We start from the raw sequence: 88718 nt of genomic DNA, 5'->3' as shown, positions 1-88718 counted from the left end.
CCCGTCTACGACAGCGGCGAGATCGTCCGTCGCATCAGCACGACCAAGGGCTACATCGTCTTCAAGGGTCAGGCCTGGCGCGTGCCCGGCGCCTTCAAGGGAGAATGCCTGGCCATCCGTCCGCTCGACCGCGACGGCCTATACGGCGTCTTCTTCGGCGCAACCAAGGTCGCCAAAATCGACCTCACGAACACGCCGTGAGTGTCAGGCATGTCTCCGAACATCTGTCAGGGATGTCTCCGGGCTTTACAACGAGCCCGAGGATGACGTCGCGAGGGTGGATATCTGCGTATTTCAATAGCTTGCGGACGGTCGACCAGCTCTCCGGCGTTATCCTCGGCCTTGTGCCGGGGATCTAAGCACGTCTTCACAAATTCAACGGTGCCCGTACTCTCGACGACCACCCGCCCTCCGTCTACCTGCCCACGTCGGATGCATTGCGAAGTCACGACTGCCATTATATCGTCTGCTCACAGATGGAGGTAACCGTGTCCAAGGATACCATCGCCACGCCTGCGGCCGGGCCTGCCCCGCCCGGATATATTGAATTTCTCAAAGCCAAGGTCGCGATCGCCAGGCAGTCCGTGGCATCCGGCGAAGGGCGCTCCAACGAGGAGGTCGAAGCCTCGTTCGCCGCGCTTCGCAAGCAAGTCGAAGACGCCAATCGTTGACGCTCGTCGTGGTCCGACGGATCGTAGATCTGCATTTCAATCCGTATCGACGCACCGCACTGACCAGCCCACCCCCGCTTGGCACCCCATCCGCCCGCTCTATCTTCCCCCTCCCATATCAAGGAGATCATCATGGACGCAGCTCCCAGCCCGCCGGTCACGCTTGTCATCTTCGGGGCCACCGGAGACCTCACCCGGCGGCTGCTTGTTCCCGCGATCATCAACCTCACACAGAGCGGGCTAACCGGCGAGGATCTCCGCATTCTCGGCGTCGGCATCGATCCGGGTGACGATGCGATGCTGGTGGCGCGGCTCGATGATTTCCTGAAGACGCTCGATGACGGCGGGGCGCATGCGCAGAGCGATGGCTGGAAGAGCCTCAGCAAGCGGATCGCTTACACGTCGGGCGATTTCACCAAGGACGAGATCTATCTCGACATCAAGGCGCGGCTCGAGAAGGCGCCGAGTGGCAATGCCGCCTTCTATCTCGCCGTGCCGCCGCAATTTTTCGGGACGATCGTGGAGAAGCTCGCCGAGCATGGGCTAACCAAGGAAACCGACAGCGCGTTTCGGCGGATCGCCATCGAGAAGCCGTTCGGGACCGATCTTGCCTCGGCCAAGGCGCTCAACGCGCGCATTCTGTCCAAGGTCTCGGAAAGCCAAGTCTACCGGCTCGATCACTTCCTCGGAAAGGAGACGGTGCAGAACATCCTGACCACGCGCTTCGCCAACATGATGATCGAGGCGCTGTGGAACAACAACTATATCGACCACGTGCAGATCACCGCCGCCGAGACCGTGGATGTCGGCAGCCGCGGCAAGTTCTACGATGCCACGGGCGCGCTGCGCGACATGGTGCCGAACCATCTGTTCCAGCTGCTGGCGATGATCGCCATGGAAGCGCCGAACGGTTTCGGGGCCGAGGCGATCCGCAGCGAAAAGAGCAAGGCGCTCAGCGCGCTCAGGATCTATACGCCCGAGGAAGCGGCCGAGCATGGGGTGCGCGGCGTCTATACGAGCGGGCCGCTCAACGGCAACCCGGTCACCGCCTTCCGCGAGACCAAGGATGTGTCGCCCGACACAAGGACGGAGACCTTCGTTGCGCTGAAGCTTTATGTCGATACATGGCGCTGGGCGGGTGTGCCATTCTATCTCCGGACCGGCAAGGCGATGAAGGCGCGCGACACGGAGATCGTCGTCACTTTTCGCCAGGTGCCCTTCGCGCAGTTTCGCGAGACCGACATCAAACGCAGCCTGCCGCCGAACCGGCTGGTCATCCAGGTGCAGCCGGATGAGGGATTGAGCGTCGAGCTGTCGATCAAGTCGCCGGGCCTTTCGGTCGATACCGTGCCTGTCTCGCTCGACTTCCGCTATGCCGACAAATTCGATATCGGCAAGATGACCGGCTACGAGTCCCTGCTCTACGATCTCTTCATCGGCGACCAGACGCTGTTTCAGCGCGCCGACGGCATCGAGGCGGGCTGGGCCGCCGTGCAGCCCTTCCTCGATCTCTGGGGCAAGAGCGACGACCAGCCGGAGCCTTACCTGCCGGGAAGCATGGGCCCGACCTGCGCCGACGAGCTGATCCGAAAAGATGGCCGGCAATGGCATGAGCTCGGCGTTATTCTACACAACCCCAAAAGCGCACATGAATAAAAATACACTCTTATGTTAGTATATCCGGAACAACCATGCTCACGCGCCGGCCTTCCGAAATAAACCCATAATATTTACGGGAAACGGCTCGCTTCGCCGCTGAAAGGCGGTACCAAGTACAAAAAATGTAGAAGTTGACCGGTTACTTCCTGGGATCCAAGCTTTTACTGCTGACAGAGTTGCTTTTCCAGTGCGACAAAGAAAGCGGGGGCCCGTCACACCCCGACGGGCCCTTCTTGGGTTCCTAGTTGTTTTTTTGCTTATGTCAGGCAAAAAAATCGAATTGTTAATGACCGATTAACATATTTACTTGCGCTCTTCAGCGGCCTTGCTAAATCTACCCTCTAATCTGGGGTATTGATGATGACGGATATTCAGTCTTCCAAGAATCGATCCAATTCAGACCAGCGAATGGAGACCTGCCGGTCCGAATTCGAGCCCATGCTCTTCGAACTTATCCGTGACGGAGAGAAGAGAGGGTGGAAAGCCGCCGAAATCGCCATGGCTCTCGCCGACGCGGCTGATGACGTCATCCTGAAGCTTGCCCGCGAGACAAAAAGCAAGCACTGACCCCCATCCGACCGCCTGAACCAGGACTGCGTCAGGATCGATTTTCCGGGCCGAAACCCACTTTCGGCGAGCGGCGATAACACATACACTCACGACTGATTTGGCATTCATCACTGATTTGGCCTGTCGTGAGCCATCATCCGATGTCTCCCAGCAAGCAGTGTGGTCGCGCAACGGCGGGAGGCGATATTGCAGTGGTTTGCGGCAGCACTTCTGGCTTGCGGATGCGTCAACCTGGCCGAATTCCCCGACTTCCCACCGGCGAAGGATTATGTCGCAACGACATCGTGCAATTTGAGCGCCGATCCCGTCGCATGCCGGGATACGCGTGCGGGGTGGGCGGTGACTTATGCGAGCGCGGTTGGTGGGGGTTACGAGAGCCAGGAGAGGGTTGCGCTGTGCTTGAGCACTGGGTGCGATAAGGCGATCGTCGAGGATCGCGTTTTGGGCTGCGCTTGGCGGCATGTGATGGTTGGTGCGAAGCATGCGGCGACGGCGGAGAGTGACCGGGCGGCCGTGGAGCGGTTTTGTGGCGGGGGCGTGCTGGATGAGGCTGATCGGCAGACGGCGCGGGATCAGGCCGCCGTGTGGATGCAGTTGGTTGAGGTGACGCAGTAGGGTTTGTTGGCGTAGGTGGTGGATATCGCCCGGCCGTGAAGGTCGGCGTGCGCGGCCCCCCTCATCCGCCTGCCGGCACCTTCTCCCCGCTGGGGAGAAGAGACTCGTGGCACCGCCTTGCACCATCTCGGGCGTTGAGCAAAGAGGCGAGCGGGCGCCGCATTTCCCTTCTACCCAACGGGGAGAAGGTGCCGGCAGGCGGATGAGGGGGGCGACACGCGCAAACGCCCACCTCAGCACTCACCCCACAGCAAAACGGGCGGAAAATCCGCCCGCTGCATCATCCATCAACCCAATCCGATCAAACGAACTGGCTGAGCCCCGGCACCGAGGCTACGACCTCGTCGACGACTTCCTTGCCGGCGTGCTGTTCGGCAATTGAAAGGGTTTCCTTGGCGAGCGAGGTGATCTCGCCCATGCCGAGGCCTTCGGACATCAGCTGCTGGCCGAGCGCCATGATGCCGCCGCCGCCCAAAGCGCCCATGATGCTGCCGAGAAGGCCGCCGCCGCCGGTTTCGCCGGCGCCGTTATATTGGGCCACCAGATCGGAGGCGCCCGGAATGGCTTCGATCATCTTGGCGACCGGGCCGTCGGCCGCCTCGCGCTGGAGAAAGCCAAGCATCATGCCGAGCGCCTTTTCGGCCACTTCGGTCGGAATGCCGACCCGCGCGGCTATCTGATCCACGATTTCATTCATCGTCATCCTCCTGGTTTTATTGACGTTAACGTCAACGTTAATCGACTTCGAGTGGCAACTCAAGGCATCGGGCGGGAGAGCGGACCAAGATTGGCGCTTATCCCAGTTTTCCTTTTAATGCAGACAGTTGTCGGCATTGCGGTCCCTGCTTATAACAGTCGAAGCATATTACAATGAACATGCGGATTATGCTCTCCGCATTTTGACGCAATCGGCGTCCGTCGCCGGCAGGGAGACCTTTCGCATGCTCGAGGATGGCAAGATCTACATCGGTACCAGCCGCAACCCTGATGACAGTATCAACACCCCCGAATATCTGGAACTCAAATACGGCAACCGCCACGGACTGGTGACCGGCGCCACCGGCACCGGCAAGACGGTGACGCTGCAGGTGCTGGCCGAAGGCTTCGCCAGGGCCGGCGTTCCGGTCTTCTGCGCCGACATCAAGGGCGATCTCTCCGGCATTGCCATGAAGGGCCAGCCGCAGGACTGGATGACCAAGCGGGCCGAGCAGATCGGCTTCGACGATTACGAGGCGGACCAGTTCCCGGTCATCTTCTGGGACCTGTTCGGCGAAAAGGGCCACCGGGTGCGCACCACCATCGCCGAGATGGGCCCTCTCCTGCTCGCCCGACTGATGGATGCGTCGGAGCCGCAGGAAGGCGTGATCAACATCGCCTTCAAGATCGCCGACAAGGGCGGCCTGCCGCTGCTCGACCTCAAGGATTTCTCTGCCCTGCTCAACTATATGGGCGAGAATGCCACGGAGCTTTCCAGCCAGTACGGGCTGATCTCCAAGGCCTCCGTCGGCTCGATCCAGCGCGCGCTCTTGGTGCTTGAGCAGCAGGGCGCCGAGCATTTCTTCGGCGAGCCGGCACTGAAGATCACCGACATCATGCGATCAGACAATCGCGGCTACGGGACTATCTCGGTGCTTGCCGCCGACAAACTGATGATGAACCCGCGTCTCTACGCAACCTTCCTGCTCTGGCTGCTGTCGGAGCTCTTCGAGGAACTGCCCGAAGTGGGCGATCCGGAGAAGCCGAAGCTGGTGTTCTTCTTCGACGAGGCGCATCTGCTCTTCAACGACGCGCCGAAGGTGCTCGTCGAGCGTGTCGAGCAGGTGGTGCGCCTGATCCGCTCCAAGGGCGTCGGCGTCTATTTCGTCACGCAGAACCCGCTCGACGTGCCGGAGACGGTGCTGGCGCAGCTCGGCAACCGCGTGCAGCACGCGCTGCGCGCCTATACGCCGCGCGAGCAGAAGGCGGTGAAGACGGCGGCCGATACGTTCCGCCCCAACCCGGCCTTCGACTGCGCCACCGTTATCACCACGCTTGGAACCGGCGAAGCGCTGGTGTCGACGCTGGAGGCCAAGGGCGCGCCATCGATCGTGGAACGCACGCTGGTGCGGCCGCCATCCGGCCGCGTCGGGCCGCTGACGGACCAGGAACGCCAGCAGGTGATGGACAAGAGCCCGGTGCTCGGAGTCTATGACGAGGATGTGGACCGCGAATCCGCCTTCGAGATCCTGGCAGCACGGGCGCAGAAGGCGTCCGATTCCGACGCCGCCAAGCAGGCGCAGCCGACACAGCCGACCGAGGGAAGCGCCTCGGGCCGCTGGACGCTGCCGGGCTTCGGCGACGACAGCAAGGACGAGAAGCAGGCGCAGGGCCGCCCCCGCTCCGGCGGCTACCAGCGCGAAACGGTGGTGGAAGCGGCGATGAAGAGCGTGGCGCGCACCGTGGCGACCCAGGTCGGGCGGGCGCTGGTGCGCGGCATTCTCGGCAGCCTGAAACGGTAACCCTAATCCCTCAACCCTTTTCGGAAGCGACCGCGTGACGTTGATTTGGAGAGAGTTGAACCCCGCAGAAAAGCAGATCATCCAGCGTCTGGCGCGACACGCCGCGCGCGGCGAGGTGCCGCCAGCCTGGGACTGCGACCACTACCGGGCCGCCGAGATCGACGCATCCGGCTCGCTGCGCCTTCGCCTGCGCGACCGGACCGATTGGCCGGCCGACCTGCCGGCGCACCCCGTCGCGTCCGGCTATTTCGACGACAAGGAGGTCGCCGATCCCTACGGGCCGCTTGTCGACATCATCCTCTTTTCGGCCGCGGGCGTGCTTTCGGAATTGCAGATCTACCGCAGCGATGGCGGCACGATCCTGAAGGCGATCGAGGCCGACGCGATCTTCCTGATCACCGTGCATGAGCATCACGGTTGAATTTTCGCGGCCGCAATGCTATTGCCGAGATACTTGAGAAAGGAGGGTTGCGCGTGACGATACATTTCCGATTCAATCGCCAGCGTGGCCCCGTCAACGCCCTGCAAATGCGTTTGCAGGGCTGACCAGAGACCGTTTCTCGACACCCTCTTCCTGGTCCGCCCCTCGTGGCACTGCAGCCGTGAGCCTATGCTCGCCTGCATGTTTTATACCCCCCGAGCTTGAGCATACGCGCGCGATGAAGGCTGATGCCCGCGACGCGCCTGTGCCTGCTCGCAAGACCAGAGCAAGATCATGACGACAATCCATATCCGCAATCTCGGCATCACCCTCGGCAAGCCGCTGTTTTCCAACCTCACGCTTGCGATCGGCGCCGGCGACCGCATCGGCCTTGTCGCCGCAAACGGGCGCGGCAAGTCCACGCTGCTGCGCTGCCTTTCCGGCGCGATCGAGCCGAGCGAGGGCGACGTCACCCGCTCGCGCGGGCTCACCATCGGCCATGTCGAACAGGACGTGCCGCCTGCCCTTCTTTCTCTGCCGTTGCATGAGGCGGTGCTGAAGGCGCTGCCCGAGGACCAGCAGCTCAACGAGAGCTGGCGGGTCGACATGGCGCTTGCCGGCCTCGATGTGCCCGACGAGATGCGCGAGCGACCGGTGGGGCAGCTCAGCGGCGGCTGGCAGCGGCTGGCGATGCTGGCGCGCGTTTCGGTGACCGAGCCCGACGTGCTTCTGCTCGACGAGCCGACCAACCATCTCGACCTCGGCAAGATCGCCCGGCTGGAGGACTGGCTGAATGCGCTGCCGCGTGACATGCCCGTCATCATCTCGAGCCACGACCGCGCCTTTCTCGACGCCACGACGAACCGGACGCTGTTTCTGAGGCCCGAGCAATCGGCGCTGTTTTCGCTGCCGTACTCTGAGGCGCGGGCAGCGCTCGACGACAGCGATGCGGCCGACGAGCGGCGCTACCAGCGCGACATGAAGACGGCGGAAAAGCTGCGCCAGCAGGCCGCCAAGCTCAACAATATCGGCATCAACTCCGGCAGCGACCTCCTCGTCGTCAAGACCAAGCAGCTGAAGCAGCGGGCGGAGAAGCTGGAAGATGCGGCGAAACCCGCGCATCTGGAGCGCTCCTCGGGCGCGATCCGGCTTGCCAATCGCGGCACCCACGCCAAGGTGCTGGTGACGCTTGAGGATGCGGCGGTAGTGCGGCCGGATGGCACGCCGCTCTTCAAGACCGGCAAGCAGTTCATCTGCCAGGGGGACCGCATCGTTCTGCTGGGCGCCAATGGCATGGGCAAGAGCCGGATGGTGACGATGCTGCGCCGCGCGATCCTGGAGATGGAGGGCGCCGTCGAGGGCATCAAGACGACGCCGTCGCTGGTGCTCGGCTATGGCCACCAGGCGCTGAACGAGCTGATCGACGAGGAGACGCCGATGCGGATGATCCTGAGGCGCTTCGATGTCGGCGATGCGAGAGCCCGCGCGCTGCTTGCTGGCGCAGGCATGACGATCGAGATGCAGGGCAAACCGATCGGCCGTCTCTCGGGCGGACAAAAGGCACGGCTTGGGATGCTGGCGCTGCGATTGATCAATCCGAACTTCTACCTACTGGACGAACCGACCAACCATCTCGACATCGAGGGTCAGGAGGCGCTGGAGAGCGAGTTGATGGCACAGCAGGCGAGCTGCCTGCTGGTCTCGCACGACCGCGACTTCATCCGCAACGTCGGCAACCGCTTCTGGCTGATCGACGGCAAGAGACTGGTGGAAGTGGAGAGCCCGGAAGGCTTCTTCGCCGCTGCCGCGACGGCTGCCTGATCGGGCAGAGCATTCGCTGGTTAGGCTGAAACATTCAAAACCCGCCCGAACGTCCGTTCAGGCGGGTTTTCCTTATTGGGGCGACCAATCAGTCGCGCTGTTCGAGCGCCCGGCTGAAGGCCAGGGCCGCCAGCGTACAGATGGCACCCGACAGCAGGTAGTAGCCGACGAAGGTCAGGCCGAAGCGGCTGGACAGGCTGAGCGCGACCAGCGGCGCGAAACCGGCCCCGACGAGCCATGCCAGGTCGGACGTGAACGCCGCACCGGTGTAGCGATATCCCCGGCCGAAGCGCGACGAGATGGAACCCGTGGCCTGGCCGAAAGACAGGCCGAGGACGCCGAAGCCGATGATCACGAAGGCATCGTGTCCATTCGAGCCAGAGCCCAGCATGATCGGGCCGACGAAGCTGAAGATCGCGATCAGCACCGCGCAAACCGCGAGCTGCCCGCGCCTGCCGATACGGTCAGCCATCAGGCCCGACGCGATGATCGCCAAGATGCCGACCATGGCGCCGACCGTCTGCACCAGCATGAAGGCGCCGATCGGCTGATCGCCGTAAAGGCTCATCCAGCCAAGCGGGAAGATGGTGACCAAGTGGAACATCGCGAAGCTTGCTAGCGGCACGAACGCGCCGATCAGGATATCGCGGCCGTGGATACGAACGACATCGCGAATCGGTGCCGCTTCAAGCTCGTGCTGTTCCAGCGCCGTGCCGAATTCCGTCGTCATCACCAGGCGCAGACGCGCGAAGAGCGCAACGACATTGATGGCGAAAGCGACGAAGAACGGATAGCGCCAGCCCCAGCTGAGGAAGTCTTCCGACGAGAGATTGGCGACGAAGTAGCCGAAGAGCAGGCTTGCCAGCGCAAAGCCGATCGGCGCGCCAAGCTGCGGGATCATCGCGTACCATCCGCGGTGATTCTTCGGCGCGTTCAGCGCCAGCAGCGACGCCAGACCATCCCATGCGCCACCGAGCGCGAAGCCCTGCCCCAGTCGGAACAGCGCCAGAAGCGCGATCGACCAGACGCCGATCTCAGTATAACCAGGTAGGAACGCAATGGATGCGGTGGATCCGCCGAGCAGGAACAGGGCGATGGTGAGCTTTGTGCCGCGGCCGTACAAGCGGTCGATCGTCATGAAGACCACCGAGCCGACGGGACGTGCCAGGAATGCAAGCGAAAAGATCGCAAAGGAATAAAGTGTGGCTGTCAACCTGTCCGGCGCGAACGGAAAGACAAGTTGCGGAAAGACCAGCACCGAGGCCAGCCCGTAGACGAAGAAATCGAAGAACTCGGATGTGCGCCCGATGACGACACCGATTGCAATGCTGCCCGGCGAAACCGGCTTATCAGCATGAATTTGTCTCGCGTCACGTTCCATCGACGTGGACGAAGGACCATAGTTAGTCACAGTAGCCATATTCAAAACGCCTCCCTCGTTAAGACGCTTGCGGCAAAGCGTCTCAGGTAAGATTTTGAACTAACTGTCGTGCTTATCAAGGGTGGAATGCAGAAATAGTTTATGACCGCCCTCGAAAATTAGCGCCGCGTGAAGAAATGTGCGCGAGAACGCTAAAATAAGACCCTGAACGGTGGTCGAAGGGCCTTTCGGGGATATATAGTTGCACGAATGCGGCGGCGTGCAAAAAATGCCTCTTTTCGCCGCTTCAAGTTTTTGACATCGCACGCGCTCCGTCGTATCCCGCACTGCGGCAATTCTGCTGCGCTGCGACCAAACACCTCATGTTGCTACTAGTTATAGTGCTTTAGTCGCGGATCGGACGAAACAAAAAGAGCAATAACGACGTGCAAAAGCTGTCAAAGTTTTCCCGCCATCTCGTCATTCTGCCGCTGTTTTTCATGCTCGCAGGATGTAACCTGGTGGTCATGTCGCCTTCCGGCGATATCGCCATGCAACAGCGAGACCTGATCATCGTATCAGTCCTGCTGATGCTGTTGATCATCATCCCGGTGATTTGTCTGACGCTGTTTTTCGCCTGGCGCTACCGCCAGTCGAACACCTCCGCCACGTATGATCCGGAATGGCATCATTCCACGCGCCTCGAAGTGGTCATCTGGTCCGCTCCGCTCGCGATCATCATCGTGCTTGGTGCGATCACCTGGATCACCACGCACAAGCTCGATCCGTACCGTCCGCTCGACCGCATCGATGCGGAGCGCACGATTCCCGCCGACGTAAAGCCCCTGACCGTCCAGGTCGTCGCTCTCGACTGGAAATGGCTGTTCTTCTACCCGGAACTGGGCATCGCAACCGTCAACGAACTGGCGGCTCCGGTCGACGTTCCGATCAACTTCGAGATCACCGCGTCGTCAGTGATGAACTCGTTCTATATCCCCGCACTCGCTGGCCAGATTTATGCGATGCCCGGCATGCAGACCAAGCTGCACGCCGTCATCAACAAGGAAGGCGTGTACGACGGTTTCTCCGCGAACTATAGCGGCGCTGGCTTCTCCCACATGCGCTTCAAGTTCCATGGCATGAACCAGCAGGGCTTCGAAAGCTGGGTGGCTCAGGTCAAGAACCAGGGCACCGCGCTGAACCGCGACGCCTATCTCAAGCTCGAACGTCCGAGCGAGCGCGAGCCGGTTCGCTACTTTGCCACCGCCGACAAGGATCTCTTCAACGCGATCCTGAACATGTGCGCCACCCCCGGCAAAATGTGCATGAGCGAAATGATGCACATCGACATGATGGGCGGCGCCGGCAAGGAAAGCCACGAGAACCGCGACAAGCTGAAATTCGACGGTGAGCCGATCGACGGCATCCACCTTCCCGAGCCAGCTGCCGCAGGCGATGCCCCCGCCCATGGCGCCGACAACATGGAAAACATGCCCGGCATGACCATGTCCGGTTCGACCATGCAGCACGACGGCCATACCATGCCGTCGTCCGACGCGAGCGCGCCTGCTGCGACCAAATAATTCAACCTGGCGCTTTGCGTCTAAAAGACACCAATGAACGGGTTACTCCATGTTTTCCAATCCTGACCTTCTGAAGTTGATCTTCGGCCGGTTGACGATCGAGGCAATCCCCTATCACGAGCCAATTCTCGTCGCCACGTTTGGCGCGGTCGTGGTCGGCGGGATCGCGGTCCTCGGTCTCATCACCTACTTCAAACTCTGGACCTATCTCTGGAAAGAGTGGTTCACCAGCGTCGACCACAAGAAGATCGGCATCATGTATGTCATTCTTGCCCTGGTCATGCTGCTGCGCGGCTTTGCCGACGCCCTCATGATGCGTACCCAGCAGGCGATGGCCTTCAACGGCAATCCCGGCATTTTCCCGCCTCACCACTACGACCAGGTCTTCACGGCCCACGGCGTCATCATGATCTTCTTCATGGCCATGCCGTTCGTCACCGGCCTGATGAACCTCGTGGTTCCGCTTCAGATCGGCGCACGTGACGTGTCCTTCCCCTTCCTGAACAACTTCTCGTTCTGGATGACGACGGCAGGCGCAGTGTTGATCATGATGTCGCTGTTCATCGGCGAGTTCGCGCGTACCGGCTGGCTGGCCTATCCGCCGCTCTCAGGCGTTGAATATAGCCCTGGCGTCGGTGTCGACTATTACATCTGGGGCCTGCAGGTCGCCGGTATCGGAACGACGCTGTCGGGTATCAACCTGATTGCGACGATCGTTAAGATGCGCGCGCCCGGCATGACCATGATGAAGATGCCCGTCTTCACCTGGACCTCGCTCTGCACCAACGTGCTGATCGTCGCCTCCTTCCCGATCCTGACCGCAACGCTCGCGCTGCTGTCGCTCGACCGCTACGCCGGCACGAACTTCTTCACCAACGACCTTGGTGGCAACCCGATGATGTATGTGAACCTCATCTGGATCTGGGGTCACCCGGAAGTCTACATCCTCGTGCTGCCTGCCTTCGGTATCTTCTCCGAAGTCGTCGCCACCTTCACCGGCAAGCGCCTGTTTGGCTATGCCTCGATGGTTTACGCCACCGTCGTCATCACCATCCTGTCGTACCTCGTCTGGCTGCACCACTTCTTCACCATGGGTTCGGGCGCAAGCGTGAACTCCTTCTTCGGCATCACCACGATGATCATTTCCATCCCGACAGGGGCGAAGATGTTCAACTGGCTGTTTACGATGTATCGCGGTCGTATCCGCTACGAAGTCCCGATGCTGTGGACGATCGGCTTCATGGTGACCTTCGTCATCGGCGGCATGACCGGTGTCATGCTGGCGATCCCGCCGGCTGACTTCGTGCTGCACAACTCGCTGTTCCTCATCGCCCACTTCCACAACGTCATCATCGGCGGCGTGGTATTCGGTCTGATGGCCGGCGTGACCTACTGGTTCCCGAAGGCTTTCGGCTTCAAGCTCGATCCGTTCTGGGGCAAGATGTCCTTCTGGTTCTGGCTGGTCGGCTTCTACTTCGCCTTCATGCCGCTCTACGTTCTCGGCCTGATGGGCGTAACCCGCCGCATGTCGCAGTTCGAAGATCCGTCGCTGCAGATCTGGTTCATCATCGCTGCCTTCGGCGCCTTCCTCATCGCGCTCGGCATCGGTTCGTTCCTGATCCAACTCGTCGTCAGCTTCCTGAAGCGCGAAGAGCTGCGTGACACAACCGGCGACCCGTGGGGTGCCCGTACGCTCGAGTGGTCGACCTCGTCGCCGCCTCCGGCCTACAACTTCGCGATGACGCCGATCGTCTACGACCACGACAGCTGGTACGACATGAAGGCTCGCGGCCACGTCCGTCCGACGGAAGGCTTCAAGCCGATCCACATGCCGAAGAACACCGGTACCGGTGTCATCCTCGGTGCTCTGAGCGTCGTCTTCGGCTTCGCGATGATCTGGTACATCTGGTGGCTGGTCGCGGCGTCCGCGCTTGCCATGCTCGTGGTCACCATCGGTCACACGTTCAACTACAAGCGTGACTTCTACATCCCCGTAGAGGAAGTCGTGGAAACGGAAGACAAGCGCACCAAGCTGCTTGCCGAGCAGGTGTAAGATCATGAGCAACTCTGCAATCGACACGGCTGAGAAGCCCGAATTCTACCTGACGGAAGAGCATCATCCGGAAAACAGCACCATGCTGGGTTTCTGGCTCTACCTGATGAGCGACTGCCTGATCTTCGCGATCCTGTTCGCCACCTACGCCGTTCTCGGCCGCAATTATGCGGCCGGCCCGTCGCCGGCAGATCTCTTCGATCTGCCGCTGGTGGCGATCAACACCTCCATGCTTCTCCTCTCCTCCATCACCTATGGCTTTGCCATGCTGCAGATGGAGCGGGCGAAGAAGGCTGAAACACTGTTCTGGCTCGCCGTCACCGGCGTGTTCGGCGCCGTGTTTATCGCGCTCGAACTCTACGAGTTCATCCACCTGATCCACGAAGGTGCGGGCCCGCAGCGTTCGGCGTTCTTGTCGGCCTTCTTCACGCTGGTCGGCACGCACGGTCTGCACGTCACCTTCGGCATCATCTGGCTGGTGACGCTGATGGTGCAGGTTTCGATGCATGGCCTGATCCCCGAGAACAAGCGTCGCCTGATGTGCCTTTCGATGTTCTGGCACTTCCTCGACGTGGTCTGGATCGGCGTCTTCTCGATTGTTTATCTTATGGGAGTACTCGGATGAGTTCGCACGCACCCGCACACGAGGATGCTCACGAAGCCCATCATGGGCACAGCCATGGGCATGAAGCAGCGCACGGCAGCTTCAAGAGCTACATGATCGGCTTCGTCCTGTCGGTCATCCTGACGGCCATTCCGTTCTGGCTCGTCATGGCCGGCGTCTTCGACAGCAAGGCTGTCACCGCTGCCTTGATCATGATTTTCGGCGTGATCCAGATCGTCGTTCACATGATCTTCTTCCTGCACATGAACTCTCGCTCCGAGGGTGGCTGGACGTTGCTGGCGCTGATTTTCACGATCCTGCTCGTGGTCATCGCACTCTCCGGCTCGCTCTGGGTCATGCATCATCTCAATACGAACATGATGCCGATGAACCCGGAAATGATGAAAAACATGCCCTGACGGGCACAATGGACGGGCGGCGGCAACGCCGCCCGTTACGGTTTAAGACCTTGACAAACTCCCCTGCAGAACAAGCTCCCAAACGTCGTTCGGCGATCGCACTGACGATCTTCTGCGGCTTCCTCGTCGTCGTCCTTTGCGCGGTTTTCGCGCTTGGTGTCTGGCAGGTCGAACGCCGCGCCTGGAAACTGGATCTGATCGCCCGCGTCGATCAACGCATCCATGCCGAACCGATGGCCGCCCCCGCCCGTGCTGACTGGGGAAACATCACAAAAGATAATGACGAATACCGCCGCGTAACGGCTGAAGGTACCTTGCAGAACGACAAGGAGAGCCTCGTCTACGCGGCAACGACGCTTGGCGCCGGCTATTGGGTGATCACGCCCCTGACGCTCGCCGACGGGACATCCGTGATGATCAACCGCGGCTTCGTGCCGACGGACAAGCGCGATGCGAACACGCGCCTCGACGGCCAAGTCTCCGGCCCCGTCAAGATTACCGGCTTGCTCCGCCTCAACGAGCCGGGCGGCACCTTCATCAAGTCGAACGATCCTGCGAACGACCGCTGGTACTCGCGCGACGTGGACGCGATGGCCGCCAAGCGTGGCGTCACCGATATCGCCCCTTACTTCATCGATGCGGATGCCACCGCCAATCCGGGTGGTTTTCCCGTCGGCGGGCTAACGCAGGTCAGCTTCCCCAACAACCATCTCCAGTACGCGCTCACCTGGTTTGCGCTCGCCGCGATGGTGGCCGGCCTGCTGGTTTTCGTCTTGCGCAGCGAGCTGCGTCGACGTCGATAACGCGGTCGGGCCTTTGAGCCCGACATCCCCAGCGTTGCCCCGGACGACCGCACCGTTCATGATACGGCGATTCCATTTCGGACAATCCGGGCCGCATGATGCGCATCTTTCTCGTTCGCCACGGCGAATCCCTCGGCAATCTTGATGAGCGGGCTTACGGCCAGTTCGGCGATCACAATGTCCCGCTGACCAGGTGGGGACACCGGCAGGCCATCGGTGCCGCCGAGGCGATAGCTTCCAACCTCCGAACCTTGGCCGATGTCCGACAGCTGCAGATCTGGTACTCGCCATTCTTGAGAACGCGCCAGACCAAGGACGCGCTGCTCGAGGTTCTTCCGCCTGATCTCATCGGCAAGGTCCGGGAAGACTATCTCTTGCGCGAGCAGGATTTCGGCCTCTTCACCGAGATCTATGACCACGCGGAGCAGAGGCAGAAATTTCCCGACGAGTTCGAGAAGTGGGCAAGGTTGCGCAACAACAGCGGAAAGTTCTACGCGCGGCCGCCGGATGGCGAGAGCCGCGCCGATGTCGCCCAGCGCATGCGCCTGTTTATCCAGACGGCACTGCACGACGCCCGCGATGGCGACGACACCGTCATCATCGTCGGCCACGGTGTGACCAACAGGGCATTCGAGATGAACTTCCTGCAGCAACCGGTCGACTGGTTCGAGCGCTCGTATAATCCGGGCAATGCTGACGTGACGCTGATCGAGGGATCACAAGCGGCGGGATACGCATCGACGCTGCTCCATCACGCCGCCGATCGCCGACCGGGCGAGGAGAGAGAGATGCGGGAGGCCTATGGCGCCCAGGTCACGATCGCGACGAAGCCCGATACTCCTGAAGGGAGTGGGACGTGATTTGCGCACATATGGGGCTACGTTGCCCGCGATGATCGACGTCACAACATCTGGTACTGAACCCCGCTCCTGCGGCACATGCACATTGTGCTGTCGGCTGCCGGAGATCGATCAGCTCTCGAAGCCGGCGAATATGCTCTGCGTGAACTGCGTGACGGACCAAGGCTGCCGCATCTACGACGATCGCCCGGATCTTTGCCGGGATTTTCTCTGTGCGTGGATGAGAGACCCTAAGCTCGGTCCGGAATGGGACCCTGTCGTCGCGAAGATGATGGCCTATGGCCAGGGCGATCAGTTCACGGTGCTTGTCGATCCCGACCATCCACAGGCATGGCGCGAAGAGCCGTACGCCAGCCAGCTGACGGCATGGGCGACAGACGCAGCCGGGCGTGGCGGCTATGTCATCGTCTTCGTTGGCGACGACGTCTACAAGGTCGCTCCGACCAACTAATCGCCGCTTTGCAGATGAATCCTCAGTGTCCGACGCGCGAAAGCACGTCCGCCTTCAGGAACCGCTCGACGATCAGCATGAAGACGAGCGACGGGATCAGCAGCAGGAGCGCCGTGATCGAGGCGATCTGATAGTTGCCGCCCGATGCCGTCGTGTAGAGCAGCAGCGGCAGCATGTTCACATCGGGCGCGCCGACGAAATAGCTGCCGGTGAACTCATCGAGGCTTTCCAGGAAGACGAAGATCGCGCTTGCCATCAGGCCGGGAGCGGCGAGCGGCAGAGTGATGTCGAAGAAGGTACGCAAGGCCCCTGCCCCGGTCACGCGCGCCGCCTGTTCGAGCTCCGCATCGATCGCCGAGAAGGCCGCCGTGGCGATCCACACCGCGTAGACGAGGCCGTGCGAGACATGCACGAGGACCACGCCTGGGATCGTTCCGTTGAGGCCAATCTCGTAGAAGATGCGCGCGACATTCACGTAGACCGTGAGGTTCGGGAAGGCCTGCGGGATGAGGAAGGCGAGCAGGATTACGCTGCGCAGCGGCAGCTTCAGCCGCGCCAGCGCATATCCCGCCGGAATGGCGAGAAGCAGCGAGACGATCACTGTCAAGACCGCAACGACAAGCGAGTTTCGCAGCGAATCCAGCGCCCCGCCGCGTGGCGCGAAGACCTTTACCCAGGAGCTGAAGCCGTATTCCAGCGGCAGGCTATGCGGAAAGTACCATTTCTCCGCGACCGTCCACAAAACCAGATTGGCGAGCGGGCCGAAGATGAAGAAGGCCATCAATCCGAAGACGATGCCGCGCGGCACCCACCACAGGGCGGCGAGCGAGGCTCGCGATCGAGATACGGTCGTCATCACGCGCGCTCCTTCAGGCTTTGGCGGAGATAAATCCAGGCGACGGACGACGCGAGCACCAGCGAGACCAGACCGAGCGCATTGGCAACGCCGTAGTCGCCATAGGCGTTGACGCGGAAAGCGATATCGGCGGTAAGCATGGTCGGCGATTGCGCGTTGATCATCAAAGGCACCGAGAGCACCGACATCATGGTGACGAAGGACAGGATCAGGCCCACGGTGAGCGTGACGGCGACCTGCGGCACGATGATCTCGAACAGCAGCCGAAACTTCGACGCGCCGAGATTGCGGGCCGCCTCGATCGTATCGCGATTGATGGAGGCCATCGCGCCGGCGACGAGCAATGCCACGAACGGCGTCTGCTTCCAGACGAAGGCGATGACGATGCCGCGCCAGTCGAGGAAACTGACAGCATCGAGCGGGGTCATCAGGCCGAGGCTGACGGCGGTGTTGTTCATCATGCCGTTCTTGGAGAGAAAGGTACGCAGGATCTGGCCGACGACGATGAACGGAATGAACATCGGCCAGCGATAGAGCCAGCGCAGGATCGCGACGGCACGCGGATGTTCGCCAAGCGTCAGATAGCCGCCGATCGCGATCGCGCCGATGCCAATCAGCACCGTCGATAGTCCAACGATAACAACGGTGAAGACGATGTCGCTGGTGTAGAGGTCGAAGGTCTTGACGAAATTGTCGAAGCCGAGCGCTCCGCCCTCCACCCTGAAGGCGCCCACCGCCGACATGATCAGCGGAAGAATGAACAGGGCTGCGATGACCGCCAGCGCGGGCAGGACAAGCAGGAGACCGAGTAGGCGTTTCGACATGTTACGACCTTGAGACGCGAGCGAGGCGGATGAGAGGAGGCGGTGACAAAGACCGGCGCCGCCGAGATGACAGCGACACCGCGTGCCACCTCTCATCCGGTCAATCGAACCGCCTTCCCCCGGGAGAGAAGGCGGTTCGCAGGCTTACTTTACGGACTTTTCGTAGGCTTCGAGGATCGCGGTATTGTAAGGCGCGATCGGGAAAGGCTTGCCGTTATTGGCAAGATCGTCCGGCGTGATGTCGACGAAGAGCTTGTTCCAGGTCGCGTCGTCGAGCTTCGGCTTGACGAAGTTGGCGTCGATACCCGGATACCAGTTGAAGCGCTTGACGATGCCTTCGGCCTGAACTTCCGGGCTGGTGGCGAGCGCGATGAACTTCTCGGCAAGCGCCTTGTGGCCCGACTTTTCAGGAACGACATAGTGCATCGGCTGGCCGGGCATACCGGGTGCCGGCAGCACCAGCTTCATTTCCGGCGGCAGCTGGCCATTGGCCTGCCAGCTGTAGAACATGTCGACCCAGACAGGGCCCATGGCGATTTCGCCGCGGCTGAGAAGGTCGAGCGTGCCGGCGTTGCCAGGCGTCAGCGTGGCGTTCTTGGTGAAGTCGGCGAGGCTCTTGAAGGCGCCGTCCCACTTCGTGGTTTCTTCCTGCTTGAACGGACCCGTCATCAGGTTGTTGGCATCGCCGCCGCCGAAGGCATAAACCCAGCCCATGACGAAGGACACGCCCGAAGCACCGCCTTTGATACCGTTATAGCCGAACTGTTTCGGGTGGGCCTTTGCCCACTCGGCGAGTTCCGCGTAGCTCTTCGGCGGGTTCGGAACCAGCGCCGGGTTATAGGCGATCGCCGTCTGGCTGTTGAACATCGGCATGACGAAGCCATCGACATCCGAGCCCAGCGCGTTCTTCGCGTTGCCGCGGGTCACGAGCTTGCCGGTATCGATGTTGCCGCGATACTTCTCGAGGTAACCCTTCTGAACCATCGGCCCGGCGAACTTTTCGTGCACGACGGCAACGTCGACGTCCCAGACCTTGGCTTCGGCCGCGGCCTGCGCGTCGAAACGCTCCAGAATCTTCTGCGAGCCCGCATCACCGGGGCCGGTGCCGACGGCGCGAACCGTGTCGCCCGGATTGGCCTTCTCGAACAACGGTCCGAGATACTGGTTGATGTAATCGACCATGTTCTGGTCGCCGGCGGTGGCGACCGTCAGCTCTTCGGCCTTTACCGGCAACGTCGCGAGAGCAATGGCGATAGCGGCATACGTCAATCTCTGCATCAGGCTTCTCCTTGTTATAAAAATGTGAGGTTCTGAAAGTCAGGCATCAAAAGGTCAGGCGTGGACTTTCCCGGGCGAAACCCGGGAAATGGTGTTTGCCGGCTGGGTGCTCGGCGAATTGAAAAGAAACAGGGCCTCGGCTGGCACATGAACACGGACGCGCTCGCCCGGCTCAAATGCGCGAGTAGCGTCCGCCATGATCTCGCGATCGCCGACGCGAACGGCATGGCGCCAATGGCCGCCGGGATAGCTGACGGCTGCGATCTCGCCATCGAGCGTAACGCCCGACCCGACAACGGCAGTCTCGGCGGAGAGGATTTGCGCCGCCTCCGGCCGGAAGCGCGCCTCGACGGTGCCTTGCACGAGGTCTCGCCCCATCAGGGCGACATGGCCTGCGGCATTTGCCGGGCCCGCAGCGATAACGAAGTCGTTGCCATCAGGCGCGCCGGTCAGCGAGATCACGTTCTCGGCGCCCATGAAGGCCGCGACGAAGGCTGAGGCCGGTCTGTTGTAGACATCCTCTGGCGTGCCCTGCTGGGCGATCCGGCCGGCATTGAGGATCACGATCCTGTCGGCCATCACCATCGCTTCTTCGCGATCGTGCGTCACGTGAACGGCGGTAATGCCGAGGCGCTTCTGCAGCGCGCGCAGCTCATGGCGAACGCTGAGCCTTATGCGCGCGTCGAGATTGGAGAGCGGCTCGTCAAGCAGCAGGATCTCCGGATCGACCGCCAGAGCGCGTCCAAGCGCGACACGCTGGCGCTGGCCGCCGGACAAGGCCGCAGGCTTTCGTGCGCCAAGCCCATCCAGCCCCAGAAGAGACTGCATGGCGGAGACCCGCTTGTCGATTTCGCTGCGTTGGACCTTCTTTAGCTTCAAACCGTAGCCGATGTTCTGCGCTACCGTCATATGCGGCCAGAGCGCGTAGGACTGAAAGACGAGCGCCATGCCGCGCTTGTCGGGCGGCAGGTGCGTCACCTCGCGATGGCGCACGGAGACCGATCCCGAGGATGGCGTCACGAAGCCGGCCAACACACGCAGCAGCGTCGTCTTTCCGCAGCCAGACGACCCCAGCAAGGCGACGAATTCCCCGCGCTCGATATTGAGGTCTATGTCCTCCAGAACCTAGGAGTTGCCATATCTGCAGGCAACCGACCGCAATTCCAGAAACGCGCCTTGGCTCATCTTTCAACTCCCGTTGCACAGCTGTGCAATATGCCCAGGAGCTAGTTAGAATGTTTCCTTTACAGTTAGATGACGGTTGCCGCGTTCTCGCGTTCCACTGCATCGAATGGATGATCCTTGCGCGGCTTTGGCCCTGATCTCATGCACGAACAAGCGGCCCGGATGCGCGGTGACAATTCGATGACGAAAATGAAACGCGGTTGGAAAGCCGTGTTACGCCCACGACACATGATCGCTCTAAAGAGGCGCCGGAAGACGTCGCTGGCCTGAGTTTGGCCGGCGGCTTGGAACCGGAGAAGCGCCGTGAAGATCATCCATATCACCGATACACATCTGAGCCCCAACAAGCCGCATTTCAACGGCAACTGGGCGCCCTTGGTCCGCTGGATCGAAGAGACCGGCGCCGACCTGATCGTCCACACCGGCGATCTCAGCGTTGACGGCGCAGACAAGGACGAAGATCTGACCTTCTCCATGGATCTGATGCGCGAAGTGTCGATCCCCATGCTGATCGTTCCCGGCAATCACGACGTCGGCCACCTCCCGGGCTCCGCTCAGCCAGTCAATCCGGAGCGTCTGGCGCGCTGGCGCAATCTCGTCGGCCCCGACTATTGGGTCAAGGATATCGGCGGTTGGCGCATCATCGGTCTCAACAGCCTGCTGATGGGCTTCGAGGACGCGGAAGAGCAGGCGCAGTTCGACTGGCTGCAGAAGACGCTCGCCGAGCGCGGCGACCGCCGTGTCGCGATCTTCGCGCACAAGCCGCTCTTCGTGGACGACGCCAACGAGGGCGACACCGGCTACTGGAGCGTGCGCCCGACGCAGCGCCGCAAGCTCTACGACCTGATCGCCGCCCACGATGTCGCGCTCTTCGGCAGCGGCCACCTGCACTGGACGTGGAAGGGCGAATTCGGCCAGACCTCCGTCGTCTGGGCGCCGCCGACGGCCTTCATCCTTGACACGATGGAACGTGAGATGCCGGGCGAGCGCCTCGTCGGTGCGGCCGTGCACGAGCTTGGCGACGACGTCAACACCGAACTGGTCGCCGTACCAGGGATGACCGCCTACTTCCTCGACGACGTCGTGGAAGAGGTCTACCCGCAGGCAGCGCCGAAGAAGCAGCGGGAGCGAGCGGAATGAGCGCGCTTTCCCTTCGCGGCATCACCAAGTCCTTCTCAGGCAACGCCATTCTAAAGGGCGTCAGCCTTGACGTCGAGCCGGGCGAGTTCATCGCGCTGGTCGGCCCGTCGGGCTGCGGCAAGAGCACGCTGCTGCGCATCCTTGCCGGCCTCGATGACGCCGATCAGGGCCAGATCATCATCGGTGGCGAGGACATGTCGGCGATTGCCGCTGCCGATCGCAACATCGCGATGGTCTTCCAGTCCTACGCGCTCTATCCGCATCTGACGGCCGGCCAGAACATTGCCGTTCCGCTCGCCATGCGCCGCCTCTCCGGCGCGCAGCGCCTGCCATTCGTCGGCTCCATGCTTCCGGGCCAGCGCGCCATCAGCGCGGCGATCGCGCGTGATGTCGCCGAAATGGCGAAGTCGCTGAAGATCGACCATCTGCTCGACCGAAAGCCCGGCCAGATGTCGGGCGGCCAGCGCCAGCGTGTGGCTCTGGCGCGCGCCATGGTGCGCCATCCGAGTGTGTTCCTGATGGACGAGCCGCTCTCCAACCTCGATGCGAACCTGCGCGTCCACGCCCGCGGCGAGATCGTAGAACTGCATCGGCGCGCCGGCGTGCCGACCGTCTACGTCACCCACGACCAGGCCGAGGCCCTGTCGATGGCCGACCGCGTGGCCGTGATGATCGGAGGTAATCTGCTTCAACTGGCGAGCCCGCAGGTCATTTACGATGACCCCGCCCATATCGAGGTTGCCCGCTTCGTCGGCCAGCCACGCATCAATGTCGTGCCGGCGCTCGCCGAAAGCGGCATGGTGTCATTCGGCGGCGTCAGGCTCGGCCTGCACACTCCGATCACAGCCCGCACGCCGGTCAGCCTGGCGATCCGCCCCGAATTCGTCCGTCTGGCGGATAATCGTGAGGACGGTCTTGCGGCCAAGGTCGAGCGCATCGAGTTCCTCGGCTCCGAGGTCATTCTATACTGTAAGCTCGATGCGATCGGCGAAATCATGATCGCCAAGCTCTCGCCGGCGGAGGCCAGCGGCGTCTCGGCTGGAATGCCCGTTGCTCTCTCGCTGTCGGCGGACAAGGCCATGGTTTTTGCCGAGGACGGCAGCCGCCTGAAAGCGAGCCCGATTGCCATCGAAGCGACTTTGGAGAAGGCTCATGGCTAGCATCGCCATGGACGCACCCACGGCCCGCAAGACCACCGCCGCCCGCGAACGCAACGAAGCGCGCACCGCCTGGCTTCTGGCGCTGCCCGCCATCATCCTGATCTTTGTTTTCGTGCTGCTGCCCGTGGTCGCGGTCGTCCTGCTCGGCTTCACCGATTTCGAGCTTGGCATGGGCAAGTTCCGCTTTGTCGGCTTCGAGAACTACGCGCACCTGATCAACGATCGCGCTTTCCGCAAAGCTTTGTGGAACACGACCTGCTACACGGCGATCGTCGCCCCGGTTTCGATCGTTCTCGGCCTTGTCGTCGCTCTGCTGATCGAAAGCGAGACGACGGCGCGCAGCTTCTTTCGCACGGTCTACTTCCTGCCGGTGGCATCGCTGATCGTCGCCATGGCGACCGTTTGGCAATATCTCTTCCACCCGACCATCGGGCCGATCAACAGCCTGCTGGCGCTGGTCGGCATCCCCGGCCCCAACTGGCTGGCAGCTTCCAGCACCGTGCTCTACAGCCTGTCGATCATCGGTGTCTGGCAATCCGTCGGCTTCAACATGGTGCTCTTCCTCGCCGGTCTCACCGCTATTCCGCGTGAGCTCTATGCGGCTGCCGAAGTCGATGGCGCCCGGTCGGCTTTCGATCGGTTCCGTCTGGTGACCTGGCCGATGCTCGGACCGACCACGCTGTTCGTCACGACCATCAGCATCATCAATTCGGTCAAGGTCTTCGAAACCGTTCAGACCCTGACCCAGGGTGGGCCGAACCACGCCTCCGAAGTGCTGCTCTTCAGCATCTACCAGGAAGGCTTCGTCTATCTGCGCGTCGGCTATGCCTCGGCGATGACCGTGGTGTTCCTCGCCATCCTGATGGTGCTCACCTTCCTCCAGTACAATGTTCTCGACCGCCGGGTGCACTACTCATGAGCGTAAACACGATGACCGCCAACCGGTGGACCCTCGGCCGCGTCAGCCGCCTGGCGCTGCTCTCCTTCGGCGCGCTGCTGTTCCTCGCGCCTTATGTCTTCATGCTGTCGACGGCAGGCAAGGCGCAGAGCGAGATCTTCACCTCGGCTCTGTCGCTGATCCCGACGAACTTCCACTACGTCGCCAACTTCACCAAGGCGCTGACCCGCGTGCCGATGGGAACGCTTCTTTGGAACGGTGTGCTGGTCTGCGGACTGATCTTCTTCTTCCAGGTGCTGATCGCCATTCCCTGCGCCTACGCCATGGCGAAGCTGAAGTTCCGCGCGGCGCGGCTGATGATGGTTCTCGTCATGCTTGGCCTGCTGGTGCCGATCCATGCGACCGCCCTGCCGCTCTATGTCGGCTTCAACAGTCTGTCGCTGCTCAACAGCTACACCGCGCTGGTGGCTCCGTTCTCGATCTCGGTCTTCGCGATCTTCATGTTCCTTCAGTTCTTCCGGTCGATGCCCGACGATCTGATCCATGCGGCGCGTCTGGACGGCATGTCGGAGCTTGGGATTGTCGCGCGCGTCATCGTGCCGAATGCCTGGCCCGCCGTCACCGCCTTTTCGATCTTTTCGGTCGTCGCCCACTGGAACGACCTCTACTGGCCACTCGTCGTGATCACCAGGCAGGATTACGCCACGCCGCCTCTCGGCCTGATGTACTTCCGCGCCGCCGAGGCCGGTGACGACTACGGCGCGCTGATGGCCGCCACCATGATCATCACCCTTCCCCTCGTCGCCGCATTCCTGCTCGCGCAGAAGCGCTTCGTCGAGGGTATCACCATGACCGGTCTCAAAGGCTGACCGGTCGCCCCAACCCAGGAGAACGAGCGATGAAACGTATCACCCAGCTTCTCGCCGCAGCGGCCATCTCGATGGCGACAACCGTGCCGGCTTTCGCCGAGACGACGCTGACGGTCCACTACCCGATGCCGGGCTTCTTCAAGGACGTGATGGACACGATCTCGAAGAAGTTCATGGAAGAAAATCCGGATATCAAGATCCAGTTCGCCAGCCCGTCGGCGACCTATGAAGAAGGCATCCAGACGATCCTTCGCCAGGTCGGCACGTCGGAAATGCCCGACCTGACCTTCATCGGCCTGAACCGCCTGCGCATGATCGACGAGCGCGATGTCGCCGTCGACCTTGGCCCGCTCGTCAAGAAAGACGGCAACATGGCCGAGCAGGGCTTCTCGGACACGATCCTGAAGCTCGCGCAGGTCAAGGGCAAGCAGATCGGCCTGGCTTTCGCGACCTCGACCCCGATCATGTACTATAACGCCGATCTCGTTAAGGCCGCCGGTGGCGACCCCGAGAACCCGCCGAAGACCTGGGACGAAGTCATCGCGCTCGGCGGTAAGATCAAAGCGCTCGGCAACGGCGTCGATGGTATCGACTTCCGCTGGCAGGGTGACGACTGGATGTTCTCCGCGCTGCTCTTCGGCGCCGGCGGCTCCATGCTCAGCGAAGACGAGAGCAAGGTCACCTTCAACGGTCCGGAAGGCCAGAAGGCCGGCGAAGTGATCGAGCGCATGGTCAAGGAAGGCGGCCTGCCCGTGTTCACGAAGTCTGCCGGCGAGCAGGCTTTCGCGGCCGGCAAGGTCGGCTTCGAGTTCCAGACAACAGGTGCTCTGCGCAACACCATCAAGAATGTCGGCGACAAGTTCGACCTGCGCACCGCTCCGCTGCCGCTGCTCGACCCCGCCAAGGGCCACCTGCCGACCGGCGGCAACGCTGTCGTCATCCTGACCAAGGATGCCGCCAAGCAGGAAGCCGCTTGGAAATTCGCCAAGTTCGCGGCCGGCCCCTACGGTGCCTCGGTCGTCGTACCGGGCACCGGCTACGTCCCGAACAACGAACTGGCCGCCAAGTCGCCTGATTATCTCGGTGACTTCTATGCCAAGAACCCGCTGTTCCAGGCCGGCCTCAAGCAGATGCCGCTGATGGTTCCGTGGTACGCCTTCCCGGGCTCCAACGGCGTCCGCGTCACCCAGACGATCGTCGACAACCTCTCGCGCATCGTCGACCAGTCGTCGGCGCCGAAGGAAGCACTCGACGACGCAGCCGCGGACGTCGAAGGCATGCTGCCGCGCAGCTAAGCGCGACCGAATGGTGATATCGAGCCGTCGCACCCCGTGCGGCGGCTCTTTCTATTCGGATGATTTGTTCAGATCGCGAACGGTCCCGCCCTTGTGGAGCGAATAGGCCAGTTCCAGATGCCGGTCTGGTGCTGCGTTTTCGACCATGTCGAGAAGCAGCGACGCCGCGGTCGTGCCCATGCTCGCATCCGGCATGTTCATCGTCGTCAGAGGCGGATCGATCAGCCGGCCGATGACGATGCCGTCGAAACCTGCCACCGACATGTCTCGCGGCACGGACAGGCCCTCGCGACGGAGCGCTGCGATCACCCCAAGCGCCAGAAGGTCATTGGATCCGATAATCGCGGTCGGGCGACCATCCCTGATGGCGGTCAGGATGTCGATCTGGTCGTATTCCGAAACGAAGGAGATCTGCATGGCAGCAAGCGGCAGCTTGCCGACTTCCCGTAACGCTTCGAGATAGCCCTGGTAGCGGCGCGCGGCGCGGTCGGAAGCGGCGAAGCTGCCGGAGACGAACAATATCCGCTCATGCCCCATCTGCAGCAGATAGCGCGTGAGGTCCCGGCCTGCGGCGAAATTGTCGACGGTGACGGCCGCCGGATGGCGCTCCGTCGGCAGATTGTGCAAGAGCACGGTCGGTGGCAAATCGCCAAGCAGCGCCTGGCTGGTCAGGCCGTTGCAGACGGTCAGGATCAATCCGGTCGGCCGTTCGCTCATCAAGCCCGAAACAGCATCGGCCTCCTGCAGCGGATCGTAGTTGGACTGCGCGATCAGCACGCTGTGACCGGCGCTCAGCATGCGGTTCTGGATGCCGGACAGGGATGCGGCGAAGACGGGGTTTGTGAGGCTCGGCACGAGCACGCCGATGACGGGGCGCCGGCCGCCCTTGGCGGTGGCGCCCGGAGCGCGATAGCCGAGTTCGCCTGCCGCCTTGCGCACCTTGCCGACCATCGCGGGGCTGACCGGGCCGCTATGGTTCAGAACGCGGCTCGCCGTCGCCGTGGAGCAGCCCGCACGTTCAGCAACTTGGCGCAGTGTCGCCATGGATTGTTTTCCCGCCTTGTCGGACAGAGCCTCCCGCAGCCGGCTTTAGCAGGGATGGCGCGGCGCGCGCAAGAATACGGGCGGTTGCACCTTGTCTCATATGCCCGGCACGCGCCCCCACTAACCGGTCAGCCGAATTCGTCCATCCCCTTGCGGATTGACAAATTTGCGGACGTCTAAAACCGGTATGGGTGTAGAAAACCTTTGAAACGTCGCCTATACCGGTCCGTGCATGCGCACTTCAGGGCAGGTACAAAAGGTAATGGCAACAACACGAGCTTCGGGATCATTCCACGGGCGGGATCGGGGTGTCCGATGTCCCATCGGGGATGGCTTGCCATTCCCCGGTCGTTTACCCGAGGTGATAGCCGATGACCGAACCCACACGATTGCGCTGCAGCACTGACATCCGGCTGCTGAAGCTGCCTGAATATCTACACCTGATCGTCGACCGGCTGGCGAGCTTCGATGCCACCGTCGTGCAGACCTATGACAGCGTGACCTTCGAATTCCCCTTCGCCTCCGCGCGTTTCGACATGACGCGCGAGCAGCTGACGATGGAAGCCTCGTCGCCTGACGAAGAGGGCCTTCGTCGCGCCAAGGAACTTCTCGGCGTCGCCGTCGAACTCTATGCAAAGAGCGAAAAGCCGCAATTCGTCTGGACCGGCGATCTCGCCGGCGACACGACGCTCTCGTCCTTCCGGCTCATGCGCGTCGAGCGCGCCTGGCAGGTCACGCCGGGCATGCGACGTGTGCGCCTGACGGGCAGCAATCTCGAGCGCTTCGACAACCCCAGCAGCATGCACATCCGCATGTATTTTCCGACAGCCGATATCCCCGAGCCCGTCTGGCCGATCGCCGGGCCGAACGGCCTGACGTTCTGGCCATCGGAAGAGCGCAAGCCGGTCGCACGCGTCTACACCATTCGCGAAATGGATGCGAAGGCAGGTTATATCGATGTCGACTTCGTCGTCCACGGCGATGGCGATGGCGCGCACGAAGGTGTGGGCTGCGCCTGGTCCATGCATGCGAAAGAAGGCGACCAAGTCGGCATCATGGGACCGCTCGGGCGCCCGGTGAGGCCGGCGGACTGGTACATCATGGGGTGCGACGAGACCGGGCTGCCGGCGCTGAGCCGCATCCTGGAGCGGCTGCCGGCTGATGCGCGCGGCCATGCCTTTGTCGAAGTCGCGCGGGCGACCGACGAGCAGCCGATCAGTCATCCCGAGGGCATCGAGCTTCGCTGGATCCATCGCAACGGCGTTCCCGGCGGCGAACACGGCGAATTGGTCCGCGCGATCCGCGCGGTGGAGTGGCCCGAGGGTGTCTCAAGCTTCGGTTGGTTTGCCTCCGAGAACGAGGCCACCAAGGAGATCCGCGAATACTGGCGCGACACGCTGTCCTACGGACGCGACCAGACGCTGGCTGCCGGCTACTGGCGGCGAGGTGTGACCGGACTGATGGCGGGTTGATCGGGGCGACCTGGCATGCCTTCTTAGGGACAGGACATCGGTAAATCGGTGATGGGGCGAAGCCATCCGCCCCGTTCACCGTCGGCCCGGCGCATGATCGCGGGCGGAAGCTGAGGTGACATTCGGCTTGCGGAACGCCATGTGTCTGCAGTAGGTCACTGCTCTCACCATTGCGGCCGCGTAGGTCGGTCAAACAACGGCATGCGTCGATAAGGAGTGCTCCGATGAATGAAGCCCAGTTCATGGCACTATGCAAAAGCGGAAAATTCAAGGAAGCACTGGCGCTTGCCCTGGACGGCAAGGAAAAGGCGAAGTTTTCGCCAAGCCGCTTCGCAATCGATAAGAAGTCGGGCACGCCAATATTCTACCGCGGCAACAAACGCGTCGAGATCGGCGCCGATGGCGAATGGGAACTGGCCAAAAACAACTGGCAGCCTGGCGGTCCACAGGACTGAAGTCCGCCACACCGTCATTTGAAAGCGGCACGTTATGTGCCGCTTTCACTTTGCTATTCAGGCAGCGCGGGCTGCGTTCAGCGGGATCTCGACGTCGATCTCGAGGATCGACATGTGCTCGTCGCGATCCATCTTCACGTGCACGCGGTCGTTGTCGACCTGCACGTGCTTGGCGATGACGGCGAGGATTTCCTCGCGAAGAACCGTAATCAGATCGGATCCGGTCGACGACCGCTCGTGAGCTAGGAGCACCTGCAGGCGCTCGCGGGCAGCCGGTGCGGTTCTCTGTTTTCCAAAAAGCCGAAAAATGCTCATGCGGCCTTCCTTCCAAAAATCTTGCCGAAGATACCGCGCTTCTCGCCCGGCACCGTCATCGCCACCTCTTCACCGGCCAAGCGTCGAGCGGCGTCGAAGTATGCCATGGCGGGTGCGCTCTTGCTGTCCGCGAGCGTGACCGGAGCGCCGATGTTGGAAGCGCGCAGAACGTCCATGCTCTCAGGAATGATCCCGAGCAGCGGGATGGAGAGGATCTCCAGCACGTCGTCGACCTTGAGCATGTCGCCACGCTCGGCGCGGTTCGCGTCGTAACGGGTGAGAAGCAGATGCTTCTCCATGCGCTCGCCGCGTTCGGCCTTCAGCGTCTTGGAATCAAGCAGGCCGATGATGCGGTCCGAGTCGCGAACCGACGAGACCTCGGGGTTGGTCACAACGACAGCGACATCGGCATGGCGCATGGCAAGCGTCGCGCCGCGCTCGATACCGGCAGGGCTGTCGCAGATGACCCAGTCGAAATGGCGCTTTAGGTCGGCCATGACGCGCTCGACGCCCTCTGCCGTCAGGTTGTCCTTGTCGCGGGTCTGCGAGGCCGGAAGCAGGAACAGCGTCTCGAGGCGCTTGTCGCGGATCAGCGCCTGAGAAAGCTTGGCGTCGCCCTGGATGACGTTGATCAGGTCGTAGACGACCCGGCGCTCTGCGCCCATCACCAGATCGAGGTTACGCAGCCCGACGTCGAAGTCGACTACGACGACCTTCTCGTTTCTCTGTGCAAGAGCCGCTCCAAGTGCCGCGGTGGAGGTTGTCTTTCCAACTCCGCCCTTGCCTGAAGTGACGACGATGACTTTCCCCATCTTTCTCTCCTAATATCTGGCCAACCTGGGCTCAGCTAAGTTTCTCGGCCTTGATCGCGTCGTCTTCCAGCCAGAGCTGGACTGCTTGTCCGCGAAGCCCCGGCTCCAGGTCTTCCGCCATTTTGTAGATGCCATCGATGGCAACCAGTTCAGCCTCGAGCCTGCGGCAGAAGATACGCGCCGAGGCGTTGCCCAACGACCCCGCCATCGCCCGTCCGCGCAAAGCGCCGTAGACATGGATCGAACCGCCGGCGATCACTTCCGCGCCCGATGAGACCGACCCGATGATGGTCACGTCGCCTTCCGCGAAAATCACCGACTGCCCGGAGCGAACCGGCTCTCGGATAACCAATGACTGCGGAGTTTGCCGCGTCTCGATTGCGTCAGGCTTGCGTGGTGCTTCGAGAACAGGTTCGTTCTGCGGCATTTCGAAATCGGAAACCGGACGCCCGCCTTTCAGCGCCGGCGGCATGCCTGGTCCGATCAGCGAAGGACGCCCGCCTTCGATGCCCATGATGCTGACATTGCGCTCGCCGAGCGCCGCGATCAGCTCCTTCAATTGCGCGCGATCAATCTCGAGCTCGCCGATATCGAGCACGACCGGGCGACCGAGGAAGAAGCCGGCCGATCGCGCGGCCAGATCGTCCAACCGCACCAGCCAATCATCGAGCGGCAGGTCCGGCGATAGCATCACCGCCAGAAACGAGCGGCCCTTGATACGGATGGAGCGGGCGTCTGTTAGCAATTTGGTCATCTACGTTAAGAAATCGTTGAGATTTATTAACGATGAATTGGTTAACAAAAGGTTAACGCGGGTGTCTCAGCCGGCCGCGAGAGGCGTCGATGACGGGGCATTTTTTCGGGGGCGGATAGGCAGTATCGAACGCCCTGAATTCGTGTTGTGAAAAGCCCTAAAAACGATAAAGGCCCGCTTAAGCAGGCCCATCGGAAGCAATCAGGTAGATGTGATCAGCGACCGTATACGCGACGCTTCAGATCGGAGCGATTAACACCGATGTCCTTGAGAGCGGCGTCGTCGAGGCGGGAAAGTTCACGGTATGCTCTGCCGAGCTGAAAGTACTCGACGATCTTGTTGGTGATTTTCATTGCATTTCTCCTTTGTGAATGCCCAATTATTTATCTCATTGCCCGGATAATGAGCAGAGATAAATTTGCATAAGAGGCATCCGAGAATCGCAATCGGAACGTTGTGAAAGGCAAGACTCACACTTTGGCGCCTGTGGCCGACGAGATGAGTCGGCCACAGGCGCCAAAGCGAATGTTCGATGGGCGATCAGGCCTTGATGAAGGCAAGCAGGTCGGGGTTGATCACGTCGGCTTCCACCGTCAGCATGCCGTGCGAGAAGCCGGGATAGACTTTTAGCGTGCTGTTCTTCAGAAGCTTTGCCTGCAGCAGCGAGGCATCCTTGTAAGGCACGACCTGGTCGTCATCGCCCTGCAACACCAGCGTCGGCACGGTCATCGCCTTGAGGTCCTCGGTCTGGTCCGTCTCCGAGAACGCCTTGATGCCGTCATAGTGCGCCTTGGCCGAGCCCATCATGCCCTGACGCCACCAGTTGTCGATCACACCCTGGGATACCTTCGCGCCGGGCCGGTTAAATCCATAGAAGGGACCGGAGGCGACGTCGATGTAGAACTGGGCGCGGTTGGCGGCCAGCGCCGCGCGGAAGCCATCGAACACTTCCATCGGCGTGCCATCGGGGTTGCCCGGTGTCTTCAGCATCAGCGGAGGAACGGCGCTGACCAGAACGGCCTTGGCGACACGCCCCTGCGGCTGACCATATTTGGCAACATAGCGAGCAACTTCACCGCCGCCGGTGGAATGGCCAATATGCACCGCGTTGCGCAGATCGAGATGCTCTGCAACGGCGGAGGCATCGGCGGCATAATGGTCCATGTCATGACCATCGCTCACCTGCGCGGAACGGCCGTGGCCACGACGATCATGAGCGACGACGCGATAGCCCTTGTTGACGAAGAACAGCATCTGAGCGTCCCAATCGTCTGACGACAGCGGCCAGCCATGGTGGAAAACGATCGGCTGGGCGTCCTTCGGACCCCAATCCTTGAAGAAGATCTCGACGCCATCTTTCGTCTTCACAAAGTTTCCGGTCATGGGAGTTGCTCCTTTTGCAGTGTGTGATGTCTTTTGCTTAGCGGCGAAGGCTGGTGTGGCCATCGCGAATGAAATCGTTGCTCCGGCAAGCATTGCTTGGCGGCGAGAAAGCGGGAATGAAAATTCGTTTGCCACAAGGCGCTCCGTATCAAATCATCAGAGCCGGCTTCGCCGCCCTTTGATGTCAGGAGCTTATTGAAACGACGCCGTCGGCGATTGTCGTTTTCGGTGGCGTTTGGATATTCGTGCGGAGAATCGTGGCAGACGGCAAAAGGGCGCTGCGGGATGAACGCGGAATTCGTCGACGCGCTCATGGAGGTACGGCCCGCAAGGCGCGGGCCGTAGCTCTTAGTCTATCAACGCTGATTGTACTTCGCGTCGAGTTCGTCCATAGCCTTGACGTTGCCGGCGGAGCGGCCGTTTTCGTCGAAGGTCTGCGCCAGGAACGCGTCGGCGATGGCCTTGGCGAGTTCAGGTCCGATGACGCGCGCGCCCATGGTGATGATCTGGGCGTTGTTCGACAGCGCGGCGCGTTCCGCCGAATAAGTGTCATGGGTCAGTGCGGCGCGGATGCCGGGGACCTTGTTGGCGGAGATGCAAACGCCGATGCCGGTGCCGCATACGAGGATCGCCTTGTCATAGGTGCCGTCGATAACGCCCGACGCAACGCGGTCGGAAAGGCTGGCGTAGAATGCATCCGGGCCCGCGCTTGTGCGCGAGACTTCGGACACTTCATAGCGATCCTTCAGATGGTCGGCGAGAACCTTGGCGAGGCCTTCGCCCGCGCTGTCTCCTGCGATTGCCAGTTTCATGCTTTTTCTCCTTCGAGTTTTGCGTCAAGTTTGGCGGCGCATTTCGCGAGGATGTCGAGATAACCTTCGACGTTCCAGGCCGAACGGCCGATGAAAAGCCCATCTATATGTGGGCTTGAGATAAGCTCTTCGCAATTGCCGGGGTTGACGGAGCCGCCGTAGAGGCAAGGGATGCGGCGACCCAGCACTTCCTCGGCAACCGCGATGATTTCGGCCTGGCGCGCATCCGCATATTCGGCCGTCGCCGGGATGCCGTTGACGCCGATCGCCCAGACCGGCTCGTAGGCGAGCAGGATCTCGGCTTGCTTCTGCGCGCCGGTCAGCTTGGAAAGTGCGCCGCGAACCTCAGTCGCAAGCACCTCGGCGGCACGGCCGCTTTCGCGGTCGGCCAGCGTCTCGCCGATGCAGATAAGAGGGATCAGTCCATGGCGAACGGCAGCCTCGGTCTTGAGGCCAACGGTCTCGTCGGTTTCGCCGAAGAACTCCCGTCGCTCGGAATGGCCGAGCTCGACGATGTCGAGGTTGCAGTCCTTGAGCATCGCCGGCGACACCTCGCCGGTCCATGCGCCATCATCAGCCCAGTGCATGTTCTGCGCGCCGACCTTGACCGACGTCTCCGCCAGCATCGCCTTGACCTCGCGCACGGCCGTGAAGGGCGGAATGACGAAGCGCTGGATGCGCGGATCGCGCGCGCCATCCGCAGCCTTGAGCCCGCTCGCGAAGCTCTGCGCCTCGGCAAGCGTCTTGTTCATCTTCCAGCTGGTGCCGATCCAGAAACGCGGTGAGTTGGCCATGTGCAATCCTATTTCCTGTCGTGGTCTGTCTGATCGTCCGGCTAGCGCAGAAGCGCCTCGGCCGTACGTTCGTCGGTAATGAGTCCGTGGAGGCTGCCGCTGCGCAGAACGGCGCGGATCGCCTCGACCTTGCCGCCGCCGCCCGCAAGCGCCACCAGCCGCTCCGTCCTCGGCTGCGGCAGGCTGGCCGAGAGCGTTCGCTCGGTCAGCGCGGTGTCGAGAATGCGGCCGTTGGAATCGAAGAAGTAGCCGAGGATTTCGCCGACACCGCCGGCAGCCGCCACTTCCTTGATCTCGCGCGCCTCGATCATGCCCGATTGCACCAGCTGCGCATGCGTGTCGACCGTACCGAGCCCGACCAGCTTCAGCGTGGCGGTGTTTGCGAGATCCATCACTTCCTTCACACCGCGCTGCGCCAGAAGCACTTCGCGGTCTTCGGCCGTGTTGGCGAAGAACGGAACGGGCATGACATAAGCAGGCATGCCGGTCTTTTCGGCGATGCGGTGCATGACGTCATAGGGGTTGGCTGCGTAGTTTCGGGTCAAGCCGCCGAGAAGCGAGACGAAGCGCAGGTCGCGGGCGGAGACACGCGGCAGGAGATGCACTGCGGTCGACAGCGTGCGTCCGTGGCCAAGCCCTATCACAGTATTGTCGCCGCGCTCGATCTCGCGCTTCAGGAAGTTGGAACCGGCAAGGCCGAGCGTTCGAAAGATCGACTCGTCTTCGCCGACATAGGGCGTCACTTCGCAATATTGCAGGCCGAAGCGCTCGGAGAGGCTGTTCTCCAGCGCCACGCACTCGATGATGTCGCCTTCGATGCTGATCTTGACGACACCTTCGGCGACCGCGCGCGCGATGAGGCGGTGCGTCTTCACCGAGGGCAGTCCAAGACGCTTGGCCACCTCGGACTGCGTCAGGCCCCCGGCGTAATGCAGCCAGGCGGCTCGCACCGCAAGCGATTCTTCCGGATCGTTCATCGACAGTCTTCTCCCGATTTGGCCACCCGCATATCCCGCCTCTTTTTTCGATTCGCTTTTCGGTCAGATATGCAGGTCGGCAACGCCGGTGTCGATGTGGGGCGCCCAGAACGCGACGCTTTCGGCGATCTGCGAGATCACCTGGCGATCGTTCGGCTCACGCTCCTTGAAGGAGAGTTCGAGGCAAATCTCGTTATCCTTGGCTCCGCCCTCCGAAAATGCCTTGAGCAGCTCCGGCGGCTGAATGCGGCCCTTGGCGTTGAATTCGGCCGTGAACGGCCGATGCCCGCCCTTGTCCATCAGGCTCTGCTTGATGTGGATGATCGGCGAAACCTTCGGCACGGCGCGCGCCCACGCATAGGGTTCGAAATCATCGGGGTTGCTCGAGGTCACGTCCCCATGGTCGATATCGGCCATCATCCACATCGGCACGGCCATATCGGCGGCGGTCAGACGGTCCTGCAGCTTCATGCACTCGGCGATCGTCTCGCCGAATTCGCGACCGATGCTCATCGGCTCCCAGAACACGTATGACAGACCAGCCGACTTCGCGTGCTCGGCAACCTCGGCCCAGCAATCAATGGCGATCTTGATCAGTTCCTCCCGCCGCGCGGGATCGTCGAAATCCTTGTAGGTGAAGATCGCGAACTGCGTTCCGACCGAAGTCCCGCCGAGATCGGCGGTGATGTCGGCGAAGGTCTTGAACCAGTCGACGTAATAGCGACGAACGTCTGCATCGGGATGGCCGAAGTGGTTGAGGCGGCCGTAAGGCCCGGTCATACCCGAGGTCACCCTGACGCCGGTGCGCTGGAGTGCCGCCGACATGTTGCGGGTCAGCCTGCGGATGACGGGCGCCTGCCAGCTGGGATTGATGAACTCGTGGGTGAGCTGCAGGTCACGAATGCGCAAATCCCGCGCCACGGTTTCGATCAGGTCATCCGGCTCGGCGAAACGATTGACGAGCGGATTGGTGTTTAGCGAAAGGGTCAATGCCATGATCGGTATCCTCAGGCGGCCGCAACGAGATTCGCGCCGGCGAACCAGTCGGCAAAGGCGGCCTGCTCGGCCTCGGTCAGGTGCAGATAGTGCTTGGTGCGGCGCTTCAGCACGTCCTCAGGGGTCAGCGCCCACTCGGACGAGACGAGATAGCGAACCTCGGCCTCATAGAGATGGCCACCGAAGTGACGGCCAAGACCTTCGACACCTTTTGCATCGCCGACGATCTTGCGGGTCCGGGTGCCGTAGAGACGGCCGTAGTGACCCGCGAGCGTGCGCGACATCCAGGGATAGCTTTCCTTCAAGCCGTTGAAGAAGGTTTCATAATCGGCCTTCGGCATATCACCGCCCGGAAGCGCTGCGTGTTCCGTCCAGTTATCGGACATTTGCGGGAAGATGTGCTTCAGCCGCTGCATGCCGCGCTCGGCGAGCTCACGGAAGGTGGTGATCTTGCCGCCGAAGACGTTGAGAAGCGGCGCGTTGCCGGTCTCTTCGAGATCGAAGACATAGTCACGCGTCACGGCTGATGGATTGCCCTTGCCGTCGTCGAACAGGGGGCGCACGCCGGAGAAGCTGTGCAGCACATCCTGACGGCGGAGCTTTTCCTTGAAGTAGCGATTGACGGCGGTGAGCAGGTACTCGATTTCCTTCTCGTCGGCTGCGACATCCTCGGCCCGGCCTTCGTAGGAGATATCGGTCGTGCCGATCAGGGCCTTGTCGCCCTCATAGGGATTGATGAAGATTACGCGCTTGTCGTGGTTCTGCACGAGGTAGGCGTTGGACCCCGCCCAGAACTTCGGCACGATAATATGGCTGCCCTTGACCAGCCGGACATTGCGGCTGCTGTTGGCACCAGCCACGCGACCGATGACATCGGACACCCAGGGGCCCGCAGCATTGGCGATACAGCGGGCGCGGAAATTGCGGGTTTCACCGGTGACGCTGTTCTTGGTGGTGATGCTCCAGCCGCCATTCTCGCGCCTAGCGGAGACGGCTGCCGTGCGGGTCAGAACCTCGGCCCCTCGCTCGGCGGCATCGACCGCATTGAGCACGACAAGACGCGCATCGTCGACCCAGCAGTCTGAATATTCGAAGCCGCGGGTGTATTGATCGAGGATAGGCGTACCCTCGGGGTCACGGCGCAGATCGAGCGTGCGGGTGCCCGGGAGCTTCTTGCGGCCACCCAGGTGATCATAAAGGAAAAGACCGAGACGGACGAGCCAGGCCGGCCGATCCTGCGGCGAATGCGGCAGCACAAAGCGCATCGGCCAGATGATGTGGGGGGCGGCGTTGAGCAGCACCTCGCGCTCGATGAGCGCCTCGCGCACCAGCCGGAATTCGTAATATTCGAGATAGCGCAGGCCACCATGAACCAGCTTGCCTGAGCGCGACGATGTCCCCTGCGCCAGATCGTCTTTCTCACACAGAACGACCTTCAGGCCACGGCCCGCCGCATCACGCGCGATGCCGGCACCATTGATCCCGCCACCGATCACGAACAGATCCACCATTCCGGACTCAGTCATCAACATGCTCCTTCGGATGCTTTGTGCATCAACACATTCATTCAGCGCGGCCGCGCATCAGTCGCGGCCCGGCGCGGGATTTCCGTTTATTGCGTGGCGACCAGCTGATCCCAGGCGGGCGCGACCGCCTCGCGCACCATCACGTAGGCCTTGAACAGGCGCTCGAAGCGCTCGGCCTGCTCGCTGTCGGGCGCTTCAGCCTCGCCAAGAAGCGGCGTCACCCATTCGGCAATGCAATCATCCATGTTGCGGTAGGCGCCAATCGCAACCGCCGACATCATCGCGACGCCTGCGGCACCGGCCTCTTCGCGCCGCGACACCCTGACCGGGGCATTGACCGCCGCCGACAGGCAACCACGCAGCGCGCGCGAACGCGCCGCGCCGCCGGTGATCCGGAGTTCTTCGGGCATATCGCCCATCGCCGCGTAGCAATCGCGCGTCGCCATGCCGAGACCCTCGACCACCGCGCGCAACAGATCGGCGAAGCCATGCCGCATGGAAAGACCGATGAAACCGGCGCGGGCCGCGGCATTGACGAAGGGGCCACGTTCGCCGGCATCAGAGATATAGGGGTGATAGAGCACCGAGCCCGGCCGGCTCTCGGCGAACCAGCTGTCGATACGGGCGATCAGATCGGCATGCGATACCGTCTTGCCGCCGTCGGCCATCAGCGAGCCGGCCATCTGCAGCAGCCAGTCGATGTTGATCGTGGCGCTCATATTGGTCTGTACCTGGGTGACGATCCCGGGCATCGGCAAGGCGATCACATAACCCGTGCCCTCGGCATTGAGCTGCACGTCGGCCACCGCCTTGGCACGCATGTGGACGCCGGTGGAGCCGACGGTCGAGCAGGCCGCGTTCTGACCCGCGCTACGCACGCCGGCGCCGAGTGCGGTCATGACCATGTCGACATAGCCGAGACTGACGGGCGTGCCGGCGAGAAGCCCACAGGCCCGGGCCGCATCAGCCGACAGCGGATGGGTGACCTCGGTGCCATCGATGATCTCGGGCAATAGCGAGCGGCGGCGCGACAGTCCGAGCGCATCGATCGCCGCATCGTCATATTTCCGCGTGCGGAAATTGCCGAAGGTGAAACTCGCTTCCGACGGATCGGTGGCGCGAATGCCCGTAAGATTGAGATAAAGCCAGTCCTTGCAATGAAGCGCGACCTCGGCGCGATCGAGAAGCTCGGGCTGATTGCGGTCCATATGGGCGATTTGCGCACCCTGCTGGCACGTATTGAGGCCGGTGCCGGTCGCTTCGAAGCGCGCGCGATTGCCGGCGCCGGCGCTGAGCCGCGTCACCGTCGGAGCCGCCCGCGCATCGAGCCAGAGCCACGCATCGCCAACCGGTCGATTGTCGGCGCCGACGAGCCATGTGCCGTCGCCCTGCCCCGTCACCGAGATGGCCGCCGTGCGCTCGGCAAGGCCCGGCACCTTTTCGCTGAGGCCGCGCAGCGCGGTCACGCAGTCGGCCCAGGTTTGCGTCAGAGACTGCGTCGCCGAACCGTCATCGCCGGTCGCATACTGATTGCGCGCCGACGCGGACGCGATCTGGCGCCCAGATAGCTCGAAGGCAACCGCCTTGATCACCGAGGTTCCGGCATCGATACCGATAATGATCTGCCCACGTTCAGACATCGAAAGCCTCGTCGCCCACGATCATCCATGCCGCTGGATACGGCATCCTCATCCCATTCATGGTCACTCCTCCCAGACGACCGCCGACGGACCGCGCCAAGCGCTACCGTTCAGACAGTACGTCGCATTACGACCGCTCCTCGCAAGATCAGACTGAAAGACCTCGCCCTGGGCAGCAACCGGAAACCGGCAAGCGCCGAATTTTCGTTTCATGCAGAATATAACACAAACTTATCACCGCAAATGAATTTTTTTTCTGTTGTCGCAAATTTTTTCAGATATAATGCAAGGCATCAAATCGACACGATGGGCGAGGCGCTGGCTTGAGCGCCATTAATCAAACGCTGCGAGGACCTCCTCCAGCGCCTACGCACGCGCCATTGCGATACCCGAACAAGTATAACTATATCAATAACTTGTGATGCAATAGCGCGATTGATCTCGCATGCGTTAGTTATGCGATAGATTGCAAAGCGTTGTCTTCTCAGCGCTTTCTATGGGCACCAGCCTGACCGCTCTACACAGCCATCAACATCGACTAAAATCGAAAACATCGCCGAATGGTCGATTGACAAGGTACAATCTTTATAACATGTTTATTGCCATTGATAACACGGCGATACCATAGCTCGCGGGCTAACACGGTATCTGCGTGAAGCGCCTGGCGGTTGGAGGAGAAACAAACGCCGGGTTATTGAGGAGGATCACGACGGTGCGAATTTCTGTTTCCAGACATGGCTTGGCGTCACGCCAGCACTTCCGCCCCGACGCGCGATCGCCGCTTGGCGACCTCCTCGCAAACTCCCTAACTAACAAGCTGGATTGTCGCCCGACTGACCGGTCGCGACGTCGATAATCCCTCATCCCCTTTTCTTTCCCTCAACAGGAAATCCGGCCTTGCGCCGAAGGTTGTCAGAAAATGAGCATAGAAACGGACTACGCGGCTTCCCAGCCAAAGAGCGGCAAACTGAAAATCGCGGTCGGCATTGCGGCCATCGTGGTTGTCGTCGGTGCGATCGCGCTGGACACGAAGGTTGTCCATATCGGCTCCGAAAACGACGTGCGCCAGCAGGCTTTCTCCTCGGAAACCTACGGTGTGGAGCAGTTCCCGAAGATCGCGGCTGATGTCGAGAAGCGCGCGGTTCCAGCTGCCGAGCTTGCACCGGCTGCCCTCGCAGACAAGAAAGCGGCGGGCGAGAAATACGGCGTCGCAACGACCACTGGCCCGGTTCTGCCCGTGTCCTTCTCCGGCGTCGTCGGCGAGCGCAAGGGCAACATCAACGAGGTGAAGGTCGACGGCCTGCCGCCTGAAGTCGTCATTCGCATGCAGACCGGCCCGGCAATCAACGGCACCGATCTGCGTGATGCCACGGGTACGATCGAGTTCGGCCAGTTCACCAATCAGATCGAGTACCAGGACGCCGGTTCGGCGATCAACAACGAGATGAAGAAGGCCGTGCTTGGGAGCATCGACCCCGCTCAGCTGACCGGCAAGACGGTCACTGTCACCGGCGTCTTCAAGCTGATCAACCCGAAGAACTGGCTCGTCACCCCCGTCAAGGTTGAAGTCAAATGAGCCAGGCAAGCCAACGCCAGATCAAAGGTGAGATCGGTGAGGTCGTGCTCAGCGCCCGCAACGTTGCCAAGACATATGGCAGCGTGCAGGCCCTCAAGGGCGTGAACTTCGACATTCACCGCGGCCAGGTCACCACGCTGTTCGGCGAAAATGGTGCCGGCAAGTCGACGCTGATGAAGATCCTGTCGGGCGTCGTGCGCCCGACATCGGGTGAGATCATCCTCGACGGACAGACGGTCAACTTCGTCTCCTCGACGCATGCCCGCGAATGCGGCATCTCAATCATCCACCAGGAACTCAGCCTGGCGCCCAACTTGAGCGTCCGCGACAACATCTTCATGGGCCGCGAGATCATCACGGCGGGAACCGTCGATTTTGCCGAGGAAGAGCGCCAGACCCGCGCGCTGCTCGAAGAGCTGGAAGAGGATATCGATCCGCTGACCCCCGTCGAGGATCTCCGCCTTGGCCAGCAGCAGATCGTGGAAATCGCTCGCGCGCTGTCCGTTAACTCGCGTATCCTGATCATGGACGAGCCGACCTCGGCGCTCAGCGCCACCGAAGTCGAAGTGCTCTTCAAGGTCATCCGCGATCTCACCAGCCGCGGCGTATCGATCGTCTATATCTCGCACCACCTCGAAGAGGCGCTGCAGATCACCAACCATGCCGTCGTGCTGCGCGACGGCACCATGACCGCCTATGCCGAGCGCAAGGATATCGACCTCGAATGGATCGTCCGCAACATGGTGGGCGAAAACTTCGACCTCGGCAGCCCGCCTGATGGCTACGAGATGGGCAAGGTCGCCTTGTCTATCAAGGAACTCACCGTTCCCGGCCCTTCCGGTGCTGCCTATAACGCCGTCGACCGCCTGTCGCTCGATGTGCGCGCCGGCGAGATCGTCTGCATCTACGGCCTCATGGGCGCCGGTCGTACCGAGCTTCTCGAATGCGTGGCCGGACGTCTGCACGCCAGCGGCGGGCACATTCTTCTCGAAGGCCAGGACGTCGCCGGCCTTAGCATTGCCAACCGGATCGCAAGTGGCCTCGGCCTCGTGCCCGAAGACCGCCAGCGCGACGGTCTGGTTCAGACGATGACTGTCGGCACCAACCTCTCGCTTGCCAGCATCGGCGCTTTCACCAGGGGGCTATTCACCTCGGGTGGCCGCGAGCGCGAACTGGTCACGGATTCGATCCGCAAGGTTCACATCAAGACCGACGGTGGCGCGGCCGCCATCGGCTCGCTCTCCGGCGGCAACCAGCAGAAGGTCGTGATCGGCAAGATGCTGGCGACGCATCCGAAGGTCATCCTGCTCGACGAACCGAGCCGAGGCATCGACATCGGCGCCAAGGCCGAGGTGTTCAAGCTTCTGGCTGAGCGCGCCAAGCAGGGGCTGGCGGTGATCTACTCCACCTCGGAGGTCGCCGAATGCCTGAGCATTGCACATCGCATCATCGTCATGCATCGCGGCAAGATTTCCGCCGAGTTCAGCTCTGACGTCACCAAGGAAAAGATCATGGCCGCCTCTGGCGAAGCAGTGGTCGCGCACTAGCCCGGAATTATGGAGCACTGATTATGTCAGTCACTGAAGCAAACGACAAAAAGACAGTTTCGAACGGGCCACGGCGGGATTTCAATATTATTCGCCTGCTGCTGGAAGGTCGCGCGTTCTTCGCGCTGATCGTCATCATCGCGGTCTTCTCCTTCCTGTCGCCTTACTATTTCAGCCTCAACAACTTCCTGATCATGGCCTCGCACGTGGCGATCTTCGGGATTTTGGCGATCGGCATGCTGCTCGTCATCCTGAACGGCGGCATCGACCTTTCGGTCGGCTCGACGCTGGGCTTGGCCGGTTGTATCGCCGGCTTCCTGATGCAGGGCGTGCAGCTCCCCACCTTCGGCGTCATCCTCTACACGCCGGTTTGGGCGGTCGTGGTCCTCACCTGCGCGATGGGTGCGCTGGTCGGCGCCGTCAACGGCGTGCTGATCGCCTATCTCAAGGTTCCCGCCTTCGTCGCGTCGCTCGGCGTTCTCTACGTTGCCCGCGGCATCGCGCTTCTGATGACGAACGGCCTGACATACAACAATCTCGGCGGCCGCCCAGAACTCGGCAACACCGGGTTCGACTGGCTCGGCTTCAACCGTCTCGGCGGTGTTCCGATCGGCGTGCTCGTGCTTGCGGCACTCGCCATCATCTGCGGCATCGTGCTCAGCAAGACCGCCTTCGGTCGTTGGCTCTACGCGTCCGGTGGCAATGAACGCGCCGCCGAACTCTCGGGCGTTCCCGTCAAGCGCGTCAAGATCCTCGTCTACGTGTTCTCCGGCGTCTGCGCGGCCATTGCCGGCCTGGTCCTTTCCTCCCAGCTGACGTCCGCCGGTCCGACCGCGGGCACCACCTATGAACTGACGGCGATTGCTGCCGTGGTCATTGGCGGTGCTGCGCTCACCGGCGGACGGGGGACCGTACGCGGCACCATGCTCGGCGCCTTCGTCATCGGCTTCCTGTCGGACGGCCTCGTCATCATCGGCGTCTCGGCCTACTGGCAGACCGTCTTTACCGGCGCGGTCATCGTTCTCGCCGTTCTCATGAACAGCATCCAATACGGGCGTCGGGTCAAATCATCCTGACGCACGCTGCAGACCTTCTCCGCAACAATGCGGAAAGCACCGCCGGGAAGCCGGCACAACACGAACTCATCAATGGGAGAGAGACTATGTTTAAAAAGGGCATGCGCGTTCTTCTGGCAGCTGTTGCCGTAGCGCCGATCTTCGTAAGCTCCGCATGGGCTGAGGGCCTGATGACGGTTATCGTCAACGATCCGTCCAACCCCTATTGGCTGACCGAAGGCAACGTTGCAAAGGCAACCGCTGAAAAGCTCGGCTACACGGCGACCGTCGGCGCGCACAAGGGTGACACCAACACTGAAAGCAACCTGATCGACACCGCGATCACCAACAAGTCGGTTGCCATCATCCTCGACCCGGCAAACGCCGATGGTTCGGTTGGCGCCGTCAAGAAGGCCGTTGCCGCTGGCATCCCTGTTATCCTCGTCAACGCTGAAATCAACCAGGAAGGCCTGGCCAAGGCACAGCTCGTTTCCAACAACGCACAGGGTGCGGCCATCGGTGCGCAGCAGTGGGTTGAAGCTGTCGGCGACAAGGGCAAGTATGCCGAACTCTTCGGCTCTCCTTCCGACAACAACGCCGCAACCCGCTCGAACGGCTACGAGTCGGTCCTGACCCAGTATCCTGACCTGGTGAAGTCGGCCAAGGAAGTCGCCAACTGGGACCGTACCCAGGGCCACAACAAGATGCAGTCGATGCTCCAGGCAAACCCTGACATCATCGGCGTTATCTCCGGCAACGACGAAATGGCTCTCGGCGCGATCGCAGCACTGAAGGAAGCCGGCAAGCTGGCAAACGTCAAGGTTGGCGGTTTCGACGGTTCGCCTGACGCAGTAGCCGCCATCAAGGCCGGCGACCTGCAGTACACCGTCCTGCAGCCGGTCGCCGTCTTCTCGGAAGAAGCCGTCAAGCAGGCCGACAATGTCATCAAGAACGGCAGCACCGGCGCCAAGAGCGAAAAGCAGCTCTTCGATTGCCTGCTGATCACCAAGGACAACGTCGACAAGTACACCGCTCCCTTCGTTCTCGAGCAGTAAGACACGGAAGGGGACGCCTTAATGAGGCGCCCCCTTTTTCCTCCATAGTTGCGTATCTTCGCGATACAACGCGCACACCAGTCGTTCGAGCGCAGAGGCCATCGTGACACAGAAGATAGGCGCAGGCGCGCTCCCCATCGACGAACTCCCAAGCGACAGCCGACAGACGCGTCAGCTCGTGCGCCGGCAGATGATCGCCGAGGCCGTGATGGCGGAAGGACAGATGCGGATCGAGGATCTGACCGATCGCTTCGGCATCAGCCTCATGACCGCGCATCGCGATGTCGACGACCTCGTCAGCCGTGGCCTGTTTCGCAAGACGCGCGGCGTGGTGACGGCAGCCGCCTCCAGCCTGATCGAATCCAGCGACGTCTACCGCTCCGGCCGCCAATCGGCCGAGAAGAACATGATCGCCGCGGCGGCCATGCAGTTCGTCGAGCCCGGGCAGGCCATCTTCTTCGACGATTCCACCACCGTGCTGCCGATGGCAGACCATCTGCCCGCGAAGGTTCCGATCACGGCGATCACCAACTCGCTGACGCTGATCAACGCATTGAAGGGCATGCAGGACCTGACATTGCTGGCGCTCGGCGGGCAATATTACAACTGGTGCAACGCCTTTGTCGGCCGCACCACCGTCAACGAGATCCACCGTCTGCGCGCCGACGTCGCCTTCATTTCCATGTCGGCAATCACCGACGATCTGGTGTTTCACCAGTCGCCCGAGATGGTCGACACCAAACGCGCCATGTTCGACTGCGCCGCCAAGCGCGTCCTCTTGGCCGACCACACCAAATTCGAGCGGCGCGCCCTGCATCGCTTCGCAGCCCTCAGCGAATTCGACGTCATCATCGTCGACGACAAGACGCCCGCCGTCCACATCGACCGCATGCGATCACGAGATATCAACGTGATCATCGCGCGAGAGGACAAGGCGCGTCTGCGACCACATCAGCCGGAGTAAAGCCTGAATGCCAAGTCTGCTTGGAATAGATAGCGGCCTCACCGTCACCAAGGCCGTGATCTTCGACGTCGACGGAACGCCGATCGCCGTTGCCCGCCGCCGCGTGACCCAGTTCATGCCGCATGCGCGCCATGTCGAGCGCGACATGAACGAACTCTGGACACAGACAGCCGATGCCATCCGCGAGGCGATAGAACTTAGCGGCCGTCCCGCCGGCGATATCGCAGCAATCGCGGCCACTGCGCATGGCGACGGCATCTACCTAACCGACAAGGCCAACGCTCCTCTCGGCCGCGCGCTCCTATCGCTCGACAGCCGCTCGGTCGATATCGTCGAGGCGTGGCTTGCCAGCCCGCTCGCCGACGAGGCGCTGGAGCTGACCGGCCAGGTCCCACACGTCTCGGCGCCTTCTGCGTTGCTCGGCTGGATCAAGCAGCACGAGCCCGCACGATACAAGGAGATTGGCCATATCCTGTCGTGCAAGGATTGGCTGCGGTTCTGCCTGAGTGGGATCATCGGCACCGATCGCACCGAGGCGAGCACATCCTTCACGAACGTCCGGACGCAGGATTATGATCTCGCTGCGCTCAGATTGTTCGGCATCGAGGAGATGGCCTCCGCATTGCCGCCGATTTCGCGCTCGGATGAAATCATCGGCTATGTGACCGCGCAAACCGCCGAGCGCACCGGGCTTGCCGTCGGAACGCCCGTTGTTGCGGGCCTGCACGATGTCACCGCTTCGGCGCTAGGCTCCGGCGGCTATGCCGACGACGTGGTTGCCGTCATCGCCGGCACCTACTCCATCAACGAGACGCTGTCGCCGCATCCGCGCATGGACCGTCGCTGGTTCTGCCGCAACGCTATCGAACCCGGCCAGTGGAACAACATGTCGATCTCGCCGGCATCGACCGCCAACTACGACTGGTTCCTCGATACGCTCTGCGCCAGCGAGCGGCAGAGCGTCGAGGCATCCGGCGGTTCGGTTCACGCACTGCTCGCGCCGGAGATCGAGGCCGCCTTCGAGCGGCCTCTGACCGCGTTGTTCCACCCCTACCTGTTCGGCTCGCCGTATGGTGCGGCCGCCAGCGCCGGCTTCTTCGGCCTCGGCGGCTGGCACAATCGCGGCGACATGCTGCGCGCCGTGCTTGAGGGGATCGCCTTCAACCACCGCATCCACGTCGACGCCTTGCGGGATGGCTTCACCTTCAGCGAGGCGCGCCTTGCTGGGGGCATCTCGCGCAACAAGCGCGTCGTGCAGATGTTCGCCGATATCCTCGGCATGCCGGCGACGGTCACCGAGACCGACGAAGCGGCCGCTTGGGGTGCAGCTCTTTGCGCCGGCGCTGGTGTCGGTCTCTATGCAAGCCCTCGGCACGATCCACGCGACACGGCGGCCATCGCGCATCGCTGCTATCCCGATGCGGCGCGAAGTGCTGCGTACCAGGAGCGCTACGACCTCTTCCGTGAGATCGCCGATGCCATGGCGCCCATCTGGCCGAAGATCGGTAAGCTCACCGCAGGCAAGCCATCGGCTTGAAATAAGAACCGCGCCCGCCGGGCACGGTTTGCAAATGACATTCAGCAGGACGATTTCAGATGATCGACATTTCCGCCGCCAACACGCTTCGTTTCCAAGACCTCGGCGCGATCAAGGACATTGACGTTGTCATCCTCGGCGCGGGCATCAACGGCGCGGGTACGTTCCGCGATCTTTGCGTGCAGGGTGTCGATTGCCTGATCGTGGACAAGGCGGATTTCGGCTCCGGCACGAGTTCGGCGCCGTCGCGCCTGATCCATGGCGGATTGAAATATCTGGAAACGGGCGAGTTCGGGCTGGTAGCGCAGTCGACGCTGGAGCGCAATCTGTTGCTGCGCAACGCGCCGCATTGCGTCGAGCCGCTTCCGACCTTCATTCCAGTCTTCTCCTGGACGCGCGGCATCTGGGCCGCGCTCAGGACACTGACCGGCTCAACCACGGCACCGCGCAGCCGCGGCGCCGTTCTCGTCAAGGTCGGCCTGCGGATGTACGACTTCTTCGGCGCCCGCAACCGGGTGATGCCGAACCATCGCTTTCTGTTCAAGAAGAAGGCGCTGAAGGAGATGCCGCATGTCACGCCCGCCATCGTCGCGGGTGGTATATATTACGACGCCAAGATCAGCCGCCCGGAACGCCTGGTCTACGAACTGGTGGCGGACGGGCTGCAGGCCAACGACAACGCGCTGGCGACCAACTTCACCGCGCTGATCTCATCGGAGAACGGCGTGCTGACCTTCAAGCGCGCGAATGGCGAGACGTTCTCCGTTCGCCCGAAGCTGGTCATCAATGCCGCCGGCCCATGGATCGATCATGCCAACGCTTCGCTCAATGCGCCCTCGAAGCTGATCGGCGGCACCAAGGGTTCGCATATCCTGCTCGATCATCCGGAACTGGTGAAAAGCCTCAACGGCCACATGATCTACTTCGAGGCGGATGACGGCCGCATCTGCCTCGTCTACGACTATCTCGGTCTCGCCATGGTCGGCTCGACCGACATACCAGCGAGCGATCCGGAGAATGTGCGCTGCGAAGAGCCGGAGATCGAATACTTCCTCGAGAGTGTCCGCTCCCTTCTCCCTTCGCTGCGCTTCAGCCGCGATCAGGTGATCTACACCTATAGCGGCATCCGCCCGCTGCCGGCCTCCGACGCCTCCTCGCCGGGTCTCATCAGCCGGGATCACTCAGCACCGGTGATGGAAGCGACGGCGGAGCGTCCCTTCCCTGTCGTGTCGTTGGTCGGCGGGAAATGGACGACCTTCCGTGGCTTCTCCGAGGAGGTCGCCGACCTCGTGCTCCAACGCCTGCAGCGCACACGCCGCCAATCGACCCAGCAACTGGCCATCGGCGGCGGTCGCCAGTTTCCTGGTGACGCCGCTCAGCGCCGAGCCTGGCTAGCGGCCGCCGTACAGAAAAGCGGTATCGACATGAAGCGAGCAGAAACGCTGCTGTCGCGATACGGCACCACGGCATCGGCGATCCTCGATCACGAAGCGATGTCAACCCATCGCGACAGCGAACGGCTTTCCGATGCAGACCATTACAGCCTGCTCGAGATCGACTGGATCGCCAGAAAGGAGTTCGTCGTCCATCTCTCCGACATCGTCCTTCGCCGGACGACGATCGCGATCGAAGGCGCGTTGACGATGGCAGGCTTGCGGGACATGGCGAGGGTCACCGCCGAAGCGCTCGGCTGGGATGCGGCGCGCACCGAGAAAGAGATCGACGACGTCGTGACGAAACTCGCGGATTTCCACGGGCAGGATCTCAGGCGCGCGGCCTGATCGTCGCCTGGCCTAGGCCAGACGTGACATCGCCTGCTCGTCGGACGTCGAATGCTGGCCGAACTCCCGCAACAGCCAGGCGGCCGAATGGCGATCGACCGCCTTGTGAAACAGATAACCCTGTCCCAGCAGACATCCGAGCGCGCGCAAATGTTCGGCCTGCATCTCCGTTTCTATTCCCTCGGCAACGACGCGGATGCCGAGCTTTTCGGCGATCCCCATCAGTCCCTCGATGATCACCGCGCCCGCATCACCCGGCACCAGCCGATCGACGAATGACTTGTCGATCTTGATGATATCGACGGGAACGGTCAGCAGATGCGTCAGCGACGCAAAACCGGTCCCGAAATCATCGAGCGCAACGCGCAGGCCCCTAGAGCGCATCGCCTTGATCTCGTTTGCCACGACATGATCGCCCTGGCCGAGATAGACGGATTCCGTCACCTCGATGATGACGTGCTTCAAGGGTATGCCTGATGCCGCAAACGCGCTGCATAGCCGTTCCTGAAGATGGCCAGCGTGAAAATCCGCCGCCGACAGATTGATGCCGACATGCTGGAACGGCAGGCCCATGTCGAGCCAGCGACGAACATCGGCCGCCACGCGTGACAGCATGCGCTCGGTCAACTCGGACGCCACTTGGGCGTCCAGGGTCGCATCATGAAAGTTCGCCGCCGAGACGACGTCTCCGGCCTGCGTGGTCATCCGGCAGAGCGCTTCGAAGCCGACGACCTCTCGCGTATCGAGGCGAAGGATCGGCTGGTAGTGGGCATCGATGCGGTTCTGCGCCAGTGCGACACTGACGTCGCGGATGGCGCGGAAGCGCCGTGTCAGAGATGTTCCCAGCCCCGCATGATAGGCTGTGTACTGACCACGATTGCGCTCCTTGCCGTGATAGAGCGCGACATCGGCATTGTGCCGGACCTGCTCGGGCGTGTCGTCGATCTCGGCGATCGCGCCACCAATGCTGGCCGCCGGAAAGATCACATGGCCATCGCACTGAGCGGGCCGCTTGATCTCCCGCAGGATGTCCTCGGCCTTTGCGGCAAGGTCCGGCTCCGGGCCGTCATGCAGAATGACCGCGAACTCGTCGCCACCCAATCGGAACGTCGTTTCGGTCGGCATGGTGGCGGCCATGCGCCGCGCCACGACCTGAATAAGCGCATCACCCGCCCCGTGGCCGAATGTGTCGTTGACCAGCTTCAAGTTGTCGACGTCGACAAGTAGCATACCCCAGCTTCGCTCGGCGGATCGATGCTGCTGTTTGAGCACCTCGTTGAACCGCGCGCGATTGGGCAGCCCCGTAAGCGCATCCGTGTAGGTCAGCGCCTCGCGCTCGAGCGCGCGCTCGTTTCTCTCAAGCGCGATCGCGCAGAGATGGACGCATGCATCCACCACATCGCGTTCCAATTGGCTCGGACCACGCTTTTCGCGGAAATAGAAGGCGAAGGTCGCCAGAACCCGATCGCCGCTCATGATCGGCGTCGACCAGCACGCCTTGAAACCAAGAGGCAGGACCATGGCCTTGAAGTCCTGCCAGCGCGCATCGTTTTCGATATCGGTCACCGTGACAGGCACGCCAAGATAGGCCGCCGTCCCGCATGAGCCGGCCAGCGGACCGATGGCCAGATTGTCCACGGCCTGCGAATAAGTGAGCGGCAGTGACGGGCCCGCGAGCGGATGCATTCGGCCATCCTTGACCGTCAGCACCGAACACACCGTCCAGGGGATGGCGGCCTCCACGCGCGTGCAAAGATCATGGACGACGGCGCCAAGCGGCTCGCCCTTGGCGATCATTTCAAGAATGGCATTCTGCAACGTCAGCATGATTGTCCCACTCGAGATTGCGAAACCCACAGTGGCATGCTCGTGTTCAAATCGGATTGAATGCATCATTAAACTTCTATCTTTGCACTCTACCTAAATAAGATTTTTCTGATTTCTTTTCCGGCTATCGTTCCTTGACGTAAACATTGGCCTCGACAGCCGCCGCGATGAAGGCATTTCTGGCCTCGGAGGGCGGTCTCTTGCCGCTCAGAACCTGCTGGCAGGTGCGCTTGGCGGTCTTCAGACTGCGCCCGCGCGAGATCGGCCACGCCGTACTTAACGCTGTCGCAGCTTCGCTTGTGTTCGTCACTGTTCGAAATTCGCCGTATCTGCTCGCCTGGAAGTAGATCGGCCGGCTCCATCGTTTCGGGTCCATAACGCAATACCTCCGATATCGGTTAACGCACGTGCGGTTGTGGCGTTCCAATATTTCAACGCCATCGTCGATACCGGACGGTCGGCGACGATTTTGCGCGACTGTGCTTCGGCGGTCATAGCGCGTCGACCAATACGCGTTACGGTGGTGCGAAACGGGGGCGGATGTGATGACGAAGACGGACTGGCCGAAAGAGGCGCTGACATCGGAAGCGATGGAGATGCTGGATCGGATCCTCAAGCAATGGTGCCTTGAACAGAACTGCGACGTGACCAGCGACCGCGGCCAGGCGACCGCCAAGGCGCTGATCGACTGGTTTGAATTCGGCGTGCGCGACGAGAAAGAGCTCGCGCGGCTGGCGCGCGACGAGTTGCCGTTGAAGTCGTAGTCTTGGGAGACTCGGTCAAGCTGGTAACAAGATCGCGATGAAGCAAAAAAATCTCGCGCGCTTGATGCAACGCAATATGCATATCCGTTCGCATGCACTATCCCTTCTTGCCGGCCGCATGTCGCTGCTCCTCCCAGCAGCAGGGTGGCCGCATATATGAAAAAGGATAGCGCCCCATATGACCAATACTCTGATTGAATCCATCAAGAAGCGCCGCAGCCAGTATGCGCTCGGCAAGACCCTGCCGATCTCCCAGGAAGAAACCACCAAGCTCATCCAGGAAGCCGTCAAGCACACGCCGTCTTCCTTCAACTCGCAGAGCTCGCGTGTTCTGGTTCTCTACGGCGCGGAGAGCGACAAGCTCTGGGGCTTCGTGATGGACGCACTGCGCAAGATCGTTCCTGCCGACGCTTTTGAATCGACCGAAAAGCGTATCAACAGCTTCGCTGCCGGCGCCGGCACCGTTCTTTTCTTCGAAGACCAGGACGTCGTGAAGGGCCTGCAGGAAAAGTTCGCGCTCTACGCCGACAACTTCCCGATCTGGTCGGAACAGTCGAGCGGCATGACGCAGTTCGCCGTCTGGTCGGCTCTGGCTGCGTCCGACATCGGCGCGAGCCTGCAGCACTACAACCCGCTGGCCGACGCTGAAATTGCCGCCGCCTGGAACATCCCGGCCTCGTGGAAGCTGCGCGCGCAGATGCCGTTCGGCGCCAACTCCGCCGCCTTCGGCGAAAAGGCGTTCATGGATGACAGCGACCGCTTCAAGGTCTTCGGCTGATAACACCTGCCGGCGGCGTCATGCGCCGCCGGTTTGTTTGCCTGGGCGGCACCCGCTCTCACGGCGGCAAGTTGGTAGGGGGACAGATACTTGGATCGTCTCGAATGCGACCGCATGTTTGTTGCCGTCATCGATACGGGAAGCTTCGCTGGCGCGGCAGCCCGCCTCGGCACCAGCAGCGGCCAGGCGTCGAAGCTGGTCTCGCGCCTGGAGGCAAGCCTCGGCGTGCAGCTGATCATGCGGACGACGCGCGCGCTGTCGCTTTCGGAGGCTGGTCGCGCCTATTACGAGCGCGTGAAATCGCTTCTCGAGGAATTCGATGCGCTTGATGCCTCGGTGCGCAATGCCTCGCGCGCGCCGTCGGGCAGATTGCGGATCACCGCGCCGATCACCTTCGGCACCACGCAGCTGACACCCGTGCTCAATCAGTTCGCGATGGCTTTCCCCGATATCAATCTCGACGTCAGCTTCTCGGACCGGACAGTCAATCTCGTCGACGAAGGATTTGATGCTGCCGTGCGCATCGGACGCCCCGATGATAGCAGCCTGATCGCGCGCAAGCTTTGCGCCGCGCGCATCGTGCTCGTTGCCGCCTCCTCCTATCTCGACCAGCGCGGCGTGCCAGTGACGCCGGCGGATCTCGCGGCCCATGATTGCATCATCGACACCAATTTCCGCGATCCGCTCACCTGGCGGTTCCGCGACAAGGCCGGTTCACAGCCGCTGGTGACGGAAGTTCGCGGGCGCATTGAGTTTTCGAACGCCGAGGCCTGCGTCGCGGCAGCGGAAGCGGGACTAGGGATCGCGCGCGTACCGAGCTTCGTTGCCGGCGCGCGACTTCGTCTTCAGGCGGTGCGCCCGCTGTTGTCTGATTTCGAGGATGAGCCGCGCGGCCTGTACGCGGTCTATCCCCCTGCCCGGCATCTGGCGCTGAAAGTGAGAGTACTCGTGGACTTTCTGGCCGACGCCTTTCGCGGACAACCGGTGTGGGACAAGGGTTGGGACTGATTGCTTCCATTTTGGAAGGAAATATTCTCTTCATGACCGGATAATCATCCATCTGGAATTGCGCCATATCAATTTCCAACACCGCGCAAGAACAGATCAGGAGTTCAGTCATGCTCGTGGATGGCAAGTGGACCGCCGATTGGCACCCCGTACAGGCGACCGACGCCAAGGGCGGTTTCGTCCGGCAGATTTCGGGTTTCCGCAACTGGGTCACGCCCGATGGCAGCGCCGGTCCGACCGGTGGCGCCGGCTTCAAGGCCGAGGCCGGCCGCTACCATCTCTATGTCGCGCTGATCTGCCCCTGGGCCTCGCGCACGCTGATCGGCCGCGCGCTGAAGAAGCTGGAAGACGTGATTTCGGTATCGGTCGTCGAACCGGCTCTTTCCGATCAGGGCTGGCGTTTTGGCGATTATCCCGGCGCCAATCGCGATGAGCTCAACAACGCCACCTATATGCACGAGATCTACACCAGCGCCGATCCGCACTACACCGGCCGCGCCACCGTGCCTGTGCTCTGGGACAAGGAACGCCGCACCATCGTCAACAACGAGTCGGCAGATATCCTGCGAATGCTCAACTCCGGCTTCGGCGCGCTTGCCGATGGAGCGGTCGATCTCTACCCGGAGGATCTTCGCGCGGAGATCGATGCCCTTAACGAGTGCATCTATCCGCAGCTCAACAACGGCGTCTATCGCACCGGCTTCGCAACGACACAGGTCGCCTACGAGGAAGCATTCGCTGACGTCTTCACGATGCTCGACGAACTGGAAGCGCGCCTTGAAGGACAGCGACCTTTCCTTTTTGGCACGCGACTGACGGAGGCCGATGTCCGCCTCTTCGTAACGCTCATCCGTTTCGACGCTGCCTATAACGGGCTCTTCAAGTGCAACCTGCGCCGGCTGGCGGATTATCCCAACCTCAGCCGTTACGTCGACAACATGCTTGCCATACCGGGCATCCGCCAGACGGTCAGCATCGATCACATCAAGCGCGGCTATTACTCGATCAAGGCGCTGAACCCGACCGGGATCGTTCCCGTCGGCCCACAGCTTCCGTTCGAGATCTGAGAGGAAACAGCCATGTCGACAATCGCATCACATGCACTGGTCATCATGCTCCACGGCGTCGGCTCGAGTGGCGCCGATCTCGCGCCCCTCGCCAATGTCTGGAAAGACACACTTCCAGGCGCCGTCTTCGCTTCGCCGAATGCCCCGAACCCATCCAGCTTCGGCGCGGGCTACCAGTGGTTCAGCGTGGCCGGTGTGACCGACGAGAACCGAAGCGGACGCATCAAGGATGCACGCCCGGCTTTCGACGACACCATCTCGGCGATCATCAAGGAGAACGGTTTTGCCGATCGGCTCGATCGCGTCGTTCTGGTCGGTTTCTCGCAGGGCACGATTATGGCGCTCGACGCCGTGGCGTCTGGGCGCTGGCCAGTCGGCGCCGTTGTCGGCTTCTCCGGCCGCCTCGCCTCCCCGCTTCCGCTTGCGCCTGCGGTCAAGACTCCGGTGCTCTTGGTGCATGGCAGCTCCGATCCGGTCATTCCGGCCGCTGAGACGACGCGTGCGGCGGCGGCTCTTGAGCCGCTTGGCATGAACGTGGAGACGGTCATCGTTCCCGGGCTCGGCCATACCATTTCAGCCGATGGCGCTGCCCGGGCGGGCGCGTTCATGGCTGAAGCGCTTAAGTAATTCGAGGCTCCTGCAAAGGCTAAAGCGTTGCGCCAAGCTCGGCGCAACGCTCTCTGCAGACTAGGCCGAAGCCTTTACGGCATATTTCAGATGCAGCAGACCGTCACTAAGGCTGTCGCAGGAGAGCAGCGAAAGCTCGCATTTGCCTGCCAGGCCATCCTGCCCATACTCGATGAAACGGTCACTTCCCTTGCGCGCATCGACGGCTGGCGCCACGAGCAGGCTCAGTTCATCGACCAGGCCCGCCGCGAAGAAAGAACCGTTGACACCGGCTCCGCCTTCCAGAAGCAGACGGCGGATATTGAATTCGCGTCCCAGTGTTTCCAGCAGGCTGTATAGATCCATCTCTTGCCCGTCGGACACGATATAGGACACGCCGTCGGCCACGAGTTCGGCAAGATGCTGATCGCTGACATCCTTGCCGAGCAGGACAATCACATGATCGCCATCGAAATCACTGCCATTGAAATGCAGCTTGCCGTGCTGATCGACCGCGATGGCAAAGCTCCTGGCGTCCGGGTCGGCGACATGCAGCGAGCGATTGACGTCAAACGGTCCCTCTGGCGCATGCGGGCCAGCCTTTGACATTTCGGCCATGGTGACGCGACCTACCAGCCACCCATCTGCGCCAAAGCGCTTGTGTATATCCTCGTATGTGGCCGACCATCCAGCGCGATTGCCATCCGGGCTGGCGGTCCAGCGGCTGGGATGCAGGCCGCCGTCGAGCGAGGTCATCATGTGGCAGATGATGTGTGGCTTCATGATGCGCTTCGGCCCTGGTAATCTTCGTCGGCCACCTTCTCCATCCAGGTGACGGCGGAGCCGTCCTTCTTTTCAGCGATCGCCAGATGGCTCATCGCGCAGCTGGGCGATGCGCCATGCCAGTGCTTCTCACCGGGCTCGAACCAGACGATGTCGCCGGGGCGAATTTCCTCGACCTTGCCGCCTTCGCGCTGAACCAGGCCCAGACCGGAAAGCACGACCAGGGTCTGGCCGAGCGGATGCGTGTGCCACGCGGTGCGCGCGCCCGGCTCGAACGTCACGGTCGCTCCGCTAAGATCACCGCTGCCACCGAAGGGCGCGTCGATGCGTACCGTGCCGGTGAAGTAGTCTTCAGGTCCTTTGGCGGAGGCCTGTGCTCCACTCTTTCTGATTTCCATGGATATCACTCCTGAGATTTGATTGGATTCATGATGGAGCGAAATAGGCCACCCGAGAGCCATCGACTAGAGGCACTCTGCCGCATGTCGTTATGCGAATGGTTCATAAGCGGCTGAGTAGCGCGCGTCACCGATAGCGCAGCGCATCGACCAGAAGCGCGAAGGCCGGCGAGGCGAGACGTCGGCTAGGATAATAAAGGTGATAGCCGGGAAACGGCGGCGACCAGTCGTCGAGAACCTTGATCAGTTTTCCTTCGTTGACCAGCGGATCCAGGTGATCGTCCGGCAGGCACGTCAGGCCCAGGCCGCTGAGTGCAGCGTCGATGATCATCGGCACATCGTTGCAAATGAATTGCCCCTCGACGCGCACGTTGAGCGGCCGGCCGTCCTTTTCGAACTCCCAGGCGTAAAGGCCGCCGAGCGTGGGGAGCCGCAGGTTGATGCAGGTGTGGTGCGTCAAGTCATGCGGCGTCACCGGCTTTGGATGCCGCTCGAAATACTCAGGCGATCCGGCGACCACCATCCGCAGCTCCGGCCCTATCTTGACCGCGATCATGTCTTTCTCGACCCGCTCCCCCAGCCGAACACCGGCATCGTAGCGTTCGGCCACCAGATCGATCAGCCGCTGCTCGATCGAAATCTCGATGCTGATATCGGGATACTCGCCCATCAGCCGCTTGGCGGCCGGCATCAGAATGGTCTCGGCTGCGTGCCGGCTCGACGTGATACGGATCGTGCCGGCGGGCTTTTGCCGCATCGCGCTCAAAGCGTCGATCCGGCCGCGAATATCGTTGAACGCGGGCCGCAACGTCTCGACGAGCTGCTCGCCCGCTTCCGTCGGCGACACGTTGCGCGTCGTCCTCGTCAGCAGGCGCACGCCCATCCGCTCCTCGAGACGGCGAACCGTGTGGCTGAGCGAGGATTGCGATGTGCCAAGCTGCGCCGCCGCGCGCGTAAAACTGCGCTCTTCAGCCACCATCAAGAAGGCGGCAAGGTCTCCGAGTTCGTCGCGCTTCATACATGAATCCATCGCATAATTTGATCCCGAACTTAGCACCCCAAGCATGGATGTCACCAGTGCTAATTTCCATCGATGCGCAGTCAGACTGGCCGAAAGCCGGTTGAATTCATCATCGTCATCGGTTTAGCTCGCATCCATTCCTTCATGAGCGAGCACCCCATGACATCGACGGCCGACATCATCGTAATCAACGCCCGCATCCTTACCCTCGATCCCAATCACTCTCGCGCACAGGCAGTGGCGCTCGGCGATGGAAGGATCATCGCCGTCGGTACGAACGAGGAGATAAAGGCCCATCGCGGCCCCGCAACGCGGTTGATCGACGCGCACGACAGAACGGTTCTGCCGGGTTTCTCCGAAAATCACATGCACCTGTTTTCCGGCGCCGCCGAGCTGGATCATCTGCAGCTGAAGGGCGTAACAGGCTTGGCTGCGCTGACCGAGGCCATCGGTGACTATGCGCAGGGACGCCAAACGCAGAAGGTGCTTTTCGCCCAGGGCGTCGACTACAATATTCTCGGCGAGACAGAGCCGCTGACCCGCAAGCATCTGGATGCCATCCTGCCCAACCAACCGCTCGTCCTCTTCGCGCCAGACCATCATACGGCCTGGGCAAACACTGTTGCGCTTGAGCTGGTCGGCATTCTCCACGGCGCCGACCTCAGGCCCGGCAACGAGGTTGTGCTGGGCGCCGACGGGCTGGCAACCGGCGAACTCCGGGAAATGGAAGCCTTCAGCCCGCTTCAGGCCGCCGGCGGTTTCGACCGCTACCGGCTAGGGCTGTCGACCGGCGGCGAGCCCGAGCCCTATCCGGATGCCGCGCAGTGGGCGCAGGACATTGCCGTGATGCGAACGGGCCTTGCCTACTGTGCCCGCCACGGTATCACCACCGTCCAGAACATGGACGGCAACCTCTATCAGCTGCAGCTGCTCGCCGCGATCGAGAAGGAGGATGGCCACCTGCCCTGCCGCGTGCAGATCCCCTTTCATTTCAAGAATTTCATGTCGCTCGACATGCTCAAGAAAGCCTCAGACATGGCGGCCAGCTACAAGAGCGACTGGCTCTCTTCCGGCCTCGTCAAGCTCTTCTACGACGGCGTGATCGAAAGCGGCACCGCCGTGATGGTCGAGCCATACGCCGACAAGCCCGGCGATCGTGGCGAGGGTCTCTTCACGCCGGAGGCGTTTCGCGCGGTCGCCGTCGAGGCCGATCGGCGCGGCCTGCAGATCGCCGTCCACGCCATCGGCGATGGCGCCGTGCGGGCAGTGCTGGATGGTTATGCGGCGGCGCGCGAGGAAAACGGTGCGCGCGACAGCCGCCATCGCATCGAACATATCGAGGTCGTGCATCCAGACGACATCAATCGTTTTGCAGAGCTCGGCGTCATCGCCTCCATGCAGCCTCCCCATCCGCCGGGTTGCGCGGGCCTGCCGCTGGAGCCGACGATCTCGCGTATCGGCAAGGACCGCTGGCCGGTCAGCTACGCCTGGCGCACGCTGAAGGACGCCGGGGCCCATATCTGCTTCGCATCCGATTGGCCGGTTTCGCCGATCGATCCACTCGTGGGCCTCAAGGCGGCGGTGACGCGCAGGCGCTGGAGCGACAGCGATCCGGATCAATCCTTCTCGTTGTCGGAAGCGCTCGCCGCCTATTGCGTCGAGGGCGCTTACGCCGAGTTCAAGGAGGATCGCAAGGGCATGATCAGGCAAGGTTACCTCGCCGACCTCGTCATTCTCGACAGCGATATCGAGGCGATCGACCCCGATGATCTCGACACCGTCAAGCCTGTGACGACGATCTGCGGCGGGTATATTAGTTTTTCCGATTGATAAATATTTTCTACCGGAAGCGTAAAATCTGGTTGTCAACGCAGAACGCGTGTGGTCACCTAGCCAAAAGCCGAAAAGGCGGGAACAGCAGCATCAGCAACCACGAGTGGGCCGCATATGGCGGGATTGAACGCGATTGAGATTCGCAGTGTTTCCAAGGTGTTCGGCTTTGGTGAGTACGCATTTTCCGCGGTAGACGACGCATCGGTTTCCATCCGGCAGAACGAGTTTTTCACCCTTTTGGGGCCGTCTGGCTGCGGCAAGACAACGCTCCTGCGCCTGATCGCCGGCTTCGAATACCCGACATCAGGCGAGATCATGCTGAACGGCGATAACATCGCCGCCATGCCACCATTCAAGCGGCCGATCAACACGGTCTTCCAGAGCTACGCGCTGTTCCCGCACATGACGGTCGCCGAAAACATCGGCTTCGGCCTGACCATGCTTGGCCGACCGAAGCAGGAGATCCGCGACCGGGTCGCGGCGATGCTGAAACTGGTGCGCATGGAAGCGCTCGCCAACCGCCGTACCAGCCAAATTTCCGGCGGCCAGCAGCAGCGCGTAGCGCTTGCCCGCGCGCTGGCGCCGCAGCCGAAGGTGCTTCTGCTCGACGAACCCTTGTCGGCGCTGGACTACAAGCTGCGCAAGGACATGCAGATTGAGCTGAAGCGCCTGCAAGCCGAAACCGGGATCACCTTCATCTTCGTCACCCACGACCAGGAAGAAGCACTGACCATGTCGGACCGCATCGCCGTGATGTCGGCGGGAAAGATCCTGCAGGTCGGCAACCCCAGAGAAATCTACGATGCGCCGACCGACCGCTTCGTGGCGGATTTCATCGGCGAGACGAATTTTCTGAAGGGGCGCATTCACGCGGTGAATTCAGGGATCGCGGAAGTGGAAACTGCCGCTGCCGGTCGCATTTCGGCGACGATGCCCAGCAACTTTTCCGATGACGGAGAGGTGACCCTGGTGCTGCGGCCGGAACACGCCGCCCTTTGCGGGCCGGCGGATCATGAACGCTGCCAGATGACGGGCACGTTGGAGACGATCGTCTATTTCGGCACGGATACGCATTATCACGTTCGCCTTGCCGACAACGAAACGCTGTTCACGCTGCGCGAGCAGAACAAGCCGCTGCAGGCGGCGCGGTACGCCGAGGGTGACAGGGTTGGCGTCGCGATCGAGCCCAATGCCGCCAGGGTGCTGAGGAGCTGACATGACCCATGTGGCGGACGTGATCGAAGCGGAAAAGAGCCGGGACATCCGGACGCGCTGGCTTCTTTCGCTGCCCGCCCTGCTGATCATTCTTGCGGCCGCGAGCGGTCCGCTTCTGATCGTCGTCGCCTATTCCTTCCTGACGCCGGGGCCTTACGGCGATGTCGTCTGGGTGCCATCCATCGAGGGTTGGATCAACGTCGCGCTGCAGCAGGACATTTTCGACGGCTCGCTATCCATGGCCGACGCTCATGTCTCGATCTTCATCCGCTCGGTCGTCCTTTCGCTTGCCACCACGCTGCTGACGCTCGCCATCGGCTTCCCGACCGCCTATTTCATCGCCACCCGCCGCGAGACGACCCGCGAGCTCTGGCTGCTTTTGATCACCATCCCTTTCTGGACCAACCTTCTGATCCGCACCTTCGCGATCCTGGAGATCATTCGCAATGAGGGGCTGATCAACGGCTTGCTCATGCGCTTCGGGCTGATTTCGAAGCCGATCCAGATGCTTTTCACCGACGGCGCGATCCTCACTGGCATGGTCTATGTCTACCTGCCGCTGATGGTCCTGCCGCTCTATGCCAGCATGGAGAAGATCGATTTCCGTTTGGTCGAGGCGGGATACGATCTTTACGCCACGCCTTCCAAGGTCCTGCGCCGCATCATCATTCCGCTGGTCAAGCCGGGCATCATCGCTGGCTCCATCCTCGTCTTCATCCCGGCGCTCGGCGCCTACGTCACCCCCAGCATCCTCGGCGGCGGCAAGAACCTGATGCTCGGCAACCTTATCGAACTGCAGTTCGGCCAGGGGCGCAACTGGCCGCTCGGCTCGGCATTGTCGATCACGCTGATGATGGTCGTGATGATCGCCCTGCTCTTCTACGTGCGCAACGCCGGCGGGCAGGAGAACCGGCATGGCTAGATCCTTCTCCATCCGGCGCCAGCGCGGCTTCACCACAATAGCGATGATCTGCTTCGCGGCGCTCTATCTGCCGATCGGCGTGCTGGTTTTCTATTCGTTCAACGCCGGTGAGTCGCTCGCTTCGTTCGACGGCATATCGCTGCGCTGGTTCCAGAAGGCCTTCGAGAACAAGCAGGTGATCGACGCCTCGCTGCGTTCGCTGCAGATCGCTGCGATTGCCGCCGTCGTCTCGACGATCGCGGCGACGATGGCGGCGCTGGCGACCACGCGGACCGCGCCCTATCGCGGCCTGACGATGAAGTATGCCTTCATCAACCAGCCGCTTATGATCCCGGAGATCGTCACCGCCGTCGCGCTTCTGATCTTCTTCGCCCGCATCAAGATCTGGACCGGTTACGCCGGCATCGGCTATCTGATCGCCGCCCATACGGCCTTCTGCATCCCCTTTGCCTATCTGCCGATCCGCGCGCGGCTCGAAAACATGGATCTGACGCTGGAGAAGGCGGCGGCCGACCTCTACGCCACGCCGTGGAAGGCATTCCGCCATGTCACGCTGCCGCTGCTATGGCCGGGCATTCTCGCCGGCTTCATGCTGGCCTTCGTCATTTCGCTCGACGATGTCGTCATCACCGAGTTCGTCAAATCCGCCGGCCAGGACACGCTTCCGACCTACATGCTCGGCCAGATCCGCCGCTCCATCACGCCCGAAATGAACGCGATCTCGACGCTGTTTCTCGGCCTGTCGATCCTCGTGGTCTCCATCTTCTTTGTCGTCAATCGAAAACGTGCCTGAAAACAAGAGAGGGAACATGCGCATGAAACGGATGACTTCGACAATCGCCCTTATGGCGGCACTTCTTGGCACCGCGGGCCTTGCCCACGCCGAGGGTGAGCTCAACATCTACAACTGGGGCAACTACACCAGCCCCGAGATGATCAAGAAGTTCGAGGACAAGTACAAGGTCAAGGTGACGATCACCGACTATGATTCCAACGACACGGCGCTTGCCAAGGTTCGCCAGGGCGGCTCCGGCTTCGACATGGTCGTCCCCTCGCAGAACTACATTCCGATCTGGATTTCCGAGGGTCTGCTGCTTCAGACCGATCCGGACAAGATGGAAAACTTCAAGAACGTGGCCAAGGAATGGGCCAACCCCGACTTCGACCCCGGTCGCAAATACACCGTTCCGTGGGCGATGGGTATCGTCGGCACGGTCGTGAACACCGACGTCTACAAGGGTGACATCAACACCTGGGGCATCATCTTCGACACGCCGGCGGAGCTGAAGGGCAAGGTCAACGTCGTCCCCGAAATGACCGACGTTATCGACGCGGCCGTGCTCTATAATGGCGGCAAGAAGTGCACCGGCGATCTCGCCGTGCTCAAGAAAGTGCGCGATACGCTCCTGAAGGCCAAGCCAGACTGGGTGGCGATGGAATACGGCACCATCGAGAAGATGGGCTCGGGCGACTTCGCGGCATCGAGCGACTGGAATGGCTCGGCCTTCCGCCAGCGCCTCAAGAACCCCGCGATCAAGTTCGGCTATCCCAAGGAAGGCTACGTCAACTGGAGCGATAATCTCTCCGTCCTCAAGGACGCCAAGAACGTCGAGAACGCCAAGCTGTTCCAGAACTTCATGATGGATCCTGAAAACGCCGGCATGAATTCCGGCTTCCACCGCTATGCAAACGGCATCGCCGGCTCCGACAAATTCATGCCCGAGGACATGAAGAATGCACCGGAGATCAACATTCCGGCCGAGTTCGCGTCGGTCGGCGTGCCATCCCAGACCTGCCCGCCTGATGTTCAGGCGCTTTACACCAAGATCTGGACCGAGCTGCAGAAGTAAGCCCGATCTCGGCACCCCGCCCTTGCTGGCGCGGGGTGCCACCATTTTCCAGCAGATGGATGTTTTGATGAAGACCGTCTTTTCCCCCCGCCATCGCGGCCACGCCAACCAGCTCGAGCTTGTGGCAGGCGCCATTGTGCCCGGCTTCGAGCTGACATCCCGGGCGGAGTACATCGCCGCCCGTGTCGCGGCGGTCGGACTCGGCGCGATCGTCGAGCCGACGGAGCACGATCTGACGACAGCGGCGCGGGTTCACCGTCAGGACTATCTCGATTTCCTGCCGACGATCTGGGATCGCTGGACGGCGGAAGGACGCAGCGGAACGGCGCTGCCATTCACATGGCCGACACGCGGCCTGCGCGGCGACGTGCTGCCCGAATTCATCGATGGTCTGCTCGGCTATTACTCGTTCGATGCCGGCTGCGGCATCGTCGAGGGCTCGTGGGATGCGATCAAATCCTCTCATGACGTGGCGCTGACGGCAGCCAGCCTCGTGCAATCCGGCGAACACGCCGCCTTCGCGCTCTGCCGCCCGCCCGGCCACCATGCCGGCGCCGGCTTCATGGGCGGCTATTGCTACATCAACAACGCCGCCGTGGCCGCGCAATGGCTGCGAGACAACGGCGCCAGGCGGGTATCGATCCTCGACGTGGACTACCACCACGGCAACGGCACGCAGGAGATTTTCTACGCGCGTGACGACGTCCAGGTCATAAACCTGCATGCCGATCCGATGCAGGAGTATCCCTATTTCCTCGGCCATGCCGACGAGCGGGGCATCGGCGCCGGCGAAGGCTTCAACCTCAACTACCCCATGCGCTTCGGCACCGACTGGACGAGGTGGAGCCAGTCCATGGACGACGCCTGCGGCAGACTGCTTTCCTACGCGCCTGATGTGGTGGTCGTTTCGCTTGGCGTCGATACGTTCGAGAAGGATCCGATCAGCAAATTCAAGCTCAGCACGGAGGACTTTCCGAAGATCGGCGAGCGGATCGCCAGGCTCGGACTTCCGACGCTGTTCGTCATGGAAGGCGGCTATGCCGTCGAGGAGATCGGCGTCAATGCAGTGAGCGTGCTGACCGGTTTTGAAGGCGCATGATTGCCGGCGGAGAGAGACGGAATGCCTGATATCTCCTTCAATCGCGCGGACGTGACGCTCGCCAACTGGCGCACCGTCCCCTACAGCCGGTGGTCCTTCGAGCATGTCAGCGAGATCGTCCCCTCAGCAATCATTCCGGGCACGCGCGGGCGAGAAAGCACCGGGCCACTCGGGCTCGACGCGCTGTCAGGCGTGTCGTTCGCGGGCCTGAAGGATGCGCCATCGTCGCTGCGCGACTTTCTGGCCGAGAGCGAAGCTGACGAACTCGTCGTCATGAAAGACGGACGCGTCATCGCCGACTGGTCGGCGCCGCACTCCGATCCGTCATGCCCCCATATCATATTCTCCGTCTCCAAGTCCCTGACAGGACTGCTCGCCGGAATTCTCGCGGATAAAGGCCTGCTGTCGTTCGAAAGCCCGATCATCCACTATGTGCCCGCGGTCGCCGGTTCGGCCTATGCCGATGCAACGGTGCAGCAGCTGTTCGACATGGAGATCGACGTCGATTTCGTGGAGAGCTATCTCGACACCTCAGGTGGTTTCGAGCGCTACCGTCGCTCCACCGGATGGAACCCCGAGAAGCCGTGCGATCCCGCGCCGGATTTGAAGTCATTCATCTGCGGCATCGGCAAGGGTGCCGGATCGCACGGCGAACGCCACGCCTACCGCTCTCCGAATACCGATCTGGCCGGCATCGTCCTCGAACGCGCAGCCGGAGCAAGGTTCGCCTCCCTGCTCAGCGACCACCTGTGGAAGGCAATCGGCGCCGAAGCGGACGCCATGGTCACTGTCGACCGTATCGGCACCGCGCGCGCTGCGGGCGGCATTTCAGCAACCGCACGAGACCTTGCGCTGGTGGGCGATATTGTCCGCAGGCGTGGCGCCGGGATCGTGTCAGAGGACTTCATCGCCGACCTCTGGGCGCGCAAGCGTCGCGAGGCATGGAAGAACGGCGATCAGCTGGAGCTATTTCCAGACGGAAGCTACCGCAATTACTGGTATGAAACGGGCGCCGGAGAGCTGGCGGCGATCGGCATTCATGGCCAGTGGATATGGATCCACCCGGAGAGCGAAACTGTCATCGTCAAGCTGTCGTCGCAGCGGTTGCCGGTTGATCCGGCCCTGGACCACGCGATCGTGCGGATGATGCGGGCGATCTGTGGCTCATAGGCCGCTCCCGGTCAGCGGGAGGCCACGCCTTGTTGGCGATAGACACCTTGCTTCGACGCCAATGGGTTGATCGGCAAGGAGAGCTCGGCAATCTTGGGGTCCGGAGCCTCGACCCATCGCTCCGGCGAGAAGTAGGCCTTGGTGCGCGTCTGCGGCCCGGAACCGGCGGCAACGACAAGCATGAAATTGTAGCTGTCCTGGCTCTCGGTATCGCGCCTGAAGCTGAAATAGGCTCCGAACCGCTCGTTTTCGAAATCACGAAGGCTGCGGATCGGCGCCAGCGCGTCCTGAAAATCGCTCCACCCCGCCTGCCGCACCAGGGTTTCGAATATCTTCATATGACCAACGTCCAGCCGCCCTTCGGCATCCGTCGGCGGACCGACAAGCCTTCCCCTGATTTCCACGATGTCGCCACTGGCGTTGCCCTTAACCCGTAGGAACACCGAGTTCAGCGGCCGAACGTCGTTCTTTTTGTATATGCGCTGGAAATAGCATTCGTGGCTGGTACTGCGCATCGACGGCGCGCGCCATTCGCTTGTCTCGATACCGGCATCGCGAAGCGCCTTGCAGACGGTCGGCCCGGAGACCCGCCACATGCGCAGGAACTGAGCCGCGACTTCGGGTTCCGGGGCTTCGATCAAGCGAACGGGGATCTCCACCGGTTGCGCCGGAGGCAGCGTGGAGGTCGCGACTGGCTCGACGATCGTCGGCGGCTGTGGCGGTTCGCCGAAGATTTGAATTTCGAAATGGCGAAAGAGGCTTTCGAAGCGTTGAGGATCGCCAAGAAACAGCGCAGCGGCCGCGAAGCACGGCAGGATCAGGAAGAATACTGACCAGACGGACCTGCGGATATTGTTCCGCAACGGCACCCTTACCTGTTCTTGTGATGCATCACTCACCAAATCCATCACCTTCGCGGCTGGATTATAAGTTAAAGCTCATGTTCACAATGGTTCAATACATGCGAATTGGCAATCGCTGGATCGCGAATTCATGCTGCATCGCGAAAAAACAGGCGGCAGCACCATCCGCCGAAGGATCAACAGCGGAAATACACCGCCAATCACATCCGCGAGATCGGTCAGCAAGTTAAGAAACTATTTATGAAATCGTGAAAATTAGAGAGGACGATCGTGGCAATGCGGCATTCGAGCGCGTTGCATCCCAATGACGTGGTTCAATGAGTAAATGCTCACGCGCGAGACGGTGCGTAGCAATGCGTATGGAGTATAGCGTATCATGAGTATCAATCGCCTTGCGGCAGCCCTTGCCATCAGCCTTCTTGCCGCGCCGGTTCTTGCCGCCGATTTCGGTTCCTACGACCAGCCGTCTTCCGGCAGCTGGGAAGGCGCCTATGCCGGTGTCCACGGCGGCATGGCCTCCCCTAACCTAAACCCGTTCTCCGGCAACAAGGGTCTTAGCGTCGGCGGCCAGGCCGGCTACAACACCATGGTTGGCGGCGCGGTCGTTGGCGGTGAAGTCGAAGCATCCTATCTCGGCGACAGCCGCGTGAAAGTGGAAGACGGCAAGCTCAAGGAGCGTCACCGCCTGAGCGCCAAGGGCAAGGTCGGTGCGCCGATCGACCAGACACTGATCTACGGCACCGCCGGCTTCGCAATGACCAACTTCCGCGATAACGGCAATGTCGCCGGCCCCGACGGCTGGAAGCCAGGTTACATCCTCGGCGCCGGCGTCGAGCAGAAGCTGACGTCGAACGTTTCGGCACGCGTCGAATATAACTACACGATGACCAACAGCGTGCGCACCTTCTCCAACGGTATCGGCACGACGGGCAACGTCCACGACCACACGCTGAAGGCTGGCCTGAACGTCAGCTTCTAAGGCTTCATGTCGCGCTGAAGAGATTGCAGCGCGCCTGACCCAACGACGAAAACCTCGCAAGCATATTGCGAGGTTTTTTGTTGTTCGATCGGTTGGATCAGACGTCTCGTTGCATATCGAGAGCGCCATCATCGGGCTTGTAGCGGACCGTCATGAAGATCACGATGCCGACGATCGCGGCCAGGAACAGCAGGCTGGTGACAACCGTTCCGAAGCCGAGGCCGCCATACTCGACGGGCTGCGACAGCAGGTCGCCGAACGAGGCGCCCAGCGGCCGCGTCAGGATGTAGGCGAGCCAGAAGCACAGGATCGCATTGGCCTTGAAGACATAAAAGGCTACCGCGATTGCCGCGATAATAGCGCCGAAGAGGATTCCCGTCGTCAGATATCCAAGCGCGAAGACTTCCACCACCAGATCGCCCACGGCAGTGCCGAGAGCGAAGGTGAACAGGATCGCCAGCCAGTAAAAGCCCTCGCGGCGCGCGGTGAAGATCGAGTGGATCGACAGTGTCTTTTCCGACCCGTACCAGACCGCGAACGTCACCGCGAGGAGGATGCTGAACGCGATCGCCGTCGACTGCAGGGCAACGCCGAAATTGTCGACGAGATTGTCGGTTACCAGCGTGCCAACGATACTGATGAGCACCACCGCCGCCCAATAGACCGGCGGCACGTAACGCTTCTGCGCGAACTGGAAGAAGAGCGCCACGATCAGCACCGCAGTCATGAACAGAGATGTGACCGTGAGACCAAATCCCAGATTGACCGCAAGATAATCGGCCGCCGTTTCGCCCATCGTCACGGCCATCAGCTTGATGAGCCAGAACTCTATGGTCACCTCGGGGACGCGGTTTAGCCCGCCCGGCACGGAAGTGCTGTTCGTCATAAGCTTCACTCCAATTCGTTGCCCAGGTTACTTGCCCATGATTTTCATGGCGTCGGCGGAGAACTTGTCCGAACGCGCGTCGTCGTCGGCGTTGCAACGCTCGACGGCCTTTGCTTCGAGATCGTTGACGCTTGCCATATCGGCATCGCTGAGCTTCGCGCTCGCCTTGGCGGCGCGCATGTCCTTGAGCATCTCTTCGCACGGGACATTCGCCGCGCTTGCAACGGACGCAAAGAGCGGCGAAGCAGCGAAGACAGCGAGAAGCGCGAGGGTAGCAGCCTTTTTCATGTTCATTTCCTGAGCTTTTGGGACCAACCGATCCTCGTTGACGTCCGGCGAGCTTGGGTGTCCGCCGGTGGTCAACGGTCTAGCGCCGCGCTCATACGTCAGCTTTGCCCAGACAATACGGTTTCGTAAGAAACCCGATCAGGTTGGCACTCGCATCAACACAGCCCGTCGCGACCTTACAAATCCGTATCCATTCAGCGAGATGGCGGTAAATCAGGCGGGCGACAGTGCGGTGCAGCGAGATCAGCGATCCGCCAACGCACCTGGAGAAAACAATGAAACATGCACTTATCGCCTTAGCCCTGATCGTCACGCCGACAGCCACGCCGATCCTGATGGCGCAACCCGTCCTCGCCGCGCCCCTTACCGGCAAGCTCGGCGACCTCTCGAATTTCGCGACGATCGCGGATGATACGCTCGCCCTGATCGAGCAGAAGGATCTGGTCGCCGCGCAAAAGCGCATTACGGACTTCGAAACCGCCTGGGATGCGGCGCAGCCAACGCTTTACGCCAAGGACACGACCGCCTGGGGCGTGATCGACGATGCGGCCGATGCGGCGATCACGTCGCTGCGCGCCACCAAGCCTTCGGCGAAGAAGGCCAAGACGACGGTGACCGCGCTCCTCAACACGCTTCAGTCCCCTGCCGTAAAATAGCGGCTGAAACCGGCTTTCAAACGGATGATAGATAAGCGACTCCTGTACATCGGATACAGGAGCCGCAACCTTATGCGGAGGCCATCGTCGGCTGACGTTCAATGCTTTGCCGGCAACGCGATGGTAACGCGCACCCCGGGCTTGTTGTCTTCCAGCTTGATTGTCGCGCCATGCAGATCGGCGATGGCGCGCACGAGGCTGAGCCCGAGGCCACTTCCCGGCGTCGTACGGCTCTTATCCAGCCTGTAGAGCCGCCGGAAGACCTTGTCGTGCTCGTCGAGCGGAATTCCGGGGCCGTCATCGGATACGACGACGATGACCTCTTCATTCTTGCGCGTGAGCTCGATGCGGATAGTACTGCCTTCTGGGCAATGGCGGATGGCATTCTCCACGAGATTGACGAGCATCTGCGTCAGAAGCTCACGATCGCCCACCACCACATCACGATCTGGGCTGGACGAGACGACCAACAATTGTTGCCCGGCATCGCCCGCGACATCGACATAGATTTCGCCGATCAGGGCGACCACGCTGGCAAGATCGACGTTTTGAAAACGCCTTTTGCGCGCTCCAGCCTCGATTTGCGAAATGCGCAGCAGCGCATCGAAAGTCGCGTTGATCTGATCCCCCTCGGCCCTTGCTTCTTGCAGCAGGCCCGCCACGTCTCCGCCTCGTTCGCCGGTATCGACGGCTTGGTCCAGCGTCATTTTCAAGCGGTTGAGCGGTGTCTTCAATTCGTGCGCGATATCGGCACTCACCTGCCGCATGCCCTCCACCAGCGATGACAACTGGTCGAGCGAACTGTTGATCTGTCTTGAAACGACATCGATGTCATCTCCGTTGCCCAACAAAGGTATACGTCGATCAAGCTGGCCATTCGACACATCGAACATCGTTCCAGCCACGGCATCAAGACGGCTTTGCGCCCGGATCGCCAGAAATATGCCGCCGCCGACAGCGGTTACCACCGCAAAGAGCGCCGCCCAGAGAAGGCTGACAAGCTGGACTCGCGACAGCCGCTGCACTTCGTCGAAGCTCTCGCCAACGATCAGTCGCGTTCCGTCGATCGTGCCGGCACGTATTCGGTAGACACCACCATCGCCGAGCCCGACGTCCTCGGATTCAATGGTCGACAATCCATCGGGCAAAAGGGGCGGCGTGAAATTTCCGGCCAACCGCCGCCCCTGCTTGTCCTCGACCGCAAATAGGCTTCGGTCGGCGGTGGTGAGACTCGCATAGGTATTGATCGCAGCGATCAGATCTTCGACATCGTCTTTCGCATAGGTGGATGCGACCACCGAATATGTCTCGTTCACGCTGTCGTCGAGCCGATGCGCCAGCTCCTGATTGAGCAGCCGATAGCTGACGCCGCCCGCCAACGCAAACGCCAGAATAACAAGGGTGCCAAACGTGAGCGCAAGTCTGAAGGCTGTGCTGCGCCGAAGGCTAACGCGAGGCATGCAGGCTGTAGCCGGTGTTTCGGATGGTGTGGAGCAGCGGCGTCTCGAACGGCTTGTCGATCTTGGCTCTCAGCCGGCTGATATGGGTTTCGACAACACTCGTCTTCGGATCGAAATGGAAATCCCAGACGCGCTCGAGAAGCATCGTCCTGGTCAAGACGCGCCCATCGCCACGCATCAAGACCTCGAGAAGGGTGAATTCCCGCGGCTGCAACTCGATGGTCTGGCCGGCGCGCGTGGCCTGCCGGCGAACAAGGTCGAGCTCCAGATCGGCGACCTTGAGCACCGTCTTGTGCTCCGAAAACGGCGGACGCCGCGCCAGCGCGTTGACGCGCGCCACGAGTTCTGAAAAGGCGAAGGGCTTCACCAGATAATCGTCGCCGCCGGCCTCAAGGCCATCGACGCGATCATCGACGCCGCCGATCGACGTCAGGAACAGCACTGGTATCCTGACCTGGGCCGCGCGTATCGCCTTCACGAGAGACAAGCCGTCAAGGCCGGGCAACATGCGATCGACGATCGCGACGTCGTAGGTTTCGCGCGTCAGCTGAAACAGGCCGTCGCGGCCGTCATCGATCGTGTCGCAAACATGTCCCGCCTCGGCGAAACCGTTGGCCACGTATTCGGACGTCTTCTTGTCGTCCTCGATGAGCAAAATCCGCATGAAACCACATCCCGTCTGATCAGCGCCGTGTCGGATAGGGTTCAATCCAATAACGACTGTTCGGGACAATATCCGATCTGGCGATAAACTCTACCGCACCAAGCCAACCTTACAAAAACGTATGTTTTGGCAGGTAGAAGGAGTTCGCCGTGAGTAAATGCGGCATTTTCACCAGGCAGCCGCTAGCTGAAACCGAAAGCGGCGCGCGCCTCAAGACATTCGCCATCGCCGGGAAGACAGTCGCGGCACACTTGCGGCCTGATCTCGTAGACCATGCATGATGTCCTGGAACCGACGGTGCCATCAAGGGCCGTGCAGCGGTTGTCATGGCAACGCATGCCTGTCAGATCATCGGCGACGAAGCGGGCGGGCAAGCGGTCGAGTTCGGCATCCGTTTCGGTCGAGAATCGCGGCCAGCTCGACGAGTACGAGCAGCAGGCGCCGCAGGTCTGACAATCGAAATCGGCTGAAATGGTCATCGTCGCTTTCTTTTTTAGAAGAATACGCTGCGTAGAGTGCTACCAGACTTTGTCGATTTTGGCGCTATCGCCCGTCTCGCACACCCAATCGGCGCGCGCGCCGGCCGAAATCCATCATTTCATGCAAATGAAGTGGCTCCGATGCATGCTGGGAGTTGATGGACGCGCGACAGCACTATAGGTTCGCGTCGCCATTGCAAGCAAAACACTTAAAAGGGAATATCCATGCCTGAGGGTACAGTAAAATTCTTCAACGAGGACAAGGGCTTCGGTTTCATCACGCCAGAGAACGGCGGAACCGACGTGTTCGTTCACATCACGGCGCTGCCGCGCGGCGCTTCGCTGCGCGAAGGCGACAAGGTCAGCTTCGATCTCGGCCAGGACCGCAAGACCGGCAAGTCGAAGGCTGAGAACGTCTCCATCCTCTGATCGAGCACGTAAAGTGTCTAGCCTGCCGCCAGGCGCGGCAGGCTAGACCAATTCTCGACGGCCGTGGCTGTCCAAGCCTGCCGGCACGCACGCGACCAATACTAATGATAGATCGAAGTGAGATAGAAAGTCACAATCCACGCGAGTATCGTAAGTATACCAAGCACCATTATTAATAGACGCAACTGCTGCTCCACGCCATTTCATGCCATTTCGGCAAGCTATACGCAGCGGATACCGATCTAGTTTCATTTTCCGTTAAGTTTTTGTTTGCCGTAGATGGCTCGGTGCCGGGCGGTGACGAGCGAGACGCTAATAGCTCCGAATCCAGCATGACGTCATCACCGGACGCATCGATTTCGGACCAAGAACCCACATCGCTAAGACTGATCGCAGGCCGTCCCGGCTCATCACAGACGGAACGGCTCAAACAATAGACCCATAAGCTGGCAGAGTACGGGAGATAACGCCCCTGCTCTCACTCAGGACTTCTTCGTGAAAACACCGAGATTGATCAGCTGTACGCGCCGGTTGTTCGATCCTGTCGTATCCGTGCCCGGGATCGGCATGTATTCGCCGACGCCGACGGCATAAAGGCGCTGCGGATCGACCGCGAAGGTCGTGGACAGGGCCTCCTTGATGGCAGCCGCCCTCTGCTCGCTGAGGTCGAGATTGTGTTTCTCGTCGCCCGTCGAGCTCGAGTGCCCGACCACCAGGAATTTATAGTCCCAGAGGTTCGGATGATGCAGCGCGTCGGCAAGCAAGCCGAGCGTGCGGTAGGAACTCGGCTGGATCGCGACGGAGTCGTTCTCGAAATTGATCTCGACCACCATCTGCGGCAGCTTGGCGATACGCTTCCAGTTCGGCAACTCCGACATCTGCTTGCTGCCGCCGCTGATCGCCTCCTGCCGCAGGATTTCCAGATCGATGGCTGGCGCAGCAGAGGTGAGCTTGCCGAGCCCCTTGACGATGCGCTCCTGCGATACTTCCTGTGCGGATGCCAGGGCAGGAACGAGGATAACCGCCGCCGCGAGAATGATTGCTTTAGAAAGAACCCGCTTCATCGTCTCATCTCCATCCGGCATTGGTGATCGTCTGATTGCATTCATCGCTGACGCGCGGCTGCTTCTTGATCAGGCAGGCAAGCACGAAGCCGTCTCCCTTGATGCCGTTGCAGCTCTTCGACATGTCGCGCTGGCAGACGCGTTCATAGGCCGTCTGCGCCTGTTCGCGCGTCGTGATCGATTGGAAGACGGTGCCGAGCGAGGCCTTGCAGCTCGGCGAGACCTTGGCCGCGTTCTGCTGTAGGCAATCGGCAATGCGGCCGCTGCCGAGGTTCAGTCCCTTGCACAGTTTCTGGATGTCGGTGCCGCAATCGCTTGCGAGTTTCGTCACCGCATCCGCATAGCTCAAGGTCTGCGCCGAGGCTCCCCAGGCAAGGCCCATGGAGACACACGCAACGGCCGTTATCAGAATCCCTCGTGTTGATCTTTTCATCCTATCCGTCCCTGACTGGTCACATCGACGGGCGGGACGATGGCATGATGTCGCGCGAATGGAGCGTATATTACCGTAACGCACATCGGCCCCGGCGGGCCGGAAATGGAGCGGCCACACGATTGCAACGAGGCCAGGATCGACCTCGACGGCCAGCATTTGAAGCCTTTTCCAGGCCATTCCGGGCCACAGCCGTAACATACCGTATCTTACAGCCACCCCCGCGTATCATACTGCCTTCGCCTCTCCATCCGCCCTATCATCCCCTGAGGATGAACTTGGAGGACGTAGAGATGACATCGACGCAGACATCCGCACCCCATTCCATGGCCAGCGCCGAAGAACTGCGCAAACGCGCCCTTGAGCTCCAGATCGCCGAAATGGAGCGCGACGAGAAGATCAAGGCGCGAGAAGCTGAAAAGCATGCCGAGTTCGTCGAGGACTTCTTCAGCAAGCATATCGACGAGAAGGAACGCGCGATGATCAAGCGCCTCGTCATGAAGGCCGCGGCGGACGGTAAATACGAAGCGATGATCTACAGCTTCCCCTCGAGCTTCTGCGACGACGGCGGCCGCGCCATCAACAACAGCCTTCCAGGATGGCAGAAGACGCTTCAGGGCAAGGCGAAGGAGCTTCTCGACCTCTTCGAGCAGCTTGCCAAGCCTCAGGGCTATGGCTTGAAGGCCATGATCATCGACTTCCCCGGAGGCATGCCCGGCGATGTCGGCCTGTTCCTGACCTGGGAACCCCCGGTCAAATAAAGCCCCGGGAGGGGCAGCACGAGCGCATCGATTTGACGGGTGGCGGTTGTTTCGGACAGCCGCCACCCGAATGCGTATCGGCCTATTCGGACACGACCGACCAGTTGTTGTCGGGATTGAAGGTCTTGATCGCCGCCGCCTTCTTCTCCGTCTCCGGCCCGAGGTCGCGCTGGTAGATCACACTCATGCCATTGGCGATGAATGTCTGCACACCTGTCTCCCGGTACTTGACCGGCCAGGCAATCACCGCGAAGCCCGCCGTCATGTGACCGTTGACGATGTAGCTCTGCTTGCCGCCGAGCACGTTGTCGCCCTGCCCCGTCAATATCCGGTAGTGATACCCGAAGTAGCCCTCGCCGCGCTTGGCCTTGCCGAAGGCGGCGGTCTCGATCAGTGGGCCGGCCGGGCTGTCCTCGTCGCCGGGGCCGGCCTGCCAATAGAGCCCATCCCGTTTGCCGGGCGAACTGATCAGCTTCTGCGCATACTCGTAGATGCCAGAACCAGTCCGATCCTCAGAGGCATAGATGTGCTGGGCGATGACGAAATTATGGATGGTCTCGATCGTCGCGAGCTCGTTTTCGCCGATGCGGCGGTTGACGATCTCCTCCAGCCCGGTGCGCGTGTCGAAGGTCCACTTGTCGTCGGCGCCCTTCGTCAGCGGAAACGGCAGCGGCCAGAGCCTGTCGCCGATGGCGACGACCTTGCGGCCATCGAGATCCTCCAGCTTCATCAGCCGCGACGCGCCCTCGCGGATCAGCGCATAGCTGACCATGGCCGCGTTGTTGTCCTTGAGCTTGTCGGCCTTCAGCCCGAGCAGCTCCGCAAGCCCATTCAGATCGTTCGCCGCCAGCACCGCCTTCAGCTTGTCGAGCGCCATGTCAGGCGTGTCGAAGGACGGTTGCGGCGCCTTGCCGATGAACTCCGAGAGGGCGGTCTGCGCTAAGGACGAACTTGCGAACGTCAAGGGCAGGACCACGCCAACCAGCAAACGCATCAACTTCAGTCGCAATGCCATGGTTGCCTCCATTGGCTCTGGAAACCCGGTCAGATCCTATCGTCTTCCACCGCCGCCACCGCCGCGCCGTGGCGGCGGACGCGAATGACCGCCACCGCCACGCCCGCCGCCGCCGGCATAAGACCTCGGTGCAGGGCGGCTCTGCGCGCGCGGCGCGCCGCGCTGACCGCCACCCATGCTCTGGCCGCCACGTTGTGACGCAATGGCTTCGCGGCGTCCTGACGATTGCGGGTTGCCGAGCGCGTTGGGCCGAGAGCGGTTGTCCGGCCTCGCCGCCATCTTCGGCGCGCCGGAATTCTTCTTCACATTGCCCTTCGATGGACGATTGGCCCCGGCATTGCCGGGGCGAGCGTCCGGACGAGAGGAATTCGCCGGACGGTTGCCGGCATTCGGGCGGTCCGCCGGTCTGTTGGCGATGCCCGGCTTACCGTTGGTCTTCAGGCCGTTGACTGTTCCCTTGCGGATATCGTCGGCGCGGGCCGCCGTGTTGCGTCCCCCTGCCCCGAGATCAGCCCGGCGGTCGCCGACCTGGTTCTTCAGCTGGTTGCGCTTGTCGCCCTCAAGGCCGGACTTGATCGCGGTGCGATCGAGATTGGCGAACTGGCTCTTGTCGATGCTGAGCTTGCTGCGGTCGACCTTCGTCCAGTCGACATCGTTCCACTTGACCTTGCCGTTGAAGTTCCGGTCGTTGAAGCAGTTGTTGCAATCGATATCGACATCACCGTTCCACCGGCCGCCCCAGACCCCCCAATCGTCCCAGTTGACGATCGCCGCCCAGGCGACGCCGGTGACAGCACCCGCGAAAAACGCGGCGCCCGGATAGTAATAGTTGTCATAGGAACTCGGATAATAGGAGATCGGCTCTGCCGCGTAGCCCGGCTCGTAGAGCATCTGCGGCTCATATTGCGGGATATAGACCTTCTGAGGATCGGTCGGGCGGATCACCACGTTGTTGTTTTCGGTGACGACGGTCACCTTGTCGTCGGTCTTGATGATGTTCTTCGCCACCGCCTCGTCGCGCAGCTGCTGGATGGCAACGAGCACATCCTTCTGCTGGTTGGTTAGCGCATCGCCGAGCTTTTGCGTCCAGTCGAGATCGTCGCTCATCATCTTCACGATGTCGGGATAGTTCAGCAGCGAAATGACGCTGCCGTCCCAGTCATCCTTGGGCTTGAGATCGGCGTTCTTTTTCTTGGAGTCCAGGAAGCGTTGCGCCTCGATGATCTGCAGCGGGAAAAGCGACGCCGCCGAAATCGCTGCGACCAGTTCGTCCGGATAAAGCGCGATACGGGCGACCAGCACCTCCAGCTCATCCTCGGACAAGAGGTCGGTCGTGGCAGCAGGTGCCGCCGGGGCCGGCGCGGCAGCGGGAGCCGCCGTTTGCGCGAACACAGAGGATGGCTCCTGCATGGAGATGAGCGCCAGCGCCGTCAAACCAGTTGTCAGGCCAGCGGTTAGTCTGAACGATCTTGATTTCATGACGCGTCGACCTTTCCGTGCAAATGGCGATGAATGCTGCTCTTGGCGCGCTCCATGTCCGAGCACTCAGGAGCGCTTGAGCGATACGACGTTCGATTGCGACAGCGCCTCGCCGATTTCGCTGAGAAGCGCCTTCTCCAGTTCCTTGTATTCCTGCCGACGCGCCTCCCGCTCCGTGCGCGGAAGATCGTCGAGGTGGGTCAGCGTCTCCAGGATCACCGCGAGGTCCTCGCACATGCTGCGGAACGTTTCGCTGACCTGGTAGAGATGCCGGACCCTCTTGGCCTTCTCAGGGAAATGAACCTCGGCGACGGCGAGTGCGGACAGTCGCGGTACATTGCTTACTCTCCAGCTCATCGCACGCCCCCACCGCCGATCTCCCCCCCAGGAAGACCAGCTGATTATAGGGCGATTGAGCGCGGGCGCAGACGTAAGATACGCGAAGATACGCGGCATCCGCGCTCCGTGCGGTTGACGATTGAAGGATACGGACCACGTCAATTCGCGCGCCAAGGTCGACGATCGGCGATGTCTCGCATGACAGCGAAGAGCTACTCGCCCGCCCCTGATCCGATAGATGTTACGTGATGCTACGGGCATCGCCGCCAACGCAGGTCTATTGTTTTTGCGTATTCCCCGCACCCGCTGAGGTCGACCATTCGTTGTCGAAAGGCAAAAACCGTGTTCCTCGACTATTTCGCACTGGGCGTTCTGTTCTTCGTCGTGATCACATTGTTTTACGCAGTGATCGCGATCCACGACATCCCGCACCTGATGGCAAAGGCCAGAAACCATCCGCATCAGGATGCGATCCATGTCGCGGGATGGGTGAGCCTGTTCACCCTCCACGCCATCTGGCCGTTCCTGTTCATCTGGGCAACGATCTACCGCGAGGACCGCGGCTGGGGCATCCGCAGCGATGGCAAACTGTCGCCGGCGCAGGAGGCCAACGCTGAAATCGCACGCCTGCATGCCCGCATCGCGGAACTCGAAGGCCAGTCGGAAGGCCAGACATCGGAGAGGGAGAACGCCTGATGGACCTGCTTCTCATACTGACCTACGCGGCGCTCTGCTACGCGATCTTCAAGATCTTCCGCATCCCGGTGAACCAGTGGACGCTGGCGACATCGGTTCTCGGCGGCATCTTCCTGATCGGCACGCTGCTGCTGCTGATGAGCTACAATCATCCCTACACCAGCGACGCGCGTATCTACTTCACATCCGCGCCCGTCATCCCGACGGTCGGCGGCCAGGTGATCGAGGTGCCGGTGACGCCCAATGCGCCGCTGAAAAAGGGTGACGTCCTCTTCCGCATCGATCCGCGCCCCTATCAGTTCACCGTCGACCAGAAGACGGCGGCGCTCGCCGAGGCCAAGCAGACGGTGCTGCAGTTGAAAGCAGCACTCGACGCCGCCAACGCGGCCGTCACCGGCGCCGAAGCCTCCAGGGATCGTTCGTTGCAGGCCTTCGAGAAATTCCAGGCGTCCAACGAAAACGCCAAGTCGAGCGGTCGTGGCGCCGTCTACTCCGAACTCGAAGTCGAAAACCGCAGGGGCCTCTACCTTACGGCCGAGGCCGCGGTCGATACCGCACGCGCCCAGGCCACGCAGGCAAGACTGGCCTATGAATCGGAAATCAACGGCACGAACCCCACCGTCGCCCGCCTGCAGGCCGAGCTCGCCAACGCTGAATACGAGCTCGATCAGACGACGGTCCGCGCCCCCAGCGACGGCTACGTCACCCAGGTCTTCCTCCGCCCTGGCATGATGGCGAACCCGCTACCGCTGCGCCCGGTCATGGTCTTCATCGACAGCCAGGACCAGATGTTGGGCGCCGCCTTCATCCAGAACTCGCTGCAACGCGTCAATGTCGGCGACGATGCCGAAGTCGCCTTCAAGGCGGTTCCCGGCAAGATCTTCAAGGCGCGCGTGCAGGGGATCATCGACGTGATGGCGCAAGGCCAGCTGCAGCCCTCCGGCGCGCTGATCGACCCGCAATCGCCCGAACGCGCAGCCCCCGGCCAGACGATCGCCAGCATCGAGCTCCTCGAGAGCACCGAGGGCTACCAGCTACCCGGCGGTGTCGTCGCCGAGGTCGCCGTCTACACCCACCACTGGCACCACGTCGCGGTCTTGAGAAAGGTGCTGCTGCGGATGAGCAGCTGGATGAACTACGTCTTCCTTGAGCATTGAGGGGAGAAGGCCGGTCCCGCTCTTATGGGTGGGGCCGGCACGAACATGGGAATAGCGATGACGAAGTAATAAGGAGCCCGCGGTGATAGGCAGTCTTCCGATGTTGCGAGGCCTGAGCGGTTTCAGCAGGGATTGGCTGAAGAGCGATATCCCGGCCGGGCTGTCGATTGCGGCCGTCGGCCTGCCGAGCGCCATCGCCTATCCCGCCATTGCCGGTCTTCCCCCGGAAACGGGCATCTACGCCAGCATCGTCGCGCCGATCGCCTACGCGATCTTCGGCCCCTCGCGGCTCCTCGTCGTCGGCCCCGATGCGGCCACCATGACAGTGCTTGCCGCGGCGATGGGCACGATCGTCGCCGCCTACCCCGCCGGCACGCCGGTCGATCGGGTCGCCATCGCGGCGGCACTCGCGCTCGGCGTCGGCATCTGCTGCATCGCCGCCAAGCTGCTGCGCCTCGGCGTTCTCGCAAGCTTCCTCTCGCGCCCCATTCTCGTCGGCTTCTTCGCCGGCGTGTCGCTGTCGATCCTCGTCGGCCAGATCGGCCGCTTCACCGGCGTGAAGATCGAATCCGACGGGCTGGTCCCGCCGCTGGTCGAGATCGCCGGCAAGAGCGGCCTGATCCACTGGCCCTCGCTGCTCCTCGGCCTTGCGATGTTCGCGCTGCTGTGGCTCGTCCGGGCGTTCCAGCTCAAGATTCCGGGGCCGGTGCTGGTCGTCGTCCTCTCGGTCGTGCTCTCGGCCATCTTCGATTTTCAGGGGCGCGGCATCGCCGTCGTCGGCGACATCCCGAGCGGCCTGCCAAGCTTCTCGCTGCCCGCGCTCCACCAGATGCCACTCGACAAGATCATACTCGGCTCCGCCGCGATCTTTCTGGTGAGCTTCGGCGCGGGCATCGTGGCAGCCCGCAGCTTCGGCTCGCGCACCGGCGAAGAGGTCGATGCGAACCAGGAGCTGATAGGCCTCGGCGCCGCCAACATCGCGCCGGGGCTGTTCGGCTCGTTTCCAATCAGCGTTTCGGATTCCCGCACGGCGATCAACGTGTCGACCGGCGGCGTCTCGCAGGCGGCCGGCCTCGTCTCGGCGGCAACGCTGATCGCGGCCCTCGTCTTCCTGCACAGCGCGCTGCGCATCCTTCCCATTCCGGCGCTGGCCGCAATCCTCGCCATGGCGGCGATCAGCCTCATCGACGTCCACGAACTGCGCAAGATCTGGCGCATCAGCCGCATGGAGTTCATCTTCGCGCTGATCGCCATGTGGGGCGCCATCAGCTTCGGCGTCCTCAACGGCGTCATCGTCGCGGTCGCCGCAACACTGGTCTATCTGCTGCGCCAGACGATGTTTCCACGCGACGGCCTGCTTGGCCGCATCGACGGCCGGCACGGCTTCTTCGACCTTGCCCGCCACCCCGAAGCGCGCCCGGTCGACGGCGCCGCCGTCTTCGCGGTACAGGGCAGCATCCTCTTCTACAACGCAGATTACATCAGAAACCGCCTGACTTCGGTGGCGCGCAACCTGCCCGCCGAAACCCGATGCCTTGTGCTCGATGCCAGCGCGATCACCCATATCGACAGCACGGGCGCCACAGCACTCGAGGCCGTGGCCGAAATCCTCGCCAAGCGAAACATCACCTTCGCGATCGCCGATCTCAGCGAGGAGAGCCGCGGCATTCTCAGCCGCGCCGGCGTCATCAGGACGATCGGCCCGGACAACATCTTCAACGGCAGGGAAGAAGCGCTGCGCGCGCTGATCGGAAATTACGACCAGCCGGACGCGAGGTCGGCAGGCAGCACGGTTTAAGAGCACGGAGGGAGAACCATGGACGAGATACTGGAAACCAAGGGTCACGACCCGGAGCCATCGGCAAAGTCCAACGGCAAGGACAAGAAGAAAAAGAAGTCGTGGGATTACGACAAGCAGATCGCCCGCCTGCAGGTGGAGCTGGCGCATCTCCAGGCGTGGGTCAAGAAATCGGGCGCCCGGGTGGTCATCGTCTTCGAAGGCCGCGACGCCGCCGGCAAGGGCGGCATGATCAAGCGGATCACCGAAAAGGTCAGCCCGCGCGTCTTCCGCGTCATCGCGCTGCCCGCCCCCACCGAACGCGAAAAATCGCAAATCTACATGCAGCGCTACATCAACTATCTGCCGGCCGCCGGCGAAGTCGTGATCTTCGACCGCAGCTGGTACAACCGCGCCGGCGTCGACCGCGTCATGGGGTTCTGCAGCGAGAAGAAGGTGCAGCGTTTCCTCGAACTCGCGCCGCGTTTCGAGGCGGCGATCGTCGAGAGTGGCGTGACGTTGCTCAAATACTTCCTGACGGTCAGCGAGGAGGAGCAGGAGCGTCGCTTCCGGCGCCGCATCGACGACCCGGTCCGGCAGTGGAAGCTGAGCCCCATGGACGTGGAGTCCTATCAGCGCTGGTGGGACTATACCCGCGCCTATGACGAGATGCTCCGGATGACCGACAGCAATCACGCTCCATGGTGGATCGTTCCCTCGGACGACAAGAAGCGCGCCCGGATCAACTGCATCTCGCACATTCTGCAGTCCATTCCCTACGAGCGCATCAAGTTCGAGGAGCCCGATCTCGGCAAACGCCAGAAGCGGCCGTCGGACTTCATCGAGGACGGCAGCGTCCGCCATGTCGTTCCCGACACGACGCAATGAGGCCTAGCGCAGTTCCAGCAAAAGTGCGGCGTGGGATATGACGATGGACCAGACGAACGACCTGAGCATGGCGGCGAAGGACGCCGGACAGATCTCGATCGAGGCAAGGGTCAGCGACCTTGTGCGCCTTGGGATCATCGGCCTCTTCGCCTATTGGACGGTGCTGCTCATCGCGCCGTTCGCGCTGATCGTCGTCTGGTCGGCCATCCTTGCCGTCGCGCTCTACCCGATGTTCAACGCGCTCTCGCGCCTGATCGGCAACCGGCCGGTGATTGCCGCGACGGTCATCGTCGTCGCCTGCCTCGTGCTCATCATCGCGCCCGTGGCGCTCGTGGCGGTCAACTTCGCTGATGCGGTGGAAGGGCTGGTCGGCAAGCTCCAGGCGGAGAGCTTCGCGCTGCCGGCAGCACCCGAGAGCATTCGCGCATGGCCCGTCATTGGCGAACGACTCTATGCCGGCTGGAACAAGGTGGCCGGCGATCTCGCCTCCAACATCATCGAGTATCAAAAGCCGATCCTGCATGTGATGGGCATCGTGGTCGCTAAGCTCGCCTCGATCAGCGGCGGCGTGCTGAGCTTCGTCGCCTCCGTCATCCTCTCCGGCTTCTTCCTCACCCAGTCGACGCGGCTCGCCGAAACCATTCAGGTTCTGGCAAGCCGCGTCGCCGGCGACCGGGGCGTCGGCTTCGCCAAGCTCGCGGGGACGACGGTCAGGAATGTCTCGCGCGGCGTCATCGGCGTTGCCTTCCTGCAGACGCTGATGTGCGGCCTGTGCTTCGCCTTCTTCGACCTGCCCGCGCGGGGCGCACTGACCTTCATCATCTTCATGCTGTGCGTGATGCAGCTGGGTCCGGGGCTTGTCCTCGTGCCGGCGATCATCTGGGGCTGGCTCTCATGGCCGACATCGGTCGCCCTGGCACTGACCGTCGTGGCGGTGCCGATCATGCTGGTCGACAACGTCCTGAAGCCGATCCTGATGGCGAAAGGTCTCTCGACGCCGATGCTGGTGATCCTGATCGGGGTTATCGGCGGCACGCTATCCTATGGGCTGCTGGGCCTGTTCCTCGGGCCGATCGTGCTCAGCGTGTTCTACGAACTGCTGCGCGCCTGGGCCTGGCCGCCGCGTGAAAACACGGAAACAAAGCCGCTTATGCCGATTGATTGAGCAAGGACAAAAGAAGGCTGAACGACCTCACCCCTGAGATCTGAGTCCTCCGGAGCAATAGAGGATGACCTCCTGCTCGATCTCATCACACAGCTCGGAATATTCCGCGATCAGACTTTCCTGCAGCGGCAGTTCGCTGCGAAACCGGTCGAGCGCGTCTGCAGCCAATGCGTAGGACTCGAACATGTCACCGAGCGCTTCCGTGGGCACACCTGCCAGCACATGCCGGATATCCGGCAGTCTGAGCATCAGCCTCCTCCGTCCGCGCTCCCGGTTCATGGTTTACCTCCGCATTCGTACTCCTTGTACGAATCCCTGAGGGTGTCGGATTGTTCCGCGATGCAACAAATATCGCTTTTTATCGACAAACAGCCATTATGAGGCGGGCCAGCGGCCGGTTCACTCCGGCAGCGCGGTCTGCCGGAAGAAGGTGACGATCGCCTCGTCGGGCATACCGAACCATGTCGTGAAGAGCTCCACGAAGTCGGCCGAGGCATAAGTCTGGCTGAGCGCGCGATCGACGGCAAGCCGGAAGTCTTCGTCGCCGCGCGCCAGTTCCAGCCCCAGCGGCTCATAGGTGAAATGCCGCCTCAGCACCACGAGATTGCCGGCATTGTCGCTGCGGGCCGCGGCGTCCATGAGAAGCGGCATGTCGCCGAAGAGTGCTGCCGAACTGCCGTCGACGACACGCTCGATACCGATTGCATAGCTTTCCACCGGCACGGATGTCGCCGCCAGCTGGAAGGTCTTGATTCGGTCAGCCAGCCAGCGCTCGCTGGTCGTTCCCGCGATCGACGAGAAGGTCTTGTGCTCGAGAATGGTACGAGCGGGAGAGCCGCGCCAGATCGGCCGGCTAGTGGGCTGCCCATAGGCCAGAACCTCGGTCAACGCCAAGGGTGCGCTCTTGCTCAGGACCACGCCCGTGCCGCTCGGAAAGATCGGTAGCGAGAAGGACACTTCGGCGCGACGAGTGAGCGTGATCGGCTCGGCCCCGCAGACGAGATCCACCGTCCCGTCCTTTATCGCCGGCTCCCGCCCCTTGTCCGTCAGCGGCACCCATTCGACATTCAGCTGCGGCAGGTTCAGCGCCGTTTTCAGGCTGTCGGCGATCTTCCCGCAAAGCGCAACCGCGTAGCCGCCGGGTGCCGCCTGCTCGGTCTTGAACGAGAACGGCCGGGCATCCGGCTCATAGCCGAGCTTCAGCGAACTGCTCGTCTTGATCCGGTCGAGCGTCTGCGCTTCGGCGGACGACAGCGCCATGGAGGCGGCCGCGCCGGCGAGGATCGACGCGGTCAGCAATGTCTTGAAACGCTTTTTCTGTTGCATGACGCATCCTCCCCGGAACTATTCTGCCGCCGCGACACGGTTCAGGCCGCTGGCAAAGCGCGGCGCGATCCGGCCGTAGATGATGAAGCTGATACCCGTCACCAGCATTCCGCCAAGCACCGCGTCCTTGCCCGAGGCATAGATGGCGAACACGCTGTAGAGCATGCCGAGCGTGGCGATGATGGAGTTCAGCCGGTACTTCGCCGGCGGCACGCCCGCCTTCTTCATCATCACGAAGAGAGCCGAAAGCGCCACGATATAGGGAAGCACGTTGGTGACGACCGCGAGGTTGACGAGCGCGGAAAACTGCTCGTTGAGCGTCGGCGAGATCGTCATCAGGGCAAGCCCAGTCTGCACGATGCCGAGGATGATCATGCCCTGGACGGGCGCGCCCATCTGGTTCACGCGCGAGAAGATCGCCGGGAACATCCGCTCCTGCGCCGCCGTGCGGGCCGTCTGCGCGATGGTGAATTGCCAGCCGAGCAGCGACCCGACGCAGGCAAGCACCGCGAGCGCCATGATGATCGAGCCGATCGTCGGATTGAACATCGTCGCATAGGCAAGCGCGAAGGGACCGGTCGAGGCCGCAAGATCGGCATTCGGCACGATGCCCTGGATCACCGTCGTCGACAGGATGTAGATGACGGCGGCGCCGAGCGTGCCGAACATGCAGGCAAGCGGCACGTCACGCTTCGGATTCTCGACGGCATCGGAATTCTGCGCCGCGGACTCCATGCCGAGGAACGCCCAGAGCGTCAGCGAGATGCTGGATCCCATCCCCTGCGCCAGCGTCAGCCCCTTCGGGTTCCAGGCAGCACCGAACGTGCTCGAGCTGAACCAGAACCAGCCGATGATCGAGAGCAGTCCGACCGGGATGATGACGCCCCACACGGTGATCGACCCGATCCGCCCGGTGATGCGCGGACCGCCGAAATTGGCAGCCGTGGTGAGCCACAGGAGAGCGATCAGCGCGACGCAGGTCATGACGGGCGTCGAGGTCAGCACCGGAAAGAACCCGGCGAGATAGCCTACCGCCGAGATGCCGATCGCGACATTGCCGATCGCCAGCGACAGGAAATACAGGAAGAACACGAGGAAATAGCCGTCCTTGCCGTAGGCATCCTCGGCATAGGCCGACATGCCGCCGGGCCGCTGGTTGAACAGGCCGGCCTGCGCGAAACCATAGGCGATCGCCATCGAGCCGAGCGCGGTGACGATCCAGGAGAGCAGCGAGATGGCGCCAACCTGCGCCATGTTTGCCGGCAGCATGATGATGCCCGACCCCATCATGTTGACGGCGACGATGAAGGTCAGCTGCATCAGGTTCATCTTCTTCTTGGCCGTGGTATCGGCCGCAGCATGCATTGTGTGATCGGTCATGATGACACTCTCCCCTCGCCCTACTCGCGCACGACATATGTGTGGAACTTGATGCGCCCATCGATCCGTTCCTGGAACACGCCCTGGACCTCGTAGTTGAAGCCCGGGAAGCGGTTGAAGGACTCCTCGAAGGCCAGGAAATAATCGCGCATCGGCCGCGCGCGCTCGTCCCAGCGCTCTCCGGGCACGATCACGCCGATGCCTGGCGGATAGATCAGCGCCAGCGTCGCCGAAATGCGCCCGGCGGCTTCCGACAGCGGCACGTAGTCGACATTGTTGGCGACCAGCGCCTCGTAAGCCTGCTTCGACGAGATCGCCGGCTCCGGAAAGCTCTCGGAACGGAAGCACAGGCGCTGCAGCTCCTTGACGCCGGCAGAGCGGTAGAAGCTGTGCATCTCCTTGCAGACCTGCCGCACGGTATAGCCCTGATAACGCTCGCGATTGGCGGCAAAGACCGTCGGCAACACATCCTGCAACGGTGCATCGCGGTCCCACAGGTTCTTGAACTTCACCAGCTTGGCGACCAGCGTGTTGAGCTTGCTCTCGTCTTCGGCCGGCGTCAGCAGGAAGAGCAGGCTGTTGAGATCACATTTCTCCGGCACGACGCGCTGCTCGCGCAGATAGTTGGCAACGACGGTCGCCGGGATGCCGAAATCGCGGTACTCGCCGGTCTTCCGGTCGATACCCGGCGTCAGAAGCGTCAGCTTGTTGGGATCGACCATCGTGTAGCCGGGCGCGTAACCGGCATAGCCATGCCACGTCGCCTCCGGATCGAACCGCCAGCACTGCTGCTCGCGCTTCAAGACATCGGTCGGCACGTCCTCCCACCTTATGCCCGCGAGATCGCCGGTGTGTTTCGAGCCGGTGACGGAGATCTTGTCCGGTACAAAGGGATCGAAGAACCACTGTTCCTCGACGCTCGTCGCCTTGCTCTCGTAGTGCTGAACGAAACCGCGCAGCTTCTTGCGAACCTCGATCCCGAGACCGATGCAGCGGTCCCAAAGCATCTCGCCGGCCTTGCCCTCATGCACCTTCGCATTGACGTCGAGCGAGGCGAACAGCGGGTAGAAGGGCGATGTCGAGACATGCATCAGCAGCGATTCATTGAAGCGCTTGTGCTCGATGAAGCGGCGCTGGTCGCTGATATGTTCGTCGCGCTTGTGGATCTGCGACGCCTGCGAGAAGCCCGCCCCCTGCTTGTGCACCGACTGCGTCGAAAACAGGCCGGGCATGTCGGGCTTGAGGTCCTTGAGCCGCATCGGGCTATGGCCCTCGAACAGCGGATGGAAGGCGTTGTAGCCGATCCAGGCCTCGTCCCAGAGCACGTAGTCGCAGAGATGGCCGATCTTCTCCATCACCTGGCGGACATTGTAGATCGTGCCGTCATAGGTGGCGAGCTGGATGCAGGCGAGCCGGAAGGGCCGCTCGGCATTGGCCCGGCTCTTATCCGCCAGAAGCGGATGGGCCGCGATCTGCTGACGCAGCCAGCCCTCGTCCCACGCCGCCCAGTCGACGGCGCCGATCATGCCGAAGGAATTGCGCGCCGTCGGCAGATAGATCGGGATCGCGCCGGCCTGCACCAGCGCGCCCTGATGCAGCGACTTGTGATTGTTGCGATCGAACAGCACGAGATCGCCGGCGCGCAGCACCGCGTTGGTCACCACCTTGTTGGAGGTGCTCGTCCCGTTCAGGATGAAATAGGTGCGATCCGCCCCGAAGATCCGCGCCGCCTGCTTCTGCGCCTCGACGGCGGGGCCTTCGTGGATCAGGAGATCGCCGAGATCGACGTCGGCATTGCAGAGATCGTTGCGGAAGATGCTCTCGCCGAAATACTTGAAGAACAGCTGCCCGGCCGGAGACTTGCGATAAAACTGCCCGCCCTGGTGGCCAGGGCAATCGAAGGCGATATTCGCTTCGCCATCATAGGCCATCATGCCGCCGAAGAACGGTGGCAGCAGCGACTTGCCGTAGTTGATCAGGCTGGAGACGATCTGCTTGGCATAGAAGGCCGGCGTCTGCTGGCCGAGATAGACGAAGCCATCCACCTCGCCCGCCATCTCGACGACGTCCATGTCCGAGATACTGAGCGTATCCGCCATCGCCCAGACCGGCGTGCGGAAACCCGCCTCGCGCAGCGAGCGGAGAAAGCCGCGCGCATAGGGAAGCAACCCGCCTTCCACGGAGCCGATATAGGCGCCCACCGAGGCGTCTTCCGAAACGTCGGCCGTGTAGTCATCGCGAAGCTCGACCTCGAAATTGTCGGCGGCAAGCTGCGCCAGCAGCTCCTGCACTTGGCGGTTGTCGCGATCGACGACCGCGACGATCTTCAGCATCTTGTTGAACGGTATCGCGACCGTCGGGGACTTCACGTCGCGCGGGATCATTGGATCGCCCCCTCCGCCACGCAATCGACGAGGTAGCGGCGGCCGTTGCTGCCGGCCTCGAAGCGCAGGCCGTGAATATCGGTCTCGAAGCCCGGGAACTTGCGGTCGAAATCGCGCGCGTAAAGCAGGTAATCCTGGATGGACTTCGTCGTTTCGGTGATCCGCTCGCCGGGCATGATTAGCGGAATACCCGGCGGATAGGGAACGATCATCACCGCCAGGATGCGGTTCATCAGCTTGTCGATCTCGACGCTCTCGATCCGCCCCTTGACGAGATGGTCGTAGGCATCGGCCGGCCGCAGCGCCATCTCGGGCAGCACCGTATACATCTCGCGCTGCGCCTTTGGCACGTCGTCCTTGCGGTAGATGGCGTGGATCTGCTCGCAGAGATCGCGCAGGCCCATATTGCCATAGGCCTCGGGATGAGCGGCGGCCAGCGCCGGCAGCGCCCGCGTCAGTGGCGCGTTGCTGTCGTAGAGATCCTTGAAATTGATGAGCTCGGTGACGAGCGTGCTCCACTTGCCGCGCGTGATCCCCATCGAAAACAGCACGAGGAAAGAGTAAAGCCCGGTCTTCTCGATCTCGATCCGGCGCGAGGAGAGGAACTTGGTGATAACAGCCGCCGGTATCCCGTGCGCCTGCATCGTCCCATCCGCCGAAAGCCCCGGCGACAGGATGGTGACCTTGATCGGATCGACCATCACATGGTTTTCGGCAAGCCCGGTAAAGCCGTGCCAGGCATCGCCCGGCTTCAGCACCCACTCCGCATGCGTATCGCTCGGCGTCTCCTCGGCGATCGTGGGCTCCCACACGTCGAACCACCAGCTCTGCCCCATCTGCCCGCGCACCGCGTTCATCGCCCGGCGGAAGCTGATGGCCTCGTCGATCGTCTCCTGCACCAGCGCGCGGCCGGCCGGCTGCTCCATCATCGCCGCGGCGACATCGCAGGACGCGATGATGCCGTATTGCGGCGAGGTCGAGGTATGCATCATGAAGGCTTCATTGAAGCGCGTGACGTCGAGCTTCTTGTTCTCGGCGTGCTGGATGTGGATCATCGACGCCTGCGAGAAGGCCGCGAGAAGCTTGTGCGTCGAATGCGTGGCAAAGGTGATGGCGTTCTGCGAGCGCGCCGGCTGCGTCGATGAGATGCCGTGGAAGCCATCGTAGAATTCGTGGAAATTCGCGTAGGCATACCAGGCCTCGTCGAAGTGCAGCACCTCGACTGAATCCTTCAGCGACACCTTGATGGCGTCGACATTGTAGCAGAGGCCGTCATAGGTGGAGTTGGTGATCACCATCAGCCGCACCTTGCCGCTGGTCTCGCCCGCGAATGGGCTGGCCGCGATCTTCTGTGCGATCGCCTCGGGCGTGAACTGATCCCTGGAGATCGGCCCGATGATACCGAGCCCGTTGCGCGAGGG

General features: G+C 61.8%; 88 protein-coding genes and 1 pseudogene (1 of these 89 running past the window's edge). 49 read left to right on the top strand and 40 right to left on the bottom strand.

Annotation, left to right across the window (positions count from 1 at the left end; all coding sequences use genetic code 11):
• The 3 genes and pseudogenes from D460_RS36315 to zwf all read left to right on the top strand — a co-directional run.
• A pseudogene (locus D460_RS36315) lies at positions 1-245 on the top strand (IS481 family transposase); the annotation flags it as partial.
• A gap of 243 nt (positions 246-488) precedes the next feature.
• Positions 489-671 (top strand): hypothetical protein, encoded by a 183-nt coding sequence (locus D460_RS34400; protein ID WP_018896991.1) that lies wholly within the window; start codon positions 489-491, stop codon positions 669-671.
• A gap of 132 nt (positions 672-803) precedes the next feature.
• Positions 804-2327, top strand: a complete 1524-nt coding sequence (gene zwf, locus D460_RS0102840; RefSeq protein ID WP_018896990.1) for a glucose-6-phosphate dehydrogenase — start codon at positions 804-806, stop codon at positions 2325-2327.
• 399 nt (positions 2328-2726) lie between these two features.
• Here zwf and D460_RS35805 read toward each other — a convergent pair whose 3' ends face one another.
• Positions 2727-2894: a hypothetical protein gene (locus D460_RS35805; protein WP_155947658.1), complete on the bottom strand. Its 168-nt coding sequence runs from the start codon at positions 2892-2894 to the stop codon at positions 2727-2729.
• Positions 2895-3086: 192 nt separating this feature from the next.
• Between D460_RS35805 and D460_RS0102830 the strand changes: the two genes are divergently transcribed.
• The gene (locus tag D460_RS0102830; RefSeq protein WP_018896988.1) at positions 3087-3515 is read left to right on the top strand and encodes a hypothetical protein; all 429 of its coding nucleotides are present in this window, start codon (positions 3087-3089) and stop codon (positions 3513-3515) included.
• Positions 3516-3816: 301 nt separating this feature from the next.
• Here the strand turns inward: D460_RS0102830 and D460_RS0102825 are convergent, their stop codons facing one another.
• The gene (locus D460_RS0102825; RefSeq protein ID WP_018896987.1) at positions 3817-4212 is read right to left on the bottom strand and encodes a hypothetical protein; all 396 of its coding nucleotides are present in this window, start codon (positions 4210-4212) and stop codon (positions 3817-3819) included.
• 244 nt (positions 4213-4456) lie between these two features.
• Here D460_RS0102825 and D460_RS0102820 point away from each other — a divergent pair, with 244 nt between their 5' ends.
• From D460_RS0102820 to D460_RS0102805, 3 genes are all read left to right on the top strand, one after another.
• The gene (locus D460_RS0102820; RefSeq protein WP_018896986.1) at positions 4457-6013 is read left to right on the top strand and encodes a helicase HerA-like C-terminal domain-containing protein; all 1557 of its coding nucleotides are present in this window, start codon (positions 4457-4459) and stop codon (positions 6011-6013) included.
• A 55-nt stretch (positions 6014-6068) separates the two neighbouring features.
• Positions 6069-6434, top strand: a complete 366-nt coding sequence (locus D460_RS0102815) for a hypothetical protein (protein ID WP_018896985.1) — start codon at positions 6069-6071, stop codon at positions 6432-6434.
• A 294-nt stretch (positions 6435-6728) separates the two neighbouring features.
• Positions 6729-8255 (top strand): ABC-F family ATP-binding cassette domain-containing protein, encoded by a 1527-nt coding sequence (locus D460_RS0102805; protein ID WP_018896983.1) that lies wholly within the window; start codon positions 6729-6731, stop codon positions 8253-8255.
• Positions 8256-8343: 88 nt separating this feature from the next.
• On the opposite strand, the gene D460_RS0102800 is transcribed toward D460_RS0102805, so the two are convergent.
• A complete protein-coding gene (locus D460_RS0102800; RefSeq protein WP_026282723.1) occupies positions 8344-9675 on the bottom strand; it encodes an MFS transporter in 1332 nt (443 codons plus the stop codon).
• 386 nt (positions 9676-10061) lie between these two features.
• On the opposite strand from D460_RS0102800, the gene cyoA reads away from it, so the two are divergent.
• From cyoA to D460_RS36690, 7 genes are all read left to right on the top strand, one after another.
• Positions 10062-11198, top strand: a complete 1137-nt coding sequence (gene cyoA, locus D460_RS0102795; protein ID WP_018896981.1) for a ubiquinol oxidase subunit II — start codon at positions 10062-10064, stop codon at positions 11196-11198.
• 49 nt (positions 11199-11247) lie between these two features.
• Positions 11248-13251 (top strand): cytochrome o ubiquinol oxidase subunit I, encoded by a 2004-nt coding sequence (gene cyoB / locus D460_RS0102790; protein ID WP_018896980.1) that lies wholly within the window; start codon positions 11248-11250, stop codon positions 13249-13251.
• 4 nt (positions 13252-13255) lie between these two features.
• Positions 13256-13876 carry a cytochrome o ubiquinol oxidase subunit III gene (gene cyoC / locus D460_RS0102785; protein WP_018896979.1) on the top strand — a complete coding sequence of 207 codons (621 nt, stop codon included), beginning with the start codon at positions 13256-13258 and terminating at the stop codon, positions 13874-13876.
• Positions 13873-14274: a cytochrome o ubiquinol oxidase subunit IV gene (gene cyoD / locus D460_RS0102780; RefSeq protein WP_018896978.1), complete on the top strand. Its 402-nt coding sequence runs from the start codon at positions 13873-13875 to the stop codon at positions 14272-14274. Before cyoC ends, cyoD begins: the two co-directional genes overlap by 4 nt.
• Before the next feature lie 50 nt (positions 14275-14324).
• Entirely contained in the window at positions 14325-15077 is a 753-nt protein-coding gene (locus D460_RS0102775; protein WP_018896977.1) for an SURF1 family protein, read from the top strand.
• Positions 15078-15175: 98 nt separating this feature from the next.
• A complete protein-coding gene (locus tag D460_RS0102770; protein ID WP_026282722.1) occupies positions 15176-15937 on the top strand; it encodes a phosphoglycerate mutase family protein in 762 nt (253 codons plus the stop codon).
• Positions 15938-16157: 220 nt separating this feature from the next.
• Entirely contained in the window at positions 16158-16388 is a 231-nt protein-coding gene (locus D460_RS36690) for a hypothetical protein (protein WP_245267699.1), read from the top strand.
• Positions 16389-16410: 22 nt separating this feature from the next.
• Here D460_RS36690 and D460_RS0102760 read toward each other — a convergent pair whose 3' ends face one another.
• The 4 genes from D460_RS0102760 to D460_RS32450 all read right to left on the bottom strand — a co-directional run bounded on the left by D460_RS0102760 (position 16411) and on the right by D460_RS32450 (position 20459).
• Complete coding sequence (locus D460_RS0102760) at positions 16411-17244, bottom strand: ABC transporter permease subunit (protein WP_018896974.1); 834 nt, start codon at positions 17242-17244, stop codon at positions 16411-16413.
• Entirely contained in the window at positions 17244-18068 is an 825-nt protein-coding gene (locus D460_RS0102755) for an ABC transporter permease subunit (protein WP_018896973.1), read from the bottom strand. Before D460_RS0102755 ends, D460_RS0102760 begins: the two co-directional genes overlap by 1 nt.
• 144 nt (positions 18069-18212) lie before the next feature.
• A complete protein-coding gene (locus tag D460_RS0102750) occupies positions 18213-19346 on the bottom strand; it encodes an extracellular solute-binding protein (protein ID WP_018896972.1) in 1134 nt (377 codons plus the stop codon).
• 54 nt (positions 19347-19400) lie between these two features.
• Entirely contained in the window at positions 19401-20459 is a 1059-nt protein-coding gene (locus D460_RS32450; protein WP_348625611.1) for an ABC transporter ATP-binding protein, read from the bottom strand.
• 375 nt (positions 20460-20834) lie between these two features.
• Here D460_RS32450 and D460_RS0102740 point away from each other — a divergent pair, with 375 nt between their 5' ends.
• Genes D460_RS0102740 through D460_RS0102720 form a run of 5 tightly spaced genes read left to right on the top strand, consistent with a single transcriptional unit; the run spans position 20835 to position 25893 of the window.
• Positions 20835-21671 (top strand): metallophosphoesterase, encoded by an 837-nt coding sequence (locus D460_RS0102740; protein ID WP_018896970.1) that lies wholly within the window; start codon positions 20835-20837, stop codon positions 21669-21671.
• Positions 21668-22831, top strand: a complete 1164-nt coding sequence (locus tag D460_RS0102735; RefSeq protein WP_018896969.1) for an ABC transporter ATP-binding protein — start codon at positions 21668-21670, stop codon at positions 22829-22831. The genes D460_RS0102740 and D460_RS0102735 overlap by 4 nt, the downstream gene beginning before the upstream one ends.
• Positions 22824-23750 (top strand): sugar ABC transporter permease, encoded by a 927-nt coding sequence (locus D460_RS0102730; protein WP_018896968.1) that lies wholly within the window; start codon positions 22824-22826, stop codon positions 23748-23750. The genes D460_RS0102735 and D460_RS0102730 overlap by 8 nt, the downstream gene beginning before the upstream one ends.
• A gap of 11 nt (positions 23751-23761) precedes the next feature.
• Positions 23762-24598 carry a carbohydrate ABC transporter permease gene (locus D460_RS0102725; RefSeq protein WP_018896967.1) on the top strand — a complete coding sequence of 279 codons (837 nt, stop codon included), beginning with the start codon at positions 23762-23764 and terminating at the stop codon, positions 24596-24598.
• 29 nt (positions 24599-24627) lie between these two features.
• On the top strand, positions 24628-25893 hold the full coding sequence (locus D460_RS0102720; RefSeq protein WP_018896966.1) for an ABC transporter substrate-binding protein: 1266 nt from the start codon (positions 24628-24630) through the stop codon (positions 25891-25893).
• A 51-nt stretch (positions 25894-25944) separates the two neighbouring features.
• Here the strand turns inward: D460_RS0102720 and D460_RS0102715 are convergent, their stop codons facing one another.
• Positions 25945-26937 (bottom strand): substrate-binding domain-containing protein, encoded by a 993-nt coding sequence (locus D460_RS0102715; protein ID WP_018896965.1) that lies wholly within the window; start codon positions 26935-26937, stop codon positions 25945-25947.
• Positions 26938-27308: 371 nt separating this feature from the next.
• Here D460_RS0102715 and D460_RS0102710 point away from each other — a divergent pair, with 371 nt between their 5' ends.
• Both D460_RS0102710 and D460_RS0102705 read left to right on the top strand, forming a co-directional pair.
• Positions 27309-28409, top strand: a complete 1101-nt coding sequence (locus D460_RS0102710; protein ID WP_018896964.1) for a siderophore-interacting protein — start codon at positions 27309-27311, stop codon at positions 28407-28409.
• A gap of 224 nt (positions 28410-28633) precedes the next feature.
• On the top strand, positions 28634-28864 hold the full coding sequence (locus D460_RS0102705; protein ID WP_018896963.1) for a hypothetical protein: 231 nt from the start codon (positions 28634-28636) through the stop codon (positions 28862-28864).
• Between the two features lie 57 nt (positions 28865-28921).
• Here the strand turns inward: D460_RS0102705 and minE are convergent, their stop codons facing one another.
• From minE to D460_RS0102650, 11 genes are all read right to left on the bottom strand, one after another.
• Complete coding sequence (gene minE / locus D460_RS0102700) at positions 28922-29179, bottom strand: cell division topological specificity factor MinE (protein ID WP_018896962.1); 258 nt, start codon at positions 29177-29179, stop codon at positions 28922-28924.
• Entirely contained in the window at positions 29176-29991 is an 816-nt protein-coding gene (gene minD / locus D460_RS0102695; RefSeq protein ID WP_018896961.1) for a septum site-determining protein MinD, read from the bottom strand. Before minD ends, minE begins: the two co-directional genes overlap by 4 nt.
• 31 nt (positions 29992-30022) lie before the next feature.
• Entirely contained in the window at positions 30023-30745 is a 723-nt protein-coding gene (gene minC / locus D460_RS0102690) for a septum site-determining protein MinC (RefSeq protein WP_018896960.1), read from the bottom strand.
• A 215-nt stretch (positions 30746-30960) separates the two neighbouring features.
• A complete protein-coding gene (locus D460_RS34895; protein WP_018896959.1) occupies positions 30961-31098 on the bottom strand; it encodes a DUF1127 domain-containing protein in 138 nt (45 codons plus the stop codon).
• Positions 31099-31285: 187 nt separating this feature from the next.
• Positions 31286-32263, bottom strand: a complete 978-nt coding sequence (locus D460_RS0102680; RefSeq protein WP_037110692.1) for an alpha/beta hydrolase — start codon at positions 32261-32263, stop codon at positions 31286-31288.
• Between the two features lie 221 nt (positions 32264-32484).
• Complete coding sequence (locus tag D460_RS0102675) at positions 32485-32940, bottom strand: RpiB/LacA/LacB family sugar-phosphate isomerase (protein ID WP_018896957.1); 456 nt, start codon at positions 32938-32940, stop codon at positions 32485-32487.
• The gene (locus tag D460_RS0102670; RefSeq protein WP_018896956.1) at positions 32937-33734 is read right to left on the bottom strand and encodes a triose-phosphate isomerase; all 798 of its coding nucleotides are present in this window, start codon (positions 33732-33734) and stop codon (positions 32937-32939) included. The genes D460_RS0102675 and D460_RS0102670 overlap by 4 nt, the downstream gene beginning before the upstream one ends.
• Before the next feature lie 41 nt (positions 33735-33775).
• A complete protein-coding gene (locus D460_RS0102665) occupies positions 33776-34711 on the bottom strand; it encodes a sugar-binding transcriptional regulator (protein WP_018896955.1) in 936 nt (311 codons plus the stop codon).
• A 63-nt stretch (positions 34712-34774) separates the two neighbouring features.
• Positions 34775-35707, bottom strand: coding sequence for a TIM barrel protein (locus D460_RS0102660; RefSeq protein ID WP_018896954.1), 933 nt, complete (start codon positions 35705-35707; stop codon positions 34775-34777).
• Between the two features lie 11 nt (positions 35708-35718).
• Positions 35719-37233, bottom strand: a complete 1515-nt coding sequence (locus tag D460_RS0102655) for a glycerol-3-phosphate dehydrogenase (RefSeq protein WP_026282721.1) — start codon at positions 37231-37233, stop codon at positions 35719-35721.
• Between the two features lie 86 nt (positions 37234-37319).
• Positions 37320-38873 carry an FGGY-family carbohydrate kinase gene (locus tag D460_RS0102650; RefSeq protein ID WP_018896952.1) on the bottom strand — a complete coding sequence of 518 codons (1554 nt, stop codon included), beginning with the start codon at positions 38871-38873 and terminating at the stop codon, positions 37320-37322.
• 919 nt (positions 38874-39792) lie between these two features.
• On the opposite strand from D460_RS0102650, the gene D460_RS0102645 reads away from it, so the two are divergent.
• The 7 genes from D460_RS0102645 to D460_RS0102615 all read left to right on the top strand — a co-directional run bounded on the left by D460_RS0102645 (position 39793) and on the right by D460_RS0102615 (position 48388).
• Positions 39793-40449, top strand: a complete 657-nt coding sequence (locus D460_RS0102645) for a DUF2291 domain-containing protein (protein ID WP_018896951.1) — start codon at positions 39793-39795, stop codon at positions 40447-40449.
• The gene (locus D460_RS0102640; protein WP_018896950.1) at positions 40446-41996 is read left to right on the top strand and encodes a sugar ABC transporter ATP-binding protein; all 1551 of its coding nucleotides are present in this window, start codon (positions 40446-40448) and stop codon (positions 41994-41996) included. Before D460_RS0102645 ends, D460_RS0102640 begins: the two co-directional genes overlap by 4 nt.
• Positions 41997-42019: 23 nt before the next feature.
• The gene (locus D460_RS0102635) at positions 42020-43072 is read left to right on the top strand and encodes an ABC transporter permease (RefSeq protein WP_018896949.1); all 1053 of its coding nucleotides are present in this window, start codon (positions 42020-42022) and stop codon (positions 43070-43072) included.
• Positions 43073-43158: 86 nt separating this feature from the next.
• Positions 43159-44106, top strand: coding sequence for a D-ribose ABC transporter substrate-binding protein (locus D460_RS0102630; RefSeq protein WP_018896948.1), 948 nt, complete (start codon positions 43159-43161; stop codon positions 44104-44106).
• A 103-nt stretch (positions 44107-44209) separates the two neighbouring features.
• A complete protein-coding gene (locus tag D460_RS0102625) occupies positions 44210-45070 on the top strand; it encodes a DeoR/GlpR family DNA-binding transcription regulator (protein WP_018896947.1) in 861 nt (286 codons plus the stop codon).
• Positions 45071-45077: 7 nt separating this feature from the next.
• A complete protein-coding gene (locus D460_RS0102620) occupies positions 45078-46607 on the top strand; it encodes an FGGY-family carbohydrate kinase (protein ID WP_018896946.1) in 1530 nt (509 codons plus the stop codon).
• Between the two features lie 59 nt (positions 46608-46666).
• Positions 46667-48388 carry a glycerol-3-phosphate dehydrogenase/oxidase gene (locus D460_RS0102615; protein WP_018896945.1) on the top strand — a complete coding sequence of 574 codons (1722 nt, stop codon included), beginning with the start codon at positions 46667-46669 and terminating at the stop codon, positions 48386-48388.
• A 12-nt stretch (positions 48389-48400) separates the two neighbouring features.
• Here D460_RS0102615 and D460_RS0102610 read toward each other — a convergent pair whose 3' ends face one another.
• Together D460_RS0102610 and D460_RS34890 are read right to left on the bottom strand one after the other, a co-directional pair.
• Entirely contained in the window at positions 48401-50218 is a 1818-nt protein-coding gene (locus D460_RS0102610; RefSeq protein WP_026282719.1) for an EAL domain-containing protein, read from the bottom strand.
• A gap of 121 nt (positions 50219-50339) precedes the next feature.
• Positions 50340-50591: a DUF982 domain-containing protein gene (locus D460_RS34890; RefSeq protein ID WP_081619835.1), complete on the bottom strand. Its 252-nt coding sequence runs from the start codon at positions 50589-50591 to the stop codon at positions 50340-50342.
• Positions 50592-50760: 169 nt separating this feature from the next.
• Between D460_RS34890 and D460_RS0102600 the strand changes: the two genes are divergently transcribed.
• From D460_RS0102600 to D460_RS0102580, 5 genes are all read left to right on the top strand, one after another.
• Positions 50761-50979, top strand: coding sequence for a hypothetical protein (locus tag D460_RS0102600; protein ID WP_018896942.1), 219 nt, complete (start codon positions 50761-50763; stop codon positions 50977-50979).
• A gap of 178 nt (positions 50980-51157) precedes the next feature.
• A complete protein-coding gene (locus tag D460_RS0102595; RefSeq protein ID WP_018896941.1) occupies positions 51158-51757 on the top strand; it encodes a nitroreductase family protein in 600 nt (199 codons plus the stop codon).
• 90 nt (positions 51758-51847) lie between these two features.
• Positions 51848-52765, top strand: a complete 918-nt coding sequence (locus tag D460_RS0102590) for a LysR family transcriptional regulator (RefSeq protein ID WP_018896940.1) — start codon at positions 51848-51850, stop codon at positions 52763-52765.
• A gap of 110 nt (positions 52766-52875) precedes the next feature.
• Complete coding sequence (locus D460_RS0102585) at positions 52876-53832, top strand: glutathione S-transferase family protein (RefSeq protein ID WP_018896939.1); 957 nt, start codon at positions 52876-52878, stop codon at positions 53830-53832.
• 12 nt (positions 53833-53844) lie between these two features.
• The gene (locus D460_RS0102580) at positions 53845-54459 is read left to right on the top strand and encodes a dienelactone hydrolase family protein (RefSeq protein ID WP_018896938.1); all 615 of its coding nucleotides are present in this window, start codon (positions 53845-53847) and stop codon (positions 54457-54459) included.
• A gap of 60 nt (positions 54460-54519) precedes the next feature.
• Here the strand turns inward: D460_RS0102580 and D460_RS0102575 are convergent, their stop codons facing one another.
• The 3 genes from D460_RS0102575 to D460_RS0102565 form a co-directional block, all read right to left on the bottom strand.
• Positions 54520-55221, bottom strand: coding sequence for a RibD family protein (locus D460_RS0102575; protein ID WP_018896937.1), 702 nt, complete (start codon positions 55219-55221; stop codon positions 54520-54522).
• Positions 55218-55619: a cupin domain-containing protein gene (locus D460_RS0102570; protein ID WP_018896936.1), complete on the bottom strand. Its 402-nt coding sequence runs from the start codon at positions 55617-55619 to the stop codon at positions 55218-55220. Before D460_RS0102570 ends, D460_RS0102575 begins: the two co-directional genes overlap by 4 nt.
• Before the next feature lie 127 nt (positions 55620-55746).
• Positions 55747-56637: a LysR family transcriptional regulator gene (locus tag D460_RS0102565; protein WP_018896935.1), complete on the bottom strand. Its 891-nt coding sequence runs from the start codon at positions 56635-56637 to the stop codon at positions 55747-55749.
• Positions 56638-56799: 162 nt separating this feature from the next.
• On the opposite strand from D460_RS0102565, the gene D460_RS0102560 reads away from it, so the two are divergent.
• The 7 genes from D460_RS0102560 (at position 56800) to D460_RS0102530 (ending at position 64729) form a co-directional block, all read left to right on the top strand.
• A complete protein-coding gene (locus D460_RS0102560) occupies positions 56800-58470 on the top strand; it encodes an amidohydrolase (RefSeq protein ID WP_051110761.1) in 1671 nt (556 codons plus the stop codon).
• 117 nt (positions 58471-58587) lie between these two features.
• Positions 58588-59688, top strand: coding sequence for an ABC transporter ATP-binding protein (locus D460_RS0102555; RefSeq protein ID WP_018896933.1), 1101 nt, complete (start codon positions 58588-58590; stop codon positions 59686-59688).
• 1 nt (position 59689) lies between these two features.
• Positions 59690-60610, top strand: a complete 921-nt coding sequence (locus D460_RS0102550; protein ID WP_018896932.1) for an ABC transporter permease — start codon at positions 59690-59692, stop codon at positions 60608-60610.
• Positions 60603-61403 (top strand): ABC transporter permease, encoded by an 801-nt coding sequence (locus D460_RS0102545; RefSeq protein WP_018896931.1) that lies wholly within the window; start codon positions 60603-60605, stop codon positions 61401-61403. The genes D460_RS0102550 and D460_RS0102545 overlap by 8 nt, the downstream gene beginning before the upstream one ends.
• A gap of 22 nt (positions 61404-61425) precedes the next feature.
• On the top strand, positions 61426-62460 hold the full coding sequence (locus D460_RS0102540) for an extracellular solute-binding protein (protein WP_026282716.1): 1035 nt from the start codon (positions 61426-61428) through the stop codon (positions 62458-62460).
• A gap of 67 nt (positions 62461-62527) precedes the next feature.
• Positions 62528-63559 carry a histone deacetylase family protein gene (locus D460_RS0102535; protein WP_018896929.1) on the top strand — a complete coding sequence of 344 codons (1032 nt, stop codon included), beginning with the start codon at positions 62528-62530 and terminating at the stop codon, positions 63557-63559.
• Positions 63560-63580: 21 nt separating this feature from the next.
• Positions 63581-64729: a serine hydrolase domain-containing protein gene (locus tag D460_RS0102530; RefSeq protein ID WP_018896928.1), complete on the top strand. Its 1149-nt coding sequence runs from the start codon at positions 63581-63583 to the stop codon at positions 64727-64729.
• A gap of 11 nt (positions 64730-64740) precedes the next feature.
• Here D460_RS0102530 and D460_RS32445 read toward each other — a convergent pair whose 3' ends face one another.
• On the bottom strand, positions 64741-65592 hold the full coding sequence (locus D460_RS32445; RefSeq protein ID WP_018896927.1) for a DUF6030 family protein: 852 nt from the start codon (positions 65590-65592) through the stop codon (positions 64741-64743).
• A 376-nt stretch (positions 65593-65968) separates the two neighbouring features.
• Between D460_RS32445 and D460_RS0102520 the strand changes: the two genes are divergently transcribed.
• Entirely contained in the window at positions 65969-66571 is a 603-nt protein-coding gene (locus D460_RS0102520; RefSeq protein WP_018896926.1) for an outer membrane beta-barrel protein, read from the top strand.
• A 97-nt stretch (positions 66572-66668) separates the two neighbouring features.
• On the opposite strand, the gene D460_RS0102515 is transcribed toward D460_RS0102520, so the two are convergent.
• Both D460_RS0102515 and D460_RS0102510 read right to left on the bottom strand, forming a co-directional pair.
• Positions 66669-67457, bottom strand: coding sequence for a membrane protein (locus D460_RS0102515; protein ID WP_018896925.1), 789 nt, complete (start codon positions 67455-67457; stop codon positions 66669-66671).
• 27 nt (positions 67458-67484) lie between these two features.
• Complete coding sequence (locus D460_RS0102510) at positions 67485-67745, bottom strand: hypothetical protein (RefSeq protein ID WP_018896924.1); 261 nt, start codon at positions 67743-67745, stop codon at positions 67485-67487.
• Between the two features lie 275 nt (positions 67746-68020).
• Between D460_RS0102510 and D460_RS0102505 the strand changes: the two genes are divergently transcribed.
• Positions 68021-68401, top strand: a complete 381-nt coding sequence (locus tag D460_RS0102505) for a hypothetical protein (RefSeq protein ID WP_018896923.1) — start codon at positions 68021-68023, stop codon at positions 68399-68401.
• A 98-nt stretch (positions 68402-68499) separates the two neighbouring features.
• On the opposite strand, the gene D460_RS0102500 is transcribed toward D460_RS0102505, so the two are convergent.
• The 3 genes from D460_RS0102500 to D460_RS0102490 form a co-directional block, all read right to left on the bottom strand.
• Positions 68500-69780 (bottom strand): HAMP domain-containing sensor histidine kinase, encoded by a 1281-nt coding sequence (locus D460_RS0102500; RefSeq protein ID WP_018896922.1) that lies wholly within the window; start codon positions 69778-69780, stop codon positions 68500-68502.
• Between the two features lie 67 nt (positions 69781-69847).
• Positions 69848-70525, bottom strand: coding sequence for a winged helix-turn-helix domain-containing protein (locus tag D460_RS0102495; RefSeq protein WP_018896921.1), 678 nt, complete (start codon positions 70523-70525; stop codon positions 69848-69850).
• 182 nt (positions 70526-70707) lie between these two features.
• Positions 70708-71004, bottom strand: a complete 297-nt coding sequence (locus tag D460_RS0102490) for a YkgJ family cysteine cluster protein (RefSeq protein ID WP_018896920.1) — start codon at positions 71002-71004, stop codon at positions 70708-70710.
• Between the two features lie 225 nt (positions 71005-71229).
• Here D460_RS0102490 and D460_RS0102485 point away from each other — a divergent pair, with 225 nt between their 5' ends.
• Positions 71230-71433, top strand: a complete 204-nt coding sequence (locus D460_RS0102485) for a cold-shock protein (RefSeq protein ID WP_018896919.1) — start codon at positions 71230-71232, stop codon at positions 71431-71433.
• Positions 71434-71915: 482 nt separating this feature from the next.
• Here D460_RS0102485 and D460_RS0102480 read toward each other — a convergent pair whose 3' ends face one another.
• Both D460_RS0102480 and D460_RS0102475 read right to left on the bottom strand, forming a co-directional pair.
• Positions 71916-72497, bottom strand: coding sequence for an OmpA family protein (locus D460_RS0102480; protein ID WP_018896918.1), 582 nt, complete (start codon positions 72495-72497; stop codon positions 71916-71918).
• A 4-nt stretch (positions 72498-72501) separates the two neighbouring features.
• Complete coding sequence (locus D460_RS0102475) at positions 72502-72930, bottom strand: hypothetical protein (protein ID WP_037110689.1); 429 nt, start codon at positions 72928-72930, stop codon at positions 72502-72504.
• A 293-nt stretch (positions 72931-73223) separates the two neighbouring features.
• On the opposite strand from D460_RS0102475, the gene D460_RS0102470 reads away from it, so the two are divergent.
• Entirely contained in the window at positions 73224-73691 is a 468-nt protein-coding gene (locus tag D460_RS0102470; protein WP_018896916.1) for a hypothetical protein, read from the top strand.
• A gap of 82 nt (positions 73692-73773) precedes the next feature.
• Here D460_RS0102470 and D460_RS0102465 read toward each other — a convergent pair whose 3' ends face one another.
• The 3 genes from D460_RS0102465 to D460_RS0102455 all read right to left on the bottom strand — a co-directional run bounded on the left by D460_RS0102465 (position 73774) and on the right by D460_RS0102455 (position 76542).
• Positions 73774-74685: a DUF2950 domain-containing protein gene (locus D460_RS0102465; RefSeq protein WP_026282713.1), complete on the bottom strand. Its 912-nt coding sequence runs from the start codon at positions 74683-74685 to the stop codon at positions 73774-73776.
• Between the two features lie 57 nt (positions 74686-74742).
• Positions 74743-76185: a DUF3300 domain-containing protein gene (locus tag D460_RS0102460; RefSeq protein WP_026282712.1), complete on the bottom strand. Its 1443-nt coding sequence runs from the start codon at positions 76183-76185 to the stop codon at positions 74743-74745.
• 66 nt (positions 76186-76251) lie between these two features.
• Positions 76252-76542, bottom strand: a complete 291-nt coding sequence (locus D460_RS0102455; protein ID WP_018896913.1) for a hypothetical protein — start codon at positions 76540-76542, stop codon at positions 76252-76254.
• A 324-nt stretch (positions 76543-76866) separates the two neighbouring features.
• Between D460_RS0102455 and D460_RS0102450 the strand changes: the two genes are divergently transcribed.
• The 5 genes from D460_RS0102450 to D460_RS0102430 all read left to right on the top strand — a co-directional run bounded on the left by D460_RS0102450 (position 76867) and on the right by D460_RS0102430 (position 82207).
• Positions 76867-77220, top strand: coding sequence for a DUF3302 domain-containing protein (locus D460_RS0102450; protein WP_018896912.1), 354 nt, complete (start codon positions 76867-76869; stop codon positions 77218-77220).
• Positions 77220-78377 carry an HlyD family secretion protein gene (locus tag D460_RS0102445; protein ID WP_018896911.1) on the top strand — a complete coding sequence of 386 codons (1158 nt, stop codon included), beginning with the start codon at positions 77220-77222 and terminating at the stop codon, positions 78375-78377. The genes D460_RS0102450 and D460_RS0102445 overlap by 1 nt, the downstream gene beginning before the upstream one ends.
• Before the next feature lie 82 nt (positions 78378-78459).
• The gene (locus tag D460_RS0102440) at positions 78460-80175 is read left to right on the top strand and encodes a SulP family inorganic anion transporter (protein WP_026282711.1); all 1716 of its coding nucleotides are present in this window, start codon (positions 78460-78462) and stop codon (positions 80173-80175) included.
• A gap of 18 nt (positions 80176-80193) precedes the next feature.
• Entirely contained in the window at positions 80194-81042 is an 849-nt protein-coding gene (gene ppk2, locus D460_RS0102435) for a polyphosphate kinase 2 (protein ID WP_018896909.1), read from the top strand.
• A gap of 43 nt (positions 81043-81085) precedes the next feature.
• Complete coding sequence (locus tag D460_RS0102430) at positions 81086-82207, top strand: AI-2E family transporter (RefSeq protein WP_018896908.1); 1122 nt, start codon at positions 81086-81088, stop codon at positions 82205-82207.
• Between the two features lie 27 nt (positions 82208-82234).
• Here the strand turns inward: D460_RS0102430 and D460_RS0102425 are convergent, their stop codons facing one another.
• The 5 genes from D460_RS0102425 to D460_RS0102405 all read right to left on the bottom strand — a co-directional run.
• Entirely contained in the window at positions 82235-82456 is a 222-nt protein-coding gene (locus tag D460_RS0102425) for a hypothetical protein (RefSeq protein ID WP_245267698.1), read from the bottom strand.
• Positions 82457-82606: 150 nt separating this feature from the next.
• Positions 82607-83467: an amino acid ABC transporter substrate-binding protein gene (locus D460_RS0102420; RefSeq protein ID WP_245267706.1), complete on the bottom strand. Its 861-nt coding sequence runs from the start codon at positions 83465-83467 to the stop codon at positions 82607-82609.
• Between the two features lie 84 nt (positions 83468-83551).
• A complete protein-coding gene (gene potE / locus D460_RS0102415; protein ID WP_018896905.1) occupies positions 83552-84913 on the bottom strand; it encodes a putrescine-ornithine antiporter in 1362 nt (453 codons plus the stop codon).
• 20 nt (positions 84914-84933) lie between these two features.
• Complete coding sequence (speC, locus tag D460_RS0102410) at positions 84934-87297, bottom strand: ornithine decarboxylase (protein ID WP_018896904.1); 2364 nt, start codon at positions 87295-87297, stop codon at positions 84934-84936.
• Positions 87294-88718, bottom strand: partial view of an arginine/lysine/ornithine decarboxylase gene (locus tag D460_RS0102405; RefSeq protein ID WP_018896903.1) — the 3' portion only. It continues 837 nt past the right edge of the window; 1425 of the gene's 2262 nt are visible here — the last part of the coding sequence; its start codon lies off the right edge, out of view; the stop codon is at positions 87294-87296. Before D460_RS0102405 ends, speC begins: the two co-directional genes overlap by 4 nt.

The sequence above is a fragment of the Rhizobium sp. 2MFCol3.1 genome, from assembly GCF_000377565.1.
GTDB lineage: Bacteria > Pseudomonadota > Alphaproteobacteria > Rhizobiales > Rhizobiaceae > Rhizobium.
This window is presented reverse-complemented; position numbering and strand designations above follow the sequence as displayed.

What these genes read in the sequence shown, in the direction of transcription:
- zwf (WP_018896990.1), top strand. Translation starts at nt 804, where the DNA reads ATGGACGCAGCTCCCAGCCCGCCGGTCACGCTTGTCATCTTCGGGGCC.
- D460_RS0102825 (WP_018896987.1), bottom strand. Translation starts at nt 4,212, where the DNA reads ATGAATGAAATCGTGGATCAGATAGCCGCGCGGGTCGGCATTCCGACC.
- D460_RS0102820 (WP_018896986.1), top strand. Translation starts at nt 4,457, where the DNA reads ATGCTCGAGGATGGCAAGATCTACATCGGTACCAGCCGCAACCCTGAT.
- D460_RS0102805 (WP_018896983.1), top strand. Translation starts at nt 6,729, where the DNA reads ATGACGACAATCCATATCCGCAATCTCGGCATCACCCTCGGCAAGCCG.
- D460_RS0102800 (WP_026282723.1), bottom strand. Translation starts at nt 9,675, where the DNA reads ATGGCTACTGTGACTAACTATGGTCCTTCGTCCACGTCGATGGAACGT.
- cyoB (WP_018896980.1), top strand. Translation starts at nt 11,248, where the DNA reads ATGTTTTCCAATCCTGACCTTCTGAAGTTGATCTTCGGCCGGTTGACG.
- cyoC (WP_018896979.1), top strand. Translation starts at nt 13,256, where the DNA reads ATGAGCAACTCTGCAATCGACACGGCTGAGAAGCCCGAATTCTACCTG.
- cyoD (WP_018896978.1), top strand. Translation starts at nt 13,873, where the DNA reads ATGAGTTCGCACGCACCCGCACACGAGGATGCTCACGAAGCCCATCAT.
- D460_RS0102770 (WP_026282722.1), top strand. Translation starts at nt 15,176, where the DNA reads ATGCGCATCTTTCTCGTTCGCCACGGCGAATCCCTCGGCAATCTTGAT.
- D460_RS36690 (WP_245267699.1), top strand. Translation starts at nt 16,158, where the DNA reads ATGAGAGACCCTAAGCTCGGTCCGGAATGGGACCCTGTCGTCGCGAAG.
- D460_RS0102760 (WP_018896974.1), bottom strand. Translation starts at nt 17,244, where the DNA reads ATGACGACCGTATCTCGATCGCGAGCCTCGCTCGCCGCCCTGTGGTGG.
- D460_RS0102755 (WP_018896973.1), bottom strand. Translation starts at nt 18,068, where the DNA reads ATGTCGAAACGCCTACTCGGTCTCCTGCTTGTCCTGCCCGCGCTGGCG.
- D460_RS0102750 (WP_018896972.1), bottom strand. Translation starts at nt 19,346, where the DNA reads ATGCAGAGATTGACGTATGCCGCTATCGCCATTGCTCTCGCGACGTTG.
- D460_RS0102735 (WP_018896969.1), top strand. Translation starts at nt 21,668, where the DNA reads ATGAGCGCGCTTTCCCTTCGCGGCATCACCAAGTCCTTCTCAGGCAAC.
- D460_RS0102730 (WP_018896968.1), top strand. Translation starts at nt 22,824, where the DNA reads ATGGCTAGCATCGCCATGGACGCACCCACGGCCCGCAAGACCACCGCC.
- D460_RS0102725 (WP_018896967.1), top strand. Translation starts at nt 23,762, where the DNA reads ATGACCGCCAACCGGTGGACCCTCGGCCGCGTCAGCCGCCTGGCGCTG.
- D460_RS0102720 (WP_018896966.1), top strand. Translation starts at nt 24,628, where the DNA reads ATGAAACGTATCACCCAGCTTCTCGCCGCAGCGGCCATCTCGATGGCG.
- D460_RS0102715 (WP_018896965.1), bottom strand. Translation starts at nt 26,937, where the DNA reads ATGGCGACACTGCGCCAAGTTGCTGAACGTGCGGGCTGCTCCACGGCG.
- D460_RS0102710 (WP_018896964.1), top strand. Translation starts at nt 27,309, where the DNA reads ATGACCGAACCCACACGATTGCGCTGCAGCACTGACATCCGGCTGCTG.
- D460_RS0102705 (WP_018896963.1), top strand. Translation starts at nt 28,634, where the DNA reads ATGAATGAAGCCCAGTTCATGGCACTATGCAAAAGCGGAAAATTCAAG.
- minE (WP_018896962.1), bottom strand. Translation starts at nt 29,179, where the DNA reads ATGAGCATTTTTCGGCTTTTTGGAAAACAGAGAACCGCACCGGCTGCC.
- minD (WP_018896961.1), bottom strand. Translation starts at nt 29,991, where the DNA reads ATGGGGAAAGTCATCGTCGTCACTTCAGGCAAGGGCGGAGTTGGAAAG.
- minC (WP_018896960.1), bottom strand. Translation starts at nt 30,745, where the DNA reads ATGACCAAATTGCTAACAGACGCCCGCTCCATCCGTATCAAGGGCCGC.
- D460_RS34895 (WP_018896959.1), bottom strand. Translation starts at nt 31,098, where the DNA reads ATGAAAATCACCAACAAGATCGTCGAGTACTTTCAGCTCGGCAGAGCA.
- D460_RS0102675 (WP_018896957.1), bottom strand. Translation starts at nt 32,940, where the DNA reads ATGAAACTGGCAATCGCAGGAGACAGCGCGGGCGAAGGCCTCGCCAAG.
- D460_RS0102670 (WP_018896956.1), bottom strand. Translation starts at nt 33,734, where the DNA reads ATGGCCAACTCACCGCGTTTCTGGATCGGCACCAGCTGGAAGATGAAC.
- D460_RS0102665 (WP_018896955.1), bottom strand. Translation starts at nt 34,711, where the DNA reads ATGAACGATCCGGAAGAATCGCTTGCGGTGCGAGCCGCCTGGCTGCAT.
- D460_RS0102660 (WP_018896954.1), bottom strand. Translation starts at nt 35,707, where the DNA reads ATGGCATTGACCCTTTCGCTAAACACCAATCCGCTCGTCAATCGTTTC.
- D460_RS0102655 (WP_026282721.1), bottom strand. Translation starts at nt 37,233, where the DNA reads ATGACTGAGTCCGGAATGGTGGATCTGTTCGTGATCGGTGGCGGGATC.
- D460_RS0102650 (WP_018896952.1), bottom strand. Translation starts at nt 38,873, where the DNA reads ATGTCTGAACGTGGGCAGATCATTATCGGTATCGATGCCGGAACCTCG.
- D460_RS0102645 (WP_018896951.1), top strand. Translation starts at nt 39,793, where the DNA reads ATGAGCATAGAAACGGACTACGCGGCTTCCCAGCCAAAGAGCGGCAAA.
- D460_RS0102640 (WP_018896950.1), top strand. Translation starts at nt 40,446, where the DNA reads ATGAGCCAGGCAAGCCAACGCCAGATCAAAGGTGAGATCGGTGAGGTC.
- D460_RS0102635 (WP_018896949.1), top strand. Translation starts at nt 42,020, where the DNA reads ATGTCAGTCACTGAAGCAAACGACAAAAAGACAGTTTCGAACGGGCCA.
- D460_RS0102630 (WP_018896948.1), top strand. Translation starts at nt 43,159, where the DNA reads ATGTTTAAAAAGGGCATGCGCGTTCTTCTGGCAGCTGTTGCCGTAGCG.
- D460_RS0102620 (WP_018896946.1), top strand. Translation starts at nt 45,078, where the DNA reads ATGCCAAGTCTGCTTGGAATAGATAGCGGCCTCACCGTCACCAAGGCC.
- D460_RS0102615 (WP_018896945.1), top strand. Translation starts at nt 46,667, where the DNA reads ATGATCGACATTTCCGCCGCCAACACGCTTCGTTTCCAAGACCTCGGC.
- D460_RS34890 (WP_081619835.1), bottom strand. Translation starts at nt 50,591, where the DNA reads ATGGACCCGAAACGATGGAGCCGGCCGATCTACTTCCAGGCGAGCAGA.
- D460_RS0102600 (WP_018896942.1), top strand. Translation starts at nt 50,761, where the DNA reads ATGACGAAGACGGACTGGCCGAAAGAGGCGCTGACATCGGAAGCGATG.
- D460_RS0102595 (WP_018896941.1), top strand. Translation starts at nt 51,158, where the DNA reads ATGACCAATACTCTGATTGAATCCATCAAGAAGCGCCGCAGCCAGTAT.
- D460_RS0102585 (WP_018896939.1), top strand. Translation starts at nt 52,876, where the DNA reads ATGCTCGTGGATGGCAAGTGGACCGCCGATTGGCACCCCGTACAGGCG.
- D460_RS0102580 (WP_018896938.1), top strand. Translation starts at nt 53,845, where the DNA reads ATGTCGACAATCGCATCACATGCACTGGTCATCATGCTCCACGGCGTC.
- D460_RS0102575 (WP_018896937.1), bottom strand. Translation starts at nt 55,221, where the DNA reads ATGAAGCCACACATCATCTGCCACATGATGACCTCGCTCGACGGCGGC.
- D460_RS0102570 (WP_018896936.1), bottom strand. Translation starts at nt 55,619, where the DNA reads ATGGAAATCAGAAAGAGTGGAGCACAGGCCTCCGCCAAAGGACCTGAA.
- D460_RS0102565 (WP_018896935.1), bottom strand. Translation starts at nt 56,637, where the DNA reads ATGAAGCGCGACGAACTCGGAGACCTTGCCGCCTTCTTGATGGTGGCT.
- D460_RS0102560 (WP_051110761.1), top strand. Translation starts at nt 56,800, where the DNA reads ATGACATCGACGGCCGACATCATCGTAATCAACGCCCGCATCCTTACC.
- D460_RS0102555 (WP_018896933.1), top strand. Translation starts at nt 58,588, where the DNA reads ATGGCGGGATTGAACGCGATTGAGATTCGCAGTGTTTCCAAGGTGTTC.
- D460_RS0102550 (WP_018896932.1), top strand. Translation starts at nt 59,690, where the DNA reads ATGACCCATGTGGCGGACGTGATCGAAGCGGAAAAGAGCCGGGACATC.
- D460_RS0102545 (WP_018896931.1), top strand. Translation starts at nt 60,603, where the DNA reads ATGGCTAGATCCTTCTCCATCCGGCGCCAGCGCGGCTTCACCACAATA.
- D460_RS0102540 (WP_026282716.1), top strand. Translation starts at nt 61,426, where the DNA reads ATGAAACGGATGACTTCGACAATCGCCCTTATGGCGGCACTTCTTGGC.
- D460_RS0102535 (WP_018896929.1), top strand. Translation starts at nt 62,528, where the DNA reads ATGAAGACCGTCTTTTCCCCCCGCCATCGCGGCCACGCCAACCAGCTC.
- D460_RS0102530 (WP_018896928.1), top strand. Translation starts at nt 63,581, where the DNA reads ATGCCTGATATCTCCTTCAATCGCGCGGACGTGACGCTCGCCAACTGG.
- D460_RS0102520 (WP_018896926.1), top strand. Translation starts at nt 65,969, where the DNA reads ATGAGTATCAATCGCCTTGCGGCAGCCCTTGCCATCAGCCTTCTTGCC.
- D460_RS0102515 (WP_018896925.1), bottom strand. Translation starts at nt 67,457, where the DNA reads ATGACGAACAGCACTTCCGTGCCGGGCGGGCTAAACCGCGTCCCCGAG.
- D460_RS0102510 (WP_018896924.1), bottom strand. Translation starts at nt 67,745, where the DNA reads ATGAAAAAGGCTGCTACCCTCGCGCTTCTCGCTGTCTTCGCTGCTTCG.
- D460_RS0102505 (WP_018896923.1), top strand. Translation starts at nt 68,021, where the DNA reads ATGAAACATGCACTTATCGCCTTAGCCCTGATCGTCACGCCGACAGCC.
- D460_RS0102495 (WP_018896921.1), bottom strand. Translation starts at nt 70,525, where the DNA reads ATGCGGATTTTGCTCATCGAGGACGACAAGAAGACGTCCGAATACGTG.
- D460_RS0102490 (WP_018896920.1), bottom strand. Translation starts at nt 71,004, where the DNA reads ATGACCATTTCAGCCGATTTCGATTGTCAGACCTGCGGCGCCTGCTGC.
- D460_RS0102485 (WP_018896919.1), top strand. Translation starts at nt 71,230, where the DNA reads ATGCCTGAGGGTACAGTAAAATTCTTCAACGAGGACAAGGGCTTCGGT.
- D460_RS0102480 (WP_018896918.1), bottom strand. Translation starts at nt 72,497, where the DNA reads ATGAAGCGGGTTCTTTCTAAAGCAATCATTCTCGCGGCGGCGGTTATC.
- D460_RS0102475 (WP_037110689.1), bottom strand. Translation starts at nt 72,930, where the DNA reads ATGAAAAGATCAACACGAGGGATTCTGATAACGGCCGTTGCGTGTGTC.
- D460_RS0102470 (WP_018896916.1), top strand. Translation starts at nt 73,224, where the DNA reads ATGACATCGACGCAGACATCCGCACCCCATTCCATGGCCAGCGCCGAA.
- D460_RS0102465 (WP_026282713.1), bottom strand. Translation starts at nt 74,685, where the DNA reads ATGCGTTTGCTGGTTGGCGTGGTCCTGCCCTTGACGTTCGCAAGTTCG.
- D460_RS0102460 (WP_026282712.1), bottom strand. Translation starts at nt 76,185, where the DNA reads ATGAAATCAAGATCGTTCAGACTAACCGCTGGCCTGACAACTGGTTTG.
- D460_RS0102455 (WP_018896913.1), bottom strand. Translation starts at nt 76,542, where the DNA reads ATGAGCTGGAGAGTAAGCAATGTACCGCGACTGTCCGCACTCGCCGTC.
- D460_RS0102445 (WP_018896911.1), top strand. Translation starts at nt 77,220, where the DNA reads ATGGACCTGCTTCTCATACTGACCTACGCGGCGCTCTGCTACGCGATC.
- ppk2 (WP_018896909.1), top strand. Translation starts at nt 80,194, where the DNA reads ATGGACGAGATACTGGAAACCAAGGGTCACGACCCGGAGCCATCGGCA.
- D460_RS0102430 (WP_018896908.1), top strand. Translation starts at nt 81,086, where the DNA reads ATGGACCAGACGAACGACCTGAGCATGGCGGCGAAGGACGCCGGACAG.
- D460_RS0102425 (WP_245267698.1), bottom strand. Translation starts at nt 82,456, where the DNA reads ATGCTCAGACTGCCGGATATCCGGCATGTGCTGGCAGGTGTGCCCACG.
- D460_RS0102420 (WP_245267706.1), bottom strand. Translation starts at nt 83,467, where the DNA reads ATGGCGCTGTCGTCCGCCGAAGCGCAGACGCTCGACCGGATCAAGACG.
- potE (WP_018896905.1), bottom strand. Translation starts at nt 84,913, where the DNA reads ATGACCGATCACACAATGCATGCTGCGGCCGATACCACGGCCAAGAAG.
- speC (WP_018896904.1), bottom strand. Translation starts at nt 87,297, where the DNA reads ATGATCCCGCGCGACGTGAAGTCCCCGACGGTCGCGATACCGTTCAAC.